Annotated in this window: 77 protein-coding genes, 10 tRNA genes, 1 other RNA gene and 2 pseudogenes; 39 read left to right on the top strand and 51 right to left on the bottom strand. The window is 29.5% G+C overall.

All coding sequences use genetic code 11. The annotated features are described in order from the left end of the window. Nucleotides 1–127 precede the first annotated feature (127 nt). From L8X50_RS06090 to tig, 17 genes are all read right to left on the bottom strand, one after another. On the bottom strand, nt 128–670 hold the full coding sequence (locus L8X50_RS06090) for a hypothetical protein (protein ID WP_263660674.1): 543 nt from the start codon (nt 668–670) through the stop codon (nt 128–130). Continuing rightward, entirely contained in the window at nt 667–912 is a 246-nt protein-coding gene (locus L8X50_RS06085; RefSeq protein WP_263660673.1) for a hypothetical protein, read from the bottom strand. The genes L8X50_RS06090 and L8X50_RS06085 overlap by 4 nt, the downstream gene beginning before the upstream one ends. A gap of 102 nt (nt 913–1,014) precedes the next feature. After that, nucleotides 1,015–1,099 (bottom strand) — tRNA-Leu (locus L8X50_RS06080). 5 nt (nt 1,100–1,104) lie between these two features. Then, nucleotides 1,105–1,181 (bottom strand) — tRNA-Arg (locus tag L8X50_RS06075). A gap of 27 nt (nt 1,182–1,208) precedes the next feature. Then, nucleotides 1,209–1,285 (bottom strand) — tRNA-Arg (locus L8X50_RS06070). 3 nt (nt 1,286–1,288) lie between these two features. Next, nucleotides 1,289–1,365 (bottom strand) — tRNA-His (locus L8X50_RS06065). A 12-nt stretch (nt 1,366–1,377) separates the two neighbouring features. Continuing rightward, nucleotides 1,378–1,455, bottom strand: a tRNA-Pro gene (locus L8X50_RS06060). Between the two features lie 88 nt (nt 1,456–1,543). Further along, a complete protein-coding gene (locus L8X50_RS06055; protein ID WP_220566477.1) occupies nt 1,544–2,266 on the bottom strand; it encodes a TerC family protein in 723 nt (240 codons plus the stop codon). A 42-nt stretch (nt 2,267–2,308) separates the two neighbouring features. Further along, nucleotides 2,309–2,881 carry a phosphoribosylglycinamide formyltransferase gene (gene purN / locus L8X50_RS06050; RefSeq protein ID WP_263660672.1) on the bottom strand — a complete coding sequence of 191 codons (573 nt, stop codon included), beginning with the start codon at nt 2,879–2,881 and terminating at the stop codon, nt 2,309–2,311. Next, nucleotides 2,872–4,218: an NAD(P)H-hydrate dehydratase gene (locus L8X50_RS06045; RefSeq protein ID WP_263660671.1), complete on the bottom strand. Its 1,347-nt coding sequence runs from the start codon at nt 4,216–4,218 to the stop codon at nt 2,872–2,874. Before L8X50_RS06045 ends, purN begins: the two co-directional genes overlap by 10 nt. Beyond that, the gene (gene rmuC, locus L8X50_RS06040; protein WP_263660670.1) at nt 4,202–5,542 is read right to left on the bottom strand and encodes a DNA recombination protein RmuC; all 1,341 of its coding nucleotides are present in this window, start codon (nt 5,540–5,542) and stop codon (nt 4,202–4,204) included. Before rmuC ends, L8X50_RS06045 begins: the two co-directional genes overlap by 17 nt. Before the next feature lie 2 nt (nt 5,543–5,544). Then, nucleotides 5,545–6,231, bottom strand: a complete 687-nt coding sequence (locus tag L8X50_RS06035; RefSeq protein WP_263660669.1) for an NYN domain-containing protein — start codon at nt 6,229–6,231, stop codon at nt 5,545–5,547. Between the two features lie 8 nt (nt 6,232–6,239). After that, a complete protein-coding gene (locus tag L8X50_RS06030; RefSeq protein WP_263660668.1) occupies nt 6,240–7,748 on the bottom strand; it encodes a YifB family Mg chelatase-like AAA ATPase in 1,509 nt (502 codons plus the stop codon). Further along, the gene (gene def / locus L8X50_RS06025) at nt 7,745–8,269 is read right to left on the bottom strand and encodes a peptide deformylase (protein WP_220566472.1); all 525 of its coding nucleotides are present in this window, start codon (nt 8,267–8,269) and stop codon (nt 7,745–7,747) included. Before def ends, L8X50_RS06030 begins: the two co-directional genes overlap by 4 nt. Next, the gene (locus L8X50_RS06020) at nt 8,266–9,306 is read right to left on the bottom strand and encodes a GGDEF domain-containing protein (protein ID WP_263660667.1); all 1,041 of its coding nucleotides are present in this window, start codon (nt 9,304–9,306) and stop codon (nt 8,266–8,268) included. The genes def and L8X50_RS06020 overlap by 4 nt, the downstream gene beginning before the upstream one ends. Before the next feature lie 16 nt (nt 9,307–9,322). Then, nucleotides 9,323–9,910, bottom strand: coding sequence for an ATP-dependent Clp endopeptidase proteolytic subunit ClpP (gene clpP / locus L8X50_RS06015; RefSeq protein ID WP_263660666.1), 588 nt, complete (start codon nt 9,908–9,910; stop codon nt 9,323–9,325). After that, nucleotides 9,910–11,229: a trigger factor gene (tig, locus tag L8X50_RS06010; protein WP_263660665.1), complete on the bottom strand. Its 1,320-nt coding sequence runs from the start codon at nt 11,227–11,229 to the stop codon at nt 9,910–9,912. The genes clpP and tig overlap by 1 nt, the downstream gene beginning before the upstream one ends. A gap of 109 nt (nt 11,230–11,338) precedes the next feature. On the opposite strand from tig, the gene folE reads away from it, so the two are divergent. From folE to L8X50_RS05960, 10 genes are all read left to right on the top strand, one after another. Further along, entirely contained in the window at nt 11,339–11,911 is a 573-nt protein-coding gene (folE, locus tag L8X50_RS06005; RefSeq protein WP_133318995.1) for a GTP cyclohydrolase I FolE, read from the top strand. Continuing rightward, nucleotides 11,911–13,218, top strand: coding sequence for a flagellar protein export ATPase FliI (fliI, locus tag L8X50_RS06000; protein WP_220566469.1), 1,308 nt, complete (start codon nt 11,911–11,913; stop codon nt 13,216–13,218). Before folE ends, fliI begins: the two co-directional genes overlap by 1 nt. A gap of 56 nt (nt 13,219–13,274) precedes the next feature. After that, nucleotides 13,275–13,763, top strand: a complete 489-nt coding sequence (locus L8X50_RS05995; protein ID WP_263660664.1) for a hypothetical protein — start codon at nt 13,275–13,277, stop codon at nt 13,761–13,763. 53 nt (nt 13,764–13,816) lie between these two features. After that, nucleotides 13,817–13,996, top strand: coding sequence for a putative motility protein (locus L8X50_RS05990; protein WP_133318997.1), 180 nt, complete (start codon nt 13,817–13,819; stop codon nt 13,994–13,996). Nucleotides 13,997–14,075: 79 nt separating this feature from the next. Next, entirely contained in the window at nt 14,076–15,221 is a 1,146-nt protein-coding gene (locus L8X50_RS05985) for a hypothetical protein (protein WP_263660676.1), read from the top strand. A 126-nt stretch (nt 15,222–15,347) separates the two neighbouring features. Continuing rightward, the gene (locus tag L8X50_RS05980; RefSeq protein ID WP_263660663.1) at nt 15,348–16,526 is read left to right on the top strand and encodes a NifS family cysteine desulfurase; all 1,179 of its coding nucleotides are present in this window, start codon (nt 15,348–15,350) and stop codon (nt 16,524–16,526) included. Nucleotides 16,527–16,536: 10 nt separating this feature from the next. Then, a complete protein-coding gene (locus L8X50_RS05975; protein ID WP_263660662.1) occupies nt 16,537–17,508 on the top strand; it encodes an iron-sulfur cluster assembly scaffold protein in 972 nt (323 codons plus the stop codon). Between the two features lie 84 nt (nt 17,509–17,592). Continuing rightward, complete coding sequence (gene nhaA / locus L8X50_RS05970) at nt 17,593–18,753, top strand: Na+/H+ antiporter NhaA (protein WP_133319000.1); 1,161 nt, start codon at nt 17,593–17,595, stop codon at nt 18,751–18,753. Beyond that, on the top strand, nt 18,750–19,904 hold the full coding sequence (nhaA, locus tag L8X50_RS05965; protein ID WP_263660661.1) for a Na+/H+ antiporter NhaA: 1,155 nt from the start codon (nt 18,750–18,752) through the stop codon (nt 19,902–19,904). Before nhaA (L8X50_RS05970) ends, nhaA (L8X50_RS05965) begins: the two co-directional genes overlap by 4 nt. A gap of 54 nt (nt 19,905–19,958) precedes the next feature. Beyond that, nucleotides 19,959–20,033: transfer RNA gene (locus L8X50_RS05960), tRNA-Glu, on the top strand. A 190-nt stretch (nt 20,034–20,223) separates the two neighbouring features. Here the strand turns inward: L8X50_RS05960 and L8X50_RS05955 are convergent. From L8X50_RS05955 to L8X50_RS05930, 6 genes are read right to left on the bottom strand one after another with little or no spacing between them, the layout of a single operon-like run. Next, nucleotides 20,224–20,850, bottom strand: a complete 627-nt coding sequence (locus L8X50_RS05955; RefSeq protein WP_220566464.1) for a trimeric intracellular cation channel family protein — start codon at nt 20,848–20,850, stop codon at nt 20,224–20,226. Nucleotides 20,851–20,879: 29 nt separating this feature from the next. Beyond that, complete coding sequence (locus tag L8X50_RS05950; RefSeq protein ID WP_263660660.1) at nt 20,880–21,923, bottom strand: Cj0069 family protein; 1,044 nt, start codon at nt 21,921–21,923, stop codon at nt 20,880–20,882. Nucleotides 21,924–21,977: 54 nt separating this feature from the next. Continuing rightward, nucleotides 21,978–23,066: a chorismate synthase gene (aroC, locus tag L8X50_RS05945; RefSeq protein WP_263660659.1), complete on the bottom strand. Its 1,089-nt coding sequence runs from the start codon at nt 23,064–23,066 to the stop codon at nt 21,978–21,980. Beyond that, complete coding sequence (gene rnc, locus L8X50_RS05940; RefSeq protein ID WP_263659574.1) at nt 23,063–23,731, bottom strand: ribonuclease III; 669 nt, start codon at nt 23,729–23,731, stop codon at nt 23,063–23,065. Before rnc ends, aroC begins: the two co-directional genes overlap by 4 nt. Continuing rightward, entirely contained in the window at nt 23,724–24,164 is a 441-nt protein-coding gene (gene rnhA / locus L8X50_RS05935; protein ID WP_263660658.1) for a ribonuclease HI, read from the bottom strand. The genes rnc and rnhA overlap by 8 nt, the downstream gene beginning before the upstream one ends. Beyond that, nucleotides 24,161–25,123 (bottom strand): hypothetical protein, encoded by a 963-nt coding sequence (locus L8X50_RS05930; RefSeq protein ID WP_263660657.1) that lies wholly within the window; start codon nt 25,121–25,123, stop codon nt 24,161–24,163. Before L8X50_RS05930 ends, rnhA begins: the two co-directional genes overlap by 4 nt. 74 nt (nt 25,124–25,197) lie before the next feature. On the opposite strand from L8X50_RS05930, the gene dnaG reads away from it, so the two are divergent. Together dnaG and L8X50_RS05920 are read left to right on the top strand one after the other, a co-directional pair. Then, nucleotides 25,198–26,985 carry a DNA primase gene (gene dnaG, locus L8X50_RS05925; protein ID WP_263660656.1) on the top strand — a complete coding sequence of 596 codons (1,788 nt, stop codon included), beginning with the start codon at nt 25,198–25,200 and terminating at the stop codon, nt 26,983–26,985. A 65-nt stretch (nt 26,986–27,050) separates the two neighbouring features. After that, nucleotides 27,051–28,034: an argininosuccinate synthase gene (locus L8X50_RS05920; protein WP_263660655.1), complete on the top strand. Its 984-nt coding sequence runs from the start codon at nt 27,051–27,053 to the stop codon at nt 28,032–28,034. Nucleotides 28,035–28,059: 25 nt separating this feature from the next. Here L8X50_RS05920 and L8X50_RS08345 read toward each other — a convergent pair. Together L8X50_RS08345 and L8X50_RS05910 are read right to left on the bottom strand one after the other, a co-directional pair. Further along, nucleotides 28,060–28,506 (bottom strand): annotated as a pseudogene (locus L8X50_RS08345) (methyl-accepting chemotaxis protein); the annotation flags it as partial. A gap of 1,129 nt (nt 28,507–29,635) precedes the next feature. Further along, on the bottom strand, nt 29,636–30,142 hold the full coding sequence (locus L8X50_RS05910) for a hypothetical protein (RefSeq protein ID WP_263660654.1): 507 nt from the start codon (nt 30,140–30,142) through the stop codon (nt 29,636–29,638). Between the two features lie 159 nt (nt 30,143–30,301). Here L8X50_RS05910 and L8X50_RS05905 point away from each other — a divergent pair. Continuing rightward, nucleotides 30,302–30,735: pseudogene (locus tag L8X50_RS05905) on the top strand (hypothetical protein); the annotation flags it as partial. Nucleotides 30,736–30,751: 16 nt separating this feature from the next. On the opposite strand, the gene pbpC reads toward L8X50_RS05905, so the two are convergent. Both pbpC and L8X50_RS05895 read right to left on the bottom strand, forming a co-directional pair. Next, a complete protein-coding gene (gene pbpC / locus L8X50_RS05900) occupies nt 30,752–32,956 on the bottom strand; it encodes a penicillin-binding protein 1C (protein WP_263660653.1) in 2,205 nt (734 codons plus the stop codon). After that, a complete protein-coding gene (locus L8X50_RS05895) occupies nt 32,953–38,238 on the bottom strand; it encodes an Ig-like domain-containing alpha-2-macroglobulin family protein (protein WP_263660651.1) in 5,286 nt (1,761 codons plus the stop codon). Before L8X50_RS05895 ends, pbpC begins: the two co-directional genes overlap by 4 nt. 100 nt (nt 38,239–38,338) lie before the next feature. Here L8X50_RS05895 and L8X50_RS05890 point away from each other — a divergent pair, with 100 nt between their 5' ends. Then, complete coding sequence (locus L8X50_RS05890) at nt 38,339–38,701, top strand: hypothetical protein (protein ID WP_263660650.1); 363 nt, start codon at nt 38,339–38,341, stop codon at nt 38,699–38,701. A 31-nt stretch (nt 38,702–38,732) separates the two neighbouring features. Continuing rightward, nucleotides 38,733–39,047, top strand: a complete 315-nt coding sequence (locus tag L8X50_RS05885) for a hypothetical protein (RefSeq protein WP_263660649.1) — start codon at nt 38,733–38,735, stop codon at nt 39,045–39,047. Here L8X50_RS05885 and L8X50_RS05880 read toward each other — a convergent pair. Further along, nucleotides 39,044–40,915, bottom strand: a complete 1,872-nt coding sequence (locus L8X50_RS05880; RefSeq protein WP_133319016.1) for a mechanosensitive ion channel family protein — start codon at nt 40,913–40,915, stop codon at nt 39,044–39,046. The two genes, L8X50_RS05885 and L8X50_RS05880, sit on opposite strands and share 4 nt — an antisense overlap. Then, nucleotides 40,912–41,550 (bottom strand): carbonic anhydrase, encoded by a 639-nt coding sequence (locus L8X50_RS05875; protein WP_263660648.1) that lies wholly within the window; start codon nt 41,548–41,550, stop codon nt 40,912–40,914. The genes L8X50_RS05880 and L8X50_RS05875 overlap by 4 nt, the downstream gene beginning before the upstream one ends. A gap of 161 nt (nt 41,551–41,711) precedes the next feature. Between L8X50_RS05875 and L8X50_RS05870 the strand changes: the two genes are divergently transcribed. The 9 genes from L8X50_RS05870 (at nt 41,712) to L8X50_RS05830 (ending at nt 48,019) form a co-directional block, all read left to right on the top strand. Beyond that, nucleotides 41,712–42,413 (top strand): Bax inhibitor-1/YccA family protein, encoded by a 702-nt coding sequence (locus tag L8X50_RS05870; RefSeq protein ID WP_263660647.1) that lies wholly within the window; start codon nt 41,712–41,714, stop codon nt 42,411–42,413. 102 nt (nt 42,414–42,515) lie between these two features. Beyond that, nucleotides 42,516–42,860: a preprotein translocase subunit SecG gene (secG, locus tag L8X50_RS05865; RefSeq protein WP_133319019.1), complete on the top strand. Its 345-nt coding sequence runs from the start codon at nt 42,516–42,518 to the stop codon at nt 42,858–42,860. A 14-nt stretch (nt 42,861–42,874) separates the two neighbouring features. Beyond that, nucleotides 42,875–43,432 (top strand): ribosome recycling factor, encoded by a 558-nt coding sequence (gene frr, locus L8X50_RS05860; RefSeq protein WP_039668941.1) that lies wholly within the window; start codon nt 42,875–42,877, stop codon nt 43,430–43,432. 2 nt (nt 43,433–43,434) lie between these two features. After that, complete coding sequence (gene pyrE / locus L8X50_RS05855; RefSeq protein WP_133319020.1) at nt 43,435–44,043, top strand: orotate phosphoribosyltransferase; 609 nt, start codon at nt 43,435–43,437, stop codon at nt 44,041–44,043. Beyond that, nucleotides 44,043–44,459 (top strand): RDD family protein, encoded by a 417-nt coding sequence (locus tag L8X50_RS05850; RefSeq protein WP_133319021.1) that lies wholly within the window; start codon nt 44,043–44,045, stop codon nt 44,457–44,459. The genes pyrE and L8X50_RS05850 overlap by 1 nt, the downstream gene beginning before the upstream one ends. After that, complete coding sequence (locus tag L8X50_RS05845; RefSeq protein ID WP_133319022.1) at nt 44,456–45,478, top strand: ribonucleotide-diphosphate reductase subunit beta; 1,023 nt, start codon at nt 44,456–44,458, stop codon at nt 45,476–45,478. Before L8X50_RS05850 ends, L8X50_RS05845 begins: the two co-directional genes overlap by 4 nt. 124 nt (nt 45,479–45,602) lie before the next feature. Beyond that, complete coding sequence (locus L8X50_RS05840) at nt 45,603–45,770, top strand: dihydroneopterin aldolase (RefSeq protein ID WP_133319023.1); 168 nt, start codon at nt 45,603–45,605, stop codon at nt 45,768–45,770. A gap of 10 nt (nt 45,771–45,780) precedes the next feature. Further along, nucleotides 45,781–47,298 (top strand): disulfide bond formation protein B, encoded by a 1,518-nt coding sequence (locus L8X50_RS05835; RefSeq protein WP_263660646.1) that lies wholly within the window; start codon nt 45,781–45,783, stop codon nt 47,296–47,298. Between the two features lie 91 nt (nt 47,299–47,389). Continuing rightward, on the top strand, nt 47,390–48,019 hold the full coding sequence (locus L8X50_RS05830; protein WP_133319188.1) for a protein-L-isoaspartate(D-aspartate) O-methyltransferase: 630 nt from the start codon (nt 47,390–47,392) through the stop codon (nt 48,017–48,019). Nucleotides 48,020–48,065: 46 nt separating this feature from the next. On the opposite strand, the gene L8X50_RS05825 is transcribed toward L8X50_RS05830, so the two are convergent. Then, the gene (locus tag L8X50_RS05825; RefSeq protein ID WP_263660645.1) at nt 48,066–48,404 is read right to left on the bottom strand and encodes a GNAT family N-acetyltransferase; all 339 of its coding nucleotides are present in this window, start codon (nt 48,402–48,404) and stop codon (nt 48,066–48,068) included. Between the two features lie 117 nt (nt 48,405–48,521). On the opposite strand from L8X50_RS05825, the gene L8X50_RS05820 reads away from it, so the two are divergent. Further along, nucleotides 48,522–49,262, top strand: coding sequence for a carbonic anhydrase family protein (locus tag L8X50_RS05820; RefSeq protein ID WP_263660644.1), 741 nt, complete (start codon nt 48,522–48,524; stop codon nt 49,260–49,262). An 11-nt stretch (nt 49,263–49,273) separates the two neighbouring features. Here L8X50_RS05820 and L8X50_RS05815 read toward each other — a convergent pair whose 3' ends face one another. Both L8X50_RS05815 and typA read right to left on the bottom strand, forming a co-directional pair. After that, the gene (locus L8X50_RS05815; protein WP_133319028.1) at nt 49,274–49,906 is read right to left on the bottom strand and encodes a poly(A) polymerase; all 633 of its coding nucleotides are present in this window, start codon (nt 49,904–49,906) and stop codon (nt 49,274–49,276) included. After that, nucleotides 49,906–51,714, bottom strand: coding sequence for a translational GTPase TypA (typA, locus tag L8X50_RS05810; RefSeq protein ID WP_220567072.1), 1,809 nt, complete (start codon nt 51,712–51,714; stop codon nt 49,906–49,908). The genes L8X50_RS05815 and typA overlap by 1 nt, the downstream gene beginning before the upstream one ends. A gap of 127 nt (nt 51,715–51,841) precedes the next feature. Here typA and L8X50_RS05805 point away from each other — a divergent pair, with 127 nt between their 5' ends. Genes L8X50_RS05805 through L8X50_RS05790 form a run of 4 tightly spaced genes read left to right on the top strand, consistent with a single transcriptional unit; the run spans nt 51,842 to nt 56,545 of the window. Next, complete coding sequence (locus L8X50_RS05805) at nt 51,842–52,180, top strand: hypothetical protein (RefSeq protein ID WP_133319030.1); 339 nt, start codon at nt 51,842–51,844, stop codon at nt 52,178–52,180. 3 nt (nt 52,181–52,183) lie between these two features. Then, the gene (locus L8X50_RS05800; protein WP_263660642.1) at nt 52,184–53,857 is read left to right on the top strand and encodes a flagellar hook-length control protein FliK; all 1,674 of its coding nucleotides are present in this window, start codon (nt 52,184–52,186) and stop codon (nt 53,855–53,857) included. 50 nt (nt 53,858–53,907) lie between these two features. After that, the gene (locus L8X50_RS08340) at nt 53,908–54,915 is read left to right on the top strand and encodes a flagellar hook capping FlgD N-terminal domain-containing protein (protein WP_220567070.1); all 1,008 of its coding nucleotides are present in this window, start codon (nt 53,908–53,910) and stop codon (nt 54,913–54,915) included. Nucleotides 54,916–54,919: 4 nt separating this feature from the next. Further along, nucleotides 54,920–56,545 (top strand): flagellar hook protein FlgE, encoded by a 1,626-nt coding sequence (locus L8X50_RS05790; protein ID WP_263660641.1) that lies wholly within the window; start codon nt 54,920–54,922, stop codon nt 56,543–56,545. A gap of 10 nt (nt 56,546–56,555) precedes the next feature. On the opposite strand, the gene L8X50_RS05785 is transcribed toward L8X50_RS05790, so the two are convergent. Next, the gene (locus tag L8X50_RS05785) at nt 56,556–56,999 is read right to left on the bottom strand and encodes a hypothetical protein (protein ID WP_133319033.1); all 444 of its coding nucleotides are present in this window, start codon (nt 56,997–56,999) and stop codon (nt 56,556–56,558) included. A 52-nt stretch (nt 57,000–57,051) separates the two neighbouring features. Here L8X50_RS05785 and ffs point away from each other — a divergent pair. Continuing rightward, an RNA gene (ffs, locus tag L8X50_RS05780) (signal recognition particle sRNA small type) lies at nt 57,052–57,149 on the top strand. A 3-nt stretch (nt 57,150–57,152) separates the two neighbouring features. Here the strand turns inward: ffs and L8X50_RS05775 are convergent. After that, a complete protein-coding gene (locus L8X50_RS05775; RefSeq protein WP_263660640.1) occupies nt 57,153–58,376 on the bottom strand; it encodes an HD domain-containing protein in 1,224 nt (407 codons plus the stop codon). A 133-nt stretch (nt 58,377–58,509) separates the two neighbouring features. Between L8X50_RS05775 and L8X50_RS05770 the strand changes: the two genes are divergently transcribed. Continuing rightward, nucleotides 58,510–59,796, top strand: a complete 1,287-nt coding sequence (locus tag L8X50_RS05770; protein WP_263660639.1) for a WG repeat-containing protein — start codon at nt 58,510–58,512, stop codon at nt 59,794–59,796. A gap of 70 nt (nt 59,797–59,866) precedes the next feature. On the opposite strand, the gene L8X50_RS05765 is transcribed toward L8X50_RS05770, so the two are convergent. Genes L8X50_RS05765 through L8X50_RS05755 form a run of 3 tightly spaced genes read right to left on the bottom strand, consistent with a single transcriptional unit; the run spans nt 59,867 to nt 63,454 of the window. Further along, nucleotides 59,867–60,847: an ABC transporter ATP-binding protein gene (locus L8X50_RS05765; protein ID WP_263660638.1), complete on the bottom strand. Its 981-nt coding sequence runs from the start codon at nt 60,845–60,847 to the stop codon at nt 59,867–59,869. Continuing rightward, nucleotides 60,847–62,430 carry an ABC transporter permease gene (locus tag L8X50_RS05760; protein ID WP_263660637.1) on the bottom strand — a complete coding sequence of 528 codons (1,584 nt, stop codon included), beginning with the start codon at nt 62,428–62,430 and terminating at the stop codon, nt 60,847–60,849. The genes L8X50_RS05765 and L8X50_RS05760 overlap by 1 nt, the downstream gene beginning before the upstream one ends. A gap of 19 nt (nt 62,431–62,449) precedes the next feature. Continuing rightward, nucleotides 62,450–63,454, bottom strand: coding sequence for an extracellular solute-binding protein (locus L8X50_RS05755; RefSeq protein WP_133319037.1), 1,005 nt, complete (start codon nt 63,452–63,454; stop codon nt 62,450–62,452). Between the two features lie 190 nt (nt 63,455–63,644). Between L8X50_RS05755 and cgb the strand changes: the two genes are divergently transcribed. Beyond that, nucleotides 63,645–64,073 (top strand): single-domain globin Cgb, encoded by a 429-nt coding sequence (gene cgb / locus L8X50_RS05750; RefSeq protein WP_263660636.1) that lies wholly within the window; start codon nt 63,645–63,647, stop codon nt 64,071–64,073. A gap of 24 nt (nt 64,074–64,097) precedes the next feature. Here cgb and L8X50_RS05745 read toward each other — a convergent pair whose 3' ends face one another. Both L8X50_RS05745 and L8X50_RS05740 read right to left on the bottom strand, forming a co-directional pair. Continuing rightward, nucleotides 64,098–64,571, bottom strand: coding sequence for a GlcG/HbpS family heme-binding protein (locus L8X50_RS05745; RefSeq protein ID WP_133319039.1), 474 nt, complete (start codon nt 64,569–64,571; stop codon nt 64,098–64,100). Between the two features lie 9 nt (nt 64,572–64,580). After that, entirely contained in the window at nt 64,581–66,209 is a 1,629-nt protein-coding gene (locus L8X50_RS05740) for a multidrug ABC transporter permease/ATP-binding protein (protein WP_263660635.1), read from the bottom strand. 164 nt (nt 66,210–66,373) lie between these two features. Here L8X50_RS05740 and L8X50_RS05735 point away from each other — a divergent pair, with 164 nt between their 5' ends. Then, on the top strand, nt 66,374–69,997 hold the full coding sequence (locus L8X50_RS05735; protein WP_263660634.1) for a filamentous hemagglutinin N-terminal domain-containing protein: 3,624 nt from the start codon (nt 66,374–66,376) through the stop codon (nt 69,995–69,997). 10 nt (nt 69,998–70,007) lie between these two features. Continuing rightward, nucleotides 70,008–71,687 carry a ShlB/FhaC/HecB family hemolysin secretion/activation protein gene (locus tag L8X50_RS05730; protein ID WP_263660633.1) on the top strand — a complete coding sequence of 560 codons (1,680 nt, stop codon included), beginning with the start codon at nt 70,008–70,010 and terminating at the stop codon, nt 71,685–71,687. Here L8X50_RS05730 and L8X50_RS05725 read toward each other — a convergent pair. The 7 genes from L8X50_RS05725 to L8X50_RS05695 are packed head-to-tail and all read right to left on the bottom strand — an operon-like array spanning nt 71,684 to nt 78,085. Further along, nucleotides 71,684–72,256, bottom strand: a complete 573-nt coding sequence (locus L8X50_RS05725; protein WP_318529825.1) for a type II secretion system protein — start codon at nt 72,254–72,256, stop codon at nt 71,684–71,686. The genes L8X50_RS05730 and L8X50_RS05725 overlap by 4 nt on opposite strands. Further along, complete coding sequence (gene tsaD, locus L8X50_RS05720; RefSeq protein WP_263660632.1) at nt 72,253–73,260, bottom strand: tRNA (adenosine(37)-N6)-threonylcarbamoyltransferase complex transferase subunit TsaD; 1,008 nt, start codon at nt 73,258–73,260, stop codon at nt 72,253–72,255. Before tsaD ends, L8X50_RS05725 begins: the two co-directional genes overlap by 4 nt. Continuing rightward, nucleotides 73,257–74,645 (bottom strand): M99 family carboxypeptidase catalytic domain-containing protein, encoded by a 1,389-nt coding sequence (locus tag L8X50_RS05715; protein ID WP_220566709.1) that lies wholly within the window; start codon nt 74,643–74,645, stop codon nt 73,257–73,259. The genes tsaD and L8X50_RS05715 overlap by 4 nt, the downstream gene beginning before the upstream one ends. Further along, complete coding sequence (gene dxr, locus L8X50_RS05710) at nt 74,642–75,721, bottom strand: 1-deoxy-D-xylulose-5-phosphate reductoisomerase (protein WP_263660631.1); 1,080 nt, start codon at nt 75,719–75,721, stop codon at nt 74,642–74,644. The genes L8X50_RS05715 and dxr overlap by 4 nt, the downstream gene beginning before the upstream one ends. Then, complete coding sequence (locus tag L8X50_RS05705; protein WP_263660630.1) at nt 75,718–76,446, bottom strand: phosphatidate cytidylyltransferase; 729 nt, start codon at nt 76,444–76,446, stop codon at nt 75,718–75,720. The genes dxr and L8X50_RS05705 overlap by 4 nt, the downstream gene beginning before the upstream one ends. Nucleotides 76,447–76,457: 11 nt before the next feature. Continuing rightward, complete coding sequence (locus L8X50_RS05700) at nt 76,458–76,778, bottom strand: hypothetical protein (RefSeq protein WP_133319048.1); 321 nt, start codon at nt 76,776–76,778, stop codon at nt 76,458–76,460. 2 nt (nt 76,779–76,780) lie between these two features. Next, on the bottom strand, nt 76,781–78,085 hold the full coding sequence (locus tag L8X50_RS05695; protein WP_263659549.1) for an NFACT RNA binding domain-containing protein: 1,305 nt from the start codon (nt 78,083–78,085) through the stop codon (nt 76,781–76,783). Between the two features lie 41 nt (nt 78,086–78,126). Here L8X50_RS05695 and L8X50_RS05690 point away from each other — a divergent pair, with 41 nt between their 5' ends. From L8X50_RS05690 to L8X50_RS05680, 3 genes are read left to right on the top strand one after another with little or no spacing between them, the layout of a single operon-like run. Beyond that, the gene (locus L8X50_RS05690) at nt 78,127–78,726 is read left to right on the top strand and encodes a molybdenum cofactor guanylyltransferase (protein ID WP_263659548.1); all 600 of its coding nucleotides are present in this window, start codon (nt 78,127–78,129) and stop codon (nt 78,724–78,726) included. After that, the gene (locus tag L8X50_RS05685) at nt 78,689–79,663 is read left to right on the top strand and encodes a phospholipase A (RefSeq protein WP_263660629.1); all 975 of its coding nucleotides are present in this window, start codon (nt 78,689–78,691) and stop codon (nt 79,661–79,663) included. The genes L8X50_RS05690 and L8X50_RS05685 overlap by 38 nt, the downstream gene beginning before the upstream one ends. A 1-nt stretch (nt 79,664) precedes the next feature. Beyond that, nucleotides 79,665–80,063 carry a hypothetical protein gene (locus L8X50_RS05680; RefSeq protein WP_039629213.1) on the top strand — a complete coding sequence of 133 codons (399 nt, stop codon included), beginning with the start codon at nt 79,665–79,667 and terminating at the stop codon, nt 80,061–80,063. A 24-nt stretch (nt 80,064–80,087) separates the two neighbouring features. Here the strand turns inward: L8X50_RS05680 and L8X50_RS05675 are convergent, their stop codons facing one another. Further along, entirely contained in the window at nt 80,088–81,440 is a 1,353-nt protein-coding gene (locus tag L8X50_RS05675; protein WP_412175485.1) for a Na+/H+ antiporter NhaC family protein, read from the bottom strand. A 134-nt stretch (nt 81,441–81,574) separates the two neighbouring features. Here L8X50_RS05675 and ilvD point away from each other — a divergent pair, with 134 nt between their 5' ends. Next, nucleotides 81,575–83,251 carry a dihydroxy-acid dehydratase gene (gene ilvD, locus L8X50_RS05670; RefSeq protein ID WP_263660628.1) on the top strand — a complete coding sequence of 559 codons (1,677 nt, stop codon included), beginning with the start codon at nt 81,575–81,577 and terminating at the stop codon, nt 83,249–83,251. Nucleotides 83,252–83,325: 74 nt separating this feature from the next. On the opposite strand, the gene L8X50_RS05665 is transcribed toward ilvD, so the two are convergent. From L8X50_RS05665 to L8X50_RS05650, 4 genes are all read right to left on the bottom strand, one after another. Beyond that, nucleotides 83,326–83,413, bottom strand: a tRNA-Ser gene (locus L8X50_RS05665). 35 nt (nt 83,414–83,448) lie between these two features. After that, a tRNA-Cys gene (locus tag L8X50_RS05660) sits at nt 83,449–83,522 on the bottom strand. Nucleotides 83,523–83,538: 16 nt separating this feature from the next. Beyond that, nucleotides 83,539–83,627, bottom strand: a tRNA-Leu gene (locus tag L8X50_RS05655). A gap of 9 nt (nt 83,628–83,636) precedes the next feature. Next, nucleotides 83,637–83,711: transfer RNA gene (locus L8X50_RS05650), tRNA-Gly, on the bottom strand. A 228-nt stretch (nt 83,712–83,939) separates the two neighbouring features. Here L8X50_RS05650 and L8X50_RS05645 point away from each other — a divergent pair. Beyond that, nucleotides 83,940–84,845: cache domain-containing protein (locus L8X50_RS05645; protein ID WP_263660627.1), on the top strand; the 906-nt coding region annotated here is incomplete at its 3' end.

Here is an 84,845-nt window from a genome sequence, read left to right as displayed (position 1 = left end):
TAGAGAGTTAAATTTTAGTAAAACACAAAACAAGTGATACTATAACTTTAACCAAGTAATTCCATAGCATCTTTGTATACACTAACTAGCGAAGCTAAAGTAACAAAAGCACCGATGATTAAAAAAATCATTTCAATTTTTTTCTTTTATTCTCTTTTATTTTTTCCTTTTTATCTTCTTCTTGATTTTGCTCAATATGCAAAATATCAACAAGATTTTCTATTTGAATTTTTAATTCTTGATGTTGCTCTAAAATATTATAATAATGAAATATAATTTTCCATATTGTGTGTTTTTGTTGGTAGTTATAATGTATTGGGTTGCTAAAAAAATATTTCAAATTAAAAACATAAAAATCTTTTTTAATATCAATAACATCATGGTAGTTTTCTTTATCTATAATACTTGAAGTCAAATTCAAATAATACTCCATTTTCTCACGATAAGCCAAAGAAAGTGCAAACATAGTCATTGTATCTTTAAATTTACTTTCACAATTGTTAAATTTAGCCTGAAACAAAAAGCCTTTTTCTGAAAACACAACTTTAATATCTGGATTATCATAACAATTTGATTTATCTATTTTTAATGTAAAACTACCTCTTAATAGTTGCGATATTTTACCATCATTCATATTTTCATCAGTATAAGCAACTATATAATCTATCACGCTTTTTTAAATTGACAATACTCTTGACCTACGAAAACTCCATCTTTTATACATATAATACATATATCAAAAATTTTATATATTAGTATTGTACCTTTGGTATAATTTTGGTCTTCTATATTGGTATAAATTTCTAAATTTTGCGCCAAAAAGATATGAAAAAAATCCTTTAGCCTTGTATCTTTTTTAAATTTATCCTTGCAAAAATTTTCGATAATTTTAACTTGATATATATTTACCATAATATCTTCCTAATATTTGCAATATATTTTAATTTAAAATATTATTATTGTACAACTAAAAATAAATTATAGGTTTTCATATTTGAGTAAAATCTAGATTAGTGGTGCGGATGAAAGGACTTGAACCTTCACGCATTGCTGCACCAGATCCTAAGTCTGGCGTGTCTGCCAATTTCACCACATCCGCAAAAGTGGTACGCTCAAGAGGATTCGAACCTCTGACCTACGGCTTAGAAGGCCGTTGCTCTATCCAGCTGAGCTATGAGCGCAAAAAAATAAAAGTAACAATGGGCTTATGGTGCGCCCGATAGGAATCGAACCCATAACCTACAGATCCGAAGTCTGTCGCTCTATCCAGTTGAGCTACGAGCGCTGATGGGGTGAGTGATGGGAATCGAACCCACGACCCTCAGGACCACAATCTGATGCTCTAACCGACTGAGCTACACTCACCATTTATAAAAATGGTCGGGGTGAAAGGATTCGAACCTTCGGCCCCTTGGTCCCAAACCAAGTGCGCTAACCAGACTGCGCTACACCCCGATGTATAAAAATAAAGCGTTATTTTACATAAAAAAATATTAAAAGTCAAGATAAATAAGAATATTTAGCATAAAAAATGCTAAATATTTTAAGAATTATTTGTTTGTTTTTTTTGTGAAATGATGTTTAAAATTTCAACTACCAAAGAAAAGGCCATAGCTACATAAATATAGGCCTTATCTATATGAATATCAAAACTTTCACATACTAAAACAAAACCTATCATTACTAAAAATGCCAAAGCTAAAATTTTAATGTTTGGATATTTTTCTACAAAATCTGCAATTGGTTTAGAAGCAAAAAGCATTACTAATACTGCAATAATAACAGCAATAATCATAATCTCTATATCTTGAGCAATACCCACAGCAGTAATAACACTATCTAGAGAAAATACTATATCTATCACAGCTATTTCAGCAACTACAATCCAAAGTTTATTGCTGATTTTTATATTACTTTGACTTTCCTCTTGATGTGTTATACTTTCTTTGATTTCTTTGATAGATTTAACTATCAAAAACAATCCTCCAAGCAAAAGCACCAAATCCCTACCTGAAATTTCATTCCCTAATATACTAAATAAAGGTGTGACAAGCTTCATAACCCAAAACAAAGACAATAACAATAAAATTCTAGTAATCATCGCAAAAGCAAGGCCTAAAACTCTACCCTTATCTCTATGTTCTGGTGGTAATTTAGAAACCAAAATAGCCAAGAAAATGATATTATCAATCCCTAGCACAATCTCTAAAGCTGTAAGAGTAAGCAATACCACCCAAGCATCTACACTAAAAATCCACTCAAACATTTACCTTCCTTAAACAAAAAGCGTAATTATAATGATAAAAAATTAATCATTTTCAAAAATTTCAACAATAGTTGCAGGTAAAATTTCATACTCTAATTTATGAATTTTATCTTCAAATTCTTCAAAGCTTAGTTTAGCTTTTTCAAACGCCTTTTGAGCAATGATTTTACCACCATCAAGCTCTTCATTAACCCAATGCACGCTAACACCCGCAACTTTCATATCGCTCTCATAACTTTCTTTGATAGCATGAGCACCTTTAAATAAAGGAAGCAAAGAAGGATGAAGATTAATAGCTTTTATATTTTGAGTGAAAATAGGGCTTAAAATTCGCATAAATCCTGCTAAGATGGTCAGATCTGCTTGACTTTTTTTTATAATTTTTACCAACTCTGCGTCAAATTCTTCTCTTGAGGTAAATTTTACATGCTCTATGATTTGAGTATTAAGGTTATATTTTAAAGCTCTTTGTATACCATAAGCTTCTTTTTTATTGCACACACATAAAACTACTTCAAAGGTATTTTTACCAAAAGTTTTTTTATGTAATTTTTCTAAAATATTTTCCAAATTACTTCCATTGCCACTAAATAAAATTGCTAATTTTATAAGCATTTTAACCCCTTTATCAATTTTAAAGCATCAAAACTAATTTTATTTTTCTTATAATTTTTAGCTACTAAAGCATGAGCTAATACTGCATTTTTAGCAGCTTCTAAAGCATTAAATTTAGCTCCAAGCAAAGCTGCTATCATACCACTTAACACATCCCCACTTCCACCTTTTGCTAAAGCTTCATTGCCACAATTTACTATAAAAAATTTTTCTTTTTGAGCAATAATAGGATTAGCTCCTTTTAATACCAAAACACATTGAAATTTAGAACTAAACTTTCTTGCATAAAAAAAGCGTTTGTTTTGAATTTCTTCTACGCTTATATCCTCATTAAAACAAAGTTTTAAAAGCATACAAAATTCTTTAGGATGAGGGGTTAAAACAACATCTTCTCTAGCAAGATATGAAAGTAAATTTTCACTTTGAAAGCAATTTGCGTCTAAAACTAAAGGAATGTTTTTTAATCTTTCATCTTTTAAAATACTTAAATCATCAAGTCCCATACCTATAGCAGCTGCATTTATTTTGCTTTCAATATCATCTTTTAGCATAATCAAAGGTGAAAAACTTTCTTTAGCCACTAAAGATACAAGTCCTGCTCCAAATTCTAAAGCACCGAGTCCAGCTAGAGTACCTGCACTTTTATTTGCAAAAATATAAATATGGCCAAAATCGCCTTTATTTGAGTTAATCTTTTTTGTAATAAGTTTTAAATCTTTTTTTTCTAATAAAAAACTTGAAGTATTTTGCATGTAAGGTTTTAAACCCAAATTTGCAATTTTAATTTTACCTACAAATTCTTTTGCAAAATCTTCTAATAAAATTTCTTTAATCACTCCCATGCAAAGAGTGTAATCAGCCTTAAAACATAGCTCTTGTCCAAGCCCGCTAGGAACATCACAAGCTATTTTTAAAACCTTACTTTTAGCAATTTTTTTAAAAATTCTTTGCAAATTTTCATCTAAAGCTTTATTTAAACCACTCCCAAAAACACAATCAACAATGATGTCAAAATCTTTAAATTTAGGTTCTTTTTTTAAAAATTTAAAACCTATATTTTTTAAAATTTGCTCTTGCTTGATAAACATTGTATTTTTTTTATATGGCATAACAAAAGCAAAAGCTTTTTTTAAATGCCTTATAGCCACAAGTCCATCAGCTCCATTTCCACCAGTACCGAGCAAAAATAAAATTTTGGCATTTTTTATGTTTTTACTTTTTTTCTTAATCAAATTTGCAAGCTCTATACCTGCATTTTCCATCATTAAAAACTCATCCAAACCTTTTTCAATAAGTTTTTTTTCATAAGAAATATTATCTTTAAATACTGCTTTCATCGCTCATCTCACATTTTATAAATTTTTGAGTTTTAGCGCCTAGCTCTTTAAGCTTTATCACTCTTGAAGCGATATTTCCACTTCCATGAGTAAGCTTTGTTTGCATATTATCTACATTTGAATTTAATCTTTTAACATTTTCTTTGATTTTTTCAAAATCATCCAAAACGCCTGCAAATTTATCATGAAATTTACCCAGTTCATCAAAAGCTTTTAAGATATTTTCATTACTTTGTATATTTTTCCATGAAATATTTATAGTATTTAATGCCATAAAAAGAGTGTTTGGTGTAGTTAAATAAACCTTTTTTTTATAAGCGTATTGATAAATTTCAAGATCTACATTTAAAATCAAATCTAGAATATTTTGATAAGGTATAAAAAGCAAAACAAACTCATAAGTGTGTTTATCATACTGCATATAAGGCTTTTTAGCTAACTCATCAATCCTTGATTTTAGATTATAAGCCAAATCAAGACAGGTATTTTTACTAATATCTTCAAAACTAAAATCACTTGGTAGAGAAAATTTTGCATCTATAACTATACTTTTTTGTTTATCTAAAAACACAACCGCATCAGGAATGTAAGTTTTACCCTCATCTTGAAATCTCTCTTGCAATTTATACTGCACACCCTCTACTAAACCACTATTTTCTAAAACTGATTTTAGTTGTAATTCTGCAAAATTACCACGAATTTTTTTATCTCCTTTTAAAATTTTAGCTAGCTTATCTGCATTTTCTCCCATATTTTGACTAAATTTAAACATATGATCAATTTGTGTTTTAATGCTAACTTCATTTTGACTGAGTTTTTCACTATATTCTTTAACACTTTTTTTCACAGGCAAGAAAATTTCTTCTAAGATTTTTTTTGTATCTTCATTGAGCATAAGTTTGTTTTGATTTAAGATACTAGCATTTTGTTTTTGGAAATTTTGCTCTAGCTCTTGTTTTAATCCCGCCAAACTTTGTTTATATTTTTCTTCTAATTTTATTAAGGTTTGAGTGTATTCTTCTTTTAAATTTGCACGCTCTTTTAAATGCATATTTAAAAGTTCTTGTTGAGTTTGTTCTTTTTGTGCTAATTTTGCCTCTAAAGCTTCATTTTTAGATAAATACGATATTTTTTCATCTAAAAGTTTGGAATTTTTTTCTATAAGTGTAGTTTTTTCAAACTCTAAATTAGAAAGTTGATTTCGCAAAGTCATATTGTTTTGATTTAAAAATTCTAACTTTACTTTTTCTTTCTGACTTTTAAATACCACCCATACAAAAGCTAAAATTACAACAGCCAAAAAAGCTATTAAGATATTTTCCATTTTTAAGCCTTTGCTTTTTCAAGGAAATAAATATTTTTCTCATTTGCTTCTTTAAATTGTTTCATCTTTGGTAAAAGTTCTTTCATCAAAGCTTTGAAATTTTTAAAGCCGAAATTTTGTGGAATAAAATTTGCATGTTTTCTGTTCATATTGGTACGAATTTGAGCATATTCTGCGCGACCTTTTTCTTCTATCAAAGCCTCTGCGATATTGATTAAATCTTTGATATATTCTTTTTCAATTATGACTTTTGTTTTTGATTTATCTTGATCTAAATAAAAGAATTCACTAAAGGAATTCACATAAGATTTTACAGCTTGCTTTAAACCCATGCCTATAACTTGTTTTTTATTTTCTTTTAGCTTCTGTATCAAACTAGTATAATCACTATCACTTGATACAATAATAAAAATATCAATATCTTTTTCATAAAAAACACTCATAATATCAGTAATTAAATACATATCACTTGAATTTTTATTAGCTAAAAAATTAAATTGTTGCATAGCAATGATAGAATATTGTGCGATTTGTTCTTTCCAATTTTGTATATTTTTTTGAGTCCAATCTCCATAAATTCGCTTTATAACAATTTCTCCATAATCAGAAGCAATACCAAAAATCGATTTTGCGTATTTTGAAGGAATATTTTCCGCATCTATAAAAATTGCTATACTTTTATTTTCCATTTTTGCTCCTAAATATTTCTCATTCTAAAACTTAATGCTTTTAAAATATGAGTTTTTAAAATCAACTCACTTTGCTCTAAATCTGCAATGGTTCTTGCTACTTTTATAGTTTTATTTACCCCTCTTTGAGAAAGATTATATGAATTTATAGCCTTTTGCAAAATTTCATTAGCAGAAGACTCTAAAATACAAAATTGTTTCATCTGCTCATCATTTAATTTAGCATTAAACTCTTCTTGCTGTCTTTGTTTTTGAAATAAAAATCCTTTAAATACCATCTCGCTCATTTGCTCTGATGTTAAACTCATTTTATCCTTATGTGAAATTTCATCCATAGCTACATAAAGATCAATCCTATCTAAAATTGGAGATGAAATTTTGTTTTTATATTTTTTTATTTCTATTTCTTGACAACGACAATTTTGATTTTTAGAAAATAAATTTCCACAAGGACAAGGATTTTGCGCACAAGCAAATAAAAATTTAGTTTCATAAATCACTTTGGTATTAACTCTTGAAATAAGAATTTTAAAATCCTCCAATGGCTCTCTTAAACTTTCTATGATTTGTTTTGAAAAATGAGGAAACTCATCAAAAAACAAAACTCCTCCATTTGCAAGTGCTATTTCTCCTATCTTGGCATTTTTAGTTCCTCCACCAAAAATACTAGCTCTAGTACTTGTATGATGAGGACTTCTAAAAACCCTACTAGCGCTAAAATCATCATCTAAAGAATTTAATGACTTATAAGCGTTTTGAGCTAAAATTTCTTTCAAGCTTTGCGGTGGCATGATAAAAGAAAGTCTTTTAGCACACATACTTTTACCGCTACCTGGACTACCTTCAAATAAAATATTATGCATTCCTAAAGCTGCTATTATACAAGCAAATTTAGCATTTTCTTGGCCTTTAACTTCCTTAAAATCATAAGGAAAGCTAGTGTTTTTTATATATTTTTCCCCATTAAGTTTTATAGCATTTTCAAATAAAGGATGAGCATTGCATATATGATAATTCTCATATTTTTTTTCTTTAAAAAAATCTACAGCCTGGGCTAAATTTTCTAAAGCATAAATTGTTAAATTAGGTATCATTGAAGCTTTTTGTGCTATGGCTTTTGGTACTACTACTTTAGCATTTTGTATTTTTGTACTTAAAAAAAGCAAGATAGAAAATAAACTAGCAGTGCTTTTTATACTCCCATCTAATCCAAGTTCTCCAAAAACAAAAAAATCATCTAAAATTTCTTTTTGAAATAAAATCAAAATTGCAATAGCTAAGTCAAAATGAGAACCATTTTTGGGAATATCCGAAGGACTTAAGTTGATAGTAATTTTTTGTGCTGGAAAGCTAAAATTCTGACTTAACAAAGTTGCTTTAATTCTTTCAGTGCTTTCTTTGATGGTAGAGTTTGCAAGACCCACTATGCTAAAGCCTGGCAAACCTCTTGTGAAAGTTGATTCTACATCGATGATATCAAGTTCTGTAGAAAAACTTGCACATTTTAGCTTTTTCATTTATTTTTTTTGGATTTTTTCTTAAAGTCTTTATCAAATTTTTGACGCTTTAAAAAAGAAAGTTTTTCTATAAATAAATGTCCATCAAGATGATCAACTTCATGTTGGATAGCCACTGCTAAAAACTCATGTGCTTGCAAACTTTGTGGTTTGCCAAATCTATCTTGATAGTCAAGTTGTATATTTTTATAACGCATTACATCTTCATAAAAGCCTGGTATGCTTAAACAACCCTCATTACAAGAAATTCTTTCATCATCTAAAGGTGTTATAATGGGATTGATGATTTCTAAAAGAGTTTGTTTGTCTTCTTTTTGCTCACCTTCTTCATCACCAATATCTACAAGTAAAGCTCTAATTGGCACATCAACTTGGATAGCTGCCAAACCTACACCTTTATTAGCTATCATTGTTTCATACATATCATCTAAAAGTATATGTAAATCTTTATCAAAATTTTCTACTTTTTTTGATTCTAAAAATAATCTTGGATTAGGATAGGTAATTATCTTTCTTATCATTTTTCTTTTTCCACTATTACAAAAGGTTCTAAATTTTTTCCCGAGTCTTTTAAAGCTTCAATGCATTTTTCTATTAATTCTTCACCTTTGCTGTCACTATTAACTGCACTAATAGCAACCTCCACATCTGCCTCTATTTCTTTATCTGCTAAGAAAAAATTTGAATTTTCTAAGGATTCTAAAATTTTATTACATATTTCTTGTGCTTTTTCTAAATTAGTATGAGAAATCATTATAGCAAAAATATTATTTCCACAATGTGCTACTATATCACTTGAAGAAATATTTTTACTAAAAATTTTACAAACACTTTTTAAAAAGGCATTTTTCTCTTTTTGAGTATAAGTTTGCTCTAAAATTTCCTCTTTTACTCTAAAGAATATCAAAGAGGTATAATAATTATATTTAGCATTACTCTCTATGCTTTTTTCCAAATTTTCTAAAAAATATTTTTTATTAAAAACTCCAAATTTAGAGTCAAAATCACTCTGCTCTTCTATATGTTTATAAGTCTGTCTAACCTCATCAAAATTTTCTTTAATCTCATCTGAATACTTATCTAAAATGCTAGAAAATCTTGAAAGGTCTGTTTCAAGGGCATGGATTACATTAGAAACAGCTAAATTTCCTGTACTAATAGCAAGTTCTGAATTACGCCTTTTTAGCATATCTTTAACTGTTTCAAGATGCCTATAAATCATGGCAATATATTGCAATAATGCCGAAGTAGAATTAAAACTTTTCTTTATTTCTTGTTCTATATTTGCACGCTTAAGACCATCATCATTTTGCTCAAATTCCATAATCTCACCAACTTTTTTCTTAAAAGCTCCTGGACGCTCTTCAAGCATTTTTTGAAAATAAACCCCATAATTAGTAGGAGTTGGAGGCACATTATCTTTTACAAGTTCAGTTAAAATAGATTTTGCAAATTTCTCAAATTCGCCTCCACTAATTTTTTGAATTTTTGGAGCTTCTTTGGCTGGAGTTGGATCGCTATTTAAATTTAAATCAGCAAATAAATCATCATCTAGCATTGCTTTGTTTCCTTATTTAAAACTTTTTTTCCAAAACCTTATCGATTAAGCCATATTCCTTAGCCTCTATAGCACTCATAAAAAAATCTCTATCGGTATCTTTTTCTATTTTAGAAAGTTTTTGCTTAGTATTTTTTGCCAAAATATCATTTAAAATCGCTTTTAATCTTAGAATTTCTTTTGCCTGAATTTCTATATCTGTTGCTTGTCCTCTTGCACCACCTAGTGGTTGATGGATCATAATTCTTGAATTTGGCAGAGCAAATCTTTTCCCTGGAGCACCACAACTAAGCAAAAATGCACCCATAGAAGCAGCTTGACCAATACAAATAGTACTTACATCAGCTTTAATATAATTCATCGTATCATAAATACTAAATCCACTTGTCACAACCCCACCTGGTGAGTTAATATAAAGATAAATATCTTTTTGAGGATCTTCAGCTTCTAAAAACAAAAGCTGTGCCACGATAGAAGCAGCAAGATCATCATTGATCTCACCACTTAGCATGATAATCCTATCTTTTAAAAGTCTTGAGTATATATCATAACTTCTTTCGCCTCTGCTTGTTTTTTCAACTACATAGGGTATATATGAACTCATTATTTTTCACTTTCTTTTTCGGTTTTCTTTTTATCATTTTTTTTAAAAATATCAGCAAAAAGTTTTTCTTCAATTAAAGACATTTTAATAGCAGGTAATGCACCTTGCTTTTTATAATTATCTAAATGTTCTTGTGGGTTAAAACCATATCTATAAGCTTCAAAATAAATTGCTTGGATTAATTCTTGATCACTTACTGTAACATTTCTAAGTTTTGCTAGCTCGTCTATAATGAAAGTTAATTTTACGCTTTTTTGCGCATCTTCTTTAAAACTTTCTCTTTTTTCTTTATATTTAGCCTCATCTTTAAATTCTTTTAATTCTTCTTCGCTTAAAGTTCTTAAAGAGCTTCTAAATTGCATATCTGTCTCTTGCTCTACTATATTTCTTGGTAAAACAAAGTCAAACTTAGCTACTAAAGCTTCTGCAAATTGATTTTTAAGCTCATCATTGATAAGTTTAAAGATTTTTTCATTTTTTAGTTGTTCTTTTAATTTTGCGTCTAATTTTTCAACACTTGGCTCTTTTTCTTCAGGAAGTAAGTTTTTTAAAAGCTCTTCATTTAATTCAGGTAATTTAAGTTCTTGAATTTCATGAATTTTTACTTTAAATACCGCATCTTTTCCTGCTAAATGTGATGCACCATATTCTTTTGGAAAAGTTACATTAATATCTTTTTTCTCACCTACTTTTAAACCTATCATACCTTCTTCAAATCCTGGTATAAATTGTTTTGAACCAATCTCTAAAATATAATTTTGAGCTTTTCCACCATCAAAAGCTTTACCATCAACAAAACCTTCAAAATCAAATTTAGCAAAATCGCCTTCTTTTAAAGCTCTTGTCTCTTTAATCGCTTCAGGAGTAGCAAATCTTTTTAATAATTCTTCTTTTTTTACATCAATTTCTTTTTGAGTTACTTTTGGTGTATTATAAGTTGGAATTAGTTCTTCATATCCATCTAATTTTACTTCTGGCTTAAAAGATAATACCATTTGAGCTTCAATATCGCCATCTTTTCTATCAAATTTTTCAAAATATGGCTCACCTACTAAATCTTTAGCCTCTTTTTTAACTTCTTTTAAAGCACCATCTACAGCATTTCTTAAAAGATCTTGCTCCGCATCTCTTGTAAGCTCTTTTTCATATCTTTTAAGTATAGCAGCAACAGGAACTTTTCCTGCTCTAAAACCATCCATTTTCATAGTTTTAGATGCTTTTTTAGCTAATTTTTCAACTTCTGCTTTAATAGCTCCTTGAGCAATTTTCACAGTAGCATTTGCATTTGCAAAATCAATTAGTTTTGCTGTAACTTCCATAATATTTTCCCTTTTTAAATAAAATTTCTTGATAATATACCAAAATTTTCCTTATCACTTTATATAAAAATAAAAATATGTTAAAATTTTAATTTTTGATGGAGAAAAAATGCAAGAAAAATTTGAACAATCAGTAAAAAATATGTTAGAAATTATCGGGGAAAATCCGCAAAGAGAAGGACTTTTAAAAACTCCTACAAGAGTTTTTAAAGCTTTTGAATTTTTAAATAGTGGTTATAAACAAGATCCAAAACAAATACTAAATGATGCCTTATTTGAAAGCTCAAACAATGAAATGGTTTTAGTAAGAGATATAGAATTTTATAGTCTTTGTGAACATCATCTTTTACCTTTTTTTGGGCGCGTACATGTTGCGTATATACCGGATAAAAAAGTCGTAGGTCTTAGTAAAATTCCACGCCTTGTGGAAGTTTTTGCAAGACGCTTGCAAATTCAAGAACAACTCACAGAACAAATCGCAGAATCTTTAATGGAACATGTAGGTGCAAAAGGTGTTGGAGTAGTTATTGAAGCAAGACATATGTGTGTTGAAATGCGTGGGGTGCAAAAAGCAAATTCTACTACTAGCACTTCAGCACTAAGAGGTAGCTTTTTAAAAAGTGAAAAAACAAGAAAAGAATTTTTCACTTTAATTAACTCGGCAAAACAGGTTAGATTTTAATGGGTTTAGAAAAACTTCGTAGTAAAATTGCTTCACAAAATCTTGCTAGTGTTTTTGGTCAGATTACTAAAATTTCAAGTACTAGTATAGAAATAAATGGTTTAAAAACTAGCATAGGTGATATCATTAAAATAGTTTCTAGTGAAGATGAGAGTAAAGAAGCTATGGCTATGGTGGTAGAAGTAGATGAAAATTTAAGCTATTTGAGTCCTTTTGGTTTTGTGGAAGGTTTTAAAATAGGCGATCGTGCTTTTATTAACGATGCAGGTATGCAAATAGGAGTTAGTGATGAACTTTTAGGAAGAGTAGTCGATCCTTTTATGCGACCAAAAGATGGTAAAGGACCTATTGAGGCAAGTAAATTTATGCCTATTATGCGAGCACCTATTGATGCAATGAAGCGAGGTTTGATAGAAGAAGTTTTTCCAGTAGGTGTTAAAACAATAGATGCACTTTTAACTTGCGGGGTAGGACAAAAGCTTGGGATTTTTGCAGGAAGTGGGGTTGGTAAATCAACTCTTATGGGTATGATAGTGAAAAATTCCAAAGCTCCTATTAAAGTCATAGCTTTAATAGGAGAGCGCGGTAGAGAAATTCCTGAATTTATACAAAAAAATCTTGGTGGTAAACTTGATGATACTGTCATCATCGTTGCAACAAGTGATGATAGCGCGCTGATGAGAAAATACGGAGCATTTTGTGCTATGAGTGTGGCTGAATATTTTAAAGAACAAGGTAAAGATGTGTTATTTATCATGGATAGCGTAACGCGTTTTGCTATGGCTCAAAGAGAAATAGGTCTTGCCCTAGGTGAACCACCTACAACAAAAGGTTATCCGCCAAGCGTTTTAAGTCTTTTACCTCAGCTTATGGAAAGAACAGGAAAGGAAGAAGGTAAAGGCACCATAACAGCTTTTTTTACCGTGTTGGTTGATGGGGATGATATGAGTGATCCAATAGCCGATCAAAGCAGATCTATCCTAGATGGGCATATAGTGCTTAGTCGTGAACTCACTGACTTTGGAATTTATCCACCTATAAATATACAAAATTCAGCCTCAAGGGTTATGGGGGATATTATCAGTGATGAACATAAGCTAGCTGCTAGAAAATTTAAGCGTTTAAATTCTTTGCTTAAAGAAAATGAAGTGCTATTGCGTATTGGTGCTTATCAAAAAGGTACCGATAAAGAACTCGATCAAGCTATTGCTAAAAAAGATTTTATGCAACAATTTTTAAGTCAAAATCCTGAAGAAAGTTTTGAATTTGAAGATACGATTAATATGCTTAAGATGATTGATACATAATAGTTGGAATATTTTTTGCTTTTTTTGATAAAAAAGTCATGAAAAAAGGATAGATCATGTCAAATATAGCATTTTTAGATCATCAACAAAGCTTAGGTTTAAAATATACCGATATTTGTCAAAATATTTTTGAAAGAGAAATTTTTACACATATGTTTTTAGAATGCATAAGTTTTGTTTTATTAGAAGATAAAGCAAAATTAAAATATTTAAAAATTATCGCTTCAAAAGAAGATTTTATAATCGAATTTAAAATCAATAATCAAAAAAAATCTTTTATTATTAATAATAAAAAAGTTCTAAATGAAGAATTCAGTGCAAAAAGAATGACTCAAGATGAATACGAAAGAGAAGTGGCGAGAATTTATCAAATCGAAAGATATTTAAAAGCCCAAAATAATCTTCAAAATTTTTCTAATGAAATTAGCACTACAATGAAAAATCTTTTTAAAGATATGGATGAATTTAAAAATTATATCGATATGCTTGAAGCAAAAGAAAACATCCACAATCATTACTTATCAAAAATTTATAATATAGCTTAATATTTACCAAACTTTGCCGATAATACCTTTGATCCAAACAAAAGGAGTATGTTATGGGCGAAGTTACAAACAATCAAGCAAACTTAATGCTTAACATTGCAACTACTATGATGAAAAAAACCATAGAAGTTAATGAAAATGCAGTAATGCAAGTACTTGAAGGCGTAAATGCAAACCCTGCTCCAACTACTACTCCTACTGCTAGTTCAGGATTACTTGACATTTACGCTTAAAATTTTTCTCTTCAATTCAAAAATTTTGGCATAGCTTTTGCTTTTTAAAAGTTAAGCAATATTTTTGAAGAGAAGAGTTATGTTTGTAAATTCTAATGTTAATCCGTATCAGAATTTTGCAAATTATCCTTTTGCAAAAACTGGACACATAGAAGAAAAAAAAGAAAATACTAATATTAAAAGTGATTTACTTGATATCAATGGTTCTAATTTAGACTATAAAGTGACTTATGCAAGTGAATTTGGTTTTAGAATCAACGAGCAAGGTTTTTTTGAAAAAGATCTTAATAAAGCAGCTGCTTTGCCTCTTGATTATGATATTAATATAAAAAGTATAAGAGAAATTTCAAAACAACTTATAAAGCTTGATGAGAATTTAAATTATAACAAAATAGATTTACCAAGACTTTTAAACACTTATCACAACACATTAAAAACTATAAATCCACAGTTTCAAAACAATGACAATGATTTTTTAAGTAAAGCTCAAATTTCAGAGTTAAATCAAGGTTATAGTTATACTTATGAGGGTAAAATTTTAAAAGTTTATGAAAATGCTAAAAATTTACAAAATGCAAAAGAATCAAATAAAAATTTAAACACCTTAATGCTTGATAATAAAATAGGTGATTTTGCGTTTAACGCAAGCATAGAAAATACAGCTAGTAATCCTGTTATCAAACCTTATTTAAATAAACAAGGGGAGGTTTCTAAAAGTGGATTGCTGCTCAATTATATTTATCATGATTTAAAAGAACAAAATCACAATAAAGCTAATTTTTTTCTATCGCCTATTGAGTTGGATATGTCCTCTAGTGTAAATTTTCAAAAACTCATGAGAGGTCAAATGAGTATGCAAGATTATATTAATGAAAACAACAAAGAAAAAATGAGTTTTGATTTATATTTATATATCAATGGAGTAGATAAAAACAACACTTCAGAAGATAAGCTTTCAGTTTTCTTTCAACAATATATTAACTATCAACATAGCATTAACATGAAAGAATTTGCCAATTCAAGTTCTATTTATAGTCTTTATAGCGAGCAAGTTAGTAAAGAAATTGAAGTTTTAAAAGAAGAATTCAATCAAAACAATCCTAATATTGATCTTGAAAAAATCAATACTCAAAAAGAACTTTTAGATACTCAATTTTTAGAAAATAGAAAAAAACAAGCTAGTATTAACAAAATTTTACATTCTTATTTAAATGCTATGGCTTAACTTGTGCTAAAATAATAATGTAAATTATTACACAAGTTAAAAACTTACTTGATTTAATATTAAATTTAATATTTTAGTGTATATTAACAAAAAAGATAAAAATTATCCTAATTAAAGGAGTATAATTTGAAAGTATATTTAGATAACAACGCAACAACACAACTTGCACCAGAAGCTTACGAGCTTATGAAGCCTTTTTTAAAAGAGCATTTTGGAAACCCAAATAGCCTTCATCAATGGGGTAGTGCAACCCATCCTGCTTTAAAAGAAGCTATGGATAAACTTTATATAGGTGTAGGAGCAAGTGATTTAGATGATATTATTATCACTTCCTGTGCTACAGAAAGTATCAATTGGGTGTTAAAAGGTGTGTATTTTGATAAAATTTTAAATAGCGATAGAAATGAAGTAATTATTTCTAGCGTGGAACATCCCGCAGTAGCTGCTAGTGCTATGTTTTTAAAATCTTTAGGGGTAAAAGTTATAGAACTTGGTGTTGATCATGAGGGTGTTTCTAGCGTAAAAGATTTAAAAGAAGTTATTTCAGATAAAACTGCCCTAGTGAGTATTATGTGGGCAAATAATGAAACTGGTATGATTTTTCCTATAGAAGAAATGGCTCAAATTACTCATGAATACGGAGCGTTATTCCATACTGATGCAACCCAAGCTGTTGGGAAAATCAAAGTTAATTTTGCAAAAGCTGGAGTTGATTTTGCTTCATTTTCTGCACATAAATTCCATGGTCCAAAAGGAGTTGGTGGGCTTTATATTAAAAAAGATATAGAACTAACTCCACTTTTACATGGTGGTGAGCATATGGGTGGCAGAAGAAGTGGAACTTTAAATGTGCCATATATTATAGCAATGGCAGAAGCTTTAAGAATTGCAAATACTATGCTTGACTTTGAAAATTCACACATTAGAAGATTAAGAGATAAATTAGAAGATTTAATTTTAGCTATGCCTGATACAAGTGTAGTTGGAAATAGATCAAGAAGGGTTCCTAATACCATCTTAGCAAGTATTAAAGGTGTAGAAGGCGAAGCTATGCTTTGGGATTTAAACAAAAATGGTATAGCAGCAAGCACTGGTTCAGCCTGTGCTAGCGAAGCACTTGAGAGCAATCCTATCATGGAAGCAATTGGTGCTGAAAATGATTTAGCTCATACTGCTCTAAGACTTTCTTTATCAAGATTTAACACAGAAGATGAAATTGATTATGCAGCAGAGCAAATAAAAAAAGCAACGCAAAGACTTAGAGCAATCTCAAGTACTTATGCATATAAGCCTGAAAATATTTAAAGGATAAAAAATGGCAAAGAATAATTTAATTGGCGGATCAATTTGGGATGAGTATTCTCAAAAAGTACAAGATAGAATGAATAACCCTCAACATATGGGCGAATTTACACAAGAAGATGCACAAAAAGCAAATGCAAAACTTATTGTTGCAGATTTTGGAGCTGAAAGCTGTGGCGATGCGGTTAGGCTTTATTGGTTAGTGGATGAAAAAACTGATAAAATCATTGATGCTAAATTTAAAAGCTTTGGCTGTGGTACAGCAATAGCAAGTAGTGATACTATGGTTGATCTTTGTATAGGTAAAACTGTAGATGAGGCTATAAAAATTACAAATTTAGATGTTGAATTTGCTATGAGAGATAACCCTGAAACTCCTGCAGTTCCACCGCAAAAAATGCACTGTTCGGTTATGGCTTATGATGTTATCAAACAAGCTGCAGCGCATTATAAAGGTGTTAATCCTGAAGATTTTGAAGATCAAATTATAGTTTGTGAGTGTGCTAGGGTAAGCCTTGGAACCATCAAAGAAGTAATCAAACTAAATGATTTACATACAGTAGAAGAAATCACGCAATTTACTAAAGCAGGTGCTTTTTGTAAATCTTGTGTTAAGCCTGGAGGACATGAGAAAAAAGATTATTATCTTGTAGATATTTTAGCTGAAACTAGGGCTGAAATGGAAAGAGAAAAGCTAAAAGATCAAAGCAAAGCCGATATTGCTTTTGATGATATGACCATGGTTAAACAACTAAAAGCAGTAGAGGCTGTTTTAGATAGCGATGTGCGTCCTATGTTACACGGTGATGGTGGAGATTTGGAAGTAATCGATATCCAAAAAAGTGAAAATAAAAATATAGATATATACATACGTTATCTTGGAGCATGTAGTGGCTGTTCAAGTGGGAGTGGTGCAACTTTATATGCTATAGAAAATATCTTACAAGAAGAACTTAGTCCAAACATACGCGTTATACCTGTTTAAGCAGTTTTTCTGCTTAAACTTTAAATTTCAAGCCTTTTTATGTTAAAATAACGCATTAATTAAAAATTTAAAAAGGCTATTTATATGCAAAGACTTCAAACCTTTGTTAAAAGCGAAACTTTTCCGGGTGTTTTGCTAATATTTTTCACTTTACTTGCATTAATTTTACAAAACAGCTCTTTAACAGATCAATACACCAACTTTTTAAATATTCCTTTTGGGTTTCAAGCAGGAAGTTTAGAAATTTTCAAACCTTTGCTTTTATGGATTAATGATGGACTTATTGCGATTTTTTTCTTTGCAATAGGGCTTGAATTAAAATATGAAGTAACAAGAGGACAGCTAAATAGTATAAAAGCTATGTCTTTACCTGTATTTGCTGCACTTGGTGGTATGATAGTACCTGCATTGATTTTTGCGTTTTTTAACTATAAAGATGCTTTTGCTTTACAAGGTTGGGCTATACCAACAGCGACTGATGTGGCTTTTGCAGTAGGAATTTTAATGCTTTTAGGTAAAAAAGTACCTACTTCATTAAAATTATTCTTGCTTTCCTTGGCTATTTTTGATGATTTGGGTGCGATTATTGTGATTGCTTTATTTTACACAAGCGAGCTTTCAGTATTTGCTATGATCGCTGCTTTGGTATGTATATTAGCACTTTATTTATTAAATCATTTTCATGTTACTAAAAAATCCTTTTATATCATTATAGCTATAGTATTTTGGATAAGCATGCTAAAAAGTGGAGTGCATGCAACTTTAGCGGGTGTGATTACTGCTTTGTTCATACCACTTGAAACAAAAAATGGAAAATCTTTTTTAAAAGAAATCGAACATGATTTAGCACCTTGGGTAAGTTATTTTATTTTACCTATTTTTGCCTTTGCAAATGCAGGTGTTGATTTAAAAGATATGGATCCAAGTTTTATGTTTTCTTCTGTTAGCTTAGGTATTATTTTAGGTTTATTTTTAGGAAAACAAATAGGTGTCTTTTTATTTTCATATATTAGTATAAAACTAGGTTTAGCAAAACTTCCGCAAAATGTTAATTTCAAACAGCTCTATGGGGTTTGCATACTCACAGGTATAGGTTTTACCATGAGCTTTTTTATAGATGGCTTAGCTTATCAAAATAGTGATATTTTTGCATATTCAGATAAGCTTGCTATTTTAATAGCCTCTTTGTTAAGTGCTGTGATTGGCTATGTTTATTTAAAACTCATTTATAGTTTCAAAAAATGAAATTTAAAAACCTCCAAAGCTTTTTATCTCTTGAAATTTTAGGAGGATTGTTGCTTTTAATAGCAACAATCTTTGCTTTATTACTCAAAAATAGCCCTTATGGACAACACTATATGAATTTTTTAAGTGTAGAAATGGGTATAAAAATAGGAGCTTGGGAGCTTTTTAAACCTTCTTTGTTATGGATTAATGATGGGCTGATTGCAATTTTTTTCTTTGCAATAGGACTTGAATTAAAAAAAGAATTTGTTCAAGGAGAATTTAAAACTCTTAGCAATATTACTCTACCCTTAATAGCTGCTATAGGTGGTATAGTAGTACCTGCTTTGATATTTTGTGCTATTAATTTTAATGATACTTATGTTTTAAAAGGTTGGGCTATACCTACTGCAACTGATACTGCATTTGCTCTAGTTATACTTGCAATGCTAAAACAACGCATACCAAGTTCTTTAAAAATATTCTTAGTATCTTTAGCGATTTTTGATGATGTAGGGGCTATTTTAATCATTGCTATTTTTTATACAGGAGAGCTTTCTACTTTAGCTTTTTTTGTTGCCTTTTGCTGTATTGTGGGTTTGTTTTTACTTAATCGTTTGGGCAATGAAAGAAAATCATTTTATTATATACTTGGTGCTCTGCTTTGGCTTAGTGTATTAAAAAGTGGAGTACATGCGACTTTAGCAGGTATTATTACTGCTTTATTCATTCCTGTATATACAAAAAACAATCATGCTTTATTAGAAGAAATTGAGCATGGTTTAAAATTTTGGATAGCTTTTATAATATTGCCACTTTTTGCTTTTGCAAACGCAGGAGTTGATCTTTCTAAAATAGAATTTCATATGCTTTTTAGTGGTGTAAGCATGGGTATATTTTTGGGACTTTTTGTTGGAAAACAACTAGGTGTATTTGGCTTTGCCTATATGGCGATTAAATTCAAACTTGCAAAACTACCAAAAGATGCAAATTTTAAACAACTCTATGGAGTTTGCATACTCACAGGTATAGGTTTTACCATGAGCTTTTTTATAGATGCTCTTGCTTATGAAGTAAGTGATATATTTAATTTTGTAGATAACTTTGCAATCTTACTAGCCTCATTAGCTTCTGGTGTATTTGGCTATTTTTACCTGCGTTTTATTAAATAATTAAGCTTTTTTTAAATTAAATAAGATATAATTTCATTTCTTATTTAATGTTTTGGCCCATTCGTCTAGCGGTTAGGACATCGCCCTTTCACGGCGGTAACACGAGTTCGAGTCTCGTATGGGTCACCACTCTTTTAACTCCTAAATAAAAATAGCATAAACGATAGTTTCAATATTTAAGCTTAATATAAATTTAATATATCAAATAAATATTCTAAAATAAAATATAAATAAATATTGCCTACTAGCAAAGCTCGCAGGGATTTTATAAAAACATTATAAATAACAAAACTTGCATTTTAAAATCTAAAAAATAAAATTAGCTTTCTTTATTTTCTCCATCCTTAAAAGAAAATATAGGCAAACTTAAACCATAATGTATCGCTAAAAGTCTTGCTATAGTTCCTACAATCAATGAAGCAAGAATTACCCATAATTCATCTATGCCTAAAATATGCAATATATAATACAAAGCTCCTGTTAATATGGCCACACCTGCATAAATTTCTTTTTGAAATACAAGTGGTATCCTAGCACATAATATATCTCTTAATATCCCACCAAATACACCTGTAATCACAGCTGAACTCACAGCCACTATAAAACCATACCCCATTTCTATTGCAATTTGTGCACCTAAAACACTAAAAACAACCAAACCTATAGCATCTAAAATTAAAAAAAGTTTTTCAAGTCTTATAACATATTTAGCAATTTTTGTTGTAATCATAGCCGCAACACAAATCAAAATGACATATTCAGGAGTTTTAATCCAAGTTAATGGATGATGATCAAGTAAAATATCTCTAATAGAACCTCCACCAATAGCTGTTACCAAAGCTATAAATATCACTCCAAAAAGATCCATTTTGTGCCGTCCTGCAGCAATAGCCCCCGTCATTGCATCAACAGTAATTCCGATAATATAAAGTATAGTTAAAAGCATAATGAGTTAAAACCCTTGTTAAACAAGGGTTAATTTTTACTCACGATATTAATGATATTTTGAGCTACTTTTTTAGCAATAGGCTCAACAAATTCAGCAGGAGAAGTAAATCCTACGCAAGAGCAGTTAATCTCACCTAAAACATATTTATCTTTACCATTTTCATCTGTATCTAAGATAAAATCGGCAGTCCAAATTAAAGGAATATCGTAATTTCCAAGCTTTGAACGAATTTCAGGTAAGGTTGCTAAAAACCAATCTACCAATTCTTGCCAATCTTTTGGCTCATCATATCTATATTTTGCACCTGAAAAGAGTGTAGCAGAGAATGCATCAGTACCTTCTGCAGGCTTTTTATGCACTACATAAATTGGAGTATGATAAAGCATTAAAATTCTAATTTCACCTTCTTTAATACGCGGTAAAAAAGTCATATCTACAAGCATACCATTATCACCCACAATGTATTGCTCACAAAAATCCATAAATTCACCAAGCTCTCTTTCTTCTGTATGATTGTCTTTTGCTTCTGTGCATTTGATTTTTGCATTTAATGGTACACTTGTAGTCCCAGCTGGCAGTTCATCTATTAATCTCACACGCCAAATTCCCTCACCTGTTGAACCACGATTTTGCTTCAAAACCCTCTCGCCTTTTGCTAAGGTTTTTACAAAACTTTCTTTAAAAGTTTTAATATCATAATACGCATAAGTATCTTCAGGCACTAAAGCTGTTTTATTAAGCTTAGTAAGTGCATCTTTAGCGCCATATCCTATCATCGCATCGGGATGAGGCATACCTATAACACCATTTGCACAAAGTTTTCTTAACATATCAAAGTATTCATTTTCTTCTTTTAAATTTCCTGGGTTAATTCTAGAAACATAAGCATCAGCATTGTTTTTTACATATTCATAAATTTCGTCTTTTTTTTCAACTTCAAAAAAGATAACCTCAGCGTTCCAACCTTGCTCTTTTAAAGCATTTACCATAGGCATAGTGTCTTTTCTATGGCCATCTTCACCTTTATCGCTACCACCCCTAACTTCAAAAAATACGATATTTTTTTTCATATTGCTCCCTTTTTAAAGATATTTTATCATCATATCAAAATAAGTATTAAATTTTTATTTATTTTTTCCATAAATACATTGTAAATTTTGCAAATTTGAACTTGCATTTAAAAGTAAAGCATCAGCCATGCATATAGCTACCATAGCATTTACTACAACACTACCTCTTATACCCACACAAGGATCATGTCTACCTTTTAACTCATACATGATATTTTTTCCTTGAATATTTTGTGTTTGCTGGGGTAAAAATATAGAAGGGGTTGGTTTAAAATATGTTTTTATATTGATAAAATTTCCATTAGAAATTCCACCCAATATACCTCCGCTATGATTACTTAAAAATACTCCATCTTTTAGCTCATCATTATTTTCGCTTCCATACATATAACTGCTTTGAATGCCACTTCCTATTTCTACAGCCTTAACTGCATTTACACCCATAATCGCATGAGCAAGTTTAGAATCAAGCTTATCATACAAAGGCTCACCTAAGCCTATGATAGGGTTTTTCACTCTAGTAAAAACTCTTGCACCTACGCTATTTTTAGCATTTTTAGCCTTTAAAATTTCATCTTTAAAGTTTTGCTCTAAATTTTTATCTAAAGCATAAATTTCACTATTTTTAGCATAATTAAAATCGAACTCATCATTACTAAGTTTGCTATCAATACTTCCTACCCCAAAAACTCCACTCATTATTTCTATATCAAACTCTTTTAAAAGCATACAAGCTAACGCCCCTGCTGCCACTCTTGCTACACTTTCTCTAGCGCTAGCTCTTCCACCACCTCTATAATCTCTAATGCCGTATTTGTGATAATAAGTAAAATCAGCATGTGCAGGACGAAACACATCTTTTTCATAATCTTTTGAGCGTGTATTTTCATTATACACCAATACACTTATAGGAGTTCCTGTTGTATAACCCTCAAAAACCCCACTTAAAACTTGAGCTTTATCTTCTTCTTTTCTAGAGGTACTAAATTTATTTTGACCTGGTTTTCTTTTATCTAACATTTCTTGCAAAAAATCAAAGTCAAACTTCACCCCTGCTGGCATACCATCTATCACACAACCTATAACTTGACCATGAGATTCGCCAAAACTTGTAAATTTAAATCTTTTTCCAAAGCTATTCATAGTTTTCCTAATTTTTCAAGTGCTATTTTGGCACATTGTTGTTGGGCTTCTTTTTTACTACCTGCTATAGATCTTGCTACTTCTATACCTTGAATTTTTACTGCAATTTCAAATTGCTTTTTATGATCAGGTCCAAAAGCTTTCATCACTACATACTCGGGTGTGCCTGCCATATTTGCTTGTGTAATTTCTTGAAGTCTTGTTTTATAGTCTTTAAATAAACTTTGTGTATCAATATGTGGATAAACTTCATTGAGTAAATTTAATGCTATGTTTTTAGTTTTTTCAAAACCTATTTCTAAATACAAAGCTCCCATTAAAGCTTCAAAGGCATCAGAAAGTATAGAAGGTTTATTGCGTCCATCATTATTTTCTTCTGCAATAGACATAAAAATACATGTTCCAAGATCAAGTTTTTGTGCTAAGGTTGCAAAAGATTTTTCATTTACCAAAGCTGCCCTAAGCTTAGAAAGGTTTCCTTCTGAGTCTTTTTGGAATTTAAAAAACAAAAACTCCCCTACTACTAAATCCATTACAGCATCACCCAAAAACTCTAATCTTTCATTATTATAAGGCTTTTTATAGCTTTTATGTGTCAAAGCTTCGATGAGCAATTGCTCATTTTTAAAATGATAACTTAATCTTTCTTGGAGTTTTTTAAGCATTTATCAACCTTTCTTCTTGGAGTTTCAAAGCTGCATTTCTTGCTAGTTCATCACAACGCTCATTTAATTCATGGCCATTATGTGCTTTGATCCAAAAAGCAGTTATTTTATGATCTTTAGCAACATTTAAATACTCTTTCCAAAGATCAATATTTTTTTTACCTTTAAAATCTTTTTTTATCCAACCTTCAAGCCATTCATTAATACTTTGCACCATTAAATTTGAATCTGTGTATAATTTTACCTCGCATGGCTCTTTTAAAGCTTTCAAAGCTTGTATAATGGCCATTAACTCCATACGATTATTTGTTGTATTCTCGCATGCCCCACTTTGTTCTTTTTGATGATTTTTATAAGTTAAAACATAAGCCCACCCTCCAAAACCAGGGTTATTTAAACACGAGCCGTCTGTATAAATTTCAATATTTTTCAAGCTTTTACCTCATAATAAATCTCACATTTTCCAAATTCATAACAAAATGGACAATGATAAAAAAACAAAGGACTTTGATTTTTGCAATTATTACACACATAAGTAAAGCTAAGATTAGCACTTAGCTTATTATCATTTAAAATTTTTAAAATTTTTAGTTTATGATTTTTTATAGGAATAGATTTTGTACTTAAATTTTTTGCATAAAAAAACTCATGGTATTTTTCATCTTCAAGATTAAGCGGGCTTTTGCATTCATTAAGCAAATCAATGACATTTTCAAATTGAGGCATTTGAGTAAGCTTATCTTTATAATGCAAAAAACAAAATCTTAAAACATACTCATTATCTTTGCTAAAAATTAAAATTTCTTTAATCTTTTGCTTTTGCTCTTTAGAACTTGCTTGAATTTTTAAAGCCTTTATCAAAGCTTTTTCTGCATATATATTTTCTCCAAGCTCAAATAAACATTCTAAAACATCTAAAACCTTATCATAATCTTTAAGTTTTAAATACACAATTTTTAAAAGTTTTAAGCTTTCTTTATTGCGTGCTTTGATTTTTAAAGCATTTAACAAAGCTTCTACACTACGCTCTAAAAATCCTGCTTTTAGATAAACTTGTGCTAATGAAAAAAAGATAAATTCTTTCTGGTTAGCCTCATTTGTCTTTTGCAAAGCTATAAGATAAATTCCCACAGCTTTTTCAAATTCACCACTTTTGGTAAAAATTTGAGCTAGGAAATTTAAATTTTCTATACTTAAATTGGCATTTTTTAAAATCTGCTGATGGGTAGAATTGATTTCAAATTTTTTTACAAAACGATCAAGCTTGCTTTTTTGATCTTTGCTTGCAAAAAACCGCCATATATAATGTGAGCTAGCAACGATAAAAATCAAAGCCGTCAAAACAATAAGACCAAATAAAGGATCGCGGTATTCTACAAAGAAAAAATCCATAATCTTGCAACTTAACTTTCAAATTTATAACAATTATAGCTAAATGCTTATATAATTTTCTTTAAGGTTTAAATATGATAGAACAAGCAAGTATAGAACAACTTTTACAAAAAACAGATATTGTTGATATTATAGCTCATTATGTTGAAGTAAAAAAACAAGGTTCAGGCTATGTATGCGTTTGTCCTTTCCATGATGATAAAAATCCTAGCATGCATATTAATTCTATTAAAGGATTTTATCATTGTTTTGCATGTAAAGCTGGGGGCAATGTTTTTAAATTTGTAATGGATTATGAGAAATTAAACTTTGTTGAAGCGGTAGAAAAGGTTGCTTCGTGGAGTAATTTTTCACTTACTTACACCTCGCAAAAACAGGATAATAAAAAATCTATCACTCACATCTTACCTACTCTTAATGCTTTTTATAAGCAAAACTTAGCTAAAAACAAAGAAGCTTTAACTTATCTTTATAAAAGAGGTTTAAATGATGAGGATATTAGAACCTTTGAGCTAGGCTTTGCACCAAGTTCTAATGAAACACTAAGACTTTTACAAAATGAGCAAATCACTCAAGAAGAAGCCTTAGAGGTTGGCGCAATAAAACAAAATGAAAATGGTGCTTATGCAAGTTTTATCAACCGCATTACTTTTAGTATTTATGATCATAAAAATTTACTCATAGGCTTTGGTGGTAGAACTTTAGATGAAGCAAATATGGCAAAATATGTTAATTCACCTCAAAGCAAACTTTTTGATAAATCACGCGTTTTTTATGCACTCAATTTAGCAAAAGATACCATTTACAAACAAAAAGAAATGATAATTTGTGAAGGTTATATGGACGCCATAGCCTTTCATAAGGCAGGATTTAAAAATGCTGTAGCAGTTTTAGGAACAGCTTTAGGTGAAAATCACATACCTTTGATAAAAAGATTAGAGGCGAGAGTGATTTTGTGCTTTGATAATGATAATGCAGGACTTAATGCTGCCGTGCGTTCAGCACATTTACTAAGTTTAGCAAAAATTGATGGAAAAGTAGTTTTAATAGAAGGCGGGAAAGATCCGGCTGAACTAGTGGCTACTCATCAAGAAAAATTGCTTTTTAATATTTTAGAAAAAGGTATAGAACTTGGAGAATTTTATATAAGAAATTTGATCACAAATTTTGATTTAAGCTCAGCACTTAGTAAGCAAAAGGCTTTAGAAGAGGTACAAAAATATACTTTTAACCTTGAACCTTTAATAGCAAATTCCTACACTACCTTAGTAGCAAATCTTTTGGGTGTAAATATTAATGATATAAAACTTTCTAAAAATACTAGAAAAAATATAAATTTTTTTACTCCTACAAAACAAAATAAAATCAACAACATAAGCGAGTTGGAGCTTTTGAAATTTTTATATGAAAATCAAAAAGCCATAGGACTTTTTAAACTTTTAAGCACAAAAGAATATTTCTTACATCAAGATATCGCTAAGGCTATTTTAGAACAAAAAGACTTTAATGATCCTAGCATAAGAGAACTTTATGAGATCGAAAATATTAAAATTTTAAGTAATTTAGAAGAATTTTTATATGCTATTTGCAAAATTAATTTTGCTCATTTTAACAAATTAAAAAACTTAAATTTAAAACAAGCCTTTAAAAAGCAAATTTATAATTTGCTCAATCAAAATTTAGAAAAAATCAAAAAAAACTATCAAAATGATGAAAATTTTTTTAATCATTTAATGGAAGTTTTAAAAAATGTCCAATTTTTAGATGATGAGGGAAGTTTAGAATTATTTTTAAGTAGATTACAAAAAAATATAAAAGATAAAAAAGCAATTCATTATAACTTTGAAGAAGAAGTTTTTTAAATAAAAACTTACATAAAAATTAAAAAATATTCACTACAATATGCCAAAAATTTCGAAAGGAAAAAATGAAAGCATTAGCACTTTTTAGTGGTGGCCTTGATTCTATGCTTGCTATAAAACTTATAAGCTCTCAAGGCATAGAAGTAAAAGCTTTAAATATCAATATAGGCTTTGGTGGCACAAGCGATAAAAGCGAACTCATGACAAAACGCGCTGCTATGGCAGGGGCTAGTTTTGAAATGATAGATGTAAAAAATGCATATTTGCAAGAAGTTTTATTTAACCCTCAATATGGCTATGGAAAACATTTTAACCCTTGTATAGATTGTCATGCTTTTATGTTTAAAACCGCTCTTTCTATGTTAAAAGATGAAAACGCAAGTTTTATCATCACAGGAGAAGTAGTTGGTCAACGCCCTATGAGTCAAAGAAATGATGCTATGGCTAAGGTAAAAAAATTAGCACTTGATGAAGAAGATTTAATCTTGCGTCCAATGTGCGCTAAAAATTTACCTTTAACCAAACCTGAGCGTGAAGGTTGGGTTGATAGAGAAAAGTTAGAAAACATCAGCGGAAGAAGTAGAAAAAGACAACTTGAACTAGCTGCCAAATTTGGTTTTGAAGATTTTGAAAGTCCGGGTGGTGGATGTTTACTCACACTTGAGAGTTTTTCAAATAAAATCAAAGATTTTATTAAATTTGATAAAAATATGCAAGTTAATGATGCACAACTTTTAAAATATGGACGCCACTTAAGACTTCCAAATGGCTCTAAAATGATAGTAGGTAGAAATGAGCTAGAAAATCAATTTTTAAAAGAATTAAAAACTCAAAAATATGAAGAATTAAAACTCTTTGATTTAATCGGTGCTTATTCTTTGGTAGATGAAAATATCAATCCACAAGATCTTGAACTTGCTCTAAGCATAGCACTAACTTATGCTAAAACTCAAAATAATACAAAATACAAAATAGGTTTTAAAGATAAAATTTTCCAAAGTATGGCTTTTGAAGATAAAAATAAAATTCAAGAGTATTTTATAAATTAAACTACCCTTAAAAAGGGTAGTTTTTTTAGAATTTCTTTCTTCTAACTTCTGCTACAATATCAGCCGACATAGAATCAACTTCATTTGCTACAGAATTAGTTGCATGTGCAATTTGTGAGTTTTCTTTAGTTAAACCATCTATTACTGAAACAGATTGATTAATTTGTGAAATTCCTAAAGCTTGTTCTTTAATACTCTCACCCATTTCATTAATAGATTGAACTAAGATATTAGTATTAGCTTCAATCTCACCTAAAGACTTTTGAGTTCTTTCTGCTAAGTTTCTAACTTCATCAGCAACAACAGCAAAGCCACGACCATGTTCTCCTGCACGAGCTGCTTCAATAGCTGCATTTAATGCAAGTAGGTTAATTTGATCAGCAATATCTCTAATAACATCAGTTACATCTTTAATATCGCTACTTTGTTTAATAACCTCTTCAGTTCTTGCTGCTACTGCGTTCATAGAAGCACTCATTTCTTCAACAGCAGCTGCGCTTTCTTGTAAAGAATCAGCTTGTTTTTGTGCGCCATCATTAAGCTTTAAAACACTCTCTTTTAAAGCATCAGCTTTAGTTTGAAGCATTTCCCCTTGTTTTAATGAAGCTTGAAGCATTTTTCTTATTTCTTCTCCGACTGCATTAAGCGATTTTTCTATCTCACCATCAGCATACTCAAGCTTATCTGAAAAATCAAGATTTTTAAAACTTTTAAAAACTCTTTCTATTTCATTTAAATCTTTACCAATTTTCATTTGCATATCATCAAGCATTTTATTTAATACTTCTTTTAATTCCACAAGTTTTGGATTAACAGGATTTGCTTTTATTCTTTGAGTAAAATGTCCTTTTTCTATATCACAAGATACTTCTAAGATATTTTGCACAGTTATGTCATCTTTTTCTAAACAAGTATGTATATATTGAACATTATCATTAATCATTAATGCCATTTTTCCAAGTTCATCATTATATCTAGGAATTAAAACCTCAACGGTTGGAAGCTCATGATTTAAGTATCTAAAAAATTTCATTAAATGATCTTGAAGTCTTTGCACTCTTATAGAAACTATTCTTTTTACTGAAGTACCAATCACAACTACTATAACAATTATCGCTATAATAGAATTAATCAAAATAATATTTCTTAAATCCACAATAGAAGCATATACAGATTCATTTGGGACAATAGCCAACATAGCCCAATAAATTCCTGTATTTGGCCATATTTCAAATACTCTTATAGCACCATGATATTCACTACCATCATCTGCTTTATAATCAATAGCTCCTGCATGGATAGTTTTTTGTGCTTCTATTATATGAGCTGTATTTTTATTAACCTCTGTAATCTTTTTTGTAACAAATTCAGCATTTGGATGCGTAGCTATAACACCATTACTTGCTATTAAAATCCTCCTTGCTCCTTGATAAATAGATCTTGAAGAATCATTTAAAAAATCAGCCGTAGGTTTAAGATCAAAAAGCATACCAACAACACCTATAGCCTTTCCTTTTTTATCTGCAATAGGTGCAGCTACATGAACACCTAGAAATTTATTTCCATGTATGTTATACCATCTTGGTTCTCCAAAATATAACTTACCCCCCCCCCATCAAATTTTTTATAGCATTCGTTTTAGCAATCTCTTCACTTGCTGCTAAAGTTTGCATACCGCCAGCATTGTTAATATCTACATCTCTCATTAACACCATAAATTCATTATTATTTGAAAAATATTTTACATCAACACCCAAATTTTTATATGCAGTTCCGTCTTTTAAATAATAATAACCATAAGCTATATCTCCATTTGCATCAATGGCTTCTCCGAGGATATTTTCTATCCTTTTTGGGTTTATAGCACCTTCTGAAATAAGATTGTTTAAAGTTCTTTGTGTACCAATAGTACTGACGAATAAAGACCTAATGCTCGCTTCAGCTTGATTTCCATAACGATGCACAGAAGCTGTGAGTGTATTTTCTATTTGTGTATTTAAAATAGCTGTGGATCTGTTTATAATCAAAAAAGATAAAATACTTAAGATTAAAACAACCGTTATAATAGCTATTGCAACTATTTTAGCACCAAGACTCCAATTACGCATTTTTTCTCCTTTAGTTAATAAATTATAAATTTTTATAATTATAAAAACTTTTCATTAAATAAAAATTAAAATTTATTAAAATATTAAATATTTTATAAACAATAAAAATTATCAAGTTAAAGCTAAAGAATTGAGTAGTTTTTACAAAGAAAAGAAGTTGAAGATTTATTTAAATGGATGAATGAAAATACCAAATCACCTCGTTGGCTGAGCGTAAATGGAATAGATTATGATGAAGCTTATGTTAAAATTTTTCACACAAGCAAAAGCATAGATGAGTTTAAAGAAAAATACCTTGAGCTTCAAAATACATACTTTATTGATTTTAGTAAAAAGATTAATGAACCTCAGGAAACTTTAGAAAAAGACAAAGAAAAATCTTTCAAACCTATACAAGGTGAAAGTAAAAATAAAGAAACCTACAAAGATGATAATGCAAAAAATGAACTTATAAAAAACTTTTAAAAAATAAATTTAGCACAAGAGAAGAATTAGAAATTCTTTTTGGTATGAAATTTAATGACGATGTGGGAGAATTTAATCAATTTCTTTCTCAAAATATCACTCCAAAAATTATAGATATTAAAGTTTAAAAATATTTTTATAATATTAAAATATATTAAATTTTATAAAATCATTAGAACCATTTTCACTAATAACATTAATAACATATTTACCTTTTTTTAAATCTAAAGATAAACTTTCTTCTTTTCCTTCAAAAATCAATTCTTGATTTAAATACCAAAAAAGTTTTTCTTTTTTAGGGTTTATAAGTTTAATTAACAATTTTTGCTTACTTTTTAAATCTTTTGGCAAAATGATATTAAGATTATTTAGTGGATATATGATTTTTAAATTTTGATTAGAGCTTTGTAAATTTTGCTTTTCTTTTGCAAAAAATGCTTGTGCATTGGAAGGTAAATTTAATATAATCTTTTTCTTTGCATGGATGAAATTTTCATCTAAAGAATCAACTTCTTTATTTTTATACATAAAAACTTCTTTTAAAAATGGTGAAGTTCTTAAGACATTTGCACTTTGCGGGTAAAGCACTTCTTTAAAGTCAAATTTATAATCATATCTATATCCTGTTTGATTTTCAATTTTGATAGAAACTAAATCATTAGGTTTTTCAAATTCTAAATTAACTCTCTCAAGCAAGGCTAAAAGTTCAAAAAACAATTCCCCTGCTATGCTTACACCATATAAATTTGCATTTGCCTCGCCATTAAAATTTCCAACCCACACTCCTAAAGTGTATTTTGGAGAAGTTCCTATAGCCCAGGCATCTTTTCTACCATAACTTGTGCCTGTTTTCCAAGAAATAATAGTATTAAAATCATATTGTCTTAAACCTGCTCTATCTAAATCCTTTAAGGTTTGTAAGGTTAAAAAGCTTGCTCCATCACTAATAAGCTTTTTATTTTCTTTAGTAAATGCATTTTCTTCATATAAAAGCTCTTTAAAATTTCCATAATTTCCAAGTCCTAGATAGATTTTTACCATATCTTCTAAACTAAATTCTTTTGTGCCCAAAATCAAAGAAAGTCCGTATTTTTTAAAATTTTCATCTTCAAAATCTAAAATATCTTTGAGCTTATAAAAAAACTTCTCATACCCATATTCTGCAAGTAAGCTTACAAAAGGAACATTAAGTGATTTTTGCAAAGATTCTTTTGCGCTAATAAAACCATGGTATTTTTTATTTGCATTTTGTGGAGCAAAGTTAGAAAAAAATGTAGGTACATCAAGCATTAAAGATTCAGGCACTATAAGTCCCTCATCTATGGCAAAAGCAAAAAGCAAAGGTTTTAAGGTTGAGCCCACACTACGCTTTGCTATCACCCCATCAACTTGACCAAAACTTGCAAAATCATAAAAATCATTAGAGCCTACATAAGCTAAAACTTTATTTGTTTTGGTATCTGCTAACAATATAGCTAGATTTTTTATGCCTTTTTGTTGTAGTTTATAAGAATATTCTTTAGCTTTTTCTTCAAATTTAATTTGAATTTTTTTATCTATACTAGAAACGATTTTTTCTTTATCCGCTAAAAGCCTACGCGCTAAATGTGGAGCTAAGTTTTTCCTTGTTTTAAAGCTAGGAAGTTTTTCAGCCTTTGCAAGAGTTAAAATATCTTTAGAAAAATATCCCTTTTCAAAAAGCCTATCAAGCAAAGCATTGCGTTTTTTTAAAAGTCTATCTTTGTTTTTTTCAAGATTAATTAAACCTGGATTATTAGGAAGCACAGCAAGCAAGGCTGCTTCACTCCAAGTAAGATCTTTTAAATCTTTTTCAAAATAAAATAAACCCGCACTTGCAACACCTACTAAATTTCCTCCATAAGGAGCATTATTTAAATAAAGTCTTAAAATTTCTTCCTTATCATAAGCGCTTTCTAAAGCAAAAGCTTTGATGATTTCATTAAATTTATTAAAATATGTGCGTTTGTTTTGCTCTAGAAGTTTGATTGTTTGCATAGAAATTGTACTTGCGCCACTTCTTTTACTTGAAAAAATATTATTTTTAAAAGCCCTTATAATCGCTAAAAAATCTACTCCATAATGAGAATAAAAATTTTTGTCTTCATATAAAAGAACTGCGCTTTTTAATTTTTGCGGTATAAACTCACTCTCTAAATGCCATTGTTCGTTAGAATCTAAAAATACACTAAGAATTTCTTTATTTTTATCAAACAAAACCTTACTATAAGTGCATTTAAATAAATCCTTACTATCAAAGCTAAAATAAATTAAGCCTATGTAAAGACATAGACTTAAAAAGCATATTGCAAGGCTTATTTTGATTTTCACTGCACTACTTTAACTCTTTTACTCTCACTTAAAGCTCTATAAGCATTATCATACATTGCTTCAGCATAAGCTCCACTCAAAGTATAAACACCTGGAGTAACAGCACTTAATTTCACAAAAAATTCTCTTGACTCATCAGAGTATAAAGGAAAGAAATACATGATTTTATCATCTCTTATATCTACAAAATCATAATAAGAATTTTTCACAAAATCAGGAGTTTCATCATCTAAAAGATCATGTACTATCTCCCATCCACTTGGTAAAATTTGAGTTAAAGCTATATTAGAAGTGCCCGGATAATTTTTATTTGATATTTTTAATTTCATATAAAAAATTTGAGAGCTTTTTATAGCACTTTCATCTATTTCATTTCCATTTTCATCATAAAAACTTCTTTCTATATACATACGCTGCGCAAAAGGTTCGACAATACCTTTTTTAATTCCCTCTACTCCAAAATGCACATAAGTATCTTCTTTAGCTTCTATCAAAGCGCTGCCTTGATTAAACTCAAATTTAGAAAAACTTGTATTGAGCTTTTTACTCTCACCATTAATTTTTACACTTGCATTGATAGTTTTAGGATTTTCATTACTAAAGCTATTTGCCAAAGCATATAAAGCATAGCCTGTGCTTTGAGTGCTAAGCCAAGCTTGGCTTTCTAAAGTTTTTTTAATATCATCTAATAATTCATCATTATTTTTACCATAAATTATTTTATACGCATTTGCAATAATAGCTTCATCTCTTAGAAAAGATCCATAAGTATGAGTATAATTAGCTTTTTCATCGGGCTTTGTGCTTAAATTTTTAGCTATATTTAAAGCTACCTCATCAAAACCTGCTAATTTATAAGCTGTACTAAGTTGCCAAAGACTTACATTGTTTAAGCTTTGCAAATAAGTACTATCTTCATAAATAGCATTCATTATGCTTAAATTTGGCTCTTTGGCTAAAGCTAAAAGATATAAAGAATTTATTCTAATTTCTTTATTTGTTTGAGCTTTTAAAACATAGTGTTTTTGATAATCAAGCCATGCTTTAAACATTCCCTCGCTCACATAATAGCCTCTTTCTTTGGCTAAAATCATAAACATACCTGCATAATTACTTCCCCATGCATCAGAATCTTTAAGTCCTTGCCAATAAGCAAAACCACCATTAGCAGTTTGAAAATTTGCGTATTTACTTAACAATGCATTGATATTGTTAATATTTTTTTGTTCATTTGCCCCTTGATCAAGTTTTTGCAAAAAGAGTTGCGGTAAAACTGCTGAAGTACTTTGCTCTATACATCCATAAGGATAATTTTGCAAGTATTTTAATCTATGATTTATATTTAAAATAGGCTTAGAACTCACACTTAAAAACGCCACTGGGTTGATATAATCTTGTGTGATTTTAAACTCCATAGAAGTATTTACAGGAATTTTAAAAGATTTTCCCTCATAAGTAATCGTATTTAGTGCTTTTATGTCAATTTGAGTATTTTGAGTATAGGTGTAATCTTTTGCATTTAAACTTAACTCTATTTCTTCCACCCCAAGCTTGCTTGAATTTACTCTTGTGTTAATATAAATATCTTTTGTTTTTTCATTACCAAAATCAATTAAAATTTCATCTTTTTCAAAATTTATGAGTGAATTTTTTGTTTTTAGTTTAAGTTTTGCATTTTTTACATCATCATCTACTTTAAATACCTGCACCAAAAGCTTAAACTCATCATCAAGTCTTAAAGCCCTTGGCAAAGTTTCAAGCATTACAGCAGGTGCGCTAACTTGGATATCTTTAGAAGCACTGCCAAAACCTGCTAAGTTGTTCGCCACTACCATAACTCTAACCGAACCTAGATACGAAGGCATATTAAATTTTAATTTTGCATAACCATTTTCATCACTTTGCACTGGCTCTTGAAACAACACAACAGGTTTAAATCGTCTTGCTTTTTCATCGTTTTTACTTTTATTTGCCCTACTTTCTAAGAAAACATCACCGCCTGTAGTTAATACCTTGGAAGCATTAGAAATATTTTTAGCAATGATTTTATCATAGGTATCATATATGCTCATATTAAAGCGAATTTTTTGATAAAAATATCCCCAAATATCTGGGGTTTTAAAAGCATTCGCATCAAGCAAACCCTCATCTACAATAGCTATGGTATAAGTATAACTTTGCTTGTTTTTACTTTGAATTTCTACTTCAAAATCTTGTTTTGGCATGATTTTATCCGGTACTTTTAAATCAAGCTCGATTTTACTTTGTTCATCTACTACATTCAAAGGCACTACACCAAAAAGTCTTAAGGCTCTATCGTTAGTGTATTGATTATAATCTTGAAGCAAAATCACACTCACATACACATTTGGCTTATATTCTTTAAGAATAGGAATTTCAACCTTTGTAATATCTTCATGCGTATCTATCACAAAGCGTTTTAAAACCTTTACATTATCATTTAAAGTAACGATGGCTTTTGCACCCTTAACACTTTCAAATTCAATAAAAGCTGTTTCGTTTGGTTTGTATTCTTTTTTATCACTTTTTATTTTTAAAGAACTCACTATATCAGCATTACTTGGCGCACCAAAACTACTAATATAAAAAAACTCTCCTGTGCTTGTTTTACTTTGTGTATCTTCAAGCTCTATAAACATTTCACCATGGTATTCTTTGGGATCAAATTCTATTTTAACCGGTTTACCCTTACTTAAAATAGTTCCTTGGGTAATGATTTGTGTGTTTTTATCTTTTTTGAGTGATTTTAAAAAATCATCATAATTATCATAATCCCACCACCAAGAATAATCATTTGCATAAATAGTATATTTAATCTCCCTATTTGCTATCAAATTCTCATCTAAATCACTCACAATAGCTTCAAAATTAATTGTAGAACCCGAGCTTAAATAGTGATTTTTTAAACGCTTAATACCCACAAAATACTCATGTAATATCACTTGTGAATTCACAAGCGCTTCAACCGATCTTGAACCTTTTTCAAAAACCCTAGCCCTTATGTTAGCTTCAAGATTATATGGAGTATTTTTAAAAAAATCTTTTAAAGCAAATTCTTGCTTTACAAAGCCACTTTCATCTAAAATACCTTTTAAATTATCTTGATATTTTTGCACTAAAACACTAGGATTTGAAAAAATATATTCTGGATATTTTGAATTTTTATATTCTTTTTTACTTACAAATAAATCAGCTTGATATTGTAAATTACTTGCTGGTGTTCCAAAAAGATATTTTGAGCTAATATTAAAATCTAATTTTTCATTTTCTTTTATACTTTTTGGAGCTTGTATAGATACTTTTATACGATTTGGCACTATATTTTGCACTAAAATTTCTTTATCAAAAATAGCATTTGCAAATTCTACTCTAGCTAAATACACTCCACTTAAAGCTTGTTGATCAAGTGAAATCTTTTTATAAAAAGTTCCATTACTCAAAGGATCAAGTTTAATTTTATCTAAAAACTTTTTATTGCGTGGATCAAAAAAACTCAAAAATATAGGGTGATTAACAGCTCCTTTATCATTTCTTGCAACCATAGTTAAATGTATATCATCACCTGGTCTATAAACCCCTCTTTCTGTGTAAATAAACACTTTGTTTTGAGAATTTTGCTCTAAACCATCTACATCAAAACCATCATATAATAAAGGCGAACTTAAGCGTAAAATAGAAGCTTGCTTATCTTTTGAAGCAATGATAAATAAAGCTCTTGACTCATCAATATCATCAAAAACAGCCAAACCATTATCATCGCTTGTCTTAGAAGCTAAAATTTGATTGCTTTTGCTAATTATATCAACCCTAACCCCACCTAAAGCCTTTTGTGTGGTAAAATCTCTTACATCGACAAAAAGTTTTTTATTTAAATTTTGAGCAATTAAAGCTATATCTGAAAAAATCAAATTTTTACTAATCTTTGCTTTTTGATCGAAAAATCTTTGCTTTTTCCAACTCTCCATACCCTCATCAAAAACATAATCAATATCTTCTTCTTTAAAATAAAGCTTAACTATAAACACACCACTTAAATCTTTTAAACCATCTAAAGCTATCTCATTTTCTTGCCATTGATTTTTAACATTTTTAATATCAAAGTCTTTTTTTAATACTACTTCACTAGTATAATCACTCTCTGAAAAAATATCACTATCATAATCACTTAAATTTTTAGCACCTTGAAGATTTTTATATCTTAAATATTCACTTAAATTATTTGAAAATACCTGATGAACTTCTAAATGGATCTTTTTAATATTTAAACTTTTAAAAGCTATTTTTTTACTCGCTTTGCTAGATAAAAATACCCCTTGATTTGTAAAACTTATAGCAGGCTCATAGTCTTTTAAGCTCACTTGAGTTTTATAGCTTTCTTTTGTACTAATTCCATCAGCGCTTTTAATCCCTTGAGCAAGTTGAATTTCATAAGTTTTATTTGGAGTAAAATTTCCTGTAAGCTTGATTTTATTCCCAAATACCAATGCTTTAAAATCTACTTTGGGTGTAATAAAAATCAACTCTTTTAAATTTTGATCTTGCGAAATACTTTGAGAAAAAAGTAATTCTATGTTTTTATTGATTATATTTGCATTTTGAAATACAAATTCGTTCTTTGCAAGTAAAATATATTCTAAATCTATATTTTTCTCTAAACCTAAAATTTCTTTATCAAAAACTACTTTTATATTAGTGTTTGTATTTTTAATTTTTAATGGCTTAGAATACACACTTGCTATATCATCTTGGATGATAATTTTATCTATTTGAATTTCTTTTTCTTGTGCATTAATTTTTACAGCTTTTAACAACTCATCTTTATCAAAAGCATAAAAACTTTGAACATTTAAAATCAACACACTCTCATCATTTGATATATTTTGAAAATATCCTTTGACATCTAGTTTTTCAAAAGGAGTTTTTACTTTTAATTGTACTTTTTCATCAGCTACAATATCATTTAAGTCTATAAAAATATCATAATTTTGATTTGCTTTTAAAGAAGTGTATATGTTTAATCTTGTGGAAGTTTCAAGTTCATACTTTGCTTTTATTTTTTGATTATTAATAACAATTTCTCTTTCTTTTACAACACCTATGTTTTCTGTAATGATATTGGTATTAAATTCTATAAAAATACTATGCGTATTTTCATTAAAACCATAAGATCTTATAATAGAATTCTTATCTTCATTTTTAGAACATGCAAACAACAAGCTTGCAAGCAAAACAATAAAAAAATAATGTAAAAATCCTTTCATGGGTATCCTCTTTTTGGTAAATTTTTCAAATTATATCTAAATTCACTCTTGCTTCACTCAAAAAATTATATAATTCTTACATAAAAATAAAGGAGAAAAAATGAAAAAGAAAATCGCTGCATTATTAACAATTTTAAGTCTTTCAAGTCTTGCTTATGCAGATGGAATTTATGGTGTGATAGTAGATGTAAATGATGGCGCAAAGACTATTTTAATCGATACTACCTATGGAGAAAAAATGAATATAAAAATTCTACCAAATACAGAAATTGATATGGATGATTGCGGTATTTTTGGTATGGATAAATATGGCACTTTTAGAGATTTAAAAGTAGGAACTTTTATAGAAGCTGAAGTTTTTCATGGCTATGCTCAAACAACACCAAATCCACAAACGCCAAATCAAATTCAAAATATAACCGCTAAAGAAATTAAAATAGAATGCAAAAAAAGAGCTTATTAAGCAAAATAACTCCTAAAAAGGAGTTATTTTAATGCGTTTTTTTCTTATATTAATTTGCATTAGCACTTTTGCATTTGCTTATAAAATTCAAGGTATTTTAAAAAACACTACTACACATACAATAAGTATTCAAACAAGTTTTGATAATAACTTAATTATTACCATTTTACCCCAAACACATATAGATATTTATAACTGCGGAATTTTTGGTAGCAATAAAAAACAAGCCAATGCACAAGATCTAAAAAAAGGAAGTCTTGTTAAAGTTAAAGGTAGTAAAAATGGAAGCATTATCATTGCTGAAAAAATTATAGTAGAGTGTGATGATCAAAGAAGAGCTTATTAAGATAATAACTCTTCTTTATCGTCTTTATTGATTTTTTCTATATAAAGACTTTGTGAAGGAAATGCAAAACTTAGTTTATTTCTTTCGACAATCTTCATTAATTCAAGTAAAATACTTTGTCGTGCTTCTCTAAAACCTGCAGCATCAACTGCTTTAGTATAAAAATATACTTCTATATCAATAGAACTTGCGCTAAAGCCACTCACAGCCACATAAGTATTATTTTTATATCCTTCTAAATCATTCACTGAAACTAAATTTTGTCTATATCTAGCGCGGGTTCCACCATGATTTAGCGCACTATCATCAACTTGGGCTATTAAAGGACTAGTAGCTAATAAATATCTTATATCTTCTACACATTGCTCAAGTTGTTCAGGTCTTGCATCATAAGTTACACCTATAAATAATTTTACATGGCGTCCTATTTTTCTTTTACTCCAATTTTTTATATTAGTTCCCATAATAGTTGAATTTGGTAAAAATACCAAAGAATTATCAAAAGTTCTAATAGTAGTTTTTCTAAGCCCAATTTCTACTATAGTTCCTTCTATACCTGAAATTTCAACCCAATCGCCTTGATTAAAGCTGTTATCAAAAAGCAAAAGCACAGAAGCAAAGAAATTTGCAATAATATCCTTAGCTGCCAATGCCACAGCCAAACCACCAATACCTAAAGATGCAATCAATGCTGAAATATTAAATCCTAAATGTGATAAAACAAATAAAACAGCTATTACTATAATAATAAAATATAAAATTTTAATAATTAAATTAACCACTTCGCGTTTGCCACTTTTTTCAGCAAGCTTTGCCACAATTACCATACCATAACTATCAAAAATATTTATCACAAGCCAAGCAGTTAAAATAACATAAACAATTGATAAAATATTACTAATTCTTATATCTACAGGTGCAGGATAGTAAAAAATAGTAAAACAAATTCCAATAGCATAAGCAAACAAAAACCAACCCACTGGTCCTTGGAGCTTTTCTAAAAAGTGAGTTTTTATTTCTACATTTTCTGAATTTTTTCCAAATAAATGTATCAATACAAAATACAAAATTTTTGCAAGATAAAATTTCAAAGAATAAAACAAAACAATGACAATAATAGAAATAACTATTTTTCCAACATTTACACTACTAATAGAGGTTTGTTTATTAATATAATTAATGGCATTTTGCAAGCCCAAGCCCGTAAATAAAAAATTAGTTTCAAGCAAATTTGCATTATTTCTTAGATATACCAAAATTTCATTATATGACTTGATGGTATTTCTTAAATTATTTTCACTAAGCTCTAAAGTTCTAAGTTGAGTAATATCATTAATTTTCTCTTTATCTAAAGCAAAATTAAAAACTATATCTTCTTTTAATGAGTCAATGCTTTCATCAATAATTTTTTTTATTTTTTGACTTTGAGCGCCTTCTATAAAAACTTTTTCTAATTCAAATATACAAAGATAAAAATGTTCTGCAGAGGTTAAATTTAAAAGTTTGATTTTATTATCCACATAATCATAATATCTTTTTTTAGCTTGGGCATTTTCAACACTTTTTTGTAAAGCATTCTTAGTTTTTAAAAAATCTTTTGCTTCTTTATCATCAATCTTTTGAGATACCATTTTTAAAGGTAAAGTAGTCAAAAGAGCTGTTTTTTGTTTTTCTATTTCTTTGATATTATCTTGAAATTCGGTGCTATTTGTATCACCGGTTTTAAAACTTTCCAAAAGTAAATTAAGCTCTATATAATCTTGTACCAAAGCAAAAATACTATTCTTATCCTCTAAAGCATTTTTTTCCTGTGCATTCAAAGTGCTGATAAATAAAAATAATAAAATAATATTAACAATCTTTTTCATACTTTTTTCATCCTCTCTTGTATTAAAACAAAATTTTCAAAATTAAAATCATACTCATAAATTTCACCCGTTTCTATGATGTAATACCAAGCATGAAGTTCTATTTCTTTTTTATTTAAAGCTTCTTCTATACCTGGATAGGTTAATAAATTTTGCAAAGAATTAACCAAGTTCATTTTTTCAGTCATCCAAGATCGCATGGCTAAATCACTGCCTGCAACTTTTAAAACCTTATTTTTAATAGGCTCGAGCAAGGTAAGCCATTTTCTCACATTCGGCATACTCTTTAGCTCATTTTCATTTGCATATAAAGCCGCACAGCCACCACAATTACTATGTCCGCAAACTATGATATTTTTTATATGTAAAGAACTAAAAGCATACTCAATAGCTGAAGTAGTTGCCAAAAAATCATCTCCTACTCTATAAGGTGGAACTATATTGCCTATATTTCTTACAACAAAAAGCTCTCCTGGACCTGTATTAGTAATTAAATTTGGTATAACTCTTGAATCAGCACATCCTATAAAAAGCGTGTGGGGATTTTGTTTATTTTTTAAACTTTCAAAAAGTTCTGCATGCTCTTTAAAATCTTCTTGCATAAATTTTAAAGCACCCTCGATCAAGTCTTTCAAAAAAAAGTCCTTTTTTGCATTTTAATAAAGCATTATACTAAATTATTTTTACTTAAAATAAATCTATAAATTTATTTTTTGTTATATTTTTATACAATTTTAATCTTTTATTTATCTTTTTTTTGTAAATTTTAATTTTTAAAAATTATTGGAGGATTTTAATGAGTCTTTATGATAGAGATTATTCTAACTCTAAAACTCAAGAATTTGAAGGTTATGCTAGAAGTGATTTGAGCATTTTTATAAAACAAACTTATCAGCTTTTTGCTGCTTCATTATTAGCTGCAACAGCAGGTGCTTACATAGGAATTTTTGCCTTAGCACATTTATTTGCACAATCTCAAGCAACTTTTTGGATTTTATTTATCGTAGAAATTGGCTTGTTATTTGCATTACAATGGAAAAAAAGAGAAGCTCCGCTTAATTTAGTTTTACTTTTTGCCTTTACTTTTGTTTCAGGACTTACTTTAACACCACTTTTATATTCTGTTTTAGCACTTCCTGCAGGAGCTAGCATTATTGCTCAAGCTTTTGCTTTAACAACAGTGGCTTTTGGTGCTTTAAGCGTTTTTGCTATGAATACAAAAAGAGATTTTACTATGATGGGAAAAATGCTTTTTATAGTTTTAATTGTTATCGTAGTAGCTTCTTTAATTAATATCTTTTTTCAAAGTTCACTTTTAAGCTTAGCAATTTCTGGTATTGGTGCAATTTTATTTTCTTTTTACATTCTTTATGATACTCAAAACATCATTAGAGGAAATTATGAAACACCAATTGAAGGTGCAGTTGCACTTTATCTTGATTTTATCAATCTTTTCATCTCTCTTCTTAATATTTTAAGAAGCTTTAATAGCAGATAAAAATTTGCGAGAAAAATTCTCGCAAATTTTCTTTACCTCTTTCAAGTTTTTATCAAACTTTTTAAGTTAAAATACTCATTTTATTTTCAATAAGGAAAATTCATGACTACTCTTTTAATTATTTTGCAATTTGCAATTGTTGTGATTATTTGTATTGCTGTTTTATTACAAAAAAGCTCAAGTATAGGACTTGGAGCATATAGCGGAAGTAATGAAAGCTTGTTTGGAGCAAAGGGTCCTGCAGGGTTTTTAGCTAAATTTACTTTTGTGATGGGTGTTTTACTTATCGCTAATACAATTGCTCTAAGTTATATGTATAATAATGCTAATTCTAACTCACTTGCTGAAAAAGCAGAACAAATTTTACCAAAGGCACCTGAAACAAACACAACTAGCATTCCAGTTGCACCAAGTGCTCCAATTAGCGAAAGTAATACTAGCAAATAAAAAAAGGAAATACCATGCTAAATGAAATTTATACCAAGCAAAAACAACAATCAGACAAAAGCTTAGAGGCCTTAAAAAAAGATTTTACTACCATAAGAACTGGCAAAGTAAATATAAATATACTTGATCATATTCATGTAGATTATTATGGTAGTGCAACTCCATTAAATCAAGTAGCAACAGTTTTAGCAACCGATGCTTCAACTATTAGCATTACTCCTTGGGAAAAATCAATGCTAAAAGCCATAGAAAGTGCTATAGCTGCGGCAAACATTGGAGTAAATCCGAACAATGATGGCGAAAGTGTTAAATTATTTTTTCCTCCTATGACAAGAGAACAAAGAGAAGAAAATGCTAAAAATGCTAAAGCTATGGGCGAAAAGGCTAAAGTTGCTATTAGAAATATTAGAAAAGATGCAAATGATGCGGTAAAAAAACTAGAAAAAGATAAAGCAATCTCAGAAGATGAAGCTAAAAAAGCTTATGATGAAGTACAAAAACAAACCGATAATTATACAGCAAAAGTAGATGAGTTAGTTAAAAACAAAGAAGCGGAACTTTTAAAGGTTTAAAAATGAACTTAGAACAAATTTATAAAGATTGTGGAGCATACCTACAAGGACATTTTTTACTTAGCTCAGGGAAACACTCTGAGTTTTACCTTCAAAGTGCTAAAGTTTTAGAAAATCCAAAACTAGCAGGTGAGCTTTGTGATGAGCTTGCAAAAGTTATTGCTAGTTTTAATATTGAATTTGATAGTATTTGCTCGCCTGCCTTGGGTGGAATTTTAGCAGGTTATGAACTTGCTAGAGCTTGCAACAAACGCTTTATTTTTACTGAACGCGTAGAAGGAGTGATGAGTCTTAGACGCGGTTTTGAAGTAAAAAAAGGTGAAAAATTTATCGTTTGTGAAGATATTATTACAACAGGTGGCTCAGCACTTGAGAGTGCAAAAATCATCGAGAATTTAGGTGGAGAAGTAGTAGGTTTTGCAGCTTTAGCAAATCGTGGTTTTTGTGCTGTAAAAAATTTAAACAATCCAAGAAAAGAAAATGCAAAATTACCACAAAATTTACCACTTTTTGCACTAGGAAATTTTGAATTTGATATTTATGATGCAAATACTTGCCCACTTTGTGAAAAAGGCACTAAAGCTATCAAACCTGGTAGTCGTGGTAACTAATGAAAACTAAAGCAAAAATAGCCACTCGCTTTTTAAGATTTAAAGCCTTTTTGATTGATCTATTTTTGCTTTATGTGCCCATTTTGTATTTGTTTTATTTTACTCTTGGCTCTAAAGAAGCTTTTTTAAACAATCAACTTATAATTTTTTTGTGCCCATTGCTTTTTGGATTTTTACAAGCATTATTTTTAGTAAAAAAAGCTCAAAGTCCTGGACTTAAAGCTTATGATTTATACTTGATTGATATTAAAAATGGACACAAACTTAATTTTTTTAGAATAATCCTACGCTATGTAATTTTCATTATAAGCTTTGGCTTGTTGATTGGCTTTTTGGTAAGCTTTTTAAGAAAGGATACCTTAGCCTTGCATGATATTTTAAGCCAAAGCGCTATTGTAACAAAGGTGGAAAAATGAATAGAAAAAGAATTTATAATCCAAAATCAAATGAAACTTTAAATGATAGAAAAGTATTTAACGGCAACCCACATGGTATTTTAAATTTTACTAAAGCAAAATACACATGGGCTTTAAAACTTTGGGATTTAATGGAAGCAAATACTTGGTTTCCAAAAGAAGTAGATACAACAAAAGATGCACTAGATTATCGTTGCAATCTAACCGTAGCAGAAAAAAGAATGTATGATCTAGTTTGGTCTCAACTTATCTCAATGGATAGTTTTCAAACAAACAATCTTGCTGATAATATCAACCCTTATATCACAGCACCTGAAATCAATGCGGTTTTAGCAAGACAAGCTTATGAAGAAGCAAATCACTCAAAATCTTATGCAGTGATGGTTGAAGCAATCTGTGAAAATACAGACTTAATTTATGAAATGGAAAAACATGATGAGACTTTAAGAGAAAAAAATGATTTCATTTCAAGTATTTATGAAGAATTAGCTGGCGAAGTAGATGATAATAAACTTTTACTTGCAATGGTAGCAAATCAAATTCTAGAAGGAGTGTATTTTTATAGTGGTTTTACTGCTATTTATGCTTTAGCGCGTGCAGGAAAAATGCTAGGTTCAGCACAAATGATACGCTTTATACAAAGAGATGAAATTACTCATTTATTATTATTTCAAAATATGATTAATTCTGTGCGTAAAGAAAGACCTGATTTGTTTAATGATATCAATATAAACAAAATTTATGATATGTTTAAAAAAGCAGGTGAACTTGAGATCAAATGGGGTAAATACATCACTCAAAATCAAATCATGGGTTTTACAGACGATATTATAGAAGAGTACATTCACTATCTTGTTGATCAAAGACTAATAGCTATTAATCTTGATAAAATTTATAATGCAAAACATCCTATTAAATGGGTAGATGATTTTTCTAAATTTAATGATCAAAAAAGCAATTTCTTTGAAAGCAAGGTTACAAACTATTCTAAAGGGAGTTTGAGTTTTGATGACTTTTAAGTCACAAAACTACCCATATTTTACATTTTTTTAAACTAAAATTCTCTTTTTATTTAATATTTTATTTTTATTTATTTCATTATTGTAAAATTCGCCATTTTATTTTATTAGTAAAGGGGTAATTATGGAGTTTTTAGAACTTTTGCTAGTCTTTATTGCCATAGTTCTCATGATAATTAAGCCTGAAAAAGAAAAACTAGCTTTTTCTATACTTGTAATTTCATGGGCTATTATGGTATTTGACTATTTAGGTCGCAAATCAGGCGCAATCTTAGGCCTAATGAATCTATAAGGTGGCAAATATGTGTGATATTAACAAAACTAAATTTTTTTATTTTTTAATGTGCTTGGCAGGTTTTTTAATCATTTTAATGCCTGTTGGAATTGCAAATTTGATTTTTGGTTATATGCTAGGTGATAGCCCTTGTACTTCTTGTTGGGGCCAAAGAGAATCAATGATTTTCATTGGTGTTGCAGCTTTATTTATTGTGCGTTATGGTATGAAAGGTAAGTTCTTAGCTTTTCTTTTAATTGCAACTGCATTTGGTTTATGGCAATCATTTAATCATATAAGCGGACATGCACATCGTGATCTTGATCAAGGTTTTGGTTTGCCTATTTTTGGTTTGCATACTTATTTTTGGGCTGAAGTAGTATTTTGGGCTGTAGTTTTATTACTTGGTGTAATTTTTGCTTTTGCTCCAAAATTTGGCTCCTTTGAAAAAGAAATGGAAGGAGTTAGTTTTAGAAAATTAACTAAATTTAACCTAGCTGCTATGGTTATTGTTGCTTTTATCGTAGCTTCAAATGTCTTCCAAGCTTTCGTAAGCACTGGTCCTATCCCATATAGCGGACAAGGTGATCCAGTTCGTTTTAGTTTAAATCCAAAATATATTATTTGGGATGATTCAGGCTGGAATAAAAGTTGGAAAAGCATTTCTTTCTTAGGAAAACGCGATGTTAAAGAACCTGATTTTGCTTTTGCTCCTGCTAATGAAAAACTAGGTATTGAATTTGATAATAATATCAGTAACGCTCCATTTACAAATATCGATGATAATCTAAAAATCGTAAATGAAACAAAAATTGATTTTCCTAAAGCTATCAATACACTTGATTATATCAATGGAGAATATGTCGCAAGTTCAAAATGGGAAGTATTTTTCCTAGATGATAATTTTAGTACTAAAACAGATTTTCTATTAGACCCATATTTTTCAGCCACAATTAATCCTATCATAGGAATTATTCCTTATTTGGACAACAAATACATCTTAATGGGCTCTAATAAAACTTTCTTAAGATTTGCTCAAAATCCTAATGCAGATGAAGCTTTACAATATGCTGATTTTATTAGAGGGGCAAATAATTTTGAAGGACAAGGTGAAAACCTTGGTCGTGGTAGAATTGACACAGTTAGAGCTAAATTCCATCATGTTTTAAGCACAACTACTGACGGAAAATACATGTATCTTGCTACCGTTCCAAACAATAAGGATGCTAAAACTTTTGTAATTTCTAAAATTTCTTTAGCAGATAGAGTTCTTTCAGCTGAATTTACTCCTAAAGCTGAGTTAAAAGAAGGAAAAACTTTGGGCGATCTTTATATAACTTCAATGGCTTTTAAAAATGGTAAAATTTATGCATTAAGTAAAAAGCATAATGTTATTGCTGTAATTGATCTAGACAAAGAAGAAGTTGTAAAAACTATTTCGTATCCAGAAAATATAACTAACGCAAGAAGCTTATTCTTCAAAGATGGTAAAATGCACATCTTATCTTATCAAGATGGATCAAACATCCTTTATACGCTTGATTAGTCTTTAAGGCGTTTTTACGCCTTAAAGACTTTAAAGCTAGATAAATAAAATTTAAGATAAAATAACACTTTTTATCAAGGAGTGCTTATTGATTCATATATTTGAACAAAAACAATGTCAAACTATGGCAGAAGAAATTCGCAAAAACACTTTCATTAATGAAGAATTATTTGAAGCTTTTTGTTCTACTCCAAGAGAAATTTTTTCACCTTTAAAAATGCATGCTTATAGACTTGATGCACTTCCTTTAATGGGTAATCAATGGATAAGCTCACCTTTAACTGTGGCCAAAATGACTATGGCGCTTGATTTTAAAGAAGCTGATAGTGTTTTAGAAATAGGTTGTGGTAGCGGGTATCAAGCTGCGATTTTAAGTAAGCTTATTAGAAGAGTTTTTACCATAGAACGCATCGAAAAACTTGCAATTAGTGCTATAGAAAAATTTAAAAAACTAAACTATGCTAATATTCATGTAAAATTTGATGATGGGCAAAATGGCTGGAAAAATTATGCACCTTATGATAGAATTTTACTCTCAGCTTATATAGAGCATATTCCAAATGTATTATTTGATCAACTTGAAAATAACGGAATTTTGGTAGCTCCTTTACTTATAGGAAATCAACAATTCATCACTAAATTTACCAAAAAAGATGGCGAGATTAGCAAAGAAGTTTTAGATGAATGTCTTTTTGTGCCTATCAAAGATGGCAAAGAATAGTTAAAATTTCATTTTTAAAACAATAAAATCATATTCATCTTTATATTCACCCTCTTGTAAAAAACCATTTTTCTGATAAAAATTTATACGCCTTATAATTATCTTTATTTACTTCAACATATTTCAAATGATAATCATTTATGGCTTTAGATATTAAAGTAGTGTCTATACCTTTGTTAAAATATTTTGAACTTAAAAACAACATTTCAATTTTATCATCCACAAATGCTAAAAATCCAATCATTTTGTCTTTATCATAACAAATCAAATAATTTAAACTAAAGAATACTTGAGAATTTAAAAGATCATTTTTAATCTTTTCTCTATCAAAATCAGATAAAAAATCATGGGAATGTTTCACACTATCCTCCCATATATCGATCAATTTATCCTTAATATTATCTGTAATTTCTTTAAAATATTTAATTTTAATATAATTATTTTTAAACATAAGCTTCTTGTAGGATTTATTTTTTTATAATTATATTAAAAAAGGAATATTATGAGTTTTAAAAGAATACTTTTTGGTTTATTTACTACTAGCATGCTTTTTGCCTATGAGCAAATGCCTCAAAATGCCTCACATGGAAATTTCATAGACAAAGACAAATGGAAAAATTTAGATAAAAACTGGATTTATTGTGAAAGTGGTTTAAATCAAGATTTTATCAATATAAATAGTAAAAAGGCTACAAACAAAAATCATTCTTTAGAATTTAACTACTCAAATGATTCTTTTGGTTTAATAAATGATGGTTATACCATAAAAATGTATTTTGCAAGCAATGGAAGCCATATCGTGCTAGATAATACAGCTTATAATTTATCGCATTTTCACTTTCATAGCCCATCAAAGATTTCTATTGATAAAAAATCTTATCCTTTAGAAATTCATTTTAGCCATGTAAGTCAAAAAGGCGATATAGTAGTGGTTGTGCTGTTTTTACAAGAAGGCGCGGAAAATCCTTTTATTAAAAAAATCATCCGTGCTTTTCCTAAAAAAGAAGGCGATAAGCTTTATGTTCAAAGCTTAAGCGCTAATGAGTTATTACCAAATAATCTTCAATCTTTTTACATCTTTAAAAACAAACTCAACAAGCCTTGTAATCAAAAAATCACTTGGATAGTTTTAAAAGATATGAGCTATGCCTCTAAAGAGCAAATTCAAATCATACAAAATTTAATGGGAAAAAATGAGAATTTGAAAATACAAGAAATTAATAATTTAGAACAAAATGATTAAGTAAGCTAAACTTAATCATGTATAAAAGTTTGAATTTTTTCTAAATTAGCTCTAAAAAGTTTAAAATTTAACTCACTTGAAATTTTTAAATCAGCAAAAAAAGGATTTTTCAAACTTGCTATGAGTAAATAATCATCTTTTTTCAAAACTCTTTGTGTAGAAAATTCTTTATCCTTTACTTTTTCAAAAATACTTTCACTTGAGCTAATATCTTCTTTTAATTTCTTACTATAAAGCAAAATTCCACAAAAGAAATTCCCAAATTCATCTTTAAATTTCACATCATAAAGAATAAAATCATCAAAAATAAAAGAATTTTGAGAATGATAAGTTTTTAAAGAAAAGTCAAAAGCAATTTTTTCAAAATCTTTCTGATAAAAGCCTTGTTTGTCAAATTTAGCATTGTTTTGCTTTAAAAATTCTTCACACATTTTAAATACAAGCTCATTGCGTCCCCACATAAGCTTTCTTCCTAAAATTCTAAAAAACAAAACTCCTGCTAAAACAGCAAAAAACAAAGCTATAATCACATCCTTGCTAAATTGAAAAGCAAGAAAAAATATAACCAAAGCTTCAGCAAATGCTAAAATTTGTAAAGCTTTGAGTCTTTTATTTAAAGCTTGTCTTATGGCTTCAAAATCCATTAAGACTTAGCCTTTTCCATTCTTTTTCTTTGAGTAGGATCAAGATATCTTTTTCTAACTCTAATATTTTGTGGAGTAACCTCTACAAGTTCATCTTCTTCTATCCACTCTAACGCTCTTTCAAGGCTTAATTTTCTAGGTGGTACAAGCTTAATCGCATCATCACTACCACTTGCTCTAACATTAGTTAAATTTTTACCTTTAATAGGATTAACATCTAAATCATTTGGGCGTGAATGCTCACCTATAATCATACCTGTATATACTTTTGTTTGAGGATCAATGAATAATACCCCTCTATCTTGTAAGTTAAATAAAGAATATCCTAGTGCAACACCATTTTCCATAGAAATTAACGCGCCATTATTTCTTTTTTCAACTGCTCCACTAAATGGACGAAACTCTAAAAAGCTATGGTTCATAACACCTTCGCCTTTAGTATCTGTTAAAAATTGTGATCTAAATCCTATAAGCCCACGCGCAGGAATTTCAAACTCAAGTCTTGTTTGACCATCTCCAGTTGGTGTCATAGTTTTCATTTCAGCTTTTCTTTTACCTAGTTTTTCAATCACTACTCCGGTAAAATCATCAGGCACATCAATCACTAAATGCTCAAACGGCTCTGTTTTAACACCATCTTCTACCTTAACGATAACTTCAGGTCTACCCATACAAAACTCAAAACCTTCTCTACGCATATTTTCGGCTAAAATAGTTATTTGAAGTTCACCTCTTCCACTTACTTTAAATTTACCTTCGCCTGTGCTTTCATATTTCATAGCAATATTAGTTTTCATTTCAGCTTCTAAGCGTTCTGCGATTTTATTTGAAGTTACATGTTTACCTTCAGTACCCGCTAAAGGACCATCATTTACTGAAAATACTATACTTAAAGTTGGCTCTTCTATGTGTAAAGGATCAAGCGGCATAGGGTTATTTGGATCTACCACACTATCTCCTACATCTAAAGCTTCAAAACCTGCAATCGCTACAATATCGCCTGTCCCTGCTTCTTCAATGTCCATTTTTTCTAGACCCATAAAACCAATAAGCTTTGAAATTCTTCCATTGATTTTAGAGCCATCTGCTTTAGCAAGCATAACATTTTGATTTTTCTTTACTTTACCATTAAAAATTCTTGCAATCCCTATCTTACCAACGAAATTATCATAACCTAGAGTAAAAACTTGAAGCTGTAAAGGATTTTCATCACTACCACTTGGAGCAGGCACACGCTCAAGTATAGTCTTAAACAATGGTTCCATGTTAGTGCTTTCATCTTCAAGTGCAAGTTTTGCATAACCATTTTTAGCAGCTGCATATACTACTGCAAAATCAAGTTGTTCATCATTTGCCTCTAAAGCCACAAAAAGATCAAAAATTTCATTGATTACTCTTTCAGGATCAGCAGCTGGCTTGTCGATTTTATTAATAACAACAATAGGTTTAAGCCCTAAAGATAAAGCCTTTTTTACCACAAATTTAGTTTGAGGCATAACCCCTTCTTGTGCATCAACTAAAAGCAAAACCCCATCAACCATTTTTAACACACGCTCAACTTCACCACCAAAATCAGCATGGCCTGGAGTGTCTATGATATTTATTTTTGTGCCTTTATAATTAATAGCAGTATTTTTAGAAAGTATAGTGATACCTCTTTCTTTTTCTATATCATTACTATCCATTACACGCTCAGCTATTTGTTCACGCTCATTAAAAGTTCCTGATTGTTTTAAAAGCTCATCTACCATTGTTGTTTTACCATGATCAACATGAGCTATAACAGCTATATTTCTAATATTATCCAAGTTTTTCTCCAAAGTCTTAAATTTAAAATCTAATATTATATAAAAAAAATGCTTAAAAATTAAGATTTAAAAATTGGAACACTTGTTGCTTTTGTCTTGAGTAAGAATTATTTTTAAGGAGAAAAATATGTCAAACCTAAATACTCAAATCTTTAACGCTAACTTAGAAAAACAAGGAACTTCAGTTTTAAATAGTAAGCATTTTATGGAACTTTTAAATTATTTAGAAGTTATAAATTCAAATGAAGAAAAAGAATTAAATTATGCAAAACTTTCAAGTAAAGTAAGTGAAATTTTAGATGATGCTCAAAATGAAAATGCGGTTTTAAATGCTAAAAACATAGAAGAATTATTAGTAATATTTAAAAATTTTAATCTTACTCATGAAAATTTAAAACTTGATTGTGCAGCACAATTACAAAATTTATTTCCAAATTTAGCAAAAAATAATTTTTTAGTAGGTTAATTAATGTCTAATATCCAAGCTAGTGATGCTTTAAACTTACTAAGCATCACTCCACAAAATGAAAACCTAAGTAAAGAAAACACTAGCTCACAAAGTGATGGCGAGGAATTTTTAAATTCCTTATTGCAAGCAATAAATGAAAAAGATGGAAGTTTACCAAAAGATTTCAAGACTCCACAAAAAGATGATAAAGTTAATGATAAAATTTTAAAAGATGATGTCAAAGATAAAATACCGCTGGATGAAAAAGATGCTTTGAAGCTTTTTGAGGGTGCAAATTTTATGCAAATTCTTTCTTTATTGGAGGTTTTACAAAGCGATAGCAAGGATATAAAACTAAACAAACTTGTCCAAGATAATACTGCTATTTTAGCTCTTGAAAAAAATCTACACAAGCTAAAAAATATAAAAAATATTAATGAGCTTTTTAATGTGGCAAAAGAGCTTGGATTAAACATCAAAAATATAAAATTTGAACAAATTAAAGATTTAAAAGAAGCCTTTCCAAATCTTGATAAAAAAGGTTTTTTTGAAATACCAAAACAAAATAATAATACTAATGTTTTTCAAGATTTAATCAATCAAAAAATTACCAAGCTTTTAAAAGAAGAACCAAATACAAGCAAAAATATAAAAAGCAAAGAAAACGAAGGTGTGTCTTTGCTTTCTTCTGCTTTAAAAAATATAGAACTTCCAAAAAAAGATATAAAAACACAAGCAAAAGAAAACATTCAAAACATAGATTTTAAAGAAAAATTAGTAGAAAAAATTCAAATTCAAGATGAAAAAGAAATAAAAAACGCAAAAAATATCCAAAATACAACAACAAAATTCAATGAAAAACTAAGTGATATTGAGTTAATTAATCTTACTCAAAACACAAACCTAAAAAAAGATATTAAAGAAAAAGAAAAGCTAGATTTTAAAGAAATATTAAAGAATGAAAAACTAACTATTAGCGAAGATAGCTTTAGTAAAAAAATAAGTTCTGTTTTAGAAAATTCAAAAGATTTAAAAACTGAATTAACAAATATAAAAAATACTCAAAATATACAAAATCAAAATCAAGATTTAAAAATTAACTTAGAAAATCAATTTGCCCCTCAAGATAAACATTTAAAAATAGATAAAAATAATCAAAATATAGATAATTTTAGTGATATTTTTAAACACACAAAAGAGTTTTCAAAAGATGAAAATGATCATAGTGAAGAAAATTTAAATTCTTATGTAAGGGAAATGAATAGGGTTTCTAATAATTTTATAAAAAATCAAAATATTCCTATGAAAGAAACTTTTAATGATTTTGCCCAAGAATTTAAAGAAAAACTAGAAAGCTACAAAGCACCTATAACTCGCTTTAGTATAACTCTTAATCCACATAATCTTGGAGAAGTAGAAGTAACTTTAGTCCAAAGGGGTTCAAATTTAAATATTAGCTTTAACTCTAATCAAAATACCTTAAATCTTTTCATACAACATCAAGCTGAATTTAAAAATGCTCTTGTAAATATGGGATTTACAAATTTAGAAATGAATTTTAGTAATCAAGAAAGAAAAGAACAAAGCAATCCGCAAAGACAAAAAAACAACAATAGCAAAGAAGATAAGGTGAATTTTGAAAAAGAAATTCAAGAAAAACCGAGCTTAGAAATGGTTTTAGCAAAATATTTTTAAATGGAATATTTTTTGCTTTGAGCTTTAAAAATATATAAAAAAGGATTTTTATGTCAAATATAAACACACAAACCCTTCAAGGTCCTTTAGCAACGCTTAATACTAAAGATATGCCAAATGCCAAAGGAAGTACTAGAGCCGGTGAAGGTGATAGTGGGTTGATTTACAACCCTGGGGCAGAACTTGACAAGGATGCGTTTTTAAAGCTTCTTTTAATAGAACTCCAACATCAAGATCCAACAGATCCTATGGATACTGAAAAAATGCTTACCCAAACAGCACAACTTTCAGCACTTGAAATGCAAGATAATACTAATAAAACCATGACTCAACTTGTAACTGCGATGACAAAACTACAAAATTCTATTGCAGCAAGCACAGGTATGAGCGCACTAGCTGCAGTTGGAAAGCTTGCAACAGTTAAAGATAATTACCTTGTAGTGGCAGATGATGATATACAATTTCAAATTAATATGTATTTACCACAAGAACCACAAAAAGGTAAAAAGACTGATATTGATATTGAAGGTTTTGAACTTAAGAAAAATGGAGAAGATAAACTAGATATAACAGGTAAGGTAGATAAAGAAATAGCTGAACCTGGAGAAACTATACATATAAAATTAAAAGATGACAAAGGTCAAGAAGAAACGGTTCAAGCAGTAGTTGGAGAAGATCAAACATTTAAAATAGTAGGACATACCCCAAGTGTTGATATCAAAACAGCAAAAATTGATTCAGCTTATAAATCAGACAGCACACCTGTAACATTTACTATTTATAATGAAGCAGGAGATCCTGTAAGAACAATGAGTGTTAAAGATATGAGTGCTGGTATGAAACAAATCGTTTGGGATAGAACAGATGATAGTGGAAGTCCTGTACCATCTGGAAAATACTATGTAAGAGCAAGCTATATAGGTGAAGATGGCACAACCGTTAATTCAACTTATGGTGCTTATCCTATCACTGGAGTTAAATTTGAAGAAGGTGAAGCTCTAGTTGGTATGGGCGGTAGCTGGGTTAAATGGGAAGATATTAAAGAGATTACAGGATAAAATCATGTTTACAGCATTTTACAATGGAGTAAATGGAGTAAAATCCCAAAGTTATGGTATAGACAATACCGCTCATAATATAAGCAATGTCAATACAGTCGGTTTTAAATACTCTGATGTGGCATTTAAAGATGTATTTTATAGCACCATAACAACACAATCATATAACAAAGGTCAAACTGGTTATGGTAGTGTAGCAGGAGCTACTAATGATATTTTTGAACAAGGTCCGTTAGTTTCTACTGATAATGAATTTGATGTAGCAATTGCTGGAAAAGGCTTTTTTGGTGTAAGTAATGCCAATGGGGTTTATTATACTAGAAATGGTGCTTTTAAACCTGATGCAAATGGATTTTTAGTAGATTCAAATGGAAATTATGTACTTGGAACTATGAATCCATCATTACAAGAAATTCAACTAAGTGATAGAGTTTCTAATATGTTTGGTCAGATTATGGGACAAAAAGTCACTACAGCTTGGAGTGGAACACCTGGACAGAATTTACAAATGGGCGGAGTTAATACTCAAGGACCTATTTCTGTACCTAAAAATCTTTACTTACCACCTCAACCAACGCAAAATATAACTTGGAGTGGAAATTTAGACACAAGCACCAAAACAGAAGCAGTAAATGTAGATGTAGATGCTTCTAAATTTGAATTTAGTAAAAATGAAGATGGTAGTGTAAAAATTTCAGGTAGTGTAAAAGAAGAACAAATTTATGGTATAAAACCTGGCGATACTATATATTTTAAAATCACTGATGAAAAGGGTGCTAGTCAAACATTACAAGCTACTTTAGATGAAAATTTAGCTTTTAGTATCGACAATCAAAAACTAGATAAAGTCGATTTAGAAACAGCCAAATTAGAATCATCTCACTTAAGCGTTGAAAAAGAAGTAGCTGATAGCACAGAACTTTCTGCAAAATTAATAAATCCTGATGGATCTATTAGTTGGGTAAAAGTTAAATTAGATAGAGTTTTACCGCAAAATGGTACAGATTTAGAATACAAAGCTGTTGCTCAAGTGTATGATAATGATGGCAATAAAATAGGTGGAACAACTGAAGGTTTAATCACTTTTAACGAATCTGGAGCTTTAGTATCTAACACCTTAAATTCAGTAGATAATAATGGCACAAGGGTTAATATAAATCTTGGTTCTTATTATGATCCAAATATACCAAATTCAGGCTATGATGGGCTTCATGCTTTACAAAACAAACAACCTTCAGTGCATACACAAACAGATGGTAAGGGCGAGGGGTTTTTAAATAATTATTCTATTAACACAGATGGTACTATCATCGCCACTTTTACCAATGGAGATCAAATAGCTATGGCAAAACTTGCTTTGTTTAATTTTACAAACGAACAAGGTTTAGAAAAGCTAGGGGAAAATCTTTATGGGCAAACAGGAAATAGCGGTAATCCAACTTTTTTACTTGATGCTAATGGAAATTTCAGCACAGCAACTTTTAAAGGTTCTTATTTAGAGCAATCTAATGTAGATTTATCGGTAGCTTTTACTAACTTAATCACTCTACAAAAAGCTTATGATTCAAGTAGTAAAAGTATCACAACAGCCGATCAAATGATACAAAAAGCAATCAACATGAAACGCTAATTTTAGCTTTTCATGTTTTATTTATATTTTTTTGCTCTAAGATATATTTTACCTCTTGCTCAAAAAATTCATACACCCTAAGCTGAACCAAAGATTCTTCTTCATTTTTATCTATTAAACGCTCAAGTTTATCAAATTTTATCTTTTGTATATATCTTGGATTTTTTTTCAAAAGCAAAGCAATATTTTTAAGTAAAGTATCCAAACTAAGCTCACTTTTTAAAACTCTATCTACATATTCTTTAGAAGTTTGCACCAAAATTGCTTGCCTGCTTTTATCTTTTGGATAAATTTCACTAGCAATATCAGCTAAAACTTGCCAAATTTCTGCTTTTATATTTTTATTTGCCACAATAATAGCCGCAAAAGATTTTGCTCTAAATTCTAAAGACAGATGACTAGGAACAAAAAATTCTCTAAATTTAGATAAAAAATTTGCAAATATACTCAACATACTTCACCTCAATGTTTTTTAAGATATTTTAAGATATTATTTCAACTGCCTTCTCTTAGACCTGTGCAATGCTATTTTTAAGCACCGCTTCAGGGTGGGAACACAGCAGAGCACTTAGACTTAGTGTGTGCCGCAGTCATCTGGGGGAGGGTTTTAAAGTTTAAAATACCCTTTAATATCCTCACAAATTCTAAAGAAATTTACCCCATTAATAGTCGGATTTGTTTTAAAATATTCATACATTCCCACAAAACCGCTTTCAAGCTCTTTAGACTTTACTCCATAGCTAATCGATAAAGCCGCTTCTATAAAAGCTGCTAGCTTATCACAATACTTCAAAGCCTTTCCATCAATAGCCTTAAAACGATCCTCATTGACCGCATCCAAACTACCGCTATAAACACTTGGCTTGTTATTAAAAATACGATTTTCAAATTCATTTTTTACAAAGGCACTTTCTTCATTTTGTCCTTCTCTAATACCAAGTATATAACTAAATTCTTCCCTGAAAGATAGTGGTATAAAAGGTAAAATTTTCTCATTAATAAGTTTCATTTCATACTCATTGATGATTTCATTTAAACCATCTATGCCATATTTTACCGGAGAGATAATATCTCTAGTTAAACTTTCGGGTAAATCATGAAACAAAGCACAATAAAAATTGCTTTCTATCCTACCATCGCATGCTTTTACTTCTAAAGAATAAAAATAAGACAAAATAGCTACCACAAGCATATGTCCTAAAACCGCAGTTTCTGGAATCCTTGGAGTTTGTGCCCATCTTTTTTGAAAACGCAAGCGTCCGCTTAGATCGATTATTTTAGAAATTTTTTGATTAAGAGCTATTTTTCTTGCGCCAATTAACTCATAATAATCTTCTAATTCCTCTTCAACCTTAGCCTTAATCTCATCAATATCACTTAAAAATGAACTAGTTTGATAAACTATATTAAACTCCCACCTTGTCGCAAAATACGAAGCAGCTTTTAAAATAAGCCTTTCTTTTGCACAATCTTTACCTTGCAAAAAAAGCTCATAGCGTTTTAAAAACTCACCATTTTCTATATCTTGAATCATTGGTGCGATTTTACTTAACACCCAAGCACTTACTTGCTCATTTTTTGCACGCGTTATCTCATGATACACATCAGGGCGTATATCAGTCACTACCACCCTACTTAAAAACTCAAAAATTCCTGCTTCTATGATAAAACGCATATTGACATCTTTTTCCATTTTAGCAATGAAATAAGCAATGATAAATTTATGTGCTTGTTTATCAAGCTCGACTAAATTTGTCATTCTAGGATAATCATTCCACCTTGATATAGAAGCAGCTTTAAAAATATGCTCTATCAATTCTACACTAATCATTTATTTCCTTTTTTTGCTGTGATTTTACTTTATTTTATAATCTTTAGCAAATTTTATTTTGATATTGTGATTTGATATTTTATTGTAAAATAATCTTTAAAACTTATCATCAACATAAATACGAGGTTCTACCATGATTAAATTAAACAACAACCAAGGTTTTGTAAATATAAATGGTAAAAAAATGATGTGGCCGATTTTTGATGAAGTTTTATTTTTTCACAATGATATAGCAACAGTAAAACTCAATGGCAAGTGGGGCTTAATAAATAAAAATGGAGATTTTATAATAAACCCAATATATGACTATATTAGTCACCTTAATGAAAATTTTATAACTATTCAAATAGGTAATAAGTACGGTTTCGCTGACAAAAACGGAAAAATTATAACTGAACCAAAATTTGACGATACGAATGGTTTTTACGAAAATTTGATATCGGTTTTAATAAACGACAAATGGGGCTTTATTGACACAAATGGAGAATTTATAATAAAACCTAAATTTGATTATGCGGGAAATTTTAACGAAGGACTTGCAGATATAAAACTAAATGAAAAATGGGGGTTTATAAACAATAAAGGGGAAATTGTTATAAATCCTATATTTGATGAAGTAGAGAGTTTTAGCGAAGGCCTCGCAAAGATAAAATTAAACGAAAAATTTGGGTTTATAGACAAAAGTGGAAATATTGTTATAAACCCTATATTTGATAAAGCTTGGTGTTTTCACAATGGTTTTGCTTGGGTTGAATCAAATTATAATTGGATACTTATAGATAAAAATGGATATATTATAGCAAAACCAAAATTTGACTATTTTTTTGATTGTTACAAAGGGTATATAAAATTTTTTAACGAAGATGATAAATTTGGACTTATAGGAACAGATGGAAAAATTATAATAGACCCTAAATTTGACTATATTGAAGATTCATATAATGATATAGTAGAAGTTAGACTGGACAACAAGCACGGCTTTTACAATAAAAACGGAAAAATTATAACTGAACCAAAATTTGACGATACGAATGGTTTTTACGAAAATTTGATATCGGTTTTAATAAACGACAAATGGGGCTTTATTGACACAAATGGAGAATTTATAATAAAACCTAAATTTGATTATGCGGGAAATTTTAACGAAGGACTTGCAGATATAAAACTAAATGAAAAATGGGGGTTTATAAACAATAAAGGGGAAATTGTTATAAATCCTATATTTGATGAAGTAGAGAGTTTTAGCGAAGGCCTCGCAAAGATAAAATTAAACGAAAAATTTGGGTTTATAGACAAAAGTGGAAATATTGTTATAAACCCTATATTTGATGAAGTAGAGAGTTTTTATAATAAAGCCGCAATAGTTCAGCTAAATGGAAAATGGGGCTTTGTAGATACTAATGGAAACATTATAAAATAGCAAATATAATTTGATATTATTCCAATTACTAGAACTTTTATTTTCGCATACTCATTATAATTTTAGCAAATTAAAAACTTTCTATATCACTTAACTTAAGATAAACCTCATCATTTTTACTAAGCTCTTTATGATGATAAAAGCTAAAAATATGTCCTTCCAAACTCACGCCTAGCTCATAAAAATCCCCATAAAACACACATTCTAAAACGCTAGCCTTTAAAGGAGTTTGTGAGGTTGAAATTTGTATATCATTAGGGCGTAAAATGCCATTTTTACTTTGTAAATATGCTTTAAAGTTCTCATCTAAAATTGTATTTGGATCTATAAAAAATGCTTCGCCCAAAAAACAAGCACTATCTATATTTTTAGGCTTATAAAAAAGCTCTTTAGCACTTCCATAGTCTAAAATTTTTCCATCCTTAATCAAAGCGATATTGTCTGATAAATAAAAAGCATCGTCTTTATCATGCGTAACAAAAATAGCACTAAGCTTATGCTCTTTTAAAATATTTTTGATTTCTTTGCGCATTTTAACGCTTAAAGTGTGATTTAAATTTGAAAAAGGTTCATCAAAAAGTATAATTTTTGGCCTTGCGACTATGGTTCTTGCTAGTGCTACTCTTTGAGCTTGCCCACCGCTTAGCTCATTTGGATAGCGTTTTAAAAGTGTATTTAAATTTAAAATTTCCAAAACCTCATCAAGCCTTTGTTTTTGCTCGTTTTTACCTAAAGAGCTTATACCAAAGCATATATTTTCTTCTACATTTAAGTGCGGAAACAAAGCATAATCTTGAAACAAAACCCCCACATCACGCTCTTGTGGGGCTAAATACATACTCTTAGAAGCAACTAGTTTATCCCCTATATAAATACTACCATCATTGATTTCAAAAAAACCCGCTATACAACCAAGCAAAGAACTCTTACCACAGCCACTTTCCCCCAAAATACTGACAATCTCGCCTTCTTTTAAGCTCAAAGAAATTCCCTTTAAGACCTCTATTTTTCCAAAAGATTTGTAAAGATTGTCAATTTTTAAGATTTCCATTATTGTCCTTTTTGGTTGTTTTTATTTTGCAAATAATGCATTAAAAATGTAGGGATAATCCCAAATAACACTATAATCAAAGATGGCAAAGAAACATTATAAATTAACTCATTTTCACTATAAGCAAATACAAGTGATGAAAGCGTTTGAAAACCTGAAGGTGAAAGTATAGTTGAAATAGGTAATTCTTTTAAAATATCCACACAAATAATCACCACAGCCAAAGCTAAATAATGTTTCATCAAAGGAAAATGAATTTGAGTGAAAATTTTAAGTGGTTTTGATTTTAAGGTTAAATTTGCATAGTCTATATTTTTAGAAATTCTCTCATAGCCTGATTGAGTTGCAAAAATTCCAGAAGCTAAAAATCTCACAAAGTATCCAAAAAACAGCACTAAAAATCCACCACCTATGGCATACTCAAAAGACAAAAGATCAAAAATATAATTTAACACACCCAAAATCACTAAAATTCCCACAGCTACCACAGCTCCAGGTAAAGAATACCCCAAAGTCGTAAGCCAAAGGATGATTTTAGAAGCTTTTGTATCGTTTAAACGCACTATAAAACATAAATAAAATGCCACTCCCACAATAGCAAAAGAACTCACCAAAGCCACACTAAGACTATAAAATGCAGGTGTTAAGACATTGCTTAAATTTTGCATAAAATCAAACCCGGCCCAATAAACAAGCCACATAATAGGCACGACAAAGGCTAAAAATGCCACTAAAAAGCACCATAAAAAGGCTAAAAATGCCCTAAAGCCTTTTAACTCATCTTTTGGGGTAGGTAAAAACACATTTTGATTAAAGCCTTTTTTACCTCTTTGAATTTTTTCTAAAAGCATTAAAAATGCGATAAATACAAGTAAAGCCACGCTTAAAGCCACAGCACTGACTTCATCGCCACCACTTCCCCATGTTCTAAAAATTCCTGCACTAAAAGTATCCACGCCAAAATACGCCACCAAACCATAATCACTCAAAACCTCCATAGCCACCAACAGCAAAGCACCCACTATACCCACACGGCAAAATGGCAAAATCACTTTAAAAAATGTTTTTAAATTAGAAGCCTTAAGTGTTTTGGCACTTAAAATGATATTTCCAAGTCCATAAGCAAAGGTATTTTTAGCAAAAAAATACACATAAGGATAAAGAGCAAAAGATAAAATCACAATCACGCCATATGCATTCATGATATCTATACGCCTATCAACACCTAAAAGCGTGGGAATTAAGCCTTGAAATTCAAACAAATCAATCCAAACAAAACCCATTACATAAGAAGGTATAGCCAAAGGTAAAATCAAAAACCATTCAAAAAATTTCGAGCCAAAAAATTTATAAAAAGCTATCAAATAAGCACTAATTAATCCTATAATCAAACACAATACTAAAGTCCCAAACAATATAAAAGCACTACCAAAAATATACCTTGGTAAGACATTTTTACTCAAATGTTTTAAGGTATTAATATCTATAAAAGGAAGGTGTAAGATAATAGCAAGTATAGGCAGTATGATTAAACTACAGAAAAAAAAGGTGGCAAAAGACCACCTTAAACTTAAAAATTTCAAATTTTATTTTTCCTTAAAATTATTTCCATTGAACTTCATCAAAAATCATTAAAGCTTCTTTAGCATTACCCCAATAAGCTTCAAAATTTGGCTTTTCTACTTTAAACTCGCCCCAAGATTGTAAAATTTTAGCAGGTTTTACTTCTTTATTTACTGGATACTCATAGTTTTGGTTTGTTAAAATTTCTTGTGCTTCTTTTGAAAGCATAAACTCGATAAATTTAACCGCAGCTTCTTTATTTTTAGAAGTTTTTAAAACACCTATACCACTTACATTGATATGTGTTCCTCTATCATCTTGGTTTGGAAAAATCACTTTTACTGAATTTGCAGCTTCAACATCTTTAGGATTTTTTGAATTTGCTAAATGTCCTAGATAATAACTATTTGATATAGCCACATCGCCTTCTTTTGCATAGATTGCACGAATTTGATCACGATCCCCACCTTTTGGAGTGCGTGCAAGATTATTTGCTATGCCTTGTGCCCATTCTTTTGCTTTTTCTTTGCCCAAAGTATCTATCATAGCACTTAACAAAGAAATATTATAAACATTATTTGAACTTCTTACTAAAACCTTACCTTTAAATTTAGGATCAGTTAAATCCTCATAAGTTTTAATCTCTCCATCTTTAATTCTATCTTTAGAAGCGATGATGATTCTTGCTCTTGTTGTAAAAGCATACCATTCGTTGTTTTTACCTCTTAGCTCTTTTGGAGAAAGTTTTTCTAACTCAGGTGAGCTAACTGAAACGAAAAGATTATTTGTGCGAACTTGTTCTAAATTTCCCGCATCAGCAGTCATAAACAAATCTGCCTTTGAATTTTTACCTTCAACTTCTAATCTTTTAGCAAGCTCATTAGCCTTAGCTTGCACCACATTTACACTAATGCCTGTTTTTTCTTGAAATAATTTGAAAATTCCTTTATCAGAATCATAATGACGATGAGAATAAATCGTAAGCTCTTGAGCACTTAAGCTCATAGCAGCTAACAAAGATAGTAAAACTACTTTTGCTTTCATTTTATAAATTTCCTTAATTTTAAATTTTGAAATTGATAAGGATTATTATATTAATAATTCACTTTATATTTACTTAAATTGATATACATAATCAATTTAAAATAAAATAATACAAAATTAACATAAATCAAGATATTTTTTCTCTTATTTTTATATAATCATCAAGAATACAATATACAAAGGAGATAAAATGACACAAGAGCAAATTCAAATCATCAAAGATTGTGTGCCGGTTTTACAAAAAAATGGTGAAGTTTTGACAAAAGAATTTTATAAAATCATGTTTGAAGAATATCCTGAAGTAAAACCTATGTTTAATATGGAAAAACAAGCTTCAGGAGAGCAACCAAAAGCTTTAGCAATAGCTATTTTAATGGCAGCAAAAAATGTAGAAAATTTAGAAAATATGAGAAGCTTTGTTGATAAAGTAGCTATCACTCATACAAAATTAAATGTCAAAGAAGAGCATTACCCTATAGTAGGTGCTTGTCTTTTAAAGGCTATCAAAGTAGTATTAAATGCAGATGAAACTATACTAAAAGCTTGGGAAGAAGCTTACAAAGCTATCGCACAATTTTACATAAACATTGAAAAAGAAATTTATGCAAAAGCTAAGTGATAATAGGCTTTGATTTTTCAAAGCCTATTTTAAAAACGCTATCCCCGCTTTTGCTATTTTTACATCCTCATCTAAGTGTGCTCCACCCACACCTATACCACCAACAACAACTCCATCTATAAAAATCGGTACCCCACCAGGCATAATAGAAAACTTATCATCTAAATAACGAATATCTTCAGGTATTTTACCCTCTTTTACACCTTTAAAAATAACTGCTGTTTCTCTTTTTTGCGAAGTGGCCGTGTAGGCTTTTTTATAACTAGCATTAATCGTATGCACACCTGCTTTATCATCTCTTAAAACTGCTAAAATTTGACCAGATTTATCTACTATGGTAATACTTACATGAAAGCCATTTTTTCTTGCTTCTTTCTTTGCAAGATCCAAAATCCCTTCAACCATTTGCGAAGTTAGAACAGGCTCTTTTACAAGCTCAAAAGATTTTGCCATCAAACTTACTCCTAAAAATAAACATAAAATAAATAATTTTTTCATTTTTATCCTTTAAAATTTTTCTACTGCATTTTTTGCTAGTTCTTTAATATCGCCTTTTAATTCACAAATTTGACCATTTTGTGCGAGTAAAATTCTATCAGCCATGTCAAAATATACTTCATCATGTGTTATAGCAAATATTGTAATGCCTTTTTGCTTTAAAAGTGGCAAAAGCTTAGTATAAAAAAACTTTCTAAACATAGGATCTTGATCAGCTGCCCACTCATCTAATATTAAAATATCTCTTTTTTCAAGTAAAGCATTAAGCATAGCAAGGCGCTTTTTTTGTCCAGCCGAGAGCTTTATAGTGCTAAAAGTATTTTCCACAAGCTCTACTTTTTCATTTAGTTCTAAAATTTCAAGCCAGTATACCAAGTCTTCTTTGCTAAATTTCTCATCTTCTAAAACATGCTCAAATAAATGAAAATCACTAAAAATCGCACTAATTAAACTTCTATATTCACAAATATTTTCTGAAGTTATTTTTTCATCATCTAAAAAAATATCCCCTTTAAAGTCTATAAAAAGTCCTGCTAAAATCATAGAAAAAGTAGATTTACCACTACCATTTTTCCCTATTAAAAATACGCATTCACCCTTTTTAAGCTCAAAATTTACAGGTTTTAGTGCAAAATTTTCATTATAAGAAAAAGATACATCTTTAAAACAAAGTTTTTGCCAAGTTTTTTTATTTTGACTGAATTTAAACTTATGAGAATAATTTTCTAAATTTAAATTTGAAATTTTATCTAAAGCGATTTTTGCCATCATAAGCGTAGGAAAACTTCCTATCATAGCTCCAAGTGGTGATCTTAAAAAAAGCACACTTAAAGCAATAGTAGTAGCACTTTGCAAACTAGCAAGTTCATAGCTTAAAGCTATATAAAACTCCACTCCTACTAAAGCTAGCATGGCACTATTGCTCCAATTATTAGATAAGATATGTAAAATATTTCCTATAGTGGAGCTTTTTTTCTTTTTTAGAGCATTTTTTTCAAACTCGTTTTCATAATAATACTTTGCCCTTAAAGGATTTAAGGTTAATTCTTTATGCCCTTGTAAAATATTTTGATAGTTTTTTTGCAAAGCATCATCATTTTCCCTAGCATTTTTAAAATAAAAATACACCTTACTCATTAAAAAATTATCCACCAAAAAAACGCACACTATCCACACAAAACACAAAAAGAAAATTTCTAAAGAAAGATAAGCTATATAAGCACTTACACAAATAATCAAAACACTTGATTGTATGAATTCAGGAAGTCTTAAAAGTCCAAAAGAAATACTACGCACATCATTATTCAAAGAAGCCAAAATCTTTGCTTTAGTAGTATTTAAAATACTCAAAACACTTGTATCTAAAATTTGCTTTACAACCCTTCTTTGCATTTTAAAAATAAAACTTTGTCCAAACGAGCTTAAAGCAATTTCTACAAAAGAAGAACTCGCAAAAAATACAAGCAACAAAAGCACAAAATACACGATAATATTTGAGTTTTCAAGATTAGCTTTTAATAAAAATTCATTGATAAAAACTAAAGTCAATACACCTAATATACTCGTAAAAATACTAAAAAGCAAAAAAAGAATGATTTTTAATTTGCTTTCTTTAAATAAAAAAACTAAAAATTTCATTTAATCTAAACCTTAACTCTAAAAGTAAATTATATAACAAAAATATGCATAATAAATTATTTATATTGTTTATGTTTATTTATTTTTATTTAACTATAAATAAATTTTGTTATAATATATTTAAAAATTATATATTGATATTAATAATTATTTAAGGATAGCTGATGTCTAGTTTTTCTAACCATATTCTTTTATCTGGTATTGTTATTTCTATCTTATTTGATCAAAGTCTAGCGCTACCTAGTGGTGGTAAATTTACACATGGAACTAGTGGTTCTATTAGCATAAATGATAATCATATGAATATCCACGGAAATGGGCAAAATTCTGTAATACAATGGGGTGGTGGCTTTAGCATAGGCAAAGGTGAAAGTGTAAATTTTAATGGAAACAATAAAAACTACCTAAACATTGCTCATGGTACAAGTAAATCCACCATAGAAGGTTTATTAAATGCAAGTGGCAATAATGTCTTTTTAATCAATCCTAATGGAGTAATCATAACTAAAACAGGAACTATCAATGCCAATCGCTTTGTAGCTTCAACCTCATCAATAAGTTCTGATGAAATACAAAAATTTGCAAATGGAAAAACAAACACCATACAATCACCCATTATAAAATTAGATAAAAACAATGGCAATGTAGTTAATATGGGAAATATTAACGCTGAAGAAGTTGTCTTTATAGGAAATAAAATTTTATTAAATTCAAATATTAAAAATTCAAATGATTTATTAACCAAAATCAACTCAAAAAACATCAAACTTATAGGAAACAAAATAGACATTGATACATCAAATATAAACGCAAATTCTTTATCAAAATTAGAAGTAAGCGCTAAAGAAAGAGGTTCTATATATTTAAATGCTAGTGGATATTACTACGATCCTAATTCTTTTGCAGTTTTTGATAAACTTAAACAAGCTGATTTTCAAAATATAAAACATAATAATAACTCTTTTAACATATATGATTTTGTAGGAATATCTTCAGATGTTGATTGGTGGCATTTTGCCAAAGGTTGGAATGAAAATAAAAAAGATTTTAGAAATACAGCTACTGAATACAGACTAACAAATGATATAGATTTTAAAGGAAAAAACTATGCAAATTACTGTATAGAAGGATATGGTTGCACCAATATGATAGTAGGATATAAAGATCCTATTTACAATGATAATTGGGAAATTATAGAAGATAATAGCTTTTATAATAAAATTTTTGACGGACAAAATTTTGCTTTAAAAAATATATTCATAGATACAAATGTGTTATCAGATTCTTTAAGATATGTTGGTATATTTGGAAATGCTAATGGTTCTGAATTTAAAAATATAATAATTGATTATAACGATAACTCTATTCTATCAAACTCAATGTATACTGGAGGTTTTGTAGGATATGCAAGTGGTGGCAGTAAATTTGAAAATATAGAGTTAAAAAATATCTCTAAAATCTCTACACAAAATAAAAACAATCTCTACGCAGGAGGTTTGATAGGATATGTTAATGGTGCTAACTTTAACAAGATTGATATAAAATCAATAGGAGAAATCAGCGGTATTAGCCTTGAAAATAGATCACATATTGGAGGTTTTGTAGGTGGAATTAACAATGGAAAATTTGAAAATATAAACATATCACAAATAAATAAAATTATTAATGATAAAACAACAAAAGCAACATATACGGGTGGTTTTGCCGGAGAAGTATGGGGAGGAAAATTTAGCAATATCGATATAAGACAAATTGATGAAATTAATGGAGGTTTTGTTACAGGTGGTTTTTCAGGTAATATAGGCTATGCTGATCTTGAAAATATAAATTTAGATATAAACAACATAACCTCCACTTTTACTACTTTACGCCATACTTATGCTGGCGGGTTTGTAGGAAGTATTGATTCTGGTGATACTTATTTTAAAAACATCAATGTGCGTGTTAAAAATGTAAAAAGCATTAGTCAAGATAACAAAGATGGCTCATTGGAAGAAGATTTTTTTGATACAGGAAATGCTTATGCTGGCGGGTTTGTAGGTTTTGCTAATGGAGGTGTTTTTGATAATATTAGCATAGAAGCTGAAAAAATAGAAAGCATTAATAATAACTCCATGGAAGGTACTCGTGCTGCAAGTGGTGGCTTTGCAGGAAAAATAGAAGGATATAGAAGTGATAATTTATCTCTTTCAAATATCACAATAAAAAATATTGACACTATTTCAGGCAAGATTGAAAAAGACAAAAGCGGAATGGTAAATGTTGGAGGTTTTGCAGGATGGATTCAAAAAGAAGGTAAAGGAAGTTTTTCTAACATAAGCATATATGATATAAAAAATATACAAGCTTATGGACAAAAAGACTTTGCCAATGCTGCTGGGTTTATCGGATATATTGAAGGGCGTTCAATGTTTCAAAAATTTAATTTAGATTTTAAAAATATATATTTATTTTTTGAAAATGACTCCCAAATACAATCTTTTGCAAGTGATGGTAAAAATTTAAGTGGAAAATTTATTAGTGCCTATAACGATAAAAATGTAAATTTAGCTTTTAAGAATATACATATTTATCATCATGAAAATGATTTTAATGATGTTTTTAGCGACTTAAAATTATGGAAAGATATGAAAATTAATATTCATACCTATAATGATGATAATAAAAATTTAAAATTTGAAGATTTTTTAAGTAAAGATAATACAATAGCAAGACCTATTATAGAACTACCAAAAAAACCAGATTTTTCAAATAAAATAGAAATTAATTACCCAAATATAGACAATATCATACAAGAAGAAGCCATCCTTGGTAAAGATGATTTATATGAAGATGTCATCAAAAATGAAATTCTAGCAGATCTTATCAATCAGCATTATAAAATATATATTGATGTTTTATTGGATATGTTAGCAGAAAAAGATTATAATCTAATGACAGAAGATGAAAAAGTAGATTTTGTGGCAAAATACTTCATCAAAGATACAGCAAATAATAAATCACAAGCCTTGAAGATAGTTCAAAGTTTAGATTTTATAATGGCTTATCAAAACAATGGATTAAATAATGCAAATAATGATAAATTTGAAGAAGGTGTAAAAGATTTTTATCAAAACAATATAAAATCAAATATAGACAAAACAATTGAGAAAAAAATAAGTATATTAGAAATTCTAAAAGGAGAATTAAAAGATATAGTTTTAAATTCACAACAACTTCTAAAAGAATTGGAAAATATAAAATTACAACTTCAAATAGCAGAAAAATCTTATAATGACTATATAAAAAACAATTCTTCACTAGATCCTAATAAGCTAGCTCAATTACTTAAAAATATCAATATGCTAGAAAAACAACAAGAAACAATAGCTTCCAAATTAGGATTAGCAGAAATTAAAAATAAAATAGAATATCAACACAATAAAGGTAGTTTTTTAATAATGGGAGATTATCAATATGACTTATATAAACCTATTTTAGAAAGCATTGATCTAACACCTAGCATTCCTATTGAACCTGATTTACCTTGGACTGATCTAACACCTAGTATTCCTAGCATTCCTACACTAGAAAACAATCAAGCAAAATCAAGTTTAAACAATAATCAAAACTATCCTGCAATGATTAATGATAATATTGCTAATTTATTTTTATTTAATTCTTTAGGAGATGATTTAGTTAAAGATGAAATAATAATCAAAGAAATTGGGGAACTTGATATAGAAGCTCGTAAAAAAACTTGTATTGTAAGCGATGGGTTTAAAGCTATGAACCCATGTGCTAATTAAAGAAAGTTAAATGCATAAGATTATTGTTTGCACCTTAATTTTAACATGTGCTTTACGAGCTACAAATGACAATATAAAAATAATAGAATTATCCCTTGATAGAAATATACCACAAAACAAAGCTTTAAAAGAAAATTTAAAAACTGAACAAAATTATGAAAAATTTCAAGATGCTAGAGAAATCATAAATACACACCAAGAACATTATAAAAAAGAAATACTTACTCACTATAATTTTCACATCACAAACAAAGGAATTGATTTTGAAAATTTAGGAATTGAAGAAGAGGAATTACATAATCTCATATTAAATTATGAACAGAAAAAATTTAATATCCAAGATTTGCAAGATGTATCAAATATTGTTGCTTATTATTTCCAAGTTAATGGCTATCCTGCTGCAACAGTGTTTATTCCAAAACAAAATTTTGAAGATGGCAATATAGAACTAAACATTGCTTTAGGAGTATTTGGAAAACACATAATAGAAAACAAAACCTCGATCAAAGATCATTTCATAAAAGATAAATTAGATAAAAAACTTAAAGGTAGAATTATCTCCACTAAATTAATAGAAGATAGCGCATATAAAGTCAATGAAATGTATGGAGTACAAACCCTAGCAGGCTTACAAGCAGGAGAGAATGTAGGAGAAACTGATGTAGTTATAGAAGTAGTTCCTGATACTAAGGCTAATGTATTATTATATGCTGATAATTATGGTATTGAAAGTTCTGGCAAATATAGAATAGGCATCAGCATGGGATTTAATTCTATACTTAATATGGGAGATTATTATAATTTTTACTTACAATCAAGCAATGAAAAACAAATCAACTATGGAGCTAGTTATACTTTCTTTTTAGGAAATTTAAAAATTACTCCAAGTGTATCAAAAGGAAATTATTCCTTGGGAGAAGATTATGAAAATGCCGGATTTTATGGTACTTCTAGAAATTTCGGTATAGACTTTTCTTATCCTGTGTGGATTAATACTAATTCATCATTTTACTTTACTTCAAGTATTTATCATAAAATACTTAGTGATACAAGTGCTGGATTTTTAACTTTTAATAAGCATTCTAATGTAGGTAGTATGGGTTTAGAAGGTTTATTTAGAAATTTTCATAACACTTTTATTTATAGTACCAAAATCAACCTAGGCAAGGTCTATGACGATGGGGTTAATTTTTTAGGCACTAATTATAAAAATAATAGTAATGGCATGGGTTGGTTTAGAAAACTCAATGCTAGTTTGAATAATTATTATAGTATTAATGAGTATATTACTCATACTTTAAATATAAACTATCAAAAGGTATTAGGAAATTTTGAATTAGATTCTTCTGAAAGTTCATCTTTAGGTGGAGCTTATGGAGTAAGAGCTTATGATAATGGAGAGGGTGATGGAGATAATACCATAGTGGCTAACTTTGGTATAAGAATAAATATACCAAATACTAATTTTTATTTTACTCCCTTTTATGATGTAGGTTATGCTTGGTATGAAAAAGCTTCAGGGGATAGATTAGCAGATGAGCATTTTTTAGATGCAGTAGGCTTACAAATACTTTATAATAAAGCTAATGAGTATTATATAAAGCTTGATGCAGCAAGAGCGGTTCATCAGTATAAATATGATGATGAACATAGAATGAAATTGTATTTAAGTGGAGGGGTGTATTTTTAACTACCACTTAGAAAATACACTCTAGTAGCTAAATCTTTAAAAGCTTTAGAGTGGATTAGACCTTGACAAGCTTTAGATTTTGAAGTGCTTGCAAATTCACTTTGACTAAAAGCATTTAAAGCCTCATCTAATTGAGTTTTTATACTTTGATTTTTAGGATCTTTCAAAGCTTGATTTTTTAAATCTGCTATATTTTGGGCTTTGCTTTTTTGAGCATTATCTACCATAAGTGCTAAAAGCAAAACACTTTCTTTATCTACAAAAAGCACTTTAAAACATTGCTCATCATTTCCTACACTAAAATCAAGTTCTTTGGTGGAATTTTGCAAATTTGACAAGTCTTCATTTTTTATATTTGTTACATTGCTCATTAAAGCTATATTTGAAAGACTTTCATTTTTTAATATATAAGCACTTATATCATTAATAAAAATTTTTAAATTTCCCAAAGCTTGAACTACACTTGCCTCATCTTTACTTGTACTAAATTTTGGCAGAGCAACCGCAGCTAAAACTCCAAGTATAATTACTACAAACACAAGCTCTATAATAGTAAAAGCTTTTTTCATAATATGCCTTGTAAGTTTTTTACCTTAGGCTTTATAAGATCATCTTCTATATTTACAAATTCTTTACGCTCATAAGCCTCACAAGCTGCCCTTGCTATCATCAAAGCATTATCCGAACAATACTCAAGCGGAGCTAGCAAAAGCTCACATTGATAACTTTGGCATAAATGCTCTATTTGACTTCTTAAGCTTAAATTTGCACTAGCTCCGCCTACTATACCAAAGCGTTTAAATTTATACTCTTTAAAAATTTTTTCTAACTTGTTTAAAATATGAGCTATGGCTGCTTTTTGAAATGCAAAGGCAATTTTACTTTTACGCTCCAAACTTAATTCTTCTTTTAAAATTTCCAAACGCACTTGGTTTTTAAGTCCTGAAAAACTATAAGCTAAATCTTTAGAATGAAGCAAGGGTATGCTAAATTCTAAATCATTTTCTTTTACATTTTTAGCTAAATTTTCTATGATAGCTCCGCCAGGATAGCCAAGATCCATCATTTTTGCTACTTTATCAAAGCTTTCTCCAAAGCTATCATCGGTTGTTCTTGCTAATTCTGTGATTTTACCTTGCTCATTAATAAAAAGCACCATAGTATGCCCACCACTTACAAGCAATACACCCATATCAAAATTAGCTTTTTTATCTAAAAACATAGAATAAATATGCCCTTTTAGATGATTAATCGCAATGAGCGGTAAATTTAAACTAATAGCAAGCATTTTAGCCATAGCTACTCCACCTATCAAACTCACACTAAGGCCAGGTTCATTTGTAACTGCTATGGCGCAAAGTTTGTCAAAGTATTTTTGGCATTTTTTTAAAATCTTAGGTAAAGCTTCGCTATGTAATCTTGCGGCAAGCTCGGGCACCACCCCTCCATAAGCACTATGGGCATTTTCTTGAGAAATTTTTGTATGAAAGATACACTCAAAGCTATTTTTATTAATGATAGCAATAGAACTATCATCACAAGAGCTTTCTATGGCAAGAATCAAATCTCTCATTGAAATTCCACTAAAATCATACCGATAAATTTGTCTTTTTGTTCTGCTTTTTCTATGGCTTTTGCAGGTATATTTGCTTTTTTAATTTCTTTAAAATTAGTCTTTCTTTCTAAAACTTGATCGGCTAAATTTGCATTCTTTAGCTCATAAAATTCTACTCTGTAAATTTTTCTTTTTTTATCCAAAGAATAACGGCTTTGCATTTGGTTTTTGCTTATAACAATATCACTTTCATCAACACCCCTATCAAAACCTATAACATTAACTCTTACACCTGCTATAGAAGGTATTTTAAAATTATCTTTTACCATAATTTTTTGAGCAAAATTTGTTTGTATATTTTTTCCATCTACTATCACTTCAACACTATCTAGAGCATTTGAAAATTCAAAATATTCAGGATACAATCTTGTTTGCAAGCGATTGCCATAATTGATTGAATATGAGTTAGCATTGGAAATTACTGCAGTAATCTCATTACTTGCTTCATAATTTAAAGCTTGATTAATAGGAAAAGGTAAAAAATTTATAGCACTAGCAGGTTTATCAAGATAAAGTAAAATTTTATCATTAAAAAGTTTTACCTCTAAAGGCTTTTCAATAGCTCTATAAACTCCATTTGGAGTTAAATCGAAAGTTCTTTGAAATTCTATATTTGCCTTTTTTAGATAATACTCCACCGCCAAAAGATGATAATATACTCTTAAATGCGTTGGTAAATTTTTGCTCGCTTCATTAGCAAAGGCTGCTTTGTGATTTGACACCACAAAATAAGTTAAAGCCTTTAGCATATCTTTATCATTGCTTTCTTGGGTTTTGGTATTTTTTAAATGATATTGATGTTCTTCTTTAACCAAAGCTTTATTGATATTTTCCACTGCCTCTTTAGCAATATTTTCCAAATCTGCATATTTAGTAGAATTTACCTCACTTTGATCAATAATACTAGTATTGCCCCAGCGATTTGGATTTTTATCTTTGCTTTCATATTGAGGTCTATAAAATCCACTTCCATCGTGCAAATTTATAACCATATTTACCTCAGGTTCCAAAATAAGCTTTTTTATGCGCTCTATAGTGTGAAAATCAGGATCGTTTTCATCTATATGGGCAAATTTTCTATTTAAATCTCCAAAATTTCCTCTATTTCTAGCAATAATACTTTCAAAAGCTAAATTTGGTGCGACAATAATTTTACCTTTAGTGATATTATAATCACTCAAAAGCAAACTAGCAGCATGAAACCCACCTGGCTCGTCTCCTTGTATACCTCCAAGGATTAAAACCGTATTATTATCATCTAAACTTTTTCCATTTTCTTTAACGCTAAACTCTAAAGCAAAAACCACATTTATAAAAATCAAAATACTTAAAAAATATCTCACTTCATTTCCTTATCTAAATAAAGCCTAACTTGCTTATCATACTCAAAAACATCTTCAATTTGGTTAATCTTTGGTACACCAAAATAATCCAATGCTTTAAAAATACCCTTAGTTATGTCTAAAAACTGCGCTTTTTGGGCTAAAAATTGATACACCATATATTCATTTGCACTATTTATAATCACACCCAAGTCAGGCTTTTTCAAAAGCTCATCTTTAAGTGAAAATATAGGATATTTTTTTAAACTAATTTTTTCAAATTTTAAACTTGGCATAGCTAACAAATCCAAATTTTCTATAAAGCTTTGATCATGCTCATCTAAAATAGCTTGAGCTATAGACAAACGCATATTTGCATGAGAAAAATATGCACTCATACCACCATCTTTAAATTCACATAAAGCATGTACTAAAGACTTTCTTTCTATCAAAGCATCTATTTGTTTAATACCATAAAGATGATAAGCTTCGATGATTTCAAAAAGTTTATTACACATGCTAGCACTATCTATGGTGATCTTAGCTCCCATGCTCCAGTTAGGATGCTTAAGAGCTTCTTTTACACTGACATTTTTTAAATCTTTGATTTTATAATTATAAAAGGCCCCGCCACTTGCTGTGATGAAAAGCTTTTTAATATCTTTTCTTTTATCTATCAAGCACTTTAGTGCTGCATGTTCGCTATCTATGGCCTTAATCTTAGAAGTGTCAAAAAATTTCCCTGCTACTACTAAGCTTTCTTTGTTTGCCAAGGCTAAAATTTTACCAAGCTTTTGCACCATAAGACTTGAACTTAAGCCTGCAAAACCTACTATAGCATTTACCACTAAAGAACTTTTGCACTCAGCTATCATCGCTTTTAAACCCTCTTGGCCACAAAAAATCCTATCATGATCAACTAAGGTTTTATCTTTTTCATCTTGTATACATACAAATTTAGGCTTAAAAAGAGCTATTTGCTCATTTAAAAGCTTGATATTTTTACCACAAGATAAGGCTTCTATGTTTATGTTTTTTTCTTTAGCAATAAAAAGAGTATTAACTCCTATACTTCCCGTGCTTCCAAGTACGATCATACTAAAGTTGCCATTGCAAATGCTGCAATGATAACAGCATCAATTCTATCTAAAACTCCCCCGTGTCCTGGGATTAAATTACCACTATCTTTAATACCTGCTTGTCTTTTAAAATAACTCTCAAGCAAATCCCCTATCACAGCAAAAATAGCTACGATTAAAGATATATAAATACTTTTTATCAAGCTAAATTCAAAAGAGCCTATGATGGTTCCTAAAATCCCCGCACAAACAATGCCACCTACAACACCTTCTAAAGTTTTATTTGGACTTGTTGGAGAAAAAGCTCTCTCGCCAATTAGTTTTCCTATAAAATACGCCCCACTATCGCAAGCAACGACAATCACTATAAGCCAAAATAATACAAACATACCCTCATAACTTAATACTTGATAAAGCATTAAAATAGGTAAAGTAGGATATATATAAGGCATAAGTTCATTTAAATTTTCACTTTTTTTATAAACTAAATATCCTAAAATCAAAATCAAAGCCAAAAGGCCTATAAAGAAAGGTTTATCTAAAAATGCTCCTATTGCAAAAACACACAAAGCTACAAAAACACTTGCATGTTTGCTTTTAAACATAGCTTTTGCTTCATTAAATGCCAAAAACAATAAAACACCAAAAATCACAAAATTAATCAAAAAATTATCCACTAAAGCAACAACAGCTATCACAGCTATCATCACAATAGCACTAAGAATTCTTGTCTTTGAAAACATTTTTATCCTTTCTATATACTTAAATCAAGCAAATGAGAACTTTTTTTAACTACTTCTTGTCCCTCTTGTTCATCTTCATCTTCTTGCTCTTGTTCTTGATGATGTTTAGAATGCTTTTTTTCTTCCTCTTGCCTTTCTTTTACTTCATCACTTACTTCATGAGTTTGATTAACTTTTTCAAGTTTTTCAACCGCCTTTTCTTTTGCTTGAAATTCACTCATATTTACCAAAGTTGCAAAAGAATCTTTTGCCAATTCATTACTAGCTTGTGCTGAATGTACTGGTGCATTTTGGTTAGCAAAATGAATACCACCTATGGGACTTATAGGCATACTTACTCCTTTAAAACGCTTAAAGTCTTATAATTTGTATAATTTACAAAAGCCTTTTCTTTTATTTTTACAAAATTCTTACTAGTATAATCGACCAAATAAACTCCAGAACTTAGCTTGGAAAATTCCACACAAAGCTTTGCTGCAAATTCTAGCACTAATTGACTTATTTTTAATTTATTTGAAGTAATGATCACATGTGCACTAGGATAATCTTTCACATGCAGCCAAATATCATCTTTTTTAGCTATTTTTAATAAATACTCATTAGCTTTTTCATTGCGTCCTACGCTGATTTTAAACTCATCAAAATAAAAGCTACTAACCCCTGCATTTAGTTCCTCTTTTTTTGTTTTTTTCGTTTTTTTAGGCATTAAAACTTCTAATTCTCTCAAAGAGGTGCTTTTAGCAATTAAGTCTTTTAAATTTATTAAAAAATCAAGTTTTTCACTTAAAATTTCTCTTTCTATATTGATATTTTTAGCCTTTTGTTTTAGCTTTTTAGCCATTTTATAAAATTCATTCGCACTATTTTTAGGTGTATCTTCGAGTTTAAAGGCAAGCTCATTTGCATTAAAATCTTGCAAAATAAATTCTCTTTGATAATCTTTTAAAGAATTTAAATTAGCAAACAAAACATCTGCTTTTTGGCTTAACTCTTGAGCTTTTTTTAATAAATTACTTTCTTGTTCTAAATTTTCTATGCTCTCTTTAAGAGTAAAGATTTTTTTATCTATATTTAAAAGTTTATTTTCTTTAATATCTTTTATGCGCTCTTGCTGTAACTTTTTAGCACTTTCTTTAAAATACACATTAAAATCATCAATCTTTACAAATTCTTCTTTGATCTCATAAGCTTTTAAAGCTTGGAGTTTTTCGCCTATTTTTACAACGCGGTAGCTTTTATCTATATGACGCAAAGCTTCTATGATAATATCATCGGTGTCTGTGATGATTACATTAGTGTTTTTTCCTGTAAATTCAAAATAAATCTTAGCTCCATAAGCTTTATAAGATTTTTCCGATAAAACTTCAAAAGATAAAATTCTATTATTTTCTAATACTTCTAAATTTAAAATCTTTGCGTTTGAAAAGTATTTTTTTAGCATAAAATCAAAAGGTGCATTATAGACTTTTGCTTGGAGTTTATCTTGGTAAATTCCACTTTTTCCACGCGTTAAGTCTAGTATAAAAGCTTGATGATCTAAGCTAAGCTCTAAGATATTATCATCAAGGCGTTTGAGATAATTTAGTCTTTGAAATTGTTTAAAATAATCTTTTATTTGTATTAAATCTGTATATTTCATAAATGTATTATAAAATATTTTGATGAATTTATGAGGTTTTTATGAGTGAAAAAATTCCCTATCCTTGTGTGATTTTATGTGGTGGAAAATCTTCGCGTATGGGAGAAGATAAAAGCTTATTACAAGTAGATAATAAAAACTTAACTCTTTATCAATATGAAAAAATGTCAAGGATTTTTAATCAAGTTTTTATTAGCAGCAAAAAAGATAAATTTCATCAAAAAAACTTAGCACTTATTTTAGATGAGGATTTAAACAACTACTCTCCACTCATTGCCTTAAATTCCATACTTAAACATTTTAAAAATACCTATGTATTTATCCTTAGCGTGGATACTCCAAACATAAACAAAGAAAGTTTTTACAAGCTTTTTGATCATCTAAAATCACAAAATATACTCTTAGCAAGCACAAAAAAACACAAGCATTATTTATGTGGATTTTACCATAGTAGGAATTTTGAAAAAACTTTGCAATTTTTACAAGAAAACAACCACAAATTAGCCCTTTTTTGTGATACAATGAAAGCAGAATTTATAGAATTTGAAGATGATAATGAGTTTATAAATTTAAATTATTTTAAAGAATATAAAAAGTGGCTTCATGAAAAAGACAATTCTACCCATAGTATGTGCTTTTAGTGCTTTAGCAAATGAGGATTTATTCAATCAAGCCTTAGAATATGAAAATCAAGGTAAGTACAAAAAAGCTATGCAAATTTATAAAAGCTTAGCTTTAAAAGAAAAACAAAAAGAAGCAAGTTTAGAAAAGTCTTTTAATTTTGAGCAAAATACATCCAAAGAGAAAAAATTAGATGATATTAATCCAAAAAATGAAGCTTTAGCAAACTACCTTGGCACAGAAAAATCATACAATCCCTTTGGTATTAGCACGCATAATCTTAGCTATTTTATGCCTGTTTCTTATAGTTTTAGCAAGAGAGATTATAAAAGCACTGAAACTAAATTTCAAGTAAGCCTTAAAAAAACTCTTTTTGAAAATCTTTTGGGTTTAAATGAAAGTTATAACATAGGCTATACGCAAATTTCATGGTGGCAACTTTATAAACATTCTGCTCCTTTTAGAGAAACAAACTATTTACCTGAATTTTTTATCAACTTTCCTATAAGCGGATATGGTGCTTTTGAGAATTTAAAAGATATACGCATAGGCTTATTACATGAATCTAACGGGCAAAATGATCCAAAATCAAGATCATGGAATAGAATTTATCTAAGCAATGCATGGTTTTTTGGCAATTTTATGTTCATACCTAGAGTTTGGCTAAGAATTCCTGAAAAAAGTTCAGAAGATGATAATCCTGACATAGAAAAATATTTAGGTAATTTTGATATTAATCTTGCTTATACCCAAGATGATTATTTTATCAATATATTGTGGCGTAATAATTTAAATTTTGCTAATAACCGCGGTGCAGTAGAAATAAGTGGAGCTTATAAAATTTCTAACAATGGCTTATATATTTACACTCAGTATTTTAACGGATACGGCGAGAGTCTTATTGAGTATAATAAATCTTCAAGCAGACTTTCAAGTGGAATATTGTTAATGTATTAAAATGGAAAAATTTTGCTTTATTAAGTTTATCATTAATAATGAAAAGTCTTTTAAAAGATTGTGCGATTTGTTTAATTATATCAAAATCTTAAAAGATGAGAATTTACAAATAGAAGATTTATACACAGATAAAAGTATATATAATTTTTACAGCAAAAAAGAATTAGAATATTTCTCAAGCAAAGATTGTTGGGAGTTTGATGATATTTTTGACTGCATAGGAAATGGAGAATACTATTTTCACTCCATAGAAAAAATAGAGGAAAATATCGCCAAATTGTATTTTTACCCCATTTCTTTTCCTTATGGTGGAGTTGAACCTATAATCGAGTTTATAAAATCATTTCAAATGAAAATTCTTACAATTGATTGTGGTTATATGGAAGAATTTGAATATTAAAAGCCTTTTTAGACTTTTAATATTTTAAATTAAGAAAAATGCTATAACACTACCCAAGATAAGCAAAGAGCCATTAAAGCATAAAAAGGTTGGTATACAAGTATCTTTTATATGATCACCTTGCTTATCTGCATTAAGCCCTACACTCACTCCCAAAGTCGTTTCACTAGCAGGTGATCCTGCATCGCCCAAAGCTCCAGCAACACCGATGATAAAAATAATCGCAGCAGGTGAAAAACCAAGTTCTATACATATAGGACAAAATAAGGCAGCGATGATAGGAATAGTACCAAAAGAACTGCCTATACCTATAGTGATTAAAAGACCTATAGCTAGCATAATAAAAATAGCTAAAAAGTGACTTTGCTCCATAAAAGGCACACTTGTTTTTACAAGCTCAGCTATACCTCCACTTTGTTTTAAAACCTCTCCATATCCTGAAGCAACAAGCATTACAAAAGCTATATAACCCATGATTTTAAGCCCATCATCAAAAACTAAATTAACTTTGTTATACTCTACTCCACCCAAAATCACCATCAAAACAAAACCTAAAAGCCCTGATAAAGGTAAATTGTGCGTCAAAATTTGCAAAATCAAAGTCAATCCAAGGCCAGCTAAAACTCCCCATTCTTTTTTACTCATTTTTAGATTTTCAAAATCCATTTTGGCAATTTGCTCTTCTTGATATTCTCTTGGCTTAGCATAAAATACAAATACAGCCAAAAATAAACCAACTAACATACAAATAGCCGCAAAAGCCATAGTTTGAGAAACTTCTCCTAAGCTAATTTGTACCCCATTTGAATTTAAATTATCCACAAGCAAAGTTTGAAAAATAAGCCCAAAACCTAAAGGCACAACCATATAAGGTGTGGTAAGTCCAAAAGTTAATGCACAAGCTATGGCTCTACGATCTATTTTTAATTTATTAAAAAGTTTCAACAAAGGTGGAATTAATAAAGGCACAAAAGCTACATGGATAGGGATTAAATTTTGCGAAAAACAAGCAATAAGTGCCAAAGAAAGTATAAGTAAATATTTTTTATGTGAAATATAATGCGAAACTATTTTAATCAAATATGCTGTTAGATTAGTTTTTGATATAGCAGCGGCCACCGCTCCAAGCAAAATATAACTTAGTGCTGTTTGCAAATTCCCTTGCATACCATCAATTAAAACTTTCATAGAATCCATCATAGCTTGTGGAAGTTGGGTAAAAAAATCCATCAAAGTTAAATGCTCCATATGCATAAATTTAGACCAAATACCTACAAAAAGCCCAGAAAGCAAAACACTAAGTAAAACATTAAACCTAAAAAAACACAAAAGCGTCATTAACAAAACGCCTATAAATACTGGATTAGTTAAAAGCATTACATTCCTTAAATCAAAATAATTGCACATTTTAAATAATTTTCTTTAAAATACTATTTAAGTTTAAAAAATTTAAGCAAAAATTGCAAAATAAAAGCATAAAATGATAGTTTTTACTTTAAAAAAGGATACAAATGAGAAGTGACGCAATCAAAAAAGGACACTTAAAAGCACCAAATCGCTCTTTACTTAGAGCATGTGGCTTAAATGATGAAGATTTTAATAAGCCTTTTATAGGTGTAGCAAATAGCTATATAGATATCATCCCGGGACATTTTTTCTTAAATGAATATGCAAAAATCATTAAAGATGAAATCCGAAAAAATGGCTGTATTCCTTTTGAATTTAACACCATAGGTGTTGATGATGGTATAGCTATGGGGCATGATGGTATGCTTTATTCTTTACCAAGTCGTGAAATCATCGCAAACTCTATTGAAACAGTGATGAATGCACACCAACTTGATGCACTAATTTGTATCCCAAATTGTGACAAAATTACTCCAGGTATGCTCATGGGGGCTTTAAGAGTTAATGTGCCGACTATTTTCGTTAGTGGTGGACCTATGAAAGCGGGAGTAAATAAACACGGAGAAAAAATCAGTCTAAGTTCTGTTTTTGAAGCAGTGGGAGCTTATGAGGCTAAAAAAATCGATGAAGAGGATTTAAAAGATATAGAATGCAAAGCTTGTCCTAGCGGTGGATCTTGCTCGGGTATGTTTACTGCAAATTCTATGAATACTTTATGCGAGGCTATGGGTATAGCACTAGAAGGAAATGGAACTATTTTAGCACTTAGCAAAGAAAGAGAAGAGCTTTTAAGAAAGGCTGCGCGTAGAATTTGTGAAATTGCACTAGATGAGCGTTTTAAAATTCGCAATATTATTACTAAAAAGTCCATTAACAATGCTTTAGTTGTTGATATGGCTATGGGTGGAAGTTCAAATACTATCTTACATATGCTTGCCATTGCTTATGAAGCAGGTGTAAATTTGGATATAAAAGAGCTCAATCACATCAGCGCTAATGTGGCTCATATAGCCAAAATCGCTCCATCTTTAAACACAATATATATGGAAGATATACACAAAGCAGGTGGAGTAAGTGCAGTAATAGCTGAAATAGCCAAAAAACCAGGCCATATTTTAGAACTTGACACTCTAGATATTAGTGGAAAAACTTTAAAAGAGCGCGTTGAGAATGCTGATATTAAAGATGAAAACATTATAAAAAAAATAGACAATGCCTATTCAAATGTAGGTGGGCTTACTATACTTTTTGGGAATTTAGCTGAGCAAGGCTGTGTGATAAAAACTGCAGGTATTATGGGCGAGCGTAAATTCAAAGGAAAAGCGGTTTGTTTTAACTCTCAAGAAGAAGCTATCAAAGGCATTATAAAAGGTAAAGTTAAAGAAGGCGATGTGTGCGTGATACGCTATGAAGGGCCAAAAGGTGGACCTGGCATGCAAGAAATGCTTAGTCCGACTTCATTACTCACAGGCATGGGGCTTGGTGCTAAAGTTGCACTTATAACAGATGGTCGTTTTAGCGGAGCTACAAGAGGACTTAGTATAGGTCACATTTCTCCTGAGGCTGCAGAAGGTGGACTTATAGCGCTTTTAAAAGATGGTGATGAGATAGAAATTGATGTAGATACTTACAGCATTAATGCAAATTTAGCCCAAGATGAAATTGCTAAACGCAAAGCAAATTTTAAAATGCCTTATAAGCAAATAAATTCAAGATGGCTTAAAATGTATCAAAAGCTTGTTAGTAATGCTAGCAAAGGCGGGGTTTTAGACTTAGAATAATTTTCTTAATTTCTTAAAGAAATTAAGAAATATCTTTTTAAATGTAAAACAAAATATGAAAAATTATGTTAAAGTGGCCGGGAGAAAGGGATTCGAACCCCTGGAGGTGTGACCCTCAACGGTTTTCAAGACCGCCGCTTTCGACCACTCAGCCATCTCCCGTAAAAGAATAAAAATATCAAGTATTAACATCGCATTGGAGGCGACATCCGGATTCGAACCGGAGATCAAGGCTTTGCAGGCCCATGCCTTACCGCTTGGCTATGTCGCCTTGAGTTACCAAAAAGTGGTGCCCGAGGCCGGACTTGAACCGGCACGGAAGAAAAATTCCGAGGGATTTTAAGTCCCTTGTGTCTACCAATTCCACCACCCGGGCGGGTGATAATGGAGCGGGAAACGAGATTCGAACTCGCGACCCCAACCTTGGCAAGGTTGTGCTCTACCCCTGAGCTATTCCCGCATTAAAGTTGAAATTATATCAAACTAATCTTAAATATATATAAAAATTATTTTTATTATAAATTAATAAAAAAATTATTTTTTTATAATATAATTCCGTAAATACAATAAACTTTTTAAAATATAATGATAAAGTTAGATATAAAATTATTATATTTTAAAATATAAGGTAAAAATCAAAAACAAGGAGAACACAAAAATAATGTTAAAATTGAATGTATCAGGCAAAATGACTTCAATAGTTGGACTATTAATTATCACCATATTAAGTATAGTTAGTATTTTGGGTTATTTTCAAACCAAAAACAATACTTTTGAACTCATAAAAGATGTTCAATTAAAAACAATGGATGATGTAACTCTAACTTTTAATAATTATGGTCAAAGCAAAAGAAATGCTATAAATACTTTAGCAAGCGAACTCTCTAAAGCACCATTAGATGATAGAGAACAGATTTTATCGCTTATTTCATCTTTTCAAAAAGCTTTTAATTTTCAACTAACTTTTTTTGGAATTGAAGAGTTAAATGGTGTATTTTTATCAAATGGAAAATTTTTAAATCCTGAAAATGGATTTAATTTACAAAATAGTATTTGGTATACTCAAGCAAAACAAGCAAAAACAGTTATTACAACTAATCCTTATAAGTCATCAACAGATAATACCGTTACCATGACATATGCTGCACCTGTATACAAAAATGGAAAATTTATAGGTGTTGTTGGTGGCGATTATGCATTAAGTTCTTTTTCTAAAGATGTATTAGCTTTTGGTAGATCTGCTACTACTTATGCGGTAGTATACAACAATGAAGGTGAAATAATGTTTCACGAAAATCAAGATAAAATACTAACAAAAGACCAATTAGGCATAAATATATCAAAAATTATAAACACAAATCCGTCATACTATTTAGATCCAGATAATAGAGACTCTTTATTTCAAGTTCAAGATGATAAAAATACATTATATGAAGTAATGTGTAATTCTACCATAAATCAAAATTTTAAAGTTTGTACAATTACAGAAAATCGTGCTTATACAAATCCTATTAAAAAAGCCTTATCTGCTCAAATTATAGTAGGTTTAATAGCAATAGCAGTCGCTCTACTTGTGGTTAAACTTGTAATCCAA

The sequence above is a fragment of the Campylobacter sp. CNRCH_2013_0898h genome (assembly GCF_025772965.1).
Classification (GTDB): domain Bacteria; phylum Campylobacterota; class Campylobacteria; order Campylobacterales; family Campylobacteraceae; genus Campylobacter_D; species Campylobacter_D lari_D.
Note: the sequence above shows the minus strand (reverse complement) of the source record. Positions and strands in the feature narration are given on the sequence as shown.

What these genes read in the sequence shown, in the direction of transcription:
- L8X50_RS06085 (WP_263660673.1), bottom strand. Translation starts at nt 912, where the DNA reads ATGGTAAATATATATCAAGTTAAAATTATCGAAAATTTTTGCAAGGAT.
- L8X50_RS06055 (WP_220566477.1), bottom strand. Translation starts at nt 2,266, where the DNA reads ATGTTTGAGTGGATTTTTAGTGTAGATGCTTGGGTGGTATTGCTTACT.
- purN (WP_263660672.1), bottom strand. Translation starts at nt 2,881, where the DNA reads ATGCTTATAAAATTAGCAATTTTATTTAGTGGCAATGGAAGTAATTTG.
- L8X50_RS06045 (WP_263660671.1), bottom strand. Translation starts at nt 4,218, where the DNA reads ATGAAAGCAGTATTTAAAGATAATATTTCTTATGAAAAAAAACTTATT.
- rmuC (WP_263660670.1), bottom strand. Translation starts at nt 5,542, where the DNA reads ATGGAAAATATCTTAATAGCTTTTTTGGCTGTTGTAATTTTAGCTTTT.
- L8X50_RS06035 (WP_263660669.1), bottom strand. Translation starts at nt 6,231, where the DNA reads ATGGAAAATAAAAGTATAGCAATTTTTATAGATGCGGAAAATATTCCT.
- L8X50_RS06030 (WP_263660668.1), bottom strand. Translation starts at nt 7,748, where the DNA reads ATGAAAAAGCTAAAATGTGCAAGTTTTTCTACAGAACTTGATATCATC.
- def (WP_220566472.1), bottom strand. Translation starts at nt 8,269, where the DNA reads ATGATAAGAAAGATAATTACCTATCCTAATCCAAGATTATTTTTAGAA.
- L8X50_RS06020 (WP_263660667.1), bottom strand. Translation starts at nt 9,306, where the DNA reads ATGCTAGATGATGATTTATTTGCTGATTTAAATTTAAATAGCGATCCA.
- clpP (WP_263660666.1), bottom strand. Translation starts at nt 9,910, where the DNA reads ATGAGTTCATATATACCCTATGTAGTTGAAAAAACAAGCAGAGGCGAA.
- tig (WP_263660665.1), bottom strand. Translation starts at nt 11,229, where the DNA reads ATGGAAGTTACAGCAAAACTAATTGATTTTGCAAATGCAAATGCTACT.
- folE (WP_133318995.1), top strand. Translation starts at nt 11,339, where the DNA reads ATGCAAGAAAAATTTGAACAATCAGTAAAAAATATGTTAGAAATTATC.
- fliI (WP_220566469.1), top strand. Translation starts at nt 11,911, where the DNA reads ATGGGTTTAGAAAAACTTCGTAGTAAAATTGCTTCACAAAATCTTGCT.
- L8X50_RS05995 (WP_263660664.1), top strand. Translation starts at nt 13,275, where the DNA reads ATGTCAAATATAGCATTTTTAGATCATCAACAAAGCTTAGGTTTAAAA.
- L8X50_RS05990 (WP_133318997.1), top strand. Translation starts at nt 13,817, where the DNA reads ATGGGCGAAGTTACAAACAATCAAGCAAACTTAATGCTTAACATTGCA.
- L8X50_RS05985 (WP_263660676.1), top strand. Translation starts at nt 14,076, where the DNA reads ATGTTTGTAAATTCTAATGTTAATCCGTATCAGAATTTTGCAAATTAT.
- L8X50_RS05975 (WP_263660662.1), top strand. Translation starts at nt 16,537, where the DNA reads ATGGCAAAGAATAATTTAATTGGCGGATCAATTTGGGATGAGTATTCT.
- nhaA (WP_133319000.1), top strand. Translation starts at nt 17,593, where the DNA reads ATGCAAAGACTTCAAACCTTTGTTAAAAGCGAAACTTTTCCGGGTGTT.
- nhaA (WP_263660661.1), top strand. Translation starts at nt 18,750, where the DNA reads ATGAAATTTAAAAACCTCCAAAGCTTTTTATCTCTTGAAATTTTAGGA.
- L8X50_RS05955 (WP_220566464.1), bottom strand. Translation starts at nt 20,850, where the DNA reads ATGCTTTTAACTATACTTTATATTATCGGAATTACTGTTGATGCAATG.
- L8X50_RS05950 (WP_263660660.1), bottom strand. Translation starts at nt 21,923, where the DNA reads ATGAAAAAAAATATCGTATTTTTTGAAGTTAGGGGTGGTAGCGATAAA.
- aroC (WP_263660659.1), bottom strand. Translation starts at nt 23,066, where the DNA reads ATGAATAGCTTTGGAAAAAGATTTAAATTTACAAGTTTTGGCGAATCT.
- rnc (WP_263659574.1), bottom strand. Translation starts at nt 23,731, where the DNA reads ATGCTTAAAAAACTCCAAGAAAGATTAAGTTATCATTTTAAAAATGAG.
- L8X50_RS05930 (WP_263660657.1), bottom strand. Translation starts at nt 25,123, where the DNA reads ATGGATTTTTTCTTTGTAGAATACCGCGATCCTTTATTTGGTCTTATT.
- dnaG (WP_263660656.1), top strand. Translation starts at nt 25,198, where the DNA reads ATGATAGAACAAGCAAGTATAGAACAACTTTTACAAAAAACAGATATT.
- L8X50_RS05920 (WP_263660655.1), top strand. Translation starts at nt 27,051, where the DNA reads ATGAAAGCATTAGCACTTTTTAGTGGTGGCCTTGATTCTATGCTTGCT.
- L8X50_RS05910 (WP_263660654.1), bottom strand. Translation starts at nt 30,142, where the DNA reads ATGCGTAATTGGAGTCTTGGTGCTAAAATAGTTGCAATAGCTATTATA.
- L8X50_RS05895 (WP_263660651.1), bottom strand. Translation starts at nt 38,238, where the DNA reads ATGAAAGGATTTTTACATTATTTTTTTATTGTTTTGCTTGCAAGCTTG.
- L8X50_RS05890 (WP_263660650.1), top strand. Translation starts at nt 38,339, where the DNA reads ATGAAAAAGAAAATCGCTGCATTATTAACAATTTTAAGTCTTTCAAGT.
- L8X50_RS05885 (WP_263660649.1), top strand. Translation starts at nt 38,733, where the DNA reads ATGCGTTTTTTTCTTATATTAATTTGCATTAGCACTTTTGCATTTGCT.
- L8X50_RS05880 (WP_133319016.1), bottom strand. Translation starts at nt 40,915, where the DNA reads ATGAAAAAGATTGTTAATATTATTTTATTATTTTTATTTATCAGCACT.
- L8X50_RS05870 (WP_263660647.1), top strand. Translation starts at nt 41,712, where the DNA reads ATGAGTCTTTATGATAGAGATTATTCTAACTCTAAAACTCAAGAATTT.
- secG (WP_133319019.1), top strand. Translation starts at nt 42,516, where the DNA reads ATGACTACTCTTTTAATTATTTTGCAATTTGCAATTGTTGTGATTATT.
- frr (WP_039668941.1), top strand. Translation starts at nt 42,875, where the DNA reads ATGCTAAATGAAATTTATACCAAGCAAAAACAACAATCAGACAAAAGC.
- pyrE (WP_133319020.1), top strand. Translation starts at nt 43,435, where the DNA reads ATGAACTTAGAACAAATTTATAAAGATTGTGGAGCATACCTACAAGGA.
- L8X50_RS05850 (WP_133319021.1), top strand. Translation starts at nt 44,043, where the DNA reads ATGAAAACTAAAGCAAAAATAGCCACTCGCTTTTTAAGATTTAAAGCC.
- L8X50_RS05845 (WP_133319022.1), top strand. Translation starts at nt 44,456, where the DNA reads ATGAATAGAAAAAGAATTTATAATCCAAAATCAAATGAAACTTTAAAT.
- L8X50_RS05840 (WP_133319023.1), top strand. Translation starts at nt 45,603, where the DNA reads ATGGAGTTTTTAGAACTTTTGCTAGTCTTTATTGCCATAGTTCTCATG.
- L8X50_RS05835 (WP_263660646.1), top strand. Translation starts at nt 45,781, where the DNA reads ATGTGTGATATTAACAAAACTAAATTTTTTTATTTTTTAATGTGCTTG.
- L8X50_RS05820 (WP_263660644.1), top strand. Translation starts at nt 48,522, where the DNA reads ATGAGTTTTAAAAGAATACTTTTTGGTTTATTTACTACTAGCATGCTT.
- L8X50_RS05815 (WP_133319028.1), bottom strand. Translation starts at nt 49,906, where the DNA reads ATGGATTTTGAAGCCATAAGACAAGCTTTAAATAAAAGACTCAAAGCT.
- L8X50_RS05805 (WP_133319030.1), top strand. Translation starts at nt 51,842, where the DNA reads ATGTCAAACCTAAATACTCAAATCTTTAACGCTAACTTAGAAAAACAA.
- L8X50_RS05800 (WP_263660642.1), top strand. Translation starts at nt 52,184, where the DNA reads ATGTCTAATATCCAAGCTAGTGATGCTTTAAACTTACTAAGCATCACT.
- L8X50_RS08340 (WP_220567070.1), top strand. Translation starts at nt 53,908, where the DNA reads ATGTCAAATATAAACACACAAACCCTTCAAGGTCCTTTAGCAACGCTT.
- L8X50_RS05790 (WP_263660641.1), top strand. Translation starts at nt 54,920, where the DNA reads ATGTTTACAGCATTTTACAATGGAGTAAATGGAGTAAAATCCCAAAGT.
- L8X50_RS05785 (WP_133319033.1), bottom strand. Translation starts at nt 56,999, where the DNA reads ATGTTGAGTATATTTGCAAATTTTTTATCTAAATTTAGAGAATTTTTT.
- L8X50_RS05775 (WP_263660640.1), bottom strand. Translation starts at nt 58,376, where the DNA reads ATGATTAGTGTAGAATTGATAGAGCATATTTTTAAAGCTGCTTCTATA.
- L8X50_RS05770 (WP_263660639.1), top strand. Translation starts at nt 58,510, where the DNA reads ATGATTAAATTAAACAACAACCAAGGTTTTGTAAATATAAATGGTAAA.
- L8X50_RS05765 (WP_263660638.1), bottom strand. Translation starts at nt 60,847, where the DNA reads ATGGAAATCTTAAAAATTGACAATCTTTACAAATCTTTTGGAAAAATA.
- L8X50_RS05755 (WP_133319037.1), bottom strand. Translation starts at nt 63,454, where the DNA reads ATGAAAGCAAAAGTAGTTTTACTATCTTTGTTAGCTGCTATGAGCTTA.
- cgb (WP_263660636.1), top strand. Translation starts at nt 63,645, where the DNA reads ATGACACAAGAGCAAATTCAAATCATCAAAGATTGTGTGCCGGTTTTA.
- L8X50_RS05745 (WP_133319039.1), bottom strand. Translation starts at nt 64,571, where the DNA reads ATGAAAAAATTATTTATTTTATGTTTATTTTTAGGAGTAAGTTTGATG.
- L8X50_RS05740 (WP_263660635.1), bottom strand. Translation starts at nt 66,209, where the DNA reads ATGAAATTTTTAGTTTTTTTATTTAAAGAAAGCAAATTAAAAATCATT.
- L8X50_RS05735 (WP_263660634.1), top strand. Translation starts at nt 66,374, where the DNA reads ATGTCTAGTTTTTCTAACCATATTCTTTTATCTGGTATTGTTATTTCT.
- L8X50_RS05730 (WP_263660633.1), top strand. Translation starts at nt 70,008, where the DNA reads ATGCATAAGATTATTGTTTGCACCTTAATTTTAACATGTGCTTTACGA.
- L8X50_RS05725 (WP_318529825.1), bottom strand. Translation starts at nt 72,256, where the DNA reads ATGAAAAAAGCTTTTACTATTATAGAGCTTGTGTTTGTAGTAATTATA.
- tsaD (WP_263660632.1), bottom strand. Translation starts at nt 73,260, where the DNA reads ATGAGAGATTTGATTCTTGCCATAGAAAGCTCTTGTGATGATAGTTCT.
- dxr (WP_263660631.1), bottom strand. Translation starts at nt 75,721, where the DNA reads ATGATCGTACTTGGAAGCACGGGAAGTATAGGAGTTAATACTCTTTTT.
- L8X50_RS05705 (WP_263660630.1), bottom strand. Translation starts at nt 76,446, where the DNA reads ATGTTTTCAAAGACAAGAATTCTTAGTGCTATTGTGATGATAGCTGTG.
- L8X50_RS05700 (WP_133319048.1), bottom strand. Translation starts at nt 76,778, where the DNA reads ATGCCTATAAGTCCCATAGGTGGTATTCATTTTGCTAACCAAAATGCA.
- L8X50_RS05695 (WP_263659549.1), bottom strand. Translation starts at nt 78,085, where the DNA reads ATGAAATATACAGATTTAATACAAATAAAAGATTATTTTAAACAATTT.
- L8X50_RS05690 (WP_263659548.1), top strand. Translation starts at nt 78,127, where the DNA reads ATGAGTGAAAAAATTCCCTATCCTTGTGTGATTTTATGTGGTGGAAAA.
- L8X50_RS05685 (WP_263660629.1), top strand. Translation starts at nt 78,689, where the DNA reads ATGAAAAAGACAATTCTACCCATAGTATGTGCTTTTAGTGCTTTAGCA.
- L8X50_RS05680 (WP_039629213.1), top strand. Translation starts at nt 79,665, where the DNA reads ATGGAAAAATTTTGCTTTATTAAGTTTATCATTAATAATGAAAAGTCT.
- L8X50_RS05675 (WP_412175485.1), bottom strand. Translation starts at nt 81,440, where the DNA reads ATGCTTTTAACTAATCCAGTATTTATAGGCGTTTTGTTAATGACGCTT.
- ilvD (WP_263660628.1), top strand. Translation starts at nt 81,575, where the DNA reads ATGAGAAGTGACGCAATCAAAAAAGGACACTTAAAAGCACCAAATCGC.